This window comes from Labrenzia sp. PO1 (assembly GCF_012273635.1).
GTDB classification, from domain to species: domain Bacteria; phylum Pseudomonadota; class Alphaproteobacteria; order Rhizobiales; family Stappiaceae; genus Roseibium; species Roseibium algicola.
Genome location: NZ_JAAXCR010000001.1, coordinates 793,867 through 908,704 on the forward strand (window position 1 = coordinate 793,867; position 114,838 = coordinate 908,704).

The following is a 114,838-nucleotide window of genomic DNA, read 5'->3' on the forward strand; positions in this document are numbered from 1 at the left end:
GGTGGATGTCATCGACCCGGCAGGCCTCGTCCGCAGCCAGGCCATCGAAAATGATGACGGCAGCCTGCGGATCACGCTCAACGGGGCGGAGAACCGAAGGACCCTAGCCGGGCATTTCATCTCGGAAGGTTTCGGATCGGGTGTGCAGCATATCGCGTTCGAAACCGCCGACATCTTCAAGACGGTGAAGGCACTGCAAGCCAACGGCTTCACGCCGCTGGTGATATCTCCCAACTACTACGACGATCTGGATGCCCGTTTCGGGCTGGAAGAAGACTTCCTCAACGACCTGAAAAATTCGGGCATTCTCTATGACCGGGACGAGAACGGCGAATATTTCCAGCTGTACAGCCCGACCTACGGCGAAGGATTCTTCTTCGAGATTGTCGAACGCCGCGGCGGCTACAAGGGCTATGGCGCCGCCAACGCCCAGTTCCGCATCGCCGCCCAGAAACGCCATTTCCGCGCGAAAGGCATGCCGGCAAGGTAGGCTGGCCTTGGGAGGAACGCGGGGCTGATGCAGCGATGGGAGTGACGGTCAGTCAAGACCTATCCTACGCCACGCCCTCATCCTGAGGAGCCGCCACGCGGCGTCTCGAAGGATGGGCGACACACTCTGAGCAAGCAGCCCATCCTTCGAGACAGCGCTTCGCGCTTCCTCAGGATGAGGATGTGAGTGTAGCGTGGGTCTGGGTAACGAAAGCGCCAATCGACCACGTCGGCCGATTCGACTCATCGCGGCTCGCCCCCCCTACCGCCCTGTCTTCTGTCGCCAGGCTTCGTATTTCTGCACGTTCTCTTCCTTCGTCGGCGGATAGAGACCGATGATCGGCGTTCCGGCCTTTACTTCTTCCAGCACGAAATCCTCAAAGCTCTCCATGCCGGTGCATTCGTCCGCAAGCTCGTCGGCCAGATGTGCAGGGATCACCATGACGCCATCCTTGTCGCCGACCAGAACGTCCCCGGGAAAGACCGGAGCATCGCCGCAGGATATCGGGACGTTGATGTCCAGCGCCTCATGCAGGGTCAGGTTGGTCGGAGCTGACGGCTTGGCGTAATAGGCAGGCATGTCGAGTGCGCCGATACCTTCCGCGTCCCGGAAACCACCGTCGGAGACAACACCGGCCGCGCCGCGTAGCGCCAGCCGGGTGATCAGGATGGAACCGGCCGTTGCCGCGCGCGCATCCTTGCGCGCATCCATCACCAGAACGTGGCCTGGCGGGCAGGTTTCCATCGCAACCCGCTGCGGATGGTCCGGATTGCGAAAAACCGTGATCGGATTGCGGTCTTCCCGAGCCGGGATGTAGCGCAGCGTGAAAGCCTGACCGACCATGTTTTCGTCTTTCGGAGCTACCGGCACCACACCCTGAATGAACTGGTTGCGCAGGCCGCGCTTGTAGAGCGCCGTCGCGACGGAGGCCGTCGAGACCTTTTTCAGTTTCGCGCGAGTGTCGTCGGAAAGTGTGTAGTCGCTCATGATGTCCTCAGTAGATATCGGGTTCGCCGGCGGTGCGGCCGAAGTCGGATTGCAGGAAGTCGAAGTCGCAGCCCTTGTCGGCCTGGGTGACGTGTCGCTGGAAGAGATAACCGTAGCCGCGCTCAAACCGTGGCACGGGGGCCTGCCAGGCGGCCCTGCGGGCCTCCAGTTCCGCCTCCTCCACCAGCATGTCGAGGCGACGGTTGGCGAGATCCAGCCGAACGATGTCACCGGTCTTCAGCAGCGCCAGCGGTCCGCCGACATAGCTTTCCGGCGCGACATGCAACACGCAGGCACCATAGGAGGTGCCGGACATGCGCGCATCGGAGATCCGCAGCATGTCGCGATGGCCCTGCTTGATCAGCGCCTTGGGGATCGGCAGCATGCCCCATTCGGGAAAACCGGGCCCGCCCTGAGGCCCGGCATTGCGGAGCACCAGGACGTGGTCCGGCGTGACCTCCAGGGTCTCGTCATCGATGGCCGCCTTCATTTCCGGATAGCTGTCGAAGACAAGGGCCGGCCCTTCGTGGAAATGGAACTTCGGATCGCAGGCCGCCGGCTTGATCACGGCACCGTCAGGGCAGAGGTTCCCGCGCAGAACGGCGAGCGAACCTTCCTGGTACACAGGGTTGGAGAGAGGTCGGATGACATCGTCGTTATAGACGACCGCGCCTTCCAGGTTCTCGCCGAGTGTCTTGCCGGTGATGGTCAGCGCAGTGAGATCCAGCCGGTCCTCGATCTGTTTCATCAGCGCGCGCAGGCCGCCCGCATAGAAGAAATCCTCCATCAGGTAGTCCCTGCCGGAAGGTCGCACATTGGCGATCAGCGGTGTCACCCGGCCAAGGGCGTCCAGATCGTCGAGCGACAGCTCCACACCTGCCCGGCGCGCCATCGCGATAAGGTGGACGACCGCGTTGGTGGAACAGCCGGTGGCCATCGCTACGACAGCGGCGTTCCGGCAGGCGGCATCCGTGATGATCCGGTCCGGTGTCAGGTATTCCCAGACCATCTCAACGATGCGCCGGCCGCAATCGGCTCCCATGCGTTGATGGCCCGCATCAACCGCCGGAATGGAAGATGCTCCCGGAAGGGTCAGCCCCATTGCGTCGGCAATGGCCGTCATGGTCGAAGCCGTCCCCATTGTCATGCAGGTTCCGGCCGAGCGGGCGATACCACCCTGGATCCCGAGCCATTCATCGTCGGAAATGTTGCCGGCCCGGCGCTCGTCCCAGTATTTCCAGGCATCGGACCCCGACCCCAGGATCTTGCCGGCGTAGTTGCCGCGCAACATCGGGCCTGCTGGCAGATAGACCATCGGAACGCCTGCCGAGATCGCCCCCATGACAAGACCGGGTGTGGTTTTGTCACAGCCTCCCATCAGCACCACGCCGTCCAGCGGGTGAGAACGGATCATCTCCTCCGTTTCCATGGCCAGCATGTTGCGGTAGAGCATCGAGGTTGGCTTGGTGAAGCTTTCGTCGACCGAGAGCGACGGCATCTCGACGGGAAAGCCTCCCGCCTGGAAGACGCCGCGCTTCACGTCCTGCACCCGCTCCTTGAAGTGGGAATGGCAGGTGTTCAACTCCGACCAGGTGTTGAGCACGCCAATGACCGGCTTGTCACGGAAGTCCTCTTCCGAGTAGCCGAGCTGCATCATCCGCGAGCGATGACCGAAGCTGCGCAGATCGTCAGGAGCGAACCAGCGCGCGGATCGTAAGTCTTTTGGGGCTTTGTGCGTCATGATTTTATCCGGTGAAGGCAAAGGTCAGCCAGATGACGATGAGGGTGAAGACGAGGCCGGCAACTTCCGGCCAGTTGCCGAACCGGTCGTCGCGGCGTTCTTCGTCCGCGAATTCTCCCGGTGCGATATCCTCATCCTGGCGGGTGAGATCCTTGTCGGTGATTTTCATCTCAACCTCCTCAGTCCAGCAGGTTCGGCAGCCACAGGGCCAGATCGGGGAAGAACAGCACCAGGAACAGGCCGACAGCCTGCAGGGCGATGAACGGCAGCACGGCGGCGAAGATTTCCTGCAGCTGGATATCTTTTGGCGCCACGGATTTCAGGAAGAAACAGGCTGGCCCGAAAGGTGGCGACAGGTAATAGATCTGGATGTTCATGGCAAAGAGCACCCCGAACCAGACCGGATCAAAGCCGAGATCCACCACGACCGGTGCAAAGATCGGTACGGTGATGAAGATGATCGCGATCCATTCCAGGAACGTGCCGAGCACCATGACGATCAGCATCATGACGACGATGACCAGGATCGGTGCGATATCAAGGGATGTCAGCAGGCCGCGCAGGAATTCGCCGCCGCCGATCCGGTTGTAGATGCCGATCAGCGAGACGGCCCCCAGCACCAGCCAGATGATGGACCCAACCGTCAGCACCGTCTGCCGCATGGCATCACGTGCCATCGTCCACGAAAGCTCATTGCGGACGGCAGCAACCACGAGAGCACCCACGGCTCCGACAGCCGCTGCCTCCGTGACGGTGGCGATGCCGGAATAAATGACCCCGAGCACGGCACCGATCAGAAGCCCTGGCAGAACAACCCCTTTCAGGAACTTGACGCGCTGGAACAGCGGCAAACCGGTTTCGGGAATGTCGTAGATCGGTGCCAGTGCCGGATTGAAGCGCACACGGATCAGGATGTAGATGATGAACAGGCTGGCGAGGATCAGCCCTGGCACGGCGGAGGCGGCGAAGAGCTTGGTGATCGAAACCTGGGCCGCAAGACCGTAGACGATCAGAACGACCGAGGGCGGAATCAGCGTTGCCAAGGCGCCGGCAGCGCAGATGATGCCGATGGACAGCTTGCGGTCATACCCGAGCCGCAGCATCTGCGGCAGCGCGATCAGGCCGAGCATGACGATCTCGCCGCCCATGATGCCGGACATTGCCGCCAGCACCACCGCGACGACACAGGTCTGCACCGCGACCGAACCGCGGAAGCGCCCGCCCAGGATCGCCATGCTGTCGAACAGTGACTGTGCGATACCCGATCGCTCGAGGACGTTGGCCATGAAGACAAAGAAGGGAACGGCGATCAGCTCGTACTTGTGCAGGACCTCGCCAACATTGGCAGCAACGATGAAGAAACCGGCACGCTCGCCGAAATAGAGGATCGCCGTTGCCAGGGACACCGTCAGTGTGGTGATGCCGAGCGGAACGCCCAGCGCCATCAGCGCCAGCAGCGCGACGACGATCAGAAGGGTAATGAGTTCAATGCCCACCGGCGATCTCCCCTTCGGTGCGCTGGCACCAGCGAATGATGTTGGCGGCAAGCTGGAGGATGTAGAGAATGCAGCCAGCAACAAGCAGGATCTTGAGATAGGTCGGCTGGATCGAGTTCAGCGCGGTTCCCGAGTGCTCGGTGCGCTTCAGAACTTTTAGCATCGGATCCCACAGGGCCATGGTCAGGACAAGTACCGCACCAGCCGCGATCACCATCTGCAACAGGCGCATAACGCGCCAGACCCGGGGACTGACCAGCGTTTCGATCATGGTGATGGAAATATGGCGGTGCCGCTGGGTGACATAACCAACGGCAAGCACCCAGGCCGAAGCACAGAGCGTCATGGCAAGTTCCGTCGACCAGACAGTCGGGCTGTCGAACCCGTACCGCATCACCACCTCGAGCGCGGAAACCGCGATACAGGCGAAAAACAGCACGGAACAGCCATGACCGATGAACACACTGACACTGTCCATGACATCGGCATAACGCGCGAATAGGCGTTTCATCATCTCTCCCTGAATGCAGACCTGAAGCGGACAGGTGAATCCGGCCGGGCACAAGGCCAGGTCATCGAGACTGTGCGCGCACAGGAGCTTTGGCAAGAAAGCTGCGTGCCCTCACCTTGCAAGGTGGAAAGCAAGGGCACGCGTCACTGGCCGGGTCCTAGTTTTTGAAGAGACCGATTTCGGTCATGTAGGAGAGGTTCGCGTCAAGCGCTTCCTTGGCAAGGTCCGACTTCTGGGCATAGTTCTCCCATTCCTTCCGGGCGATCTCGCGCAGTTGGTCGCGATCTTCCTGGGCCCAGTTGATCACTTCGATCTTCTCGCCAGCCCCATCCCGTGCGGCCAGCTCCTGGTCCTTCTTGTCGACTTCAGCTGCCATTGCGAACATGGCTTCGTACCACCAGTCGCGCAGGGCTTTCTGGTCTTCCGGGCTCAAGGCATCCCACTTCGCCTTGTTGATGGTGAACTGCATCGACGGCATGGAGTGAATGCCGGGATAAAGCGGGTAAGGGGCAACGTCATGCAGACCGGTCGCGTCGTTGTTGACGTAGGCCGAGGCGTCTGCTGCATCGACAATGCCCTTTTCCAGAGCGCCATAGACTTCGGAGAAAGGAATGGATACCGGCGACGCACCGGCAGCCTGGAAGACCGCGGCGGCAAGCCCTTCCGGAGAGCGGATCTTCTTGCCTTCCAGATCTTCGAACGTGCGGATCGGCACGCGGGCCGGCAATGCTTCGCGAGAATAAGGCCCGCAGGCAACCACCTGCACTTCTCCCCCGGTCACGGCATCGGCTGCTTTCTGCATCACGGCTTCGCCGCCGCCATCCTTGCAGAAACCGATCATCTGCTGCGGCGTGTCGTAGCCGGAGATGAGGTCGCCCATGATGGCGTAGGCCGGCTCGCGGCCTGCAAAGTAGTTCACGGAGGTGAAGTCGCCATCCAAAACGCCGGCTGCGACAGCATCAGGCGTTTCTCTTGCCGGCACCACGGATCCGTTCGGCGTCAGCTGGATCTCGACCCGGCCGTCGGTCATTTCCTTGATTTTCGGAAGCCAGGTTTCCGTCAGATACTGGGTCGAAAAGTCCCCTGCATTGAAAGAGGTCTGAATGCTGAAGGTCTCTGCCTGCGCCATTGTTGCGATGACGGAGACCGAAGCTGCCAGGGCAGCGGCGGTGAATTTCATGGTGTCCTCCACTCGATTGCGCGGGGAGCTCCTCCTCCCGCTATCTGATGCATTAATATATTAGTGCATTTCTTGCAAGTCTGTTCTATCTTCTCCCGAGAAGAATCGTGCGTTTGAATGAGAGGATCAGCAATGACGGTTGAACTGGCTCGGTTGCTGGACGACCCGAACAGAGCAGCAGACGCCGGCAGCGGTGAAAGGATCCGACGGATCTCCGTCAGCCAGCAGATCCAGGAATCGCTGCGCGCGCGGATCATCTCGCTGGACCTCAAGCCCGGGCTCAGCCTGTCGCGGACGGATCTGGCTACCCACTACGGTGTCAGCCAGACCCCTGTGCGCGATGCGATGATGAAGCTGGAAGAAGAAGGGTTGCTGACCATCTACCCGCAATCCAAGACCGAAGTCTCCAAGATCGACGTCGACCATGCCCGCGAAACCCAGTTTCTGCGCCTGTCGCTGGAACTGGAGGTGACACGCACCCTGGCCAGACAGGAAGACAAATCCTCCATCGCCCCTGCCCGTCAGATCTTCAAGCTTCAGGAAACGGCACATGCCGAGGGCGATCTTGGCCTCTTTGCCACCTTCGACAAACGCTTTCACCTGTCGCTGTTCAAGGCGGTCGGACTTGCCAGCCTGTGTCAGCTCGTAGCGTCGCGCTCCGGCCATATCGACCGGTTGCGCAATCTCAACCTACCCGACCCCGGTAAACCCGCCAGCATCCTGCGATATCACGGCCTCATCCTGGCTGGTATCGAGGCAAGTGACGAAACGGCCACGGAAACCGCTGTCCGCGAACATCTGTCAGGCACGTTGCAGCAGGTCGATCAGATCGTCGCCCGCAATCCTGCGTTCTTCTAGGCCGAGGCTCAGTAAGGCAAGAGATCGAGTGAAAGCCCAGTGTCCCAGCAAGACTGGCGGAGCCAGGCTTTCATGGGGACGGAACTGATCGTCAGCTTGCCTGATTGAGCAACGCCGATGCTACCAGTGCCCGCGCCGCCTCTCCTGCAGCTTCGGCATAAGCAGGATCGCGGTGAACCAGGATGGTTGAAAACGCGCCATCCAGAAGCAGCACGATATGGCGGGCCACGTGCGGCGCTCCGCCAACACCTGCAGCCTCGAACTCTTCCGCCATCCACGCCTCGAATTTCTTCTTGTGATCGGCACCAACCTTCATCGCCGGATGCCCGGGCATATTGGCAAGTTCCGCCGCCGTTCGCAGGAAACCGCAGCCTTTCCATTTCGGGTGCCTTGCAGAAAGCGCTATCTGGCGGAAGATTGCCTCCACCTTGTCCGGCAGATCACCTTCGGCTTCCCCAAACCACTTCCGGAACTGATTGAGGTTGGGCTGATCTCGTGACGCCAGATAAGCTTCGATCAGGTCATCCTTGCTCTTGAAATGGTAATAAACCGTCTTCTTGGTGATGCCTGCCTTCTCCGCGATCGTGTCGAGACTGACGGCACGGATTCCCTCCGCATAGAAGAGCTTGTTGGCAGCGGTCAGGATCCGCTCTCTGGCTGTTTCGGCAGGTTTGATCATCGATCAAGTATACTCACCAGTGAATATACTTCAATGCGCGCCGTCGCTAGCGTCCTTCTATCGACTTTCAACCAAGGAAAAAGCCCATGACTGCCCCTGTTCTTCTGGACCGCCACGGCCCTATTGCGCTGCTTACCCTCAACAGGCCCGAGAAGCTGAACGCGCTCAACTACGCTACGAACGACCTCATCCTGACTCATCTGAACGAACTGGAAGCGGACGACGGCACTCGTGCTGTCGTCATCACCGGCGCAGGCAGGCGCGCCTTTTCGGCAGGTGGAGACATTCACGAGTTTTCGCGCACCATCGCGGAGGGCATCGACGTCGCGGTACGCGAATTTTGCCAGCGGGGCCAGCGCATGACTGCGCGCCTGGAGAACTTTCCCAAGCCGGTCATCGCCGCTGTCAATGGTCTGGCCTACGGCGGCGGTTGCGAGATCACCGAAGCGGTTCATCTTGCCGTCGCCTGCGAAAGCGCACTCTTTGCCAAACCGGAAATCAATATCGGTATCCCGCCGACCTTCGGCGGCACGCAGCGTCTGCCGCGCCTTGCAGGCCGCAAACGGGCCCTGGAACTGCTTCTCACCGGTGACAGCTTTTCCGCGCACAGAGCTCATGAGCTCGGACTGGTCAACCAGGTCGTCACCGACGGCAGCGAACTGGAGGCGGCCTTTGCCCTCGCAGAGCGCATCCTGCGTCACTCGCCGCTGGCTGCTTCCAGGATCCTGACTGCCGTCACGCGCGGGCTCAACACGACCATTTCCGAAGGCCTGCGGATCGAACAGGAGCAGTTTGCACGTATGGCAGCCACACGGGACGTTCACGAGGGCCTCACCGGATGGATCGAGCGGCGCATGCCGGACTATCAGGGCGCATGAACACAGCCGGAAAACAGGGGGCAGCACGCCTGGAGTGTGCTGCCCACGAATGTGTCAGAAAAGTTTTACAAAAAAAGATTTATTTAATTACAAAGACTTAACCAGCACTTTTCGGTTCATTCCCGATTTTTCCGAGACCGGCTGTTGTAATGAAACCGGTGTTTGTTAAGGTCCCGGCACCCAATGAGTGAAAGGCGCACACCGCTTCACCAGCGGATGTACAGGGCTTCCAACAGCCCATCTTCCGCACCTGCAGCACCCATTCGCTGCCTTGTGCGCCTTCCTGAAAAGTCCGGCACTCGACCCTTCGCGCAAAGGGTCGGCTAAATTCCGCCCAGTGCACCTATGCACCTCCCGCCGGGCTTGCAACAGAACCATTCCGACGCTCGCTGCCCGACCTCCGGGCGGTGCATGAGCGCGTGCACGCTGCGGCCTGTTCCGTGCGGCATCGCGCGCCTTAAAAAGGAGACGCTATCCATGCAGGCTCAACAGCTGTCCGCCAATGCCGAATTGCAACTGGACGAGCAGGCTTATGGCCGGGATCCGATCGCAGACCGGGAAACGGATCTCTACCGCGGCGAATACATCATGTCGTTCGTGGAAAAGTGGGACGAGTTGATCGACTGGGACGCGCGCGCCGACAGCGAGGGACAGTTCTTCATGGACGTGCTGCGCGCCCGCGGCAAGGAAACCGTGCTCGATGTCGCAACCGGAACCGGCTTCCACTCCGTGCGGCTGACCCGCGCAGGCTTTAACGTGACCTCGGCCGACGGCTCCGCTGCCATGCTGGCAAAGGCGTTCCAGAACGGACAGAAACGCGGCATGATCCTGAAGACGGTACAGGCTGACTGGCGTTGGCTGAACCGGGACATTCAGGGCAAATACGACGCCATCATCTGCCTCGGCAATTCCTTCACCCACTTGCACGACGAACTGGACCGCCGCCGGGCGCTTGCCGAATTCTATGCCGCGCTCAAACACGACGGCATCCTGATCATCGATCAGCGCAACTACGATGCGATGCTAGATCAGGGCTATTCCAACAAGCACAAATACTATTATGCCGGAAAGAAGGTGAAGGCCGAACCGGTGCATATGGACGAAGGCCTCGCCCGCTTCAAATACAGCTTTCCCGATGGGGCCGAGTACACGCTCAACATGTGCCCCATCCGCAAGAACTACATGCGCCGTCTCCTGTCGGAGGCAGGCTTCGAGCGGGTCCGCACCTATGGTGACTTCCAGGAGACCTTTGCGGAAAACGATCCGGATTTCTTCATTCACATTGCCGAAAAATCCAGCCTGCACCTGGTTCGCTGGGGTGGCGCGCGCCCTGAAGACGGCAAAACGGATATCCGCGAAGTTGCCGAAAGCTACTACGACAGTGACGACGCCGACACGTTCTACAGCCTTGTCTGGGGCGGCCAGGACCTTCACATCGGCCTTTACGACGACACCAGCAACATTCGCGAAGCGTCGGACCTCACCATCGACGAGATGGCCGGCATGCTGCCCAATCTGGGTGCGGATGCCAAGGTTCTCGACATCGGCTCCGGTTATGGCGGCGCGATGCGCAAGCTGGTCAAGGCCAGTGGCTGCAGCGCGGTCTGCCTCAACATTTCCGATGTCCAGAACGACACCAACCGGCACCGCAACATCCAGCAGGGTTTCAAGGACAGGATCCGCGTCGAGCACGGCGTCTTCGAGGATATTCCGGAACAGCCGGAAAGCTTCGACATTGTCTGGAGCCAGGATGCGATCCTGCACTCCGACCAACGCCACAAGGTGCTGCAGGAAGTCCACCGGGTGCTGAAGCCGGGCGGCTATTTCATCTTCACCGATCCGATGCAGGCCGATGATGCCGACCCGAAAGCCCTCCAGCCGGTTTATGACCGCCTGCAGCTCAACAGCCTCGGGTCGATGCGCTTCTACCGCGAGACGGCAGAAGCACTGGGCTTTGAAACCGTCGAACAGCGGGACATGACGCAGCAGCTGCGCAATCACTATTTCCGGGTACGCGAGGAGCTTCTCGCCAACTACGACAAGCTGCGCAACGAAGGCGCTTCCGCCGACTATCTCGACAAGATGGCGCTTGGGCTCATGAACTGGGTCGATGCCGCGGACGCCGGCCAGCTGGCCTGGGGCATCCAGCTGTTCCGCAAGCCTGTCTGATCCCCTTCCTTCCCGATCTCCCTGCCCGGGCGCCATACACCGCCCCGGGCAGGACTATCCTTTCCAAAACGACAAGGAGCGCGCAATGACGCAAAGATCCTGGCTATTCACCAGTGAATCCGTTTCCGAGGGACACCCGGACAAGGTCTGCGACCGGATATCCGACACCATTCTGGACGCTTTCCTGGAACAGGACCCTGACGCCCGCGTTGCCTGTGAAACGCTGACCACCACCAACCACGTCACCATCGCGGGGGAAGTTCGTGGCCCCGACCAGGTCCTCGATACGGTCGAGAGCCTGGTGCGTGAAGCCGTCCGCGACATCGGCTATGAACAGGAAGGTTTCCACTGGCAGACGCTGGAAGTGGTCAACCGCCTGCACCGTCAGTCGGCCGACATCGCCATGGGCGTCGATGAAGGCGACAAGGGCGAGGAAGGGGCCGGCGACCAGGGCATCATGTTCGGCTATGCCTGCAACGAGACCGAGGAGCTGATGCCTGCGCCGATCCTGTTGTCGCACAAGATCCTGCGCACCATGGCCGAAGCCCGGAAATCCGGGCGCGAACCGCGCCTTGGCCCGGACTCCAAGAGCCAGGTGACGCTCCGCTATGAAAACGGGCGTCCGACCGGCATCGATGCCGTGGTCGTTTCCACTCAGCACGGCGAAAATGTCAGCCAGGAAGAAGTGCGCGAAGCGGTGTTGCCGTTCATCCTGCATGCCTTGCCCGTCGGCTGGACTGTTCCCGACAACCGGATCTACATCAACCCGACTGGCCGCTTCGTGATTGGCGGACCGGATGGGGATGCCGGCCTCACGGGGCGCAAGATCATCGTCGACACCTACGGCGGTGCAGCTCCCCATGGTGGCGGCGCCTTTTCCGGCAAGGACCCGACCAAGGTCGACCGGTCGGCTGCCTATGCCTCGCGCTATCTCGCCAAGAACGTGGTCGCTGCCGGCCTTGCCGACAAATGCCTGATCCAGCTCGCCTATGCCATCGGCATGCCGGAGCCGGTCGCCGTTTACGTCGACACGCAGGGAACCGGCAAGGTGGATGAAGTTGCTCTCGGCAAGACCTTGCGCGAAATGGTACGTCTGACACCGAGGGGAATTCGCGAGCGTCTCGGACTGTCGAAGCCGATCTACGCGCGCACTGCTGCTTACGGCCACTTCGGCCGCGCACCGGAAGAAGACGGCGGTTTCGGCTGGGAGAGAACAGATCTTGCCGACGAACTTGCACGGCACTTCGGCGCTCGTGCGGATGCGGCAGAGTAAGAAAACAGCGAAGCCCCGGCACGGCATCCGCCGCGCCGGGGCTTTCGGTTTACCGGATCAGAACTTTTCGACGCTCGGTCGCAGTTCCAACTCGGATGTCCAGGCGCTTTTGTCCTGACGCGAGATCTCCAGATACGTCCGTGCGATTGCATCCGGATGAAGGGTCTTGTCCGGGTCGTCATAAGGCGCACCACGATCCGGATTGTAGATCACCCCGTCGATGACGAAATGAACCACGTGGATGTTTTGCGGCGACAATTCCCGGGCAAGTGACTGGCACAAGCCACGCAAGGCGAACTTGCCCATGGCAAAGGGCGCTGATCGCGGGAAGCCCTTGATGCCGGCGGAAGCACCGGTGAACAGCATCACGCCCTTCCCCTTTGGCACCATCCGCTTTGCCGCTTCATGTGCGACGGCCAGCGCACCGAAGGCGGTCACATCCAGTGCGGCATGCACATCCTCAAGATCGAGTTCGGCAACCGGTCCGCGAACGCGGCCACTGGCGTTGTAGACGACAAGGTCCGGCGTTGCCCCCGCCTCGTCCAGGTCCTGGAACAGGCGCGCCACACTGGCCGCGTCGGCAGCATTGCAGGCATGGGCTTTTGCTCCGGTTTCAGCGCAAAGCCCTTCCAGCTTTCCAGGAGATCTGGCAGCCAGTGACACCCTGTAGCCTTCCTTGGCAAACGTCCGTGCCAGAGACGCGCTGAGGCCCGGCCCGGCACCAACGATCAGGGCATTGCCGCTCACGATGCGGCTCCCAGATAGACCGGCTTCAATCCGCTCACCAGTTGCGCCTGGATCGGGGCGGTTGCCTCGTTGATGGCGGTGACACCCATATCCTGCCCGACCTGGGTGCGGATCGGCCGCGATCCATCCATTGCGATCAGCTCAAGGATCTTGGTTGCGACGTTACCCGCATCGGTGATGGCTTCCCCCTGATCGAACATGCCCTGGAACATGCCAAGCAACCTGTCGCGCCCCTTGGAATAATCGCCATATTGCCCAACCCGCACCGCATCACCTGGAGCCGGGGCGGAGGTCACCAGATCAGTGCCATGGCCACTCGGCTCAACCAGCACGGACTCGACCCCGAACGGCTCCAGTTCGTAATGCAGCGACTCGCAGTAAGCCTCCATCGCCCACTTGCTGGCGCAGTAAAGGCCGAAGAAAGGCATGCCGAACCGGCCTGCAACCGAACTGAGACTGATCACGAGACCGGACTTCCGCGCCCGCATCGCGGGAAGCACCGCCCGCGTCAGATGCATGACACCATAAACATTGACGTCGAACAGATCCTTTGCCTGCTCCATGGTGAAGCCTTCCGTTAGGCCAACTGGCATGACGCCTGCGTTATTGACCAGAACGTCGATCGGCTGCTCTGCCTCGATCGCCGCGACGGTCCGTTCGACACCTTTCTCGTCAGCAACATCCAGGTCGACCGGAACAAGCTTGCCCGGAAGACCTTCGGCAAAAAGCTTGAGCGCCTTGGCCGCTTCCGAGTTTCTGCCGTCCAGATCCCGCATGCCCGCATAAACGATATGGCCTTCCTGCACGAGTTTCTGGGCGGTCAGAAACCCGATACCCCGGCTTGCACCGGTAATCAGGATTGTCTTTTGGGTGGTCATTTTCATTTCCCTTCTTTCTTGAAGATTGTGCGCATGAACAGCGCCAGGGGTTCGTCGCTGCGGCTTGCCTTCATTCTCGTCAGCGCGCCGCTCCACGAATTCATCAACCAGTCGGCAGCCTGTGCCGGGGAGAGATGAGACAGTCCGATCCGGGAGAGGTCCGTCTCCCGCAGGCAGATTTCCAGTTCACCGGTCAGTGCCTGCCAATGACGGTCCAGTTCCGCCTGAAAGACCGGTTTCTGGTCGGCCAGCTCCGTCGACAGGTTGCACATCAGGCATCCCTGGGCGTAGCCACGGTCCTTCATCCCTTCCCGGGCACCGGAGAAAAATGCTTCCAGACGTTCCACCGGCGAGCGTTTGCGGTCCGAAAGGCAGGCCTTTGCAAATGCGAGCTGATCCCGGTGATAGTGACGCGCCACTTCAAGACCGAAGTCTTCCTTGGTGTCGAAGTAGTGGTAGAAGGACCCCTTCGGCACGCCACTTTCCCGTAACACGTCATTGATCCCGATCCCGTCGAAGCTGTTTTCCCGGATAAGCGTCATACCGACATCCAGAAGACGGGTCTTCGCGGTCTCGTAGGCAGCTTCGTTGCGTATTCTGGCCAAGGGGTTTCCTTTCGTCAGGGACTTCTGACACCGCTAATCCGGCTGATGCAGCGCCTTGTCAGCGGTGTTCGTTGAATTAGAAATAGACCGGTCTAATTATTATCGTCAATAAAACGAACTTCACGGTTGCGTGTGTGCAACAATCAACGAGGAGGTCGCCCTTCTCAGAAACAAAAAAGCTCCCCGCGGATGACCACGGAGAGCTGATCGATCAAATGAAATTTGCCTGTCCGGCTCTGCTCACGCAGAAGCAGGGTTTTGGCTCAGGCCTCTTCCGGCACTTTTTCACCCGCACCTTCCGTCACCTGGTCGATCCAGTCCTGAAGGTTGTAATAGGTGGTGATGCGGGCGATTTGACCATTGCGGATCTCGAAAAAGCTGCCCGCCGGCAGCTTGTAGGTCTGGCCGTTCGCGGGCGGCAATCCGCTGTCGGTGCCGATATAGCTGCCATGGACGATGAACTCGGCAGCAGCCCGTGTCCCGTCTTCACTGACGAACAGCACGATGTCGCTGAGGCGTTCCTTATAGCAGCGCGTCATGTGAACGTTGAAGGACCAGAACTTGTCCTTGCCGACACGGCGCTCACCCTGATTGACGTCATGGATCAGGTCGTCGGCAACCAGGCTTTCCATTTTCTTGGTATCGCCTGCATTGAAGGCGGCAAAATAGGTGTCGATCAGAAACCGGGACTGTTTGTTGGCCATAGGTCCTCGCAGGGGCGGAAACACAATCTGGCCGGGAGTTTGCCTTCGCCGTCTTCCCGGCGCAAGAGGTCGAGGAGATTGCGGTTTACGGTTCTTCACCGAAACCGCTTCAAACCAACCAAAGTCCCCGCCCAGGGCGACAGCTGGCACCTTGGGCAAAAGTGACAAAAATACAACATACTGTATCACATTAGCAACAAACATCGCTTCTCTTGAAATTGCCGGTTGCATTGGTACCCGCTCTCGAAGTATCAACCCGTCACCGGTCACCATACTGGCACAGACATCAACGGTTCGGCCATTTTTCGCCACCCGCATGATCAGGCCCTGCCCACTCATGTACGGATGCTGTTCTGGTGGATCGGACAATCGCGCATGAAGTTTAACGGTTGAACGCCGGGAGTGTACCCCGGAAGCAACAGGTTCGACTCCTGTGATGTGCTCCATGGATAGCTCAGTGGTAGAGCATCGGACCTTTAATCCGACTGTCGCGAGTTCAACTCTCGCTCCAAAAACACGGCCTCCAACGCCGAACTGGCTTGTCACGCCAGCAGCTATGCAAGCTGTTCCATTGGGGACCCGGAGAGGTCTTGCGAACGCGGACTGGCCCTTTTGCCTTCGGGAGAAAGTGCCCTGACCGCCGACGCCAGGTCGCTTCGCCCGGCCTTTGGCAAAGGCTCTGCCGCCGCTTTGCCGGAACCGCCTGTTTTCGAACGGGTTGGAACCCGCATTGCCGCTGCTACGCCCTCTGGCCAAGGGCCCGCCGGGAGACCTCGTGCTCTCTTCGGGTCTCATCGTTTCACCCCGGACGCCTCATGACGAGCGACCGGTTTCCTCAACCTCCAACCATCTTCAACACCGGAAAGGACAACCACGTGCCTTAGCGCATTGGAAGGATTATCGAAATGACGACTTTTCTCGACAAGATCCGCGGGCGGACCCGCGTAGTGATTTCTGAAACGGAACGGGCTCTCCACATCTGCAAGGGAGAGCTCCAGGGTATACTCGGACCCGGTGAACACAGCCTCGAAAATGGCCGTGGCACCCTGGTGATCGAGCGCCAGTCGATGGCAATGCCTCAGTTCCGGTCGGCCTACGAGAAGGCGCTCTTCGATAAGCTTCCGCAAGTTGCCGAAGAGCACTTGACCGTTATCCGGACCGGACCGGGTGAAGTGGCGATTGTGGAACGGGACAACCGTATCCACACCGTGCTTGGCCCGGACGAGCGGCTTGTCCTGTGGACGGATGCCGGCCCGTGGACCTTCGAGGTCATCGACACGGCTGCCGACCCGGCCCTCACGCAGAAGCTCATGCGCCGGCTCGGGGATGCCCGTCAGACGCAGCAGTTCGTGATCGTGCCGGTGACCGACGGTAGCGTCGCCCTCCTCTTCATGGATGGCGTGCTCACCAAGGTGCTTGAAGCCGGGGTGCATGCCTTCTGGAAGGCAGGCCGAACCGTGGCGCAGAAGGTCATCGACCTCAAGCGTCAGGCTCTCGACGTTACCGGTCAGGAAGTCTTGACCCTCGACCGCGTTACCATCCGGATCAACCTCTCCGCGGATTACCGTGTGGTTGACCCGGTGAAGGCCGCAACCGAGGTGAAGGACTTCACCGACACGCTCTACCGGGCCTTGCAGCTTGTGTTCCGCAAGCAGCTCGGCGCGCTCAAGCTCGACCAGATCCTTGAAAAGAAGGGGGAGGTCAACGCGGAAGCTGCCGGAAAGATCAAGGCCGACATGGCTGAAATCGGTGTCGAGGTCTCCGACATCGTCCTCAAGGACGTGATCCTTCCGGGCGAAATGCGCGAGATCCTCAACAAGGTGGTGGCAGCCGAAAAGGAAGCCGAAGCCAATGTGATCCGGCGCCGTGAAGAAACGAACGCAACCCGTTCGCTTCTCAACACGGCCAAGGTCATGGCCGAAAACCCGGTCATGCTTCGGCTCAAGGAGCTCGAAGCGCTTGAAGCCATCGCCGGCAAGGTCGACCGGCTCACGGTCCACAACGGAACCGGAGGCCTCATGAACGACCTCGTCCGGCTTCGGGACGACAACGCGGCATGAGCCAGAACGGCGCGGGGCAACCTGCGCCGTTTCTGTTTCAGCACGGCCATTGCAGGCCATGGCTTTCCAGGTCCTGTCACCTGGCCACCTCGATTGAGGGTGCGCTCGCCCGCTTTCGCAGGGGTCGCAGAATTTGAAAACAGTATACATTTAAAGAAAAAGACAATGAAAACAGACACAAAGATCTCGAAACGCCTGTCTTTCTGGCTAAGACACAAACCGGAAGACGCCGGTTTGATGCTGTCAGACAGCGGTTGGGCTGACGTAGCTGATGTCCTTGGCGCCTTCAGAGCCCTCGGCCTTGATTGCAAAAGGGATCAGCTGGAAAGAATAGTCGCGACCAACGACAAGAAACGCTTCGAGTTCTCCGAAGACGGCAAACACATTCGCGCACGTCAGGGTCATTCGATTGACATTGAACTGGGCCTCACAGCTTTACAGCCTCCGGAGTTCCTGTTCCACGGAACGGCAACACGCTTTCTGCCGCCCATTCTGGCCGAAGGCCTGAAACCTATGGCGCGGCACCATGTGCATCTGTCACCGGATCGCGACACCGCGCACAAGGTCGGAAGCCGTCACGGCAAACCTGCAATTCTTCAGGTCGCGGCCAGCGCAATGCAGGCGGAGGGGCACACGTTTTACAGAACGGAGAACGGCGTCTGGCTGACGGATGCCGTTCCCGCACATTTCCTGGCACTGACAGAAACCCATCCATAATAGGTCTCTTCGCGAATTCGGCATCCCTGGTTACATCGTCCGGGCCGGCATGAACCAAGGGCCTTCGATGGCTAGCCCTCACCCATACCGGCGCAAAAATAAAAAAATAATTTCTTTCTTTATTTTCGAAGCTCAATATATAAAGAAAATACTTTCTTTATCGAGGTTGTCATGTCCATCAGCTCGCCAGCGCTCCCGCCCGTCAGCCCGTCACTCTTTTCACCGGAACGCGCGGCCGGCACACTGGCGCTGGTACTCGGGGTCGGGTCTCACGCCATCAACGGCTTCGTTACCACCGCTGTCCTGCCGGACATCATCCGAGATCTTGGCGGGCAGGACCGAGCATTCTGGGTATTTTCCTCCTTCGAAATGATGGCAATCCTGGCGGGCTGCCTCACTGGCGCAGCAAAGGTCCGTTTCGGTGCCCGCAGTCCCTTCCTGTTGGCGTCGCTCCTGCTTGCGGGCGGATCGGTGCTTGCGGGTATCTCGACATCTCTGGAAGGGCTGATTGCCGGACGCGCCCTGCAGGGTTTCGGCGAAGGCATGATCATCGCGCTGTGCTATTCGCTGATCCCGGATCTCTTCCCCAGCAACATCGCCCCGCGTGTCTTTGCCTTGCTGGCAGGGGTCTGGGCCGTTGCAGCGGGTATCGGGCCGGTTTCGGCCGGCTTGCTGTCTGAACTCTGGTCGTGGCGCGCCGCCTTCCTGATCAACATACCCTTCGTGCTGCTGCTGTTCGTCCTGATGAACACGGCCTTGCCTGCGCACGCAGTCCGTCCGGCCACGGCAAGCGACCCCACGGCCAGAAGATTGCCGGTCCGTTTGCTGGTTCGCCTTGCCCTGCTGGCAGCAAGCATCTTTCTCCTGACCGTGATAGGCGAGCTGCATGCGCCCCTGCCGCTTGCCCTGACGATTGCAGCCGGTCTGGCAACCGCAGCGCTGCTGCTGACCTTTGACGCCGCAAGCCCGCATCGCCTTTTCCCGCGCGATGCCTTCCGGGCGCAGACCCTGATCGGCCTCGGCACCTGGATCGTGTTCCTCATTTCCGCTGCCGCTGCGGTGCGGGCGGTTTTCGTGACGACGGTCGGCCAGGTCTACTGGGGTCTCAGCGTGACGCAGGCAAGTTATGTTGCCGCCGGGCTCGCCTTCTCCTGGTCGATCTTCGCCGTCATCTCTTCCCGTGCACCGTCGCGGCAGCGCGAACTGACCTATCTGACGACCGGTCCGTTCCTGATCGCCGGCGGCTTGACCCTCACTGCTCTTGCCATCACGACCGCGTCGCTGCCTTTGTTTGCGCTCGCTGCCGTGGTTGCCGGTGCCGGCCACGGGCTGTGCAACCAGATCCTGATACGTTCGCTGATGTACACCGCCGAGGGAGAAGACCAGAACCTGGTCTCCAGCATCCTGCCGACCATTTCCTCTGCCGGTATTGCCGTCGGCGGCGGCCTTACCGGACTGATCGCAATTGTCACCGGTCTTGTTGCACCGGGATCGGAAGAACTGCTCACCCGGGAGGCCGTCGCGCGGTCCGGCGCCTCCGTCTTCTACATCAATGCGGGCCTGACACTGGTTCCAGCCCTGGCGATGCTGGTGCTACGTTACAGATTGACTGCGCGGGAAAACGCCATCGCAAACGAATAGCCGCCCTCCTCACCCAAGGCCGGCACCGCGCGTCTCGATCCGGTAGACCCACGTCACCACCGCCCCCAGCAGCGAGGTAACCACGAGGCCAGCCAGCAGCACGTCCGTTCCCAGGTCCTTGAGTAGAATTGGAAACAGGAAGGCAGTCAGAACCGCACCGATCTTGGCGAAGGAAGCCGCAAGGCCCGCCCCCGTGCCGCGATAGGCGACAGGAAACACCTCGCCGGCAATCAGGTAGGTCTGCGCATTCGGTCCCATGTTGGTCATGAAGTTGAACAGCATGAAGCCTGCAAAGATCAGGGGGACGTCCCATCCAGGCCCTGCATGGTTGCCGGAAGCCGCAATCGCCAGACCAACGGCGCAGCCGATGAAACCGATCACCTGAAGGCGGACACGGCCGATCCGGTCAGTGAACATCACCGCAAAGACAATGCCGACAATCAGCAGGACGTCGATCAGGGCGGCGCCTTTCGCCGCAAGCAGATCATTGTAGACCAGATCAGAGAGCGACTGTGCGTGCTCGCGCTTGTTGCCAATTGAACTGGCCAGGATGACCGGCGTGAAAATGCCGATGCCATATGTCCCGAGATCCTGCAGGAACCAGGGAACCGACGCAAAGATCGTTGCCTTGCGCAGTTTCCGGTCTGTCAGGAACCGGCTCCACTTGACCTTGTGCGCATGCGGCGAAGCGGCTGTTTCAGCCTTCAGCGAAATCTCGCTTGGATATCTCGGGCGCCGGTTCAGCAATCTCAGCAACGCGGTTTCCGCTTCTGCTACCCGTCCCCTCACGATCAGCCAGTTGGAGCTTTCCGGAACAAAGAAGCGGCCGGCCAGGATCAGAAGAGCAGGCGGAACGGCCGTCAGATACATCCAGCGCCAGGCTTCGGGATCCGGAAACCAGGTGAGCGTCAGAAAGGCAAGCCCTGTACCCGACAATGCTCCGACCGCCTGAAAACTGAAGGCTCCCAGAACCATCCGTCCACGTGCCCGCGCCGGAATGTTCTCCGAGATCACCATATGCGCCGTCGGATAGTCACAGCCGAGCGCCAGGCCGACACCGAAGAGCGCTATCAGGGTAATCGAAAGGTTCGGCGCTATCGAAAGCACCAGCAGAAAGGCGATGAAGAGCGCCATCTCGACGATGAACATCGCCCGTCGTCCGAACCGGTCCGCAAGCCCGCCCAGTGCTGTCGCCCCGATCAGGATGCCGAACAGGATCGCCGAACTGACAAGCCCGTGCTCCACCGCAGTCAATTTGAATTCCCGCCCGATCAGCGGCAGGGCGATGCCGGTCATGAAGACAACCATGCCTTCAAAGAACTTGCCGGCGCAGGCCAGCCACCAGATACGCCACTGCATGCCGGTCAGGATGGAACTGTCGACATCCGTACCATCGCGCCAGATCGGTGTCTCCTCGATATAGGCCTGCGGACTATCGAGGCTTGCAACTGATGCGGTGGAGAAGGTCTGCCGGACGTCGCTCATATAATCCCTCCGTTTGCCAATCGGGAAAGCAGGAGAAGGATAGACTGACGGTTATGAAATTCTGGTGATTGTCGTAGCGTAAACTTTCATTCGAAGAAAACTGCCGCCTCAACTCGGGTGACCTTTGCCTGTTCTGCAGCAACGAAGGTCTTCTTCACGGTCGATCCGTCTCCTGGTCGCGATAAGCAGTATTGACAGTGTGAAACAACTTTCCGATGATCCGGCAGTTTTTATTAAGACCGGTTCATTTATGGGTTTTCCTGCCGCTCGTCTCACCGACCTGCATACCTGCCCCATGTGCATGGGGGTTCCCGCGCCAATCGTATGGAAAGGCGCCTATACCGTGCTTACCGGCAAGCTGCCGCAGGCACGTGTTGGCGACATGTGCGTTTGCGTCGGCCCGCCGCCTCCAGCTGGTGGTGACCCCATCATTACGGGTGCGTGGACGGTTCTGGTCGAAGGCAGCCCTGCTGCGCGAATGACCGATCTGACCGCAAAGGCCGGAACAATCATAACCGGCCTGCCAACGGTTCTGATCGGAACGCAAGGCGGTGGTGGTGGAGGCGGTGGCGGAGGAGCAGGCGGCGCAGCGCCTCCGGCAAAAAGTCCGCACAAGTTCTCCGCCAGCGCGGAGAAAGGCGGCGAGAAGCCGTACAAGGAAAGATACAAGAAAAAATACAACTCGAAAGGCGTTGAGAATCCGGACAAAGAACAGCGTTCGCTGAAGGATCAGCTTAAGGACGACGCCGAGATCAGCGCCGAATACGAGTATGAGCTGTTCAGCAAGGAAAAGACCTTCTGGGAATCGGAAGGCGGTCATTTCAAGACCGAGGCGAGCGCGGAGGCAAAGCTCGGCATATCCGGCGATATCAACGGGGATTTTGCCGCTGGAGCTTATGCAAATGCGAAGGTTGCCGCCATCACCGGAAAGGCCGAAGGCAAGACGCTTAACGGGCTTGTCGGTGGCAAGGTGGAAGGCGAAGCCTTGTCCGCTTCAGCCGAAGGCGGTGTCGGCTTCAGAAAATCCGAAGATTTTGCGGGAGTGGAAGGCAAAATCGGAGGTGAACTCGTTCTGGTACAGGCCAGCGCCGAAGGCACCATTAACATCAGTCCCAAAACCCTGTACGACAACACTCTTGGCCCGTTTTTGAGCTGGGTGAGCGGAGATCCGGCGAAACGAACGCTCGACAGTGCCTATGACCACGGCCTTCGAATCGGAGGCCGCGGAGAAGCCGGTGTCGGGGCTGCAGCCGGGGCCAGCGCGCAGGCAGGAAAAATCGGTGGCGCCTATGGCGTGACTGCGGAAGCCAAGGCAGGGGCCGGTCCGATGGCGGGCTTCAAGGTCTTTGTCGGAGTTTATTAGACAGGTGGTTTTGCACTCGAGACCGCCGGCAGGAACACCCAAGGGTGATAATCGGAATGACCACTGAGGACTATGTCGCCGCCGAACTGACCGCAATCAGCCCGGCCCCGTTTGCGTTCCAGCTTCTGCTTCCCGGAAGCTGGGAAGTGAAGCAGGTCAACGAGCAGCCCCTCACGGTGGACAGCCCCACCATCATTGCGGTTTTCGAGCCTCCCCATGCCACGAATATCTCCGTCCAGGTGATCGGCATTCTCCTCAACAACGAAATCTCGGCCGCACACTGGCTCGAATACTACTGCTCCCTGTCGTCCTGGCATGTCGACACCCTGCAGCCGATCGATGCTCGCCGCGCACGCGCAAGCTGCTTCGTCAGAGCCGAAGGCCACGAACTGCGCGGCCTCGTCACCGTCACGGTGAATGGCAATACGCTGATCCTGATCCAGGCCTTTGTGCCTTCCAGCGAGTTTGCTGCCCTTTCGGACGTCGTCAACATGGCCGTCAGGTCCTTCCGCACCGAGCAGGTCAGGCAGCCGAACGTGATCGAGGACTGGAGCAACTTTTCCCTGTTCCAGGACATCGGTTTCTTCTTCCCGGCGTCCTGGCATGTCAACCAGCCGCAATCCGGTCTGGCCGATCGCATGGCCATCGACTTTGCCCGCACGGGCTCCAACGGCGAGATCCTCGGGTTTGCCAGACTGAAGGCGATCAGCGCACAGCAGCCGGTAGACCTTGTTCAGGAACTGAGCAAGACCAGACGGGAGTTCGAAGGTTCCGACATCATTTTCGACGCGGGTGCGACTTCGAAAGCGGTGACGCTCGACCCGCCGTTTATCGAAGCCACCGAAGTGACCGTCGGTGCCCGCACGAGTGAAAGCGATGATCCGCTGGAATTCACCGCGCTGGCGATGAAGACCCCGTCACACGTGATCATCAGCTCCATACTTGGCCCCTCTCGCAAGACGTCGTTCTACAATTGGGCGGTGAACATGCGTGCGCACGAAATCGCCAACGCGTCGCTGCAATTCAAGCGTCAGTCCTGAGGTCAGTCAAACTGGCGGGATCAGAACCCCGTCAGTCCCCGTTCCAGCCACTGACTTTGCGGGATCTCCTTGCCGATCTTGAAGGAGAACCGCTCCACACGCGTCACGCCGCTGTCCGTCTCGCAGCGGAAAGCCACGTCGAACCAGCGGCCAAGACTGCGGAAAGCGGCGATACGCGGTTGCAGAACGTTGCCGCCACGAGGCCGGAAAGACGGCAGCAGTTCAGGCGGCAAGGAACTGACGGAAGCTATCTGCTCTCTCAACTCGGTCATGCACAAGAGGTTCAGCCGCTGGCCCTCGGTCATGCCGCGCATGGCCGTGCGCGCCTGCGGATCATCCAGAATATCGCGGGAATAAAGTTCCCGAGCTGCAATCATTCCGGCTGGAGGTCCTTCCGAGCCGCCTGATGCCCTCCCTCCTCCTGCCTGGTCGCGTTGAGGCGAAGCCACCGGTTTCGGTGGTTTGGGAGCGGGCGTCTTGTTCGTTGCGATCGGTCCGACAATTCCGAAGTCTTCGGCGGGCTGCTCTCCGGTTTCAGCCGTGTCCGTTTCCGCGCCGGTTCCAACGGTCTCCTCTGGCAGGGCCTCCGGCTGTTCGGGTGTTTCCGCAACGTCTGAGGCCTCCTCAGGGGCTTCGCTTTCATCGGCGGCGTCTTCAGCGGCGGTATCCTGCGCTTCTTCCGAAGCATCCTCCTGCGGCGCTTCGGTTTCGGCAGCCTCGGTTTCCTGACCTTCGCCCTCACCTTCGCCTTCGCCGGCGTCCGTTTCGCCCGCCTGGGCCTCATCCGTCTGCGCGTCGGTTTCCGCCTGCTGCTCACTCTCCGAGGATGCGCTTTCAGCGGATGCCGGCGGCGTTTCCTCTTCCCCTTGCAGCCCCGTATCTTCTTCGCCGAACTCGGTCACTTCCTGCAGAACGGACGGCTCTGGCGGTTGTTCGGGCGTCTCGGCAAGGTCTTCGCGAGCGGACGCTGGCGGTGGCGGAGGTGGCGGCGGGGCTTCCTCGGCCTGCTCCTGTTCCTGCGGCTCGGGTTGTTCGGGTGTTTCCACCTCTTCCTGCTCCGGTTGCTCCGGTTCAGGTTGCTCAAGTTCCACAGGTGGCGTCTCTTCCTCCCGCGGCGGCGGAGGCAGCAGTTCGACTTCAACCACGTCCTGCAAGGGCTGGGTCGTATAGCCGGATACGCCTTCCAGCAGCATCAAGGCCACAAGCGCGTGCAGCACGGCGGAGACCACAAGCCCCCACAGGAAAAGCCGCCGGTCCGCAGGCTCGATCCCGACCATGTTCCGGTCCATGTCGGCGGTGATGGCCAATAGAGCGCCCTTAAAGCAAAGTTGCCGGTTGATTTCAGGTTCGAAGTTTCAAAAAAACCCGGCGTCTCCGCCGGGTTCTTTGATGTTTCAAGCTCTTCCCGGCAGCTTAGCTGTCCAGGAACGAACGCAGCTTGCGAGACCGGCTCGGGTGCTTCAGCTTGCGCAGCGCCTTCGCTTCGATCTGGCGGATACGTTCACGGGTAACCGAGAACTGCTGCCCGACTTCTTCCAGAGTGTGGTCGGTGTTCATGCCGATACCGAAACGCATGCGCAGCACGCGTTCCTCACGCGGAGTGAGCGAGGCGAGCACGCGGGTGGTGGTTTCGCGCAGGTTCGACTGGATGGCCGCATCAATGGGCAGAACAGCGTTCTTGTCCTCGATGAAATCGCCCAGGTGCGAATCTTCCTCGTCACCAATCGGTGTTTCGAGCGAGATCGGTTCCTTGGCAATTTTCAGAACCTTGCGAACCTTCTCCAGCGGCATCTGCAGCTTTTCTGCCAGCTCTTCCGGGGTCGGCTCGCGTCCGATTTCATGCAGCATCTGGCGCGACGTACGCACGATCTTGTTGATCGTTTCGATCATGTGCACCGGAATACGGATGGTACGGGCCTGGTCGGCAATCGAACGGGTGATCGCCTGCCGGATCCACCATGTCGCATAGGTGGAGAACTTGTAGCCGCGCCGGTATTCGAACTTGTCCACCGCCTTCATCAGGCCGATGTTGCCTTCCTGGATCAGATCCAGGAACTGCAGGCCGCGGTTGGTGTATTTCTTCGCGATGGAGATCACGAGACGCAGGTTCGCCTCGACCATTTCCTTCTTCGCGATACGTGCCTCGCGCTCGCCCTTCTGCACCATTGCAACGATGCGGCGGAATTCGGTGATTTCCAGCCCGGTTTCGGTGGCCAGCGTCTGGATGTCCTGACGCAGCTCGCGAACGGTTTCCTTTTCCTTCGCAATGAAGTTTTTCCAGCCGCGCGTGGAAAGATTGGCAACCTTGCGCAGCCAGTTCGGGTCGAGCTCGGCACCCTGATACTGCTTCAGGAAGTCCGTGCGGTCGACATTGTAGCTGTCGGCCAGACGCAGCAGACGGCCTTCATAGCCCATCAGGCGCTTGTTGATGTCATAGAGCTGGGCAACCAGGGCGTCGATACGGTTCTGGTTGAGCGACAGGCTCTTCACATCAACGATGATGTCTTCTTTCAGCTTCTTGTAGCGGCGCTCCTGGCTTGGCGACAGGGTCTTGTTGGCCAGCTTGTTTTCCACCAGCTGATCCTGCAGGCGGCGAAGCTTCTTGTAGTTGTCGGCGATGTTGTCGAAGGTTTCCAGGACGCCCGGCTTCAGCTCGGCTTCCATCGCGGACAGGGAAACGTTGGATTCGAACTCGTCGTCGTCATCCTCGCCGTCACCGTCTTCGCTTTCGTTTTCGGTGTCTTCAGACGCACCGCCGGAGTTTTCCGAATTGCCTTCGCCCGGGGCCACATCGTCATTGGCAACGGCCGGGCCGGCCTTGGCATCAGGGCCGGCATAGGTTGCTTCCAGATCGATAATGTCGCGCAGAAGAACCTGGGCTTCGTTCAACTCGTCACGCCAGATGATGATGGCCTGGAAGGTCAGCGGGCTTTCGCAAAGACCCGCAATCATCGCCTCGCGGCCAGCCTCGATGCGCTTGGCAATCGCGATTTCGCCTTCACGCGACAGGAGCTCGACCGAGCCCATCTCGCGCAGATACATGCGCACGGGATCGTCGGTGCGGTCGGCGGGCTCTTTCGTGGTGCTCTTGGCAAGTGCCGTCGTGCTTGCGGCAACCAGATCGCCGCCATCGACTTCTTCCGGGCCTTCTTCGGCTTCGTCGGAATCGATCACGTTGATGCCCATATCGGAAAGCATGGACATGGTGTCTTCGATCTTTTCCGAAGACACCTGCTCCGAGGGCAGAACCTCGTTCAGTTCATCATAGGTGACATAGCCGCGTTTCTTGGCGGCTTTGATCATCTTTTTGACAGCGGCATCCGACAGGTCCAGCAGAGGGCCGTCAGGGCCGTCCGTGCTCTGCTCCTGTGTGTCGTCTGCTTGTGTCGCTTTGGCTACCATATCGTGCTCCAGTTCGCGGCCGGTCCGGCCACGCCGCGCCCTTTGTTTGGCTTCAACCCAATTCACCCCCAGCGCGCCAGCATGTGGTGCGGCGGCGTCTGAAAGAATCACTGCGGTTAGGTTTGTAAGCCGTGTCCCTTAAGTCCCAATTAACCGTACACTTTTCGACATTGGCATATTTCAGCATCGACGCAGCACACGGCCTTTTCTGTCGGCATCCGGAAACGGATGCGTAAAAGGTGTTCGTTCGGGTTGCAGCTATATTAAGACTTTTGCCGCGAGCAGGCTTGAAAGCTCCGGCGCTTGAGGGCTGCAAAGGTTCTATTTAGCTCGGCTCACGCGATTCGCAAGTGTGATTCGTCACCGGTCAATTGGAAAATGCCATTTTTGTGCTCCTGCGCACACCAAAGAGGGCATTTTCAGGCCCAATGCCGGTTCGTCGCCAGAAAACGGGTCGCTGCTCCAAAAGTTCCCTTTTCCGGAACTGAAGGTCCACACATCCTCGTTTAAGCCACCGGCAAGCCATTCCATCAATGAGCTGCCACGGCCACAGGAGGTGCCGTGCGGATCTTTTTGGCACGCTCGGCAAGGTCGGCTTCATCGCGCGCACATTCCTCTCGCCTCCGGCTGAGGTCCTGCGTCAGGGCCTGGATGCGCATCCAGGAATTCTCATCAAGCTGCTCGTCCGCGGTAGCAAGCTCGGAGGAGAGTTCGTCTTCCAGCGCATTGAGCTCCAGGACATCGAGAAAGTGCAGATAGGCCGCTTCGATGAAATCCTCCGGCGGGTTGGATTTCAGAAGCGGGAAGCGATGGATCAGCGCGGAAAACTCCGCACCACGTTGCTGCTGCATGCCGATGGTTTCGAGCATCATTTCACCCATGATGTCCCGAAGCGGTTCCTCGAATGCGCTGGTCAGGTCGGAAATGGGCGTCGCTTCCAGATCATCGACGATCCGGCACAGAATGTCCCGCAATTGCCTGTGGAGGTCATTGGCAAACGGCAACCTGGAAAACCGCTCGAAGTTCCTGTCGAGCAGATGCGGGAAGCGCATGCTCAAACCGAGCACCAGCCGTTCGGTGCCGAAATCGTGGCTGGCAGCAACCCGTTCGCGTGCCGTGCCGAGCGGAGACGCCGCGTCGGCTGAACCGCCGCCCTTGCCACCCTTGCCCCCCTGCCGGGACTGGCGTGCCTGCTCGAAGAACAGGTTCGACAGCTTGAACTTGAGATCGAGCTGATACCGTCGACGCACCCGCTCGTCGCGAATGGTGGCAATCAGATCATCGAACCGCTTCTCCAGTGCCGCCTTGCGTTCAGGCGTATCGAGTCGTGAAACGGAAATCTCCCGCTCCCAGACCACATCGAACAGGGACTGTGCTCGCTCGACTTCGTCATGAAAGCCTGCCACCCCGCGCTGCTTGATGAGGTCATCGGGGTCCATGCCGTCAGGCAGGAAGCAGAACTGGAACGAATAGCCGCTCTTGAGCACCGGAAAGATCCGGTCGATGGCGCGATGCGCTGCCGAAACACCTGCCGCATCGCCGTCAAAGCAGATCACCGGTTCGGGGGCGAATTTCCAGAGCCGCACCACCTGATCTTCGGTAAAGGCCGTGCCCAAGGACGCGACCACATGGTGGATGCCCGCCTGCCAGAGGGCGATCGCATCGAGATAGCCCTCCACCACCACTGCCTCGCCGCTTTTGAAGGCGGGTTCACGTGCGCGATGGGCGTTGAACAGCATGACACCCTTGTGAAACAGGGGTGTTTCCGGCGAGTTCAGATATTTCGGCTGTCCGTCCGGAGACAGGGTTCGCCCGCCAAAGGCGACCACCCGGCCGCGGTCGTCCTGGATCGGGATCATCAAACGTCCGCGGAACCGGTCGTAGGACGGGCGCCCGTCTTCCGGCTTGATGATGAGCCCTGCCTCGATCATTGCAGCTTCCGGGATCTCGCGCGCTGCTAGATATCCCTTCAGCGCATCGCGGCTTTCAGGCGCAAACCCGAACCGGAATTCGCGCAGCGTATCGGGCGTCAGGCCGCGTTTTTGCGTATAGGCACGGGCGGTGTCGCCACGTGGGCCCGCGAACTCGGCCTGAAAGAACTGCGCCGCCATTTCGCAGATATCAGCAAGCCCGGCCCGCTTCTTCTCGCGCCGCGCCGCCTGGGGATCGGGCGCAGGCAGACCGACGCCGGACTGTTCGGCAAGGCGTTCGACAGCCTCCGGAAAGCTCAGCCCTTCGGTTTCACACAGGAACGTAAAATGATCACCGGACGCACCGCAGCCAAAACATTTGTAGCGGTTACGGCGATCGTCGACGTGAAAACTTGGGCTCTTTTCCTGGTGAAACGGGCAGCACGCCCAATAGTCGCCCTTGCCCGGCTGCGTCTTGCGCCTGGCCCAGGTCACACGCCGCCCGACAACATCCGACAAGGTCAGACGGGCACGAATTTCATCGAGTAGGCGCGGTTCGAAACGCATGGAACAGTGTACGGGTCCGGATTACAGAAAACGGCATCCTGCCATCGGCACATTCGGGCGCCGCCGGTCAGTCCGCCAAAATAGAATGTCTTGAAGGTCGTTTCCAGTGGTGCCGGGCCTCATGCCCGGCTTCTGGAAGATTTTTGCATCAGCCTCACCGGCCGCAACAGCGGCTCAGTCCTGTTTACCAGTCCCGGTGCTGCCCTGTTCACCACCGTCAGCGCGCAACATGTCCTTCACCAGGCAGGACGCCTGCACGAAGTCCATTTTCCCGGGATAACGGCTCTTCAGTTCGTTCATGCAGCGGCCGATGTCACGCAGACCATGCGCGTCGATATCCTTGACCGTCTCTTCGCAGATCTTCTGCATTTCCTCGTCACTGAGCTGAACGGGCAGAAATTCACGGATGATTTCCTGCTCTTCGCGCTCCTGCTCGGCCAGGTCGAGCTGTCCGCTGCTTTCGAACTCTTCTGCGGAAGTTTCCCGCTGACGGATCATTTTTTGAAGGATCTCAATCACTTCGGTTTCGTTGACGCCGTCCTTGCCGTTTTCACGGGCAGCAGCCTCACGGTCCTTCACAGCGGTCTGCACCAGACGCAACGTGGCGCACCTGCGCTTGTCGCCTTCGTCCTGTGCCGCTTTCAGGGCAGCGTTGATTCTTTCGCGCATCACATCGCGCATGGTTCACCCCACCCCTGCCGCGCTGAGGCCCGGCGCTCAGGGGCGCCATTCCATTTTCTCAGCCAAGCCATTGAATTTTAAAGATCTTTTTTCAGAGGATCAATATTGACGATCCAAGCCGCTTCCCATAGAGTCCCGCGCTTAATGCAGGCGGCCTTTTGCGGGCTTTCCAGCCCGCCGCAGACGCCCTTCCTGCAGCGCATGATGTCACCAACAAGATCTGGAAACAAGACATGACGACTGCAGACGCATGGTCCGAGACCCCGGCGACCGCCTTGCTTGTGCTCTCCGACGGCAGTGTAATCGAGGGACAGGGCCTCGGCGCAACCGGCCAAGCCGTTGGTGAGATTTGCTTTAATACGGCAATGACCGGTTACCAGGAGATCCTGACCGACCCATCCTATTCCGGTCAGATCATCACCTTCACATTTCCGCATATTGGCAATGTCGGCACCAACGATGAAGACATCGAGACGGTCAACATGGCCGCAGACAGCGGCATCCGCGGCGTTGTGCTGGCAGCCGCCATCACCGATCCGGCCAACTACCGGGCGGCAAAACATCTCGATGCGTGGCTGAAGAGCCGCAACCTGATCGGCATCAGCGGCATCGACACCCGCGCGCTGACCGCACTGATCCGGGAAAAAGGCGTGCCCAACGGCGTGATCGCGCATTCGCCGGACGGCAAATTCGATGTCGATGCCCTGAAAACGGCCGCCAGAAACTGGCCCGGCCTGGTGGGTATGGACCTTGCCAAGGACGCTTCCACCACCCAGTCGCACCAGTGGCACCAGACGACCTGGAAATGGGACGAGGGCTACGGCGAGGCAAAGTCCGGCAAGTTCAAGGTCGTTGCCATCGACTACGGCATCAAGCGCAACATCCTGCGCCTTCTGGCTGACGCCGGCTGCGAGGTCACGGTTCTCCCTGCGACCGCGACCGCGGATGACGTCCTGGCGCAAGCGCCCGATGGCGTGTTCCTGTCAAACGGCCCCGGTGATCCGGCCGCAACGGGCGACTACGCGGTGCCGATGATCAGAAAGATTGTCGATGCGGGCGTTCCCACGTTCGGGATCTGCCTTGGCCACCAGATGCTCGCACTGGCGCTTGGCGGCAAGACCCTCAAGATGCACCAGGGGCACCATGGCGCCAATCATCCGGTATTCGACCACACCACCGGCAAGGTTGAAATCACGTCGATGAACCATGGCTTCGCGGTGGATGCGGACAGTCTGCCGGACAACGTTCAGCAGACCCATGTCTCCCTGTTCGACGGATCCAACTGTGGTCTGGCGATGAAGGACAAACCCGTCTTTTCCGTCCAGTACCACCCGGAAGCATCCCCCGGCCCACGTGACAGCCACTACCTGTTCAAGCGGTTCACCGACCTGATGGAAAGCGCGAAATCGGCAGCCTGACCTACTCGGGCCCCGGGAAATGCAGACAAGCGTTTGGCCGACGAACCAGCCGGCCAACGCCACTCCGCCACCGGAATGCAGCATTGTCTCAAATAAAAAACCCCGGCGTGCAGTGCACACCGGGGTTTTTTGATAACTGATGCCGGAAGCTTTATCCGATCAGTTCGTCAAATGCCGTCAGGATCTGACCGACTTCTGCGATCTGCTCGTCAAGCATCTGCTTCTGCTCCACCAGGATTTCCTGTTGCGCAAGGCAGATTTCCTGAAGTTCCTTGAACTGGTCTTCCCGTTTGCCGTTGCCTTCCACCAGCTTGATCACCCGGCGGATTTCGGCAAGCGTGAGGCCGATCTTCTTGGCCTGCAGGATTACCCGCATCCGCGAAACGTCACGAGGACCGTAGAAACGGCGTGCGCCCTTGCGAACCGGATTGAGAAGACCCTTTTCTTCGTAGAAACGAAGCGTCCTGAGCGTTACGTCGAACCGCTCGGACATTTCCGAGATCGCGAGAGCGCGATCGTCAAGCATCACTTCTTGTCCTGGCCCGGCTATATCCGGCACCACGACCATCTTGGTTGCTACATTGTTCATACTTTTAAGCCCGATCTTGTCTTTTTTGTTCCAAGTCTGGCTGGGTCTTGCTGCGCTCCCGACTCGCCGGTCCCACCTCCGGTTCATCAGGTCCCACTAGCACCGCAATTACAGCCCCCTCAGCTTGAAGCGCAATGCTCTTCGCTTCAGAAGCTCCCAACGCCAAACTCATAGGAGACTAAGCAGTAGTCTAATACACCGGATCGACAGTTAAAATCTACGCCAAATTTAGGAATATTGCCCAGTTTTTATGGAAGTTTCAGTTATGCGAAAACTAAAACTAAAAACCTACGAGAAAGGACACGCAACTACGAATGTTTATTCAGGGGCACTTTAGCCAAAACACGAACAAATATTAATTATCGATAATCTGAATATAAGAACTAGACTTTTCTTGAATATATAAATCCACAATAAATTTTCTTTACCTCACGGCAACGACCAAGGGAAAATTACTTAGTTCGCTTACTCCTAACCCTGAGGATTATTACAATTAGTGAATTTCCCTTAGATACTATGTAGGCAAAAAAGTTCACGAATCGTGATCCGCGAGACGAAAATGAACGCTACATACGCAACAATACCCGCTATGCGCGAATATCAATTCCGCCTTACTCCTCATGAAAAGATAAGGAAAAATCTAAGCTTATCACTTATTTGACCAACCGTTACGGCACCGAACAAGTATATCAATTTTTTGTCCACACGGTCAATTTTACCATCAAATTCAACCACCTCCATCGACGCAAAAGAGCACATTGTGCACTTCTCGATTGACAAGCGATGAGCAAGGTTATTTTTGTCAGAAGTACTGGACGAGCGAACCCGCAAGGGGATGCCCGCAACCAAGGTATTCTGGAATAAGACGAAATGGCCGATTCAAAATCCAAAGACACCATGCCCGGCATGACCCCGCAGCAGTTCCGCCATTGGCGGCGAGCACTCGGGCTCAAGCAGAAGGATGCGGCAGACCGTCTGGGCCTGAAGAAGCGCATGATCCAGTATTACGAAAAGGGAAATCGCGACGGGCGACCCGTTGAAATTCCCAAATCCATCCGCCTTGCCTGCTATGCATTGTCGGAAGGGATCGGCGACTTTGACGGCCAGACAACGATCCCGTTACCCGCCGAAATTGCCAAGCCGGAATAAAGTCGTGATTTTAGCTCGCAAAAGGTCGACTTTCACGCCCTGGCGGGGTTCCCTCCTGCGCAGCTTTTCCCTATAAGACGCGCTCAGCCAACATAGTCATACCCTCATGTCCGAGCCAGACCGAATAGCGAGCCCGCTGTCCGGAAAGGCCGCTGCGAGCTGCGAGCCGAGATGCCAAAACGCACAGATATCTCTTCCATCCTGATTATTGGTGCCGGTCCGATTGTCATCGGCCAGGCATGTGAATTCGATTATTCGGGCACCCAGGCCTGCAAGGCGCTGCGCGAGGAAGGGTATCGCATCATCCTGGTCAACTCGAATCCGGCGACGATCATGACCGACCCGGACCTGGCTGACGCGACCTACATCGAGCCGATCACTCCCGAGCTGGTGGCCAAGATCATCGAGAAGGAACGCCCGGACGCGCTTCTGCCGACGATGGGTGGCCAGACCGCGCTGAACTGCGCACTCGATCTGGAACAGATGGGTGTTCTGGAAAAATACGGCGTGGAAATGATCGGCGCCCGCGCCGATGTCATCGAAAAGGCTGAAGACCGCGAAAAGTTCCGGGCTGCGATGGACGTCATCGGCTTGGAAAACCCGCGCGCGGCCATCGCCTCCTCCCCGGCAATTCACGACGAGAACGGCCGGATCGTCGGTTACGACCGCAATGCAGGCTATCTTGAAGCCATGCGCGCCATCGACGAGATCGGCCTGCCGGCCATCATCCGTCCCGCCTTCACGCTCGGCGGCACCGGCGGCGGCGTTGCCTATAACCGGGAAGAATTCGAAACCATTGTCCGCTCCGGCATCGACGCATCTCCAGTCGGTCAGGTCCTGATCGACGAGAGCCTGCTCGGCTGGAAGGAATATGAAATGGAAGTGGTCCGCGACACGGCGGACAACTGCATCATCATTTGCTCCATCGAGAACGTCGATCCGATGGGTGTGCATACCGGTGATTCCATCACTGTCGCGCCGGCCCTGACGCTGACCGACAAGGAATACCAGATCATGCGCGACGCCTCGATTGCGGTGCTGCGCGAGATCGGCGTGGAAACCGGCGGATCGAACGTGCAGTTCGCGGTCAATCCGGACAATGGCCGCCTGGTCGTCATCGAAATGAACCCGCGCGTGTCGCGGTCTTCCGCCCTGGCCTCCAAGGCAACCGGTTTCCCGATCGCCAAGATCGCGGCCAAGCTTGCTGTCGGCTACACGCTGGACGAGCTGGAGAACGACATCACCGGCGGCGCAACCCCGGCATCGTTCGAACCGACCATCGATTACGTGGTCACCAAGATCCCGCGTTTCGCCTTCGAAAAATTTCCGGGCTCCGAAGCAACCCTGACCACTGCCATGAAGTCGGTCGGCGAAGTGATGGCCATTGGCCGGACCTTCAACGAAAGCCTGCAGAAGGCGTTGCGTGGTCTGGAAACGGGCCTGAACGGCTTTGATGAAACCGAAATCCCGGGCCTTGATCAGGGCGACGACCGCAACGCCCTGCGCGCTGCCGTCTCGACACCGACACCGACCCGGCTTCTCAACGTCGCCCAGGCCATGCGCCTTGGCATGACGGTCGAGGAAATCTACGAGGCCAGCGGCATCAATCCCTGGTTCCTGGAGCAGATCGAAGCCATCCTGGAAATGGAAGCGAAGGTCCGCAAGCTCGGCCTGCCGAAAGATGCAGCGAACTTGCGCAAACTGAAGGCCATGGGCTTTTCCGACGCGCGCCTGGCAAGCCTTGCCGATCTCGATGCATCGGACGTTGCCAAGCTCCGCAAGCAGCTGGACGTGCACCCGGTCTACAAGCGCATCGACACCTGCGCTGCCGAGTTCGCCTCCCCGACTGCCTATATGTATTCCACCTACGAGGCTCCCTTCATGGGGCAGCCCGCGTGCGAGGCGAACCCGTCCGACCGGAAGAAGGTGGTCATTCTGGGTGGCGGCCCGAACCGGATCGGCCAGGGTATCGAGTTCGACTATTGCTGCTGTCATGCCGCCTTCGCGCTGGAAGACGCGGGCTACGAGACCATCATGGTCAACTGCAACCCGGAAACCGTCTCCACCGATTACGACACGTCCGACCGCCTCTACTTCGAGCCGCTGACCGCTGAAGACGTGCTGGAGATCATGCGCAAGGAGCAGGAGAACGGCACGCTGCACGGCGTCATCGTCCAGTTCGGTGGCCAGACCCCGCTCAAGCTGGCGCAGGCGCTGGTCAAGGCGGACGTGCCGATCCTCGGCACTTCACCGGACATGATCGATCTTGCCGAAGACCGTGACCGGTTCCAGAAGCTTCTGATCAAGCTCGACATGAAGCAGCCGGAAAACGGCATCGCCTATTCCGTCGAACAGGGTCGCCTCATCGCCGGTCAGCTCGGCCTGCCTCTGGTGGTCCGCCCGTCCTATGTCCTGGGTGGCCGCGCCATGCAGATCATTCGCGACGAGGAAGCCCTCAACTCCTATCTGCTCGGCACCCTGCCGGAGCTGGTCCCGGCGGAAGTGCGGGCAAAGTACCCGAACGACAAGACCGGCCAGATCAACACCGTGCTGGGCACCAACCCGCTTCTGTTCGACCGCTATCTCGACGGCGCGATCGAGGTGGATGTCGATGCCCTTTGCGACGGCAAGGACGTGTTCGTCTGCGGCATCATGGAGCACATCGAGGAAGCCGGCATCCATTCCGGCGACAGCGCCTGCTCCCTGCCGCCGTTCTCGCTCGGCGAAGAGATGCTTGAAGAACTCAAGCGCCAGACCACGGCATTGGCTCTGGCACTGGAAGTCGGCGGCCTGATGAACGTGCAATACGCCATCAAGAACGGCGAGATCTTCGTTCTGGAAGTCAACCCGCGCGCATCGCGCACCGTGCCCTTCGTCGCCAAGACGATCGGCGCGCCGGTCGCCAAGATCGCCAGCCGCATCATGGCGGGAGAAAGCCTGGCTTCCTTCGGCCTCAGCGAGAAGAAACTCGACCATATCGCGGTCAAGGAAGCTGTCTTCCCGTTCGCCCGCTTTCCCGGCGTCGACACGATCCTCGGACCGGAAATGCGCTCGACTGGCGAAGTCATGGGCCTCGACACTGCCTTCGGCAAGGCCTTTGCCAAGTCCCAGATCGGCTGCGGCACAGGGGTTCCGGACAAGGGCACCGTCTTCGTTTCCATGCGCGACGAAGACAAGGCCGGCGTGCTTGACGCCGTCCGCAGCCTGGAAGCCGGCGGCTTCACGATCATCGCCACCGGCGGCACCCAGAAGTTCCTCGAGGACAAGGGGATTGCGGTGAAGAAGATCAACAAGGTTCTTGAAGGCCGCCCTCATATCGTTGATGCTATCAAGAACGGTGAGGTCCAGCTCGTCTTCAATACGACCGAAGGCGCACAGGCCATCTCCGACAGCCGGTCGATGCGCCGGGCGGCTCTTCTGAACAAGGTACCGTATTACACGACCCTTGCAGGATCAGTGGCTGCTGCGAAAGGCATTGCCGCCCATAAAGCTGGGAGCCTTGAAGTAAGACCTTTACAATCCTACTTCGGCTAAGGCTATTATACTCGTGACCGGCCGGGAAAGCGCGCCTTTCCCGGCTTGGTTTGTTTTTGTCAAAGCGCGGTCCTCGAGATTAGGGGGACCCAATAAGCTGAAGGTCTGAGACCAATGGAAAAAGTTCCGATGACCTCCGCCGGGTACAAGATGCTCCAGGACGAGCTGAAGGAACGTACCGCGGTAGAGCGCCCGCGCATCGTCGAGGCGATTGCTGAAGCACGCGCGCATGGCGACCTGTCGGAAAATGCGGAATACCATGCGGCTAAAGAAGCCCAGAGCCTGAACGAAGGCCGTATTTCGGAACTGGAAGACAAGCTGTCCCGCGCTGAAATCATTGATGTGACCAAGCTGTCCGGCGACATCGTCAAATTCGGCGCGACCGTCACCCTCATCGACGAGGACACCGAAGAAGAAAAGAAATACATGATCGTTGGCGACGTCGAATCCGACGTGAAGCAGAACAAGGTCTCTATTTCTTCTCCGATCGCCCGCGCCCTGATTGGCAAGTCCATCGGCGACAGTGTCGAAGTTGCTGCCCCTGGCGGTGCCCGGTCTTACGAGATCGTGGACGTACGCTTCGTCTGACCCCAGCCTTTCAGTGTTGAGCCTTCCCGGTCTGGCCTCTCTTTGCAGGGACCGTCCCCGGTCTTAGCAGGCCTGAAAATTGCCCCTGGCCGTTTCAATGTCCGGGTTCCCTTTGAACCCGGACCTGCCTGGCACAGCTCCCCCGGCAACGTACGCGCGTTCTGCGACTGTCCTTAAGTCGCAGCAAAAGCAGAGCTTTCCCTTTGACGTCCACGACACAGCCGTTAAGCTGACAACCGGAAAGTGTCGGAGGATTTGCAATGGTCTTTAACGCGATTGCTGTATGGTTGTTGATCGCGTCGGTGCCGTTATGGATATACCGCTGGTTTCTGTTTTCCAGGCTCACGGCACGCGAACGCCTGATGTTCAAGCGCCTCGTCGCGCAACGCCACGAAAGCTCCTTCGTGTTCGCCGTGCGGATGGCTGGTTACCTGATCGCTCTGGCTGTTGCCGTCTTCTTCGTCGTCTTCGGTCTGCAATATCTGAAGTATGGCAACTTTGGCATAACGACCTACAGCGACACGATACGCAGCAGGTTCTATTCCGGCATTGAACCCGTCGACCAGGCGCTCGACAGCTACCACTATGACCAGATGCTGCCCGTTGCGGCACTGACGACCATCCTGCTGGTGACCGTCGCCTTTACACTGGTCACCGCCGCTCTCAGGGACATCTCCCTGATCCGGCGTCTCCAGAAAAAAGTGAAAAAACTGGCGTCTTGAGTTTGTTGGCGCCCTTGCCCGCCGGATCGGCAGGCAGCGCCTCACGCGTGCTGCAAGATATTCACCAGGCGGCCAAAAGGGTCGCGCACGTAAAAGCGCCTGACGCCCCAGGGCTCATCTGCCGGGCCGTATTCGATGCCGAGACCTTTTGCCTGCACTTTTTCCAGCACTTCTTCAAGGTTATCGACTTCGACCGAAAAATCAGGCACAGGCGTTCCCGCACCGCCTTCCGCCGCAATGCTGACCTGGGCCATCGCCCCCCGTTCGCCTGCAAAGGTGACGATCCAGCCGTGATCCATCGTCAGGTCCATGCCCAGCACGTCGCCGTAGAAGCTTTGCGCCTTGCCGGTATCCGGCGATGCGATGTTGGCAACGACACGTTTCACAGCCATGGCGTCTTGTTCCTTATTGCAGCCGGTTCGGACTTCAATCGATTGGAACGACAGGCTCGTCTTTTGTGCGGCGGATTGTCAACGCCGTACGAACGCTGTCGACGTTGGGCGCAGCGGTCAATTCGCGAATGATGAAATTCTGGAAGGTCTGCAGATCCGGCGAAACGCATTTCAGCAGGAAGTCGACCTCACCCGAAAGCATGTAGCTTTCGCGCACCAGCGGCCAGTTCTGAACCGTCTGTTCGAAGGCGATCAGATCCGCCTCGGTCTGGCTGTGCAGCCCGACCATTGCAAACGCTGTCACGTCATAACCGAGCTGCTTTTCATCAAGCAGGGTCCGGTAGCCCAGAATGAGCCCGGCTTCCTCCAGCGCGCGCACCCGGCGCAGGCAGGGAGGAGCGGATATGCCGACCCGACGGGCCAATTCCACATTGGTCATCCGTCCGTCATCCTGCAATTCCTTCAGGATCTGCCAATCAATGGCATCGAGCCGCGCTTTCAAACCTGTCTCCTTCGCGCTTCGCATGACGCGCCATGCTGTGGGCATTCGGGTCTTTCACAAGACTGTCGCCTTGCCCGATACCGGAATCCCAAGCTAACCTCTATTTGTGTGCCGAGTTATGATTTTTTGCGCGTTTGTGCAAGACTATAACAAAATTGCGCACGATTTCGAAAGATTACGATAGGGGAACTTCTCCAAAACATGCCTTTTTCGCCGGAGAAAGCCCCTTCTTCCCTCTGGATCCTCACCGATGGAAAGGCGGGCGATGTTGCCCAGTGCCGCGGTGTTGCCGAAGCCCTCGGCGCACCTGTTGAAGAACGCCACATAGCGCCGCGTGCACCCTTTACCTGGTTGATGCCCTTCGGTCCGATCGATCTGCGCGAGCGGGAGACCCGGCCCGGCAGCCCGATTGCCCCGCCCTACCCTGATATCGCCATCGCGTCCGGCCGCCGGGCGGTCCCGTATCTGCGCCGGGTCAAGCGCCTTTCGGGAGGCAAGACCTTTACCGTGTTCCTGAAAGACCCGCGGATAGGACCAGATGCAGCGGATCTCATCTGGGTACCCGAGCATGACAAGCTGCGCGGACGGAACGTCCTTGTAACACCGACGTCCCCACACAAGTTCTCCGCCGCAACACTGGCCGAACTCCGCAGCCGGCAGGTTGCCGAAATAGATGGTCTTCCACGGCCCCGTGTTGCGGTTCTTGTCGGCGGGGACAGTCGGCACCACAGGTTTTCCGAAGACGACCAGAACCGCCTTTTGAGCGGCCTGCGAGAGCTTGCACATTCGGCACATGTGCATTTCATGATCACAGCCTCCCGCCGCACGCCGGCCGGATTGGCCTATGGTCTTGCAGGATTGGCCAAATCGGGAAATCACCTCTACTGGACAGGCGACGACCCCAATCCTTACGGCCTCTATCTCGCCAAGGCAGATGCGATCATCGCCACTGCCGATTCCACGAACATGATCGGTGAGGCCACAGCCACCGGCAAGCCGGTCCATGTATTCGAGCCAAGCGGCGGTCACGACAAGATCACCCGGTTTTTGGGGACTTTGCGACGCATGGGTGTCATTCACCCCTTTCCAGGTCCGCTGAAAACCACTACCTACGAGCCGATAGATGCCACGCCGGTGATCGCTCAACGCATCTTGAGCGATTTTTCGGCCGCACGGCAAACCCGGAACAACGCCCTGATGGGCCAACCTGGCAACGCAAACGCCGGGACATGAAAACAGGATAAAGGTGCGCCCATGAGCACGGAACACAGCAAACTTCTGATCATCGGCTCCGGCCCGGCCGGCTACACGGCTGCCATATATGCTGCCCGCGCCATGATCGAGCCGACGCTTGTGGCCGGTATTCAGCCGGGCGGCCAGCTGACCATTACCACTGATGTCGAGAATTACCCCGGCTTCGCGGATCCCATCATGGGGCCGTGGCTGATGGAACAGATGCAGAAGCAGGCCGAAAACGTCGGCACCAAGATCCTTTACGACACCATCGTGAAGGCTGACCTGTCCCAGCGCCCGTTCCGCCTGGAAGCCGACAGCGGCACGGTGTTCACGGCGGACGCCCTGGTGATCGCCACCGGCGCGCAGGCCCGCTGGCTTGGCCTGTCTTCGGAACAGGATTACATGGGCGCCGGCGTTTCCGCCTGTGCGACCTGTGACGGCTTCTTCTACCGCAACAAGGAAGTTGTGGTTGTCGGCGGCGGCAACACCGCCGTGGAAGAAGCGCTGTATCTCGCCAATCTCGCCTCGAAGGTGACGCTGGTTCATCGCCGTGACAGCCTGCGGGCGGAAAAGATCCTGCAGGACCGCCTGTTCCAGCACCCAAAGATCGACGTCATCTGGGACCACCAGGTCGACGAGATCCTCGGCGGCGGCATGCCGAAAGCAGTTACCGGCGTACGGTTGAAAAACACAGCGACCGGCGAATTCCAGGAAATTTCCACGGACGGTGTCTTCATCGCCATCGGCCACGCACCGTCGGTCGAACTCTTCAAGGATCAGCTCACGCTGAAGTCCAACGGCTACCTGGAAACTGCCCCGGATTCGACCAGGACATCCATCCCGGGCGTCTTTGCGGCCGGTGATGTCACCGACGACATTTATCGGCAGGCAGTAACCGCTGCCGGCATGGGCTGCATGGCAGCCCTTGAAGCCGAGAAGTTTCTGGCCGAACATGAAGTGACGTCGACAAAGCAGGCCGCCGAATAGGCTGCCTGACTGTCCTGCGGAGGGGCACGCATGGATTGGGACAAATTGCGCATTTTTCATGCGGCCGCACAGGCTGGCAGTTTCACGCATGCAGGTGACACCCTGCATATGAGCCAGTCGGCTGTCAGCCGGCAGGTCAGTGCGCTAGAGCACGATCTGGGCGTTCCGCTGTTTCACCGGCACGCCCGCGGCCTTTTGCTGACCGAACAGGGCGAACTGCTCTACCGGACTGCCAACGACGTGCTGATGAAGCTGGAAGCGGTTCAGTCGAGCCTGACGGACAGCAAGGAAAAGCCATCCGGAGCCCTGCGCGTGACAACCACGGTGGGCCTGGGTTCCACCTGGCTCACCTCACGGATCAGAAGCTTCATCGATCTCTATCCTGATGTCGACCTGCACCTGATCTTCGACGACGACGAACTGGACCTCGGCATGCGCGAAGCGGATGTGGCCATCCGCTTGCGCCAGCCGACCCAGCCAGACCTGATCCAGCGCAAGCTGTTTACAGTGCATTTCCATGTCTATGCGGCACCGGAATACCTCCAACGGTTCGGAACGCCTGTGTCGATCGACGACCTCGACAAGCACCGGCTGATCACCTTTGGCGAACAGGCTCCGGCCTACCTCCGCTCGATGAACTGGCTGGAAACAGCCGGGCGCGTCGCGACAAGCCCACGCAGGTCCGTCCTGAAGGCCAACAACATCGTGGCCATCAAGCGTGCCGTTCAATCCGGCGTGGGCATTGCCATTCTGCCGGACTACATCATCGACAAGTCGTCGAACCTGGCGCCTGTCATGACCGACCAGGACGACAAGGTGCCCTCCTTCGACACCTATTTTGTCTACCCTTCGGAACTGAAGAACACCGCGCGTGTTACCGCGTTCCGCGAGTTCCTGCTGGCAAATGCAGAAGGCTGGGTTTTCTAACCCTGCCCTCCTGTCGTCTATCTGCCCGAATGCGATTGGCTCAACCAGCCCCGGCTTGTCCGGGACGCAACCCTGCTTGCCTGCACGAGCGGCCGCACAGAGGCTTTTGCAGATACTCTCTCCCTAAAGAGGTCTCGGAACTCGGCCTGCGCCGCGACAACCGAGCGGCCCGATCGTCTCCATTCCCCTGGGAAAGCATAGGACTGGACAGACTCAGGTTTCATTCGCCAAATCAGCTCAACATTTAGGCATCAAAATTACTGCACACGGGGAGAGCATTTGCATTTATTTCGGTGAACCAATCGATTTTTTCACTCGAAATTAAAAATTTTTTTTAAGCTGCCGGCAAAAACCGACTAATTCAATCTGTTGTAATTAAAGGGGTTTTGGTCAAATTTTTGACCATTCAGTCAAGCCCTGCGTAAAATGCATAGCAGATCTGCACCCCTGCCTCTTGTTTACGCAGCTTGTGCACTGCATATAAGCATCACTGTTGGTCACACGGACATCACGTCCTCCTCCCAGTGATGTTCCGACCAGCTGTTCCCCTCTGGAAGGTGATTCCACTGTTTTCAGTGAATCAAAATAAACTGCCGGGTCTTTCAAGACCCGGCTCTTTTTTTGCCCAGACCATGCTGCGATGCAGCATGACGTAATGTCACTTCACCTCACATGAACAGGCGTTCGTTGCCCAGGTCCTTGTAGAGGCCGGCCACCTGCTCCTCATAGCCGTTGTAGAGAAGCGTGTTGCGGCGCTCGTCCGTTCCAAGCAGCCGCTCGGAAGACTGCGGCCAGCGGCGATGCGGCACGGACGGGTTCACGTTCGCCCAGAAGCCGTATTCAGATGACTGGATCTCCTCCCAGAAGCTGACCGGACGCTCGTCGGTGAAGGAGATCTTCACGATCGACTTGATCGACTTGAAGCCGTACTTCCACGGGACAACCAGCCGGATCGGTGCACCATATTGCTTGGCAAGCGGCTTGCCGTAAACGCCGGTAGCGATGAAGGCGAGTTCATTGGTCGCTTCTTCCAGCGTCAGGCCCTCGACATAGGGCCAGGGATACCAGCTCTGCTTCTGCCCGCTGGCAACCGACGGATCGAGGAAGGTTTCAAAACGCAGGTATTTTGCGCCGGACTGCGGCCCGGCCAGCTTCACCAGCTCGGCAAGCGCGAATCCCGACCAGGGCACGGCCATCGACCACGCTTCGACGCATCGATGCCGGTAGAGCCGCTCTTCCAGAGGCATCTTGGCCAGAAGGTCATCGATGCCGATCTCTTGCGGATTGTCGATCATGCCATCCAGCACAACGGTCCAGGGGCGGATCTTGAGTTCCTGTGCCGCCGGCCAGATCTGCTTGTGCGTGCCGAACTCGTAGAAATTGTTGTATTTCGCCGTGAACTCCTCCGGGGTCACGTCCCTGTCGAGCGTAAAGGTCTCATTGCGTTTGACCGGATAAAGGCCCGCGCTCGGGTCTTCTTCCGCAAAGGCCGGGCGAATTCCAAGGCCCGTACCCATCAGCGCACCAGCCCCGGCAAGGCCGGCAAGAATCTGCCGGCGGTTCATGAAAACGGCCTCCGGTGTTGCTTCCCGTTCCGGAAGCTCCCAGCTGCGTTTCTTCAGTATATTCATTGTCAGTCTCCCGTTTGTTCCGAAGGAAACCGGAATCGGCTTTCAATGGCAAATAACGCCCTGGTGACTGAGCGCAACAACAAGGTGATCAACAGTACAGCGCTTTAGTAGGGCGAACACAACAGAGGGGCCAACCGGCCCCTCTGTCATCGCTTTCAGTGCTCTACCGTTCACGCGGCCTGTCTGCCGGACCTCTGCAGCGCAATGTCCGCCGCCTTGCCGGAAAGTTCCGCCATATGGTCGAACTCGGCGGTGTAGCTTGCAACCCCGGCGGTCGCCGAACGCAGTTCGATGATCAGGTCACCGATTTCCGCCTCCGGCATCAACGCCTGCACCTCATCCCAGCCATTCCACTCGGGACGGGCATCGAAGCCAAGCAATTGTCCGCGTCGTGCCGAGACAATCGCATTCACCCGCGCGGTCGCATCGCTCGGGCAGGCAATCACCACCTTGTGGATCGGCTCCAGCAGCACCGGCTTGCACTCAGGCAGACCTTCTCGGATTGCAAGTATTCCGGCCATCTTGAAGGCCTGGTCGGAACTGTCCACGGAGTGATAGGAGCCGTCCGTCAGACAGACGGACACATCCACCACCGGGAAACCGAGCGGGCCTTGCCCCAACGCATCCAACACGCCGTCACGCACGGAGGGGATATATTGTTTCGGCACGACACCCCCGGTAATCGTGTCTGAAAACTGGACGCCCTCGCCGCGCGGTAGCGGAGATATCTCGATCACCACATCGCCGAACTGACCATGCCCGCCGGACTGTTTCTTGTGACGGCCACGAACCTTGTTGCCTGACCGGATCGTCTCGGCATAAGGCACGTGCGGTGTATTGGCGGCGATATCCAGACCGTATTTTCCGGCAAGCCGTTCCTGGGCAACACGCAAATGCATTTCGCCCTGCCCTGCAAGCAACGTTTCGGCCGTTGTCTGGTTTTGCGAGACGATCAGCGAGCGGTCCTCTTCAACCAGTTTCGCCAGTGCCGCGGAAAGACGGACCTCGTCCTTGCGCTGTTTGGCGGAAATCGCCGTCGCCAGAACAGGATTGCGCCGTTCAAGCACCTGAAGGCTTTCGATCTTTCCGTTTTCGAAACTCAGGAGGTCGCCCGTCTGGACATCATCGAGCCTCCCGAGCCCAACCAGATCGCCCTTGCCGGCCGTTGCGATCTTGTTCGCCTGCTGGCCGAAGACAGAAAACAGTCCGGACACCTTGATTTCGGTGTCGCCATTGAGGAACAGGGTATCGCCGTCGGAGACCACGCCTTCCAGAACGCGGGCAATCGACTGCTTGCCGCCGTGCTGGGTGTGCAGCGTTTTGACGACCTGCAGCATCGCGCGCGACGTCGTGCCAAGCACCCGGCGCGACAGCAAATCGACACCTGGAACCTCGTGGCGCAACGCCTTCAGCAGCCGGCTGACACCGTTGCCGTGTTCTGCGGAACCGAAGAAAACCGGACAGATGAGACCGTCCTGCATTTCGTTCACCAGATCGGCGAACACCTGATCGCGATTGGGGGCGATATCCTCGAGCAACGCCTCCATCAGGTCGTCGTCGTGATCGGCCAGGTGTTCCAGCATGGTGAAACGGGCTTCGTGCTCACGCGCGAGATCCGCATCGGACATGTCGATCTGCGTGCTTTCCTCCTTCTCGTGATAGACATGCGCCCGCTCCAGCGCGAGATCGATGAACCCCGTTGCCAGGCCGTCTTCCCAGATCGGGATCTGTCGCAGCACCAGCGGCACCGCAGATGCCGGTTGCAGCACGCTCAGGACATCGCGCACCCGCCGCGTGCTCTTGTCGATCTTGTTTAAAAACAAAACCCGCGGAATGGCGCGGGCTTCAAGGGCTTTCAGGATCAGCTGCAGGGCTGGAACCTTGCGCTCGTCGTCCTCCGCCACCACGACGGCCAGATCCACCCCGGAAAGCGCCCCGTCCATTTCGCTCAGGAACTCCACGGATCCAGGGCAGTCGACGAACACGAAGCGATCTCCCAGGAATTCCGCGTCCGCAATGTTCAGTTCCACACTCATGCCGTGGGCACGCGCTTCCGGCGAAGCGTCGCCCACCGTATTTCCGTTCGCGACGGATCCTTGCCGGGCCACCTTGTCCGTTCGCGCCAGCAAGGCTTCCAGAAGACTGGTCTTGCCGCTGCCGAACGGACCCACTAGGGCGATACAGCGCGGAGCGCTGCCCGCAGCAGATCCTTTTCCGTTTGAAGTGATTGCCATGCTGAGCCTCCCGTTAGTTCGAGGATATCTCGTAACAACGCGGCAGGGCCGGCTGGGGGACGCGGCCTGCCGCGTCTCGCCCGGATGGGATCGAAGGCCTTTTGCCCGGTACTCAACAGCACCAAGCCCCAAACTGCGGCCGATCGACCAGGGGCGGTCAACCATCGTCGCGCCGATATCGGCGGCAACGCAAGGGAATCTTACGCGGCAGCGCAGCAATTTGCCCTTGCATCGGCTCAGTCTCCAGGCCGATGACAGCTCGCCAAAAGTGCACAAAATCCAAAACACCGCCGATCCCAGAGGCTTATAAAGGCTCTCCCGACCGAGATCTCCAGACCGGCAAGCGGTGGAGAAAATTTGAGCTGAAGACTGAAAAAAGTCCCGCCTTCAGACCTTCCCAACCATGTGCCATTGCCCTGCCGGAATTGGCAGATAGTGAAATTGACGCGCAGTGGCCTATGTAACCAATTGGAACCGGCCTCGGGCAAAAGGAGCACGCGTGACCAAAACCCTGATACTCTGTTCAGCCCTGTTTGCTGCCACGTCGGCAATACCGGCGCATGCGCAATCGACCCAGCTGCGCAGTCCTCCCATGATGACCTCGCCGCGGCTGCCTTCTGCCGGTCAGCAGCTGAACCAGAACCTCAACCGCCAACAGTCCGGTTTCTCCACCCGGCAACAGATTGACGGTGCGGAGCGTCTGAACCGCACCGAGCAGATCAACCGGCAGAACACCCGGCCGGACAAGGAAGAAACTCCCTGTGCCGGCGCGAACGAAAGCTGCCGCGACTAAAGCGGAGAAACAGGACAGTGACAGCCGCTGAGGCTTAGTTGATCAGTTCCAGCGTCATCTTGCTGACACCCAGTGTCAGGTTCGTGCCTGTCTGGCTTTCCAGGCTGAAAGGGTTGAGCGCGATGGAGCGGTCGAAACCACCCAGCAGCGCGTTCGCCTTGATGCCCGCACCAACACTTGCCCCGGCGGTCAGCCCACCGTAGGTGCCTGCCAAAAGGCCCGGCTTCCGGTTTGCGGAAGGTGCCAGCACACCCCAGACCAGCGTGGCCTGTTTGGTCTTGCCGATATCCAGCCCGTAGTCGCGGACGGTCCCCTTGTAGTTTTCCACCGCTCCGCCGTCGACCGGTGAAAAGCTGCATCCGAGCGTTGCTGAAGAGCCAACAATGAAACTGTGCTCGCCTTCCACCAGGCAGCTCAGTTTGCCGATTTCAACCTTTGGGCTGTCTTCGGAGGCAAGGGCCGGCATGGCAATCACAACGGCCATGGCGGCAAGAACCGGTTTCAAAATACGCATGTAGAGAACTCCCGTTCGGCTGTGAATATCCGCTTTTAGCAAAGGCGCGGATCACGCCAGTGATATGACGCGCCAAGACGTCAAAATCGCGGCAATGGCAAAAGGGTCAGGTGTAACCGTCGGTAGTGTCGGCACTGCCCGCCAGCGCCGGGGCAAGCACACCAGCATTCGACGACCTGTCCGACACACGGGCAAGCAGAAACCGGCGACCGGCAATCAGAAGGGTCAAGGTGACGATCACCGGAAGAATGCTGTTTTCCGGCGCCTGGAACGCCCAGACCGTTCCAGCCAGTGATACCGCAAGCATCAGAACCGATAATCGGTACTGCGTCGATCTGGGCAAGTCTGGGACACCGGCAAATCCACCGCGTGAGAACAGGGTCAAGACCGCGCCGGTAAGCGTCACGGTCAACAAAACGGCGCTGTACGAATAGCCTGTCAGGAATGCTGCCAGAGTGCCGTCACCAAACCGATACAGGCCGACCAGAAGCGGTGTCACCAGCAGGATATGCAGATTGATACCGAGCAATACGGGGTGCATGGGCGCCTTGACCAGCACAAAGCCGGCAAGAACGAAAACCGCAAGACCGCAACCACTCCAGCCTGCAAGCTCCAGATCACCCGTCTGTCGCCAGAGCACAATGAAGACAATCGACGGCAGGCTTTCAAACAGATCAAGAAGCAGTTGTTTTTGATGTGAATTTGCCATCGCTCGCCCTCCACCTGACGGGGAAAGGCTAGAGCGTTCGAACTGTGCTGTAAACCGCGCATTCCTCAACCTGAAAATGCAGCCCACAACAGGAAAGGGCGGCCGTCGGCCGCCCTTTCGCAAATCTTTCGATGTCCGATAAGCTTATTTCAGGTTCCCGCAGAAACGCTGGATGCGCGTGCAGGCTTCTTCCAGAGCTTCGGTCGAGGTCGCATAGGAAATGCGGAAGTTCGGACCAAGCCCGAAAGCCGAACCGTGAACGACCGCGACACCTTCAGCTTCCAGAAGTTCGGAGACGAAGTCCTCGTCGCTCTCGATCACCTTGCCGGACGGGGCCGTCTTGCCGATTGTACCGGCGCAGGACGGGAACACGTAGAACGCGCCTTCCGGCACCGGGCACGAAATGCCGTTGGCCTGGTTCAGCATGGAGACAACCAGGTCCCGGCGTCCCTTGAAGACTTCGTTGTTCTTCGGGATGAAGTCCTGGGTGCCGTTCAATGCCTCGACCGCCGCCCACTGGGCGATGGAGCAAGGGTTGGAGGTCGACTGCGACTGAACCTTGGCCATGGCCTTGATCAAGTCAGCCGGGCCGCCGGCATAACCGATACGCCAGCCGGTCATTGCATAGGCCTTCGACACACCGTTGACGGTCAGCGTGCGCTCGTAAAGAGCAGGCTCCACCTGAGCAGGCGTGGTGAACTTGAAGTCGTCATAGACGAGGTGCTCATACATGTCGTCGGTCATGACCCAGACATGGGGGTGCTTCATCAGCACATCGCAGAGCGCCTTCAGTTCAGCTTCCGTATAGGCCGCACCGGACGGGTTGGACGGAGAGTTGAAGATCAGCCACTTGGTGCGCGATGTGATCGCCGCATCGAGTGCTTCCGGGGTAATCTTGAAGGTCGACTTGTCCGCTTCCACGATCACCGGTTCACCGCCTGCGAGCAGCACCATGTCCGGATAGCTTACCCAGTAAGGGGTCGGAATGATGACTTCATCGCCCGGGTTCAGCGTTGCAATCAGCGCGTTGTAAAGCACCTGCTTGCCGCCGGTTCCCACGGTGATCTGACTGGTTTCGTAAGTGAGCCCGTTTTCCCGCTTGAACTTTTCGACGATGGCCGCCTTCAGCTCCGGAATACCATCGACAGCGGTGTACTTGGTCTTGCCGTCGGTGATGGCCTTGATGGCGGCTGTCTTGATGTTTTCCGGGGTATCGAAATCCGGCTCGCCAGCTCCGAGACCGATTACATCGCGGCCTGCGGCTTTAAGCTCGCGTGCCTTGTTGGTGACGGCGATGGTCGCAGAAGGTTTAACACGCGCCAATGCGTCAGCAAGAAAGCCCATAATGTCCTCCAGGGGGAAACGGGATTAACAGCGCGCGGACCCTAGATCCGTGCGCTGCGGAAAACAAGACCAAATCCGGAGAAGAACGGGAGTTTTCAGGCCGCTTGCGCCAGTTTGCCGGCGTATCTTTCAATCACCCCGGCATCGAGCGGTCCGCCATGGCCGAGATAGAAGCGTTTTGCCCCCTTGGACAGCAGAAATTTCAGCGAACGGGCGACCTGAAGCGGGTCTTCTTCAAAGGGAGGCGGCTTGGGCCGACCCTTCAGCACGATTCCCCCCAGAAGAATGCCGGACGCCGCCAGATCCCCCGCGAGGACGGCACCATCGTCAAGCAGTACCGACAGCGATCCGGGCGTGTGGCCTGGCGTCGGCATGATGACACCTTGCACGCCATAGGCTGTCAGATCCAGTGTCTGGTCCCCTGACAGAAGAATGTCCGGCTCCACCTTCGCAAACGGCCGTTCGATCGCGCCTGAAAGCTTGAACAGCCGACCGAAGAACCCCGAAGGCTTCAGGATGGGAGCCTGGCCCCGGCAATAGGGCAAATCACCTTCATGCAGCACGATTGGCGCGCCCGACAGTTTCTGAAGACGCTTGGCGCTGCCCGCATGGTCGATATGGCCGTGGGTCACCACGATCAGCTTCAGATCGGCAAGGCAAAGCTCGACCTTCGCCAGCCCCTTCTCGATCTTGGTCTCGCTGCCCGGCAGCCCGGTATCCACAAGCACGGCACCACCGGCAAAGGTCAGCAGAAATGCGTTGACCATGCCGAATGGCAGGATCGGGATAGTGTGGATCTGGATCTCGGACATGTTTGCCGCCGTTCTCTTCCTGGTGATAGGTTGGCTCTTCACCTAGGCGGACGCGGAAATACGTTCAATTAGGCACCTTTTGGTAACCCGGACGGGCCATACCCCCGGCGAACCGGTGGAGACGGACATGAGCGAACCGATCGCATCCCTCTGGCGCCTGCCTGGCACGCAGGACTGTCCTGTTGCCGACACGCTGAAAAGCATTGGCGGCAAACACACCCCAAGGGTTCTGCATTGCCTGACCGCTAAGGATCATCATTTTCTGGAACTACAGCGGACACTGAAACCGATCAGCCGCAAGGTGCTGACCCAGGAACTGCGCCATCTGGAAGAGATTGGACTGGTCGCTCGTACCGAACTGGACGACGCCCACCGCCGCGTCCGCTATGCCCTCACACCGAAAGGCCGGAGCCTGACCGAAATCCTTGGACAGGTCTACCTTTGGGCCGTGGAACACCACGGCAGTGACGCGGCATCAGCGGCGTAAAAGTAAAGTACTGTTTCAGTCGCTCTCAGTGGCGGGCGCGATTAGCTTCTCGTTTCAAGGATCAGCTTCGGATCGTCCTTGTCCTCATCGATGATCGTGCACTTGAAGCGCTTTTTCTTGGTCTGGCCATTGAGCACCGTCACCGGCACCGACAGGGGAACTTCCGAGGCGTCTTTGGCAGAGGTCAACAGGGACGCATAATTGCTCGGGTGAAGCAGCATCTCGGTGATCGGACGGCTGTCGAGGACGTCCGATGTCAGATGGTAGGTCTTCATCGCTGCGTTGTTCGCCGCGATGATGATCTTTGACTTGATGTTGACCACCAGGATCGGCGCGCTGCACGCTTCGAAGACCCTGGCAAAGTCGACATCACCGCCGGCATGGCCGGCCGAAAACAGCACCCCGCCCACCGTGCCGCCGACACGGAAATACATGGCGTCATATTTCAGTTCGACGCTGTCGTTGGACGCCAGCAGGAACTTGCCACGCCCGGTCGCACTGGCCCGGCGCGTCAATGCCGCAAGCGTCAGGGAGACGATCGTTCGCCCGACCCGGTTCTGGATATGGGCAATGTTGCGCCCCAGGATCAGGCGAGCATCCTCGATCTGGAAGCTCTTGAGAAAACCGTCGCTGGCAAAGCGCACGTAGCCGAAATTGTCGACCAGCAGCACAACACGGGTGGAGGACGCGACGAAATGCTGGAGGATCGGCGCCAGTCCCAGTACGACCCGGCCCGGATTATTGTCATTCTCACCGATGGAGGGGAAGCAGATCGCAAGGATCTTGCCGTCCGGCAACTCGTAACGATAGGCAACGATCGGAATGCCCGGGATACGGTGGTCCGGCCCGCCGCCGACGTCGAACGGCCCGGCCTGGCCTTCCCGGATAGCACCCTGGACGAGGCGGAGAATGGTCTTCCGATCCTCTGGCGACAGGTGGCGCAGCGCCTCGTTGGAGGGCGCCTCCTGCAGATCCCGCACTTCGCTATTGAAACTCTGGGAACCGACCTCGTGCCAGAGAATGGTTTTCTTGCTGATATCGGCGATGAAAAACTGGATACCCGCCAGCGACAAGGCCGGCGGCTCCCCGGCCTTCTGGACCGATGGTTCTGTCGACGTTACTGGGTCTGTCGGCTTGCCCACCGTGGCGCTCTGCGCAGCGTTTATCGTCATTCCATGCCTGGTCTGTTTGTATCGGATGTCCCGGCGAGCAAGCATGCTTCCGAAATGCAAACAAACACTAAAATCGCATCGTAAAATATCTGGGTTATGTCAGTTTTTACAGTAATTAAACAATGCAATACGTTTTTATGAGAAGTTGTATTGTCAATTTTACGAAAGCTTAATTGGCCGGTTTCAGACCCCGGAACCACAGCCTTTCCACCTTCGCACATCAAAACTGCCGGATTGGAAAACAGAACCGTCGCACCCCTGAATGCAGCGCCATTCGGAGCACGGACACTACCTATTGTGCCGCCTTGCCAAGGCGGCAGCAAATAGATCGAATTTGCCGCAAAATAGTCACGAAAACACACGGCGCATGTCTAAATCGCGTCCGCGTGCCGGCGCAATTTCAAACGAGATTGAACTCATCCCAGCGGATGGAGGAGCCAATGGCCCACGCAACGACCGTACAGGCGACCATCAAGTCGCAGAACGTAAGCTTCCCACCGGTTTTGCTGTTCATAGTGGCAGCAGGCCTGTTGATGTTGATGTCCGCACTGGAGCCGTCACTGGTGCTGCCGATGGTCGCGTTCCTGACCATGGTTGCCGTAACCCGTCTGTTGGCCCGCCGACTGTTTCAGGACCTGACCGGCGCTCAAGCGCAGGCAGACTGACAGAAACCGAAGTACAACCGCTCGAACCTGACTGATCTTCACCATGGCACGCGTAGATAACCAGAAAACCAGAAAGTCCGTCCCCTCCAAAAGCGACCTGCATGAAGCCCGGCCGCTGTTGCAGGCAATCTTTCTGGGCATGCTGCTGGCAACCGCTTTGGTCGCAGCAGCGGCGATGGCAAACCCGGCCAACACGAACGGTGTCCCGAAGACCGAGCCCGTCGCGCACTCAGCAACCGGCCAGGCACCGGCAAACGCCGGTCGACCGGCAAGCGCCATGTTCTGACAGCTTGACATACAACGAGCCGCCGCGGCGGCTCCGTCTGTTTCAGGAAGTCAAGATCAGCGCCTGGAGCCCGACCTTTCAAAAGCCGAGACCCGGCCTCATGCTTGGCACATGAGTGCCGGGCCTCAGTGCCCGGTCCGCCCCCGGATAACGTTTCCTGCCCAACGATGGTTCTCTTTGAACCTTCATCCAAGACAGCCCCGCAGTGCATATGTGCAAGTGCCTGCTGCCTCACCGCCCTCAGGTGGTCCGCCGGTTGCGTCCGCTGTTGATCACGGTCAAGGACAGGAATTTGTTCGTTCGCCAAGTAAAGCAAGATCACATGTCATCTGCAAGACCGCACGCGGTTCAAGGCTGGCATCGATCGGAAATTAACCAGAGTCACATGGCGCGACCTTGAATACCGGGGATAACCGCAGTCCAGGCCTTTGCGAGTGCGTTCGGAAACGTCCGGCAAGCCATGTGGAACAAAATCCGCTACGGGGCATTTGCCCTCAAGTGGTAGTATTACGCCGATGCAACCGGCGCCAGTGAGGGATTTCACATCATGACCATTGCCAACGGCGAAAAGTGGATCGATAAAGAAACGAAGGGTTTGTCGGAGGCAGCAATGGACATCGACCTCACACTTTCAGCAGACACGATCCGCCTGCTCGCTCAGAAGGCGCGGGCAGTTGCATCGTCTCTTCAGGATACGTTCGAGGACGGCCATGAAGGCGACGTCGAATTCGACGCCGATGCCCTGGAGCAAAGTCACGGTCACGATGGCCTTGCGGAGGAGGAAAACGACGACCTCTCCGACGAGGAACTGCGGGAGCTGATCGAGGATCTCAACGTGGATGAAGCTGCCGAACTGGTGGCTATCTCCTGGATCGGCCGCGGTGACTTCGAGGCTGAGGACTTCCAGCAAGCGGTCGACGAGGCACGCGATCGCGCCGCCGGTTCGACAGCAACCTATCTCCTCGGCATGCCGCTCCTGGCCGACCACCTGGAAGCCGGCCTCGACGCGCTTGACCTCTGACGGCCGATACAGCGCTGTTTTCGCCCGGGCTTCAAGACGTTCGGCGGGTCAAGGCGGCTAGGTCATTTTTGCCGGGTCTTCCACATCAGGTCGTTTTCCTTGGGAAAACCGGTTAGCAATTGATTTACTATCTTTTCGCTGCCGGACATTTGGCCCACTCTTGCCCCACTTCGTGGTGGGACAAGGGAGTTGAGGGCATGCTGCAAGACCCGGCGAACCAAGACGTGTTTACCGTCCATCGTCCGTCTCCATGGCCATATGTCGGCGCAATGCTCGCTGCGTCGGCCCTGATCACGACACTGGTCGTGGCGTTCAGCAGCTAATCCATACCGGCACTACCGCTCGAAACCGGTACCGGTCATCGTTCAGAGAGTTCCTTAATGCGTTCAACGCGTCTGGCCGTGCTTGATCTTGCCCGCGGCCTCGCTGTTGTCGCCATGGCGATCTACCATTTCTCCTGGGACCTTTCCTGGTTTGCCTATGTCGACTGGCCCGTTGCCCAGGGCACAGGTTGGCGCATGTTCGCCGCCTCGATCGCCGGCAGCTTCCTGCTTCTGGCCGGCGTCAGTCTGGATTTCGCCCACCACCTGGGCATCCGTTGGCATGCCTTCTGGCGGCGCTTTGCCGTGATCGTCGCAGCCGCTGCCGCCGTGTCGCTGGTCACCTATTTCACTTTCGGCGATACCTTTGTTCGCTTCGGCATTCTCCATTCCATTGCCTTGTCCAGCGTGATCGCCCTTCCCTTCACGCGCCTTCCGTTCGTCTTTGCCGGGCTTGCTGCGGCGTTCGTCTTCACTTTGCCCTTCTGGGCAGCTTCATCCGCCCTCGACGGCCAGCTCTGGCTGTGGACAGGGCTCGGCACACCGGATTTTGCCAGTGTGGATTATGTGCCGCTGGCGCCCTGGGCCGGAGTGACGTTGGCGGGCGTCGCCATCTCGAAGATTTTCCGAAAGATTAATCTGTGGCAGACGCTGTCCAGGTTGACATTCGCCAACCGTCCCGGCCGGCTGACGCGGTTCTTCGGCCGCCATTCCCTGCCAGTCTATCTGCTGCATCAGCCCTTGCTGTTCGGCCTTGTGTGGACGGCAACGCAGATCGGCCCGGAGATGGACCGCTCCGCCAATGCCTTCGTGCGCAATTGCACGGTTTCCTGCCAGGGTACGACCGCCACAACAGAAATCTGCGAAGCCGCTTGCGGCTGTACGCTTGAATATCTGAAATCGGACGGCATCTGGGACCAGCTTCTGGCCGAGCCCGAAAACCAGTCTCTGCGCAACCGGATGTCGAACAGATACAGTCAGTGCCTGGCTGATCCAAAGTGGCCGGATCCGCTCAACTGATCCCGGTTTTCAAGCCTTCGGTGCTGTTTCCGGGCGCTCAGGAAAGACGAGCCAGTTGCCGGAGCGCCCGGCCCCGCCGCTGCCGTGCAAAGGGAAGAAACACGTCCTCGTCTCGCCCCGCCGCCAGCTGCTCCAGCGCCCAGAGGGCCGACACGGCGTCGCATTTGGCTTTCATGAAACCAAGACGATCGGCCTCGGGCACCGCAGCGCCTGTTGCTGCATAGGCTTGCAGGAAAACCTGTTCCTCTTCCGCACTCATTTCGTGCTCCAGAACGGAGTAGGCAAGATCCCAGGCGGGTTCCGACATGCCTGAGAATTCCCAGTCAATCAGCCAGAGCTGGTCGCATGACATGAGGCAGTTGCCGGGGGATGGATCGCCATGGCTCGGAACAAGCACCGGGCCCGCACCACCAGCGGTGCCGGCACCGATCGGCTGCAACACTATTTCCAACCCGGTCATTTCCTCCCGGCACCGAACTGCGTCCTGAAGACCTTGCCATTGCGCCTGAAGCACGCTGTCCGGATCGAGCAGCCCTTCGAAGGTCACACCGGACCCATGCAATTGCCCCAATGCCTCGCCGAGTGCACGGGCCAGGCTGTACGACGGCTGCTCCGAAAGATCGGCAGGGCTGCCGGTGACCTCGACGGCGCGGGTCACCAGAATGCCGGCCTCCGCATCACAAAATACCGGTGGCACGGCAATTCCAGTCGCAGCGGCGAGCATCAGGTTTCTTGCCTCTGCCTTCCTGTCGATGTTGCCCGCCGCTTCCAGACGGGGAAGCCGCAGGAAGAACGTGCCCTTCTCAGCCTCCAGCCTGAACACACGGTTTGTCAGCCCAGGCTGGGGCCGGGCTGCCAGGGGAGCGCCACAAACACGATGCAGGTCCTGATGCCGTTCAAAGGCCTCCAGGATGTCCGGCAAAATGGTGTCTGGCGCGTCAGAGGAAAGCTGTGGCACAAGCAGGAACAATCGAGCGAAACAGAGGAGCTGGCCGGACGCCATGACGAACGTCCCATCGCCCCATATCATCATCACCTACTGCCGCCAATGCAATTGGCTGTTGCGCTCCGCATGGATGGCGCAGGAAATCCTGTCCACCTTCTCGGAAGAAGCCGGTGCTGTCACCCTTGTTCCGGGCACCGGAGGCATTTTCACAATCGTCTGCGACGGTCAACTTGTCTGGGACCGCAAGACAGATGGTGGCTTTCCGGAGGCCAAGGTACTGAAACAGCGGCTTCGTAACCTGCTTTGGCCGGAGAAGGACCTCGGCCACAGCGACCGCCAGGACAGGAAAGACTAGGCCGGACGCACTCAAGTGAATTGACTTCTTGAAGTCGCGAATATGTATACTGTGGCATCCGAAGCGCAGCTTTCGGCAAGCAAATTCGAGACAGGACGCATGAACCGGAGTCTTCATGCACATCAGGTTATCACTGTTATTTATGACACTACTATCGCTTGCCGGAGCAAGCACCAGTTCTGCAGTGGAAACCAGCGAACCTGAAATCGTCATCTATACCGAGGACTACAAACCGCTCTATTTCCCTGGTGAAGACGGGAAAATCTCGGGAACTGTCACCCAACTTGTACTAGATCTCGCCGATGACGCCGGCATAACGGTCGAAATGCACATGCGGCCGTTCAAACGCGGGCTGAATGCGGTGGAGAGCAACGCCAACCATTGTTTCATGGCCCTGTGGCGCACTCAGGAACGCGAACCGAATTTCACCTGGGTCGGACCTTTGGAAATCGACGGATACGGCCTTTTTGCCTTGAAGGGCAGTTCCATAGAACTTTCGACAGTCGAAGACAGTTTCGGCTATTCGACAGGAGCCGTCGGTGGCTGGACCAGCACCAATGAACTTCAGGACGCCGGCCATCCCCATCTTGTGCTGGTGGACGAAGATGGGCTCAATGCGAACATGCTGCGGTCAGGTCACACCAAGCTCTGGCTGGGTGGCCTGATTTCGGCTCCCTATGTTGCGGAACAGGAAGGGGTGGAGATCGAGAAACTGCTGACCCTGCAGACCGTCGAACTTGCTTTGGCCTGCAACTCACATATCGACCAGTCCGTTACCGATCGCCTGCAGTCAGCTTTGAACGCACGTCTTCAGAAAACGCCACAAAACAATCCCAAGCGATTGACGCAATAGACAATTTATCTCTGCTGCAGAGCAACCACCTCGAAAAGTTGCAAAACTTCAGAAAACTACTTTCCAAAGTCTTACCTGCACAACAAGCACACAAAAGACCGCCCATAATTAATGCAAGTCTCTTTTGGGTCTTCTTAAAACTTTCAATTCAAAATGCTTTCGGCAAGACAACGTCCGGAGCTCAAGAATGAAGTTCGTGAACCTTCCTTTCAGGAAGACTGCAACCGAGCCCTCAGCAACAAGGCATGAGCGGGCCGGACAACCGGCACGGCAGCGCCCCTTTTTCGACTGGCCGATCAAGACCCAGCTGCAGATCGGCTTCGGCGCCATGCTATTGTGCGCCATCGGGGTCGGTGCGGGGGGCTTGTTCGCAAGCTCTGAGGTCAAGAACTCGGTAACGGTGGCGAAGACCGCCAACGAACTTCTGGGGAGCGTCCCCCGGTTGCTGTCCCACGCCCAGACATTCAGTCGCGATGGCAGCAGCCAGACGGCGGAAGCGGTTGCCGCAGACATTGGTTTGATTTCGCAGGAAAGTCTCGCCCTGTCTGAAAGCCAACCCCAGGCGGCAACGCAGTTCGCGAGCATCGTCGGCGACCTGGAGACCGGCTTTGCGACGCTGCGCGACACACGGCAAAGCCGTGACACAGCGGCTGCGAACCTCGACACCCTCACCTCCGAACTGGTTGCAACCACCAATAAGGCCTTCGAGGAATACAAGGCCCTTGCCGCTTACAGATCCGCCCTTGCCATCACCAACGAAGGCAAGATGACCAACCTGTCCAACGTCAGCCCCCGGCTCAGCAACATGCGCATCACCACTGTGGTGCTGGCGCAGGAAGCCGAAACCTTTGCGGCAACACCAGACAAGACCCTGGCAAAGAAACTGGCGGACCGGGTGGATGCCCTCGACAAGGACGCGAAGGCGGTTCGCCGCACGGTGAAGACAGACACGATCAAGGACAGCGTCAAGGACCTCACCAAAAGCTCCAAGTCCTTTGAGAAGCTTCTGAAAGCGCACCTGAAGTCCCCGGAAGAGGGCGCCTGGAAAAACAAACTGGAACCGGCCATCCTTGAACTGATCACCCTTGCCGACACGATCATCAAGGCCGCCGAAGCACCGATTGACGACCTGACGAAGGAACTGCGGGACTTCGACAAGGCGAGCGCCGATATCGCGCTTCTGTCGAACTACACCCAGAGTGTGGCGCGTAGCGTGCTCGGCATCCGCAGCGCCTATTCAGACTATCTGAACACATCCTCGCAAAACGCCGCCGATACATTCCAGCTCTATCTGGGCGATGCCCGCACGGAACTGGGCAATCTGGAAACGGTGCGAACCTCAGCCGGCAAGAACACGTCTGACAAGGCTCTGAATGATCTTCTCAATGGTCCACTCAAGGCGCTTGTAACCGCCGGTGGCGATGCCTTGCCAAAACTTGAAGCCACCTTTGCCGAAGTCGTCACCTCGACAGCAGCGCTGCGCGCAAGCGAACAATCCTTTGCCGCCGCCGCCTCCTCCCTGACGGAACAGGCAGAAATCATCAGCGCCAATTCCGGTGCAACCGCACTGGCAAGCGCCGTCGGTGCTCAAACGCAGATCACCATTACGCTTGCCCTGGCACTGCTTCTGGGCATCGCTTTCGTCGTGTTGCTCTCCACTGCCATCATCCGCCCGATCCGGGGCCTGACCGGCGCGATGCTCAAACTGAGGGACGGCGATACGGCTCTCGATCTTCCGGCTGCAAACCGCAAGGATGAAATCGGTCACATGGCTCAGGCCGTCGCAACCTTCCGTGACCGGGAAATCGAACGGATGCGGCTGGAAGAAGAAACCCTTGCAAGTCAGGAAGGTGTCCGCCAGCGCCAGGCCACCGTCGATGCGCTTGTCGCCTCGTTCCGTCAGGATATCGAGCAGGCACTCGCCACGGTGACCGGCAACATGCATCAGCTCGACAATACGGCCGAGCAGCTTTCCGAGATTGCCCGCACGACGACGGGCAAGTCCGAAGACGTCAGCACCGCCTCCAGCCAGGCCAGCCAGAACGTCCAGACCATCGCCGCCGCCACGGAGGAACTCAGCGCCTCTGTTCAGGAGGTCGGTCGGCAGGTCAACGACACCCTCGTGCGCGTTGAGGAAGTTGCAGGGGCCACCCGCACTTCCAACGACCAGATCAAGGGCCTGTCGGCGGCTGCCGAACGCATTGGTGCCGTTGTCCAGCTCATCCAGGAAATTGCCGAGCAGACCAACTTGCTCGCGCTCAATGCGACTATCGAAGCCGCACGCGCCGGCGAAGCCGGGCGGGGGTTTGCCGTGGTTGCCTCGGAAGTCAAGTCACTGGCCGGTCAGACGGCCAAGGCAACAGAGGAAATTTCCAGCCAGGTGTCCGAAATCCAGCAGGCCACCAACGGCGCCGTCGACGCGATCAGCGCGATCATGGAAATGATGGAGTCCGTCAACGAGACCGCAGCCGCCATGGCAAGCTCCGTCGAACAGCAGGCCGGGGCCACCGCGGAAATCTCCACCGGTGTCTCCCAGGCCGCAGGCCAGACCGCAAGCGTATCGGAAAATATCGGCGATCTCTCCCGAGGCTCCAGCGAAACCAGTCTGTCGGCCCGTGAAGTGGAAGAAATCACCGGTGCAGCCACCCGGCAACTTGCCGAAGTCACCACACGCATCGACCGGTTCCTGCAGGATGTCGCCGCAGCCTGAGTTGGGGGTTCTGCAGAAATTGGATACCGGCGTCACCGATATCCAATCGCCGCCTTACACCTAACTGTCTTTAGTCATCCCGGACGCAGCGAAGCGAAGATCCGGGATGACCACGGATAGCTTTATCTTGGCGGCAACGCTGTGTGCCTACATCCCCTCACTCTGCATCCTGTGCCTCAAATACCTCCCGGGCCGCGTTGAGGCCGTTGATCGCTGCCGGCAGGCCGCCGTAGACGGCCATCTGCCAGATCGCCTCGACGACTTCCTTCCGCTCCGCACCGGCGGCAAGCGTGTGTTCAATGTTGATTTTGAGTTGCGGAGCCGTCTGCCCGCCAAGCACGGTCAGGGCCGCGATGGTGCACAACTGGCGTGTTTTCAGGTCGAGGCCCTCCCGGGCATAGTGCCGACCGTAAGCCCATTCGATCAGGCTTTCGGAAAATCCGGGCAGAAGATCGTCGTAACGATCGCTGAGGATGGCTTCCAGGTCGGGGTTAAGTTTCTGCGTCAGCGCGCGGCCGCGCTCCAGGGCGGTGCTCATGTTTCGGAGCTTCCTTGCTTGGCGGCGCGCCGTGTTCGGTCCGGGCGCAGCTTTCGAAGGCCGGATCAACGGTCTCACCCGCTTCCATCCTTCTGTAGCGATCAATCTTATCGTCCAGGACGTCCAGCATCTCGGTGAGCCGGGCAATATCGCCGACAACCTTTCCCCTGTGCGTTTCCAGCAGCTTCCGGCGCTCCGTCAACGAAGCTTCGCCCTTTGTACGAAGGTCCGCGTAACGCAGCCGGTCCTTGATGCCCATACCAGTCGATTTCAGCCGGTCCAGGAAGTCGATCCACCTGAGGATCGTTGCATCGTAGACCCGCCGCCCACCACCGTCCCGCAAGGGACGCGGCAGAAGGCCGATCTTTTCGTAGTAGCGCAGGGTGTCGGTCGAAAGTCCCGATTTTTCGGCTAGGTCGCCAATCCGCATGTCAGTCTCCGAACGGAACGATTTCTCTCAGGTACCGGTTGGAGTGCACTCCAGGTCAAGCGTCTTTTTCAACTAAATCAAATCTGGCGACACGGAGCTGCATTGCTGACAGGGGTCAATCTCGTTCCGGTTCGGCCGTTTTCGAGGCATCCAGACCTGAAGACGGCAAGACCCACCTCGCGACGTCGTGAACTTGGGGTGAGCGTCAATCAATTGACTGATCGGTCAGTTGGAAATATCAATTCCACATGACCACGACACGCGACATTCTCATCGACACGGCCACCGAGCTCTTTCTGGGACGCAACTTCGGTGCCGTTGGCACCACGGAACTCTGCAAGAGCGCCGGGGTGAACAAGGGAACGTTGTACCATTACTTCCCTTCGAAGTCGGATCTTCTGGCTGCAGCGATCGAGCGATATGCCACGTCTTTCGGACAAGCTTTCCGCGACATTGCCGACAGTGACGCAGCACCGGAAGACAAGCTCCGCCAGCTCTTCGACGTTCCCGCTCGGGCAAACCGGGACTGGAAAGCCCGATACGGCTTTGCACAAGGATGCCTTGTCGGAAACATGAGCCTTGAACTCGGGGCCGTCGATACCCCTGTAAGCGAGGCCATCAAACATGCACTGACGACGTGGAAAGCCCCCGTGCGCGATATCCTGCACCAGGTCATCGAGGCCGGTTCACTCGCCAGGATCGATTGCGACAAGGGAGCAGATGTCGTCATCGGCCTCATTCAGGGTGGGCTTCTGCTGGCCAAGGCGCAGAACGACCCATCGCACATCACCCTTCTTGCCCCCGGCGCCCTCTCTCATCTGAACAGCCTTAAACCCTAACCGCCGCCAGTTGCGGCAAACACCGGACGTCCGAGCACGTTTAAACACTACTTGACTGGTCGGTCAGTTGACACACAAAAGGAAACGACAAATGCCAAACATGCTTCAAATCGAACCCAGCCAGGCAACAGGAGCCACGAAGGAGGCGTTTGATGAGGCCAAGCGGCAATTCGGCGGCGTCATCAACCTCTTCAAGGTCACGGGCAATGCCCCCAATGTGCTGAAGGGCTTCCTTGCGCTCAATGCCGGCGTCAACGACGGCATAGAACTGACGGGCAAGGAGGTCGAACAGGTAGCCATGCTCGTTTCCGCACTCAATCGCTGCGATTATTGTGTCAACGTTCACATGAAAGTGGGCCAGATGCAGGGCGGCAGCGAAACCGAGATGCTGGCCGCAATGGAAGGCCGCGCGGAGGATGCGCGGACGCAGGCCCTGCTCGACTACGCAAATGAAGTCGTCCGCAACCGCGGTCAGGTGACCGCCCCGACGCTTCATGCTGTCCGGCAGGCCGGTTTTTCCGACAAGGCCCTTCTGGAAACCATCGGGATCATCGGGGTCTACACCCTGATCCAGTATGTGCGGCACGTGGCGGATCCGGAGCATGATTTCCCGCAGGTTACCCAATACGACGCACAGCAGATGGGCGCCTGAACAAACGGCCCGGTCGCGTCAGCCCGATGACGCGACCAAACCCGACCAATGAACAGCCGCCACTTCACGATTGCCCAAACTTGAACGGGAGGAAGACGATGATCGACGTTCACCGAAAAAAAGCCCTGCCGGTCCATCCTGACCTCGTGCGACAGCTTGCAGGTGGTTTTGACCAGATCGGTGCATGGCATCCGGCCGTTGCGGACTGCAAGACGAGCGAAACACCTTCCGGCACAGTGCGCCACCTGACGCTGCCGGACGGCGCGATACTCCAGGAAGCTCGGACCGACGACGGAACGGTTCCCGGAACCTACAGCTACCGCATCCTCTCTGGCCCCCTTCCCGTGCGCGACTACACTTCGACTTTCCGGATCCTTGCGACCGGCAACGGCTGCGAGGTGGAATGGTCGGGAAGGTTCGATGCTGAAGGCGCTTCAGAAGAGGAGGCACGTTCCGTGGTTGCCGGCATTTATGAAACGGGACTTCAGGCACTGGCGGCGATGGTTGCCGAACAGGCTAGCAAGACCCTACAACGCCGCAAGCCCTCCCCCTTGCCACAGGTGACCACGGTTCCGGAGATCCGTGCCGACGAAGCGCTGCGCGCTGTCTACGAAGACACCAAGGCCGTGCTGCAAGTGCCATGGATGGGCGTAGTGACGATGGCCTTTGCACAATATCCGAACTTCTACGCCGCCTTGTGGGGTGGACTGCGAGACCTTGCCGGAAGCAGGGAATTCGTTGCAGCCTGCGCGGAGCTGAGATCATGTGCAGAGCAGGAAGTTGCCGCCTTTTCGGTTCCGGAAATTACAAGGGATTCGCGCAAACGCGGGTATGCGGATCAGGAACTCGAGCGGATAAGAGACGAGATCGAGGTCTTCTCCCACGGCAACATGCCCTATCTCCTGATCGCGACAGCTGCCCGGCTTCTGATCGAGAACCATGACCTTGGTGAAAACAGCACCATTTCACCCTACGACAGCGAACACGGGCCGCGGCGACTGGGGGCACCGGTGCTCATGGAAATGCACCACGTCGACAGCCAGACGCGAGATGTCTACGACGACATCATGCGCACGCTCGGCCTGCCGTTCGTGAACACCGATTATCGTGCCCTTGCCCGCTGGCCAAGCTACTTTCGCCTCGCGTGGAATGCACTGCGTCCTCAGATCGAAACCACCGACTATGACAAGGCCTGCGAACGCGTTCACGACTGTGCGGTCAACCTTGCCCGGACGTTGCCCAACCCTGGCGGACTGACACCGGAAATCCTGCAAGCGGCGATTGCCCAGGACACCAACGCGCAGCCGGTTGGCGATGTGGTGCGGCTGTTTCAATGGTTGCTGCCAGGCCTGATCGTCAACGTCGAGGCCTTTCGCCAACAATTGATTTCGGAAAAGTCCAATTGAAAAAAAGCGGCCGGCGGGACTTGCCCGGCCGGCCGTTGGAAAGGCCCCAAACAGGAGCGCTTTGAAGGTCGATCCGGCGAGGCGGTTTCCACCGCCTTCGCCTTAACGGCAGCAAGTGCCGTCTTGGTTCTGTTAAGCGAACCACCAGCGTTCGACGGCGCGGAAACCGTCCAGGGTCCAGTTGGCGGCAACCTTTTCCGGATGCTGGACCTTTTCGTTGTGCGCCATGACATAGCTGGCGAACATCGGAATAATCACACCACCGTCGGTGCGCACCAGGTTCTGCATTTCGCGGTACATATCGGCGCGCTTGGTTTCATCAAGCTCGGAACGTGCCGTCTTCAGCAACTGGTTGAAACGCTCGTTCTCCCAGTAGGTATCGTTCCAGGGAGCGCCTGACGCATAGGCCACGGAGAACATCCAGTCTTCCGTCGGACGTCCGCCCCAGTAGACCGCGCAGAACGGCTTTTTCATCCACACATCGGACCAGTAACCGTCATTCGGCTCGCGCGTCGGCTTGATGTTGATTCCGGCCTTGCTCGCGCTGTTTGAATAAAGCACGGCCGCATCGACGGCACCACCGAAGGCCGCATCAGCCGCTGAAAGGCTGACGTCAAGGGAATCGAGACCGGCCTGCTTCAGGTAGTATTTCGACTTGTCGGGATCGTAGGTGGTCTGTTCCAGGTCGTCCGCGAAGAAGCGGTTTGACGGGCTGATCGGATGATCGTTCCCAACCGCCCCGTAGCCGAACAGGATCTTGTCGACCAGTTCCTGGCGATCGACAGCATATTTCAGCGCCATACGTACATTGTTGTCGCTAAAGGGCGCCGTGCGCGTGTCCATCGCAAACGTGTAGTGCTGCGTGCCCGTGGTCGACAGGATCGTGACGTTCGGCGAACGCTTGAACAGACCGACGGTCTTCAGGTCCACCTGATCGATGACATCGACATTGCCGGTCAGGAGTGCTGACTGACGCGCTGCCGGGTCAACGATGGTCAGCAGCTTGACATCGTCGAAATGCGCCCGGTCGGTCTTCCAGTAGTTCTCGTTCCTGGTCAGCTCGGCAATGACACCCGGCTGGTAGTTGGTCACCTTGTAGGGACCGCAACCGTCGCTGCTGGTCGGATCGATCTTGCCGTCGGAGGATTTCATGATCGGCAAGTGATAGTCGCTGACCACGAACGGGAAGTCTGCATTGCCCGCTTCCAGCGTGAACACGACGCTGTCGCCGTCGACGCTGATATCCTTGATGGGATCAACGAAAGGCTTCGCCGCCGAGGTGCTGTTTTCGCCGCGGTGATAGTTGATCGAGGCCACCACGTCTTCCGGCTTGACCGTGCCGCCGCTGTGATACTCGATCCCCGGGCGGATCTTGAAGGTCCAGACCGTGGCATCGGGAGACGGCTCCCAGCTTTCCGCCACTTCGCCCACCAGGGTACCATCTGCGGTGATCTCGATGAGGTAGCCATGACGGGATGTGGCGAACACCTGCACGAAGACATTGTCCCAGGTGCCGGGGTCATAGTTTTCACTGGTGTTGCCTGCGGCGATGCCAACCCTGAACGTGCCGCCCTTCTTGGGTTGCGCGGCTGCCGGACCGATCGCGAACTGACCGGCAACAGCCGCTCCGCCGATCGCTGCCGCACCTTGCAGGATGCTGCGCCGGGAGACCCCGGACTGAAGGATGTGCTTGTTAAGATTTCCCATTTTCATGTCCCCTCTTTTTGATGTCCTCGTTATGGAAATGACGCCGCGTGAACGTGTCCGCGCGAAAGAAATCTGCCCTGAACGTCCTTGATCCGAACAGAATTGCCAGCCACCAAGACGCCTGTTTTTCATACTATGCCGTTTTTGATTGATCGCTCAATTAAAAAAAAGCTAACACTTGCGGCAAGGTCCTCACTCGCGGCGGAGAAGCAGCATGGGAAAGCGCAAGAACATCCTGATCCTGATGGTCGACCAGTTGAACGGAACCTTGTTTCCGGACGGCCCGGCGGAGTTTCTGCACGCACCGAACCTGAAGAAACTTGCCGCCCGTTCGATTCGCTACGAGAACACCTACACCGCTTCGCCGCTCTGTGCGCCGGCACGCGCAAGCTTCATGTCCGGCCAGCTGCCACGCCGTACGGGCGTCTACGACAATGCCGCCGAATTCGCCTCTGACATCCCGACCTATGCCCATCATCTGCGCCGCGCCGGTTACACCACCTGCCTGTCCGGCAAGATGCATTTCGTCGGTCCGGATCAGATGCACGGCTTTGAGGAACGACTGACCACCGACATCTACCCTGCCGATTTCGGCTGGACGCCCGACTACCGCAAGCCAGGCGAGCGTATCGACTGGTGGTACCACAACATGGGGTCAGTCACGGGCGCCGGCATTGCCGAGATTTCCAACCAGATGGAATATGACGACGATGTTGCCTTCCAGGCCGTGCGCAAGATCCACGACTACGGCCGCGGCAAATACGACCGCCCGTTCTGCCTGACTGTCAGCTTCACCCACCCGCACGACCCTTATGTCGCCCGCCAGAAGTACTGGGATCTCTACGAGGACTGCGAGCACTTGCTGCCGCAGGTTCCGGCGATGGACTACGACGACCACGACCCGCATGCAAAGCGCATCTTCGATGCCAACGACTGGCGCAACTTCAACATCACCGAAGAAGACATCCGCCGCTCGCGACAGGCCTATTTCGCCAACATCACCTATCTGGACGACAAGATCGGCGAAATCCTGCACGCGCTCGACGCGATGGACCTGACCGAGGACACCACCATCCTCTTCGTTTCAGATCATGGCGACATGCTGGGCGAGCGCGGCCTGTGGTTCAAGATGAACTTCTTCGAAGGCTCGGCCCGCGTGCCCCTGATGGTTGCCGACGCGGATCTCGCGCCGAAGCACATTTCCGATCCAGTCAGCACGCTCGACGTTCTGCCGACCGTCTGCGACCTCGCCGGCATCGACATGAGTGAGATCATGCCGTGGACCGACGGCACCAGCCTTGTGCCTCTGGCGAAAGGCGAGCCCCGCACCGCACCGGTGCTGATGGAATATGCCGCCGAAGCCTCCTACGCCCCGCTGGTCGGCATCCGGGAGGGCGACTGGAAATACATCCACTGCGAACTCGACCCGCCGTTGCTCTTCAACGTGACGGACGACCCGCACGAACTGACCAACCTCGCCGCCGACCCGGCACATGCCGCAACCGCCGTGCGTTTTGCCGAAATCGCAGGGAAACAATGGGACATGGCCGCTTTCGACGCCGAAGTGCGCCAGTCCCAGGCCCGCCGCTGGATCGTCTACGAAGCCCTGCGCAACGGCGCCTATTTCCCCTGGGACTACCAGCCCCTGCAAAAAGCCTCCGAACGCTACATGCGCAACCACATGGACCTGAACATCGTGGAAGAAAGCCAGAGGTATCCGCGAGGAGAGTGAACCCGCTTTCTTCCTGGACCGGCTCGCTTACCCTTGTCATCCCCGCCCAGGCGGGGATCCAGTAATCGTCTGATCTCAAAATTTTCCAGATACCGCCCCACGGATACCGCGATCCCAGATCGTGGCCCTGCCGAAGCAGGGCCACGCCGTGCGAGAAACCAGTTCACACAGAACTTCCCGGTCGACACACGGCGAGAGGTAATGGAAGCTCTGGCGGATCGATTATCTACGGAGGTTCCGATGCGATTGCCGAAGCTGCTCACAGCGCTCTTCTTCCTGCTCATTGCACTTCCCGCCAGCGCACAGACCTACAACGTCGAGGCCGGGCCGATCTGGAACAATGGTGACGCGCAGGCGAAATGTCCACGTGTCTGCGGCGGGCTGGGAGCACGCTGGAATGGGCAGTGGCATACGACGGTACAGGGGCAGATGTCGGTCTGTGCGTGTGAGAAGGCCAGCCCGGGACGTGAAATCCAGGCCGGGCCGATCTGGAACAACGCTGATGCGCAGGGCAAATGCCCCGGCATCTGCTTTGGCAACGGTCTCAGCTGGAGCGGCCAGTGGCGTACCACCGTACAGGGACGCATGTCCGTTTGCGACTGCCGCTAGCCCGCCCGTGGGGTGGGCGAACGCGACCGGGTGTTACTTCGTGCAGCCGTTGACATCGGCAGCGCAGTAGAACCCTTCCGAGGAATTGCCGCAGCAATAAAGGAAACCGGGCGAGTCGCAGTAATACTCCGATGAACCGCAACGGCCGGCAACCTGCATCAACGGACCCTTGTCCGTCGATGACCCCGGCAGTTCCACGGCGCCGGACAGGCGCGGCGACATGTTGGGCATCGGCGGCACTTCAAGCCCGCTATCCAGGCTTGCAAGGACAACTTTCGCTGCTGTCAGATCCGGCTGATGGGTCAGGTCCAGCGGATCGGCCCCTGCCGGGGTAACCGCGTAAAACATGCCGGTCATCAGGGTGATTTCAACAATAGTTCTCAGTCTCATCTTTCGCCTCCTCCGCGCAAGATGCAGCTTGTCTGCTTGTGATCTGATGGAGCCGATTATAGCACGAGACCGAAACCCCGAATATTCAGCAAACTACGCAGCACGCAAAAGATTTACAAAGAGAAACAACAGCCTCACGTGGGCACATCACCCTTTGAAGGTGTATTTTCCGGCGCGTGTGCCTGGGCCTCTTACGCGCCCAAACGTGGCGAAAATCCCGCCGAAAAGGCGCTCTAAACCCTGCCGGAAACCTGGTCAGACAATATTTTTTGCACCCCTGATTTCGAACAAATTTCCGCCGCAATCCAAGCGCTGAATCCGCGTCAGCAGGGTCAAGCGCGTCCCGCGTAAGCCACTCACCAGGCAGTGCTTCTGGATTTCCCAAGGCATGAGATGGATAGAGAACCCAAGCCGTCATGACATTGGCAACAAGCCGTCATGGCCGCGAAACCACTGCACCTTCAAACATCTCTGTCCTTGAAAGGATATCTGCAATGGCCATTCGCGGCTTTGTCCTTGGTGCTGCCTTCCTTGCTGCCGGCCTGGCGCCCGCAACTGCCGACAGCGTGACCGCTTCCGTAGAGACCTGGAACCCGGCAACTCGTACGCTTGTTCTGAGCGACAAGACACAGTTCCAGACAATTTCCAGCTCCGTCGCGGTGCCGGACACGCTGGCTGCAGGAAAGACCGTCACCATTCACTACAATGGCTCGGAAAACGGCGTTGACTCGATCCTCTCCATAGAGGTTCAGCCCTAAGCCAGCGTCACGCCACTGCACCACGAAACTGCCTCGGCCTGACGGAGGCTGACGGTGCGCCGCCTTCATTTTCCGGGATCCGCGCCGCCCCCGAGACCGGATCCTGACGCCCCTTTTGCACAAGGAGACGTGAATGCCAAAATGGCTCATCGCGATTGCGACGGCGCCGTTGTTGCTGACTTTGCCCCCGCCCAGCCTTCGGTCCGCGCTCGCAGATGAAATCGCAGGTACGATCCTGTCCATCGATCCCTTCGAAGGCCTGTTTTCCCTTGAAGACGGGTCCAGGTTTCTTCTGACCGACACGCTCAGTTCGCAAGATCTGATGATCGGATCGGAAGTCCTGATCACCTTCACGACAACAGTGTCCGGCGACCGCCTGGTGACCGCACTCCAGGTCGTGAACTGAACTGCCCGGCATCTCGCCCTGTCATTCTCACTATCCGGACAGGGCGAACGCCAGCCCGATACTGGCCAAGGCCCCATCAAACGGCCAAAGTCCAACTTTTCCATCGGCCCGCACCACCTGCCCTTCGCGGGCCGATTTTTTTCTGATCTTCATCCACCGACCTCCGCCTGTCGGTGGACTTCCTGACAGCCTTATGTCAGGAGACTGACAGGAAGTGGCAAAAAGCGGAACAAACCCGCAACCACCCCCTTTCCTCACGCGCGCAACCGGACCATATTGCGGCCATGAGCAAGCGCCCGACCAAATCCTCCTCCGACGACACGACCTCTGCTGACGGCTTCGGCGAAGCGCCCCAGAAGTCACTTTCGGGAACGCCCCTGTCCGGATCGATCAGTGATTGGGCAGCGGAAATATCGCAGGAAGCAGACAAGCCGGAGCCCAGGAAGGCAGCCCCCCGGAGCGCTGGTGAGGGAAAAGAGGATCGGACCGACGGTGCAGCGTCACGGAAGTCAGGCCGCAAGGCCGGTGCCACCGTGAGTGCGAAAAAGGAAAAGCCGACCAAGTCGTCACGCGGCACCTCCATCGGCAAGGCAGACAGCGCCCGCGAACGCGCGGCAGGCGGCCTCAACCCGGTGGCCGGTCTCGACATGTCGCTGGAAGAGGCCGAAAGCCTCGAAAAGCAGCTCAAGCAGCACCAGAAAGACAACAAGAAGAAGAACAAGGAAAGCAAGTACGGCGAGCTGACCGGGAACCAGGGTGCCACCGCGACGGTGGAGGCGCTGTCCGCGCTGATCGAAAGCGGTAACCCCCTGCACAAGAACGGCGAGCTCTGGGTGCCGCATCGGCCGGAGCGCCCGGAAAAGTCCGAAGGCGGTGTGCCGATCGTTCTGAAGTCCGCCTATGAGCCCAAGGGCGACCAGCCGACCGCCATTGCCGACCTGGTGGAAGGCATGGAAAACGGCGACCAGACGCAGGTTCTGCTCGGTGTCACCGGCTCGGGCAAGACCTACACCATGGCGCAGGTGATTTCCCGTACCCAGCGTCCGGCGTTGATCCTGGCCCCCAACAAGACGCTGGCGGCCCAGCTCTACGGCGAATTCAAGTCGTTCTTCCCGGACAACGCGGTCGAGTATTTCGTTTCCTACTACGACTACTACCAGCCGGAAGCCTATGTTCCGCGCACGGACACTTATATCGAGAAGGAAAGCTCGATCAACGAGCAGATCGACCGGATGCGCCACTCCGCCACCCGCTCGCTGCTGGAGCGCGACGACGTCATCATCGTCGCCTCGGTGTCCTGTATCTACGGTATCGGCTCGGTCGAAACCTACACCGCCATGACCTTTGCCATCGAGGTTGGCGAGCGCATGGACCAGCGCCAGCTGATCGCCGATCTTGTGGCCCTTCAATACAAGCGCAACGACGCCGCCTTCCAGCGCGGCACCTTCCGGGTGCGCGGCGACACCATCGAGCTGTTCCCGGCCCACTACGAGGACACCGCCTGGCGCATTTCCATGTTCGGCGACGAGATCGAGTCGATCACCGAGTTCGATCCGCTCACGGGACAGAAGTCGGGCGAGCTGAAAAGCGTCAAGATCTACGCCAACTCGCACTATGTCACGCCCAAGCCGACGCTCAACCAGGCAATCAAGTCGATCAAGGACGAACTCAAGCACCGGCTGGAGGAGCTGAACCAGCACGGCCGCCTGCTGGAGGCGCAACGGCTGGAACAGCGCACCATGTTCGATCTGGAGATGCTGGAAGCCACCGGCTCCTGCGCCGGCATCGAGAACTATTCCCGCTATCTCACCGGCCGCAAGCCGGGCGAGCCGCCCCCCACCCTGTTCGAATATCTGCCGGACAACGCCATCGTCTTCGCCGACGAGAGCCACGTCACCATCCCGCAGATCGGTGCCATGTACCGGGGCGACTTCCGCCGCAAGGCAACGCTGGCCGAATACGGCTTCCGCCTGCCGTCGTGCATGGACAACCGTCCGCTGCGCTTCGAGGAATGGAACGCCATGCGGCCGCAGTCCATCGCGGTGTCGGCAACTCCCGGCTCCTGGGAGATGGACCAGTCCGGCGGCGTCTTTGCCGAGCAGGTCATCCGCCCGACCGGGCTGATCGATCCGCCGGTGGAAATCCGCCCGGCTACCAGCCAGGTCGACGACCTTCTGGGCGAAGTGCGCGAGGTGGCCCAGAAAGGCTACCGCACGCTGGTGACCACGCTCACCAAGCGCATGGCCGAGGATCTGACGGAATATCTGCACGAGAACGGCGTGCGCGTGCGCTACATGCACTCCGACATCGACACGCTGGAACGCATCGAGATCCTTCGCGACCTGCGCCTGGGCGCTTTCGACGTGCTGGTCGGCATCAACCTGCTGCGCGAAGGCCTCGACATTCCCGAGTGCGCGCTGGTCGCGATCCTGGACGCGGACAAGGAAGGCTTCCTGCGCTCCGAAACATCGCTGATCCAGACCATCGGCCGCGCGGCACGTAACGTCGACGGCAAGGTGATCCTCTACGCCGACAACATGACCGGCTCCATGGAACGGGCGATCGCCGAAACCAACAGGCGCCGCGAAAAGCAGCTCGCCTACAACGAGGAACACGGCATCACCCCGGAAAGCGTCCGTCGCTCCATCGGCGACATTCTGGAAAGCGTCTACGAGCAGGACCACGTCACCATCGACGCCGGCTTCGCCGAAGAGGGCAACCTGGTCGGCCACAACCTCAAGGCCCATATCGAGGATCTGGAAAAACAGATGCGCGACGCCGCCGCCGATCTCGACTTCGAGACGGCCGCCCGCCTGCGCGACGAGATCAAGCGCCTGCAGGCAACCGAACTGGCCGTCGCCGACGACGCCATGGCCCGCCAGTCCGACGTCGACGGCAAGACCGGCGGCTACAAGGGCGACCGCAAGTTCGGCGCCGGCGGCACCAAGGAAGGCGCGAGCGGCAAGAAGAAACAGACCGCCCGCGACAAGGCCCAGGCCGCCAAGGACCGGAACGCCTTGCCCGGCCCCAGTGCCAAGGTGCGCAAGAACACCCTCGACGAAATGACCGTCGGCCGCACGGAAGTCCCCCTCGGCTCGTCAGACCCGGTCAAACCGCTGGTTAGGGCAAAGATCGGCGCAGGGTCCTACGAAGACCCGGCAGAGGAGAAGCGCAATCGCGGGCGGCCGAAGAAAAGCGGGCGTCCGGGACGGTAAAGAAATCCCCCTGCTGGAGGGCAATCGAAGGCTCGACAGACCAGGATGACGAGGCTTGGATTGATCGCATCGCCCTGCTTTGTCGTCATCCCATGGCTTGACCATGGGGTCCATGCCCTGACCGAGCCCAACACAGAAGCTTCGTTTGTCGAATAGACACAGCATGGATTGCAGGGTCGAGCCCTGCAATGACGGTGAAAGCCTGAAGCTGCGAGGCGACCGCAGCCTCTCCTCCGCTCCGTCATTCCGGAGAAGTGCAGCAAGGCTGCACGCTGAGCCGGAATCCAGCGCGTCAGCGCGAGCGCAGCTCGCTCCTTAGTCCTCTCTCCCTAGAAATTGAGCGCCAGCGGCGCAGACTATGTCTGGATCCCGGATCTGCGTTCGGCGTTGCCTCACTTGTCCGGGATGACGGGTGGGTGGAGATAGGGACAGGTGTCTTTGACGATAAGTTCGACGGCGAGACCAGCCCTGCGATGCTAACGCCTCCTGTTCGTGAGGCCTTGGCGAACTGGCAAGCCTCTCCTCCCCACCGTCATTCCGGACAAGCACAGCGAAGCTGTGCGACGATCCGGAACCCAGCGCATCAGTGCGAGCGCAGCTCGCTCCGCACTCGTTCTCCTATAGAGAATGGGCGCGCCTTCGGCGCAGAATATGTCTGGATTCCGGATCTGCGTTCGGTGTTGCCGCACTTGTCCGGGATGACGGGTGGGTGAGTTGAGGCTGCGGGTATACAGGAAATCCGAGGGGGTTGCGTGGCGCTTTACAAGAGCGCCGACGACGATAAGTCCAGCCATTCCGGATTGCTGCGTTCGATGAGGTCGATCTTCCAGCTGCGCCGCCATTTCTTCAGCTGTTTTTCACGGTAGATTGCCTCATCCATTCTTTCAAACAGTTCTGCGTGAACGAGCCTGGTAACCCCGTAGGTCTTGGAGAAGCCTTCGATCAGGCCGTTCTGGTGCTCGTAGAGGCGGCGCGGAAGGTTGGAAGTCACTCCGATATAGAGCGTGCCGTTGCGGTTCGAGGCGAGAATGTAGACGGCAGCAGGCATGGTGTGACTATTCCGTGCATCGCCAAGCCTTGCAAGAAACAAGGTCATGCCTTTGGCATGAAATATGTCTGGGTTCCGGATCTGCGCGCAGCTGCGCTACGCTTGTCCGGAATGACGGGTGGGTATGGCTAGGGAGAGGTGAGTCTGACGGTAAATCCGTTTTCAAAGCTGCCCCATCGCTCCCTAGGGCTCGGACGCCTGAGAAGTGTGGCGAGCATTTCCTCCCCACCGTCATTCCGGACAAGTGCAGCAAGGCTGCACGCTGATCCGGAATCCAGCGCGTCAGCGCGAGCGTAGCTCGCTCATCTTCTTACGAGATCTGAGCCGCTCAGATGCCCTTGAACAGCACACCGGCAGCAAGCACGGCCCAGGAGCCGATCAGGAGATGGACGGTGGAAACGCCGATGCTCGGGACGGCGACGCCCAGCATGGGGAGCACCGCGACAACGAAAAGGGCCAGGGAAATCAGGAAAACGATAATGGAAGGAGGTGTCAGTCGCATGAAGACCTTCGAAAATGGTTCTGTCGTTCGTGCCGCTCGCCTACGGAGAGTCGGCCAGGCGGATCGTATCAATCCCGGACCACCCGGAGCATTCCGGCGCGGACCGATCTGTGCGGCCACATGAGCCGGGTCGTCAGAAATTGTCAATGTCAGTTATGGCAAGGATGATGCCTTCCCACATCTGACGAGACCTTCCTGTCCCGGGCCCGGTCCGTGGCGGGAAACGCGGCGCCAATAACCCTGGCGCCGCACCGTTTGCCTGTTACCTGCGCGCGCTTAAAAGCGGCGTGATGTTGCGGATCGTCACGCGGCGGTTGCGCTCTTCAGCGCCTTGCGTATCGACCTTCAGATAGTCCTCGCCATAGCCCTGAACGACCATGTTCTCCGGCGACACGCCATAAATGTCCGCCAGAATACGGGCGACGGTTTCAGCACGGCGGTCGGAAAGCGCGAGATTGGAAACATCCGAGCCGACAGCATCCGTGTGGCCTTCGATCAACAGCACCGTCGTCGGGTCCTGATCGATCAGGGCCTGGGATGCGCGGGCGATGTCCTCAAGTTGCGGAACCTGGCTCTGGCGCACCACGGCACTGCCGGTGTCGAAGGTGATCGTGTCGAGATCCACCCGGCGCACCTTGTCGCGCAGGCGTTCGTTTTCACGAATGTCGCGCAGGGAATAGGCCTGCTCCACCTGTTCAACCGGCGGCGCGGTGAAGGTCTGGTAGATCTCGTCATAGTTCGCCCGGCCCGCCGGCACGATGTAACGATCGCGCGGGATGCCGACTTCCAGCGGCGGCAGTTCGCGGTCGTAGTTCCGGCGACGGTGGTTGTATTCGCGATTGTCGATCAGCACATACTCGCGGCCATCCGGCAGAAGGCGTGAGCGGTAGAGCACATAGCCGCCCTCGTCGCGGATGGTGATGATCTTCACGCCGTTGGTGCGGGTGACGGTTTCGCGCGTGCGGCCGCCACGCAGGCGTTCGGCGTGGAACTCGTCATCGCCATAGCGCAGCAGGCTGCTTTCGTCCTTGCGCACGAAATATTCGCCGTCCCGCTCGACGATGATCCGGTCACCCTGATCCTCGACCACCTTGCCGCCAAGGGCCGGGATCAGCATGCCGACGCCGACACCAACAGCCGCGGCACCAAGCAGTTCCAGCCTGCGGTCGCGGGCTTCATCACGGCGGCGTTCTTCCTTCGCCTTGATTTCGGCGCGCTGCGCGTCCGTTGCGTCGTCCGAGACGACGGCCGCCGGTTCTTCCGCCGGTGCGGCCGCCTGGGCCGCGATCGGTTCACCCGGCTCTTCGGTCACGGTTTCATCTGCCGCGGTGGCTTCGACCGGGGCGACAGCAGGTGCGATCTCTTCAGCAGTCTGCGGCTGTTCCGCGGTTTTCTGATCGGCACCAGCTTCATCGGTAGCGGTTTCTTCCGCAGCCGGCTCTGCTGGGGCGGTTTCCTCGGCACTCTTCTCGGTGCTCTCCTGCGCAGTGGGTTCCTCGGCCGCAGGCGCTTCAGTCGAAACGGCATCCGCCGGCTGTTCTTCCGCCTGCGGTTCCGTGCTCTCCGCGGCATCCGCCTGTCCGGCATCAGCCGGTTGCTCTTCCACCGGCTGTTCGGATGCCGGCTCGGCCGCGGTCTCTTCCGCAGGCGCCGCTTCTTCGACAGGAGCTTCCGGCTTTGCCTCCGGCGCGGTCGTTTCTTCCGCGGTCAGGGGTTTTTCCACCGGCGCGGTTTCTTCAACCGGCGCGGCGGGTTTTTCGGCGGGAGCTGCCTCTTCCACGGGGGCTGTCGGTTTCGCCTCAGGCTGCGCATCTTCTGTCGCGACGGGCTCAGTAGCGGCAGGCGCCGGCTCTTCCGCCTGGGTTTCCTGAGCAGCTTCGGGGGCAACATCTTCCACCGCACCTTCTTCAGGTGCCGGGTCGGCAGGCGCTTCTTCGGCCGCAGCTTCCGAGGCAGGAGCTTCCGCAGCAGGTGCTTCTGCGGCGGGAGCTTCTTCGGCGGGGGCTTCTTCGGCAGAAGTGTCAGGGGCTGGCGCTTCTTCCACAGGTGCGGCTTCCTGGTTCTTGCAGGCTTCCTGATCCGGATTGGCCGCACAATCGACAGTCGTCTCCTGAGCACGTGGCACACCCGGCTGCAGCGGCAGGCCAATCGCCAGGACAAGCGCCATGGCAGTTGAATTTCGAAGCAATCTCGACGTCATTCTTTTCATCCTCTCGCCCCCAACGAACTTTCCCGAACCGATCACGGCCTGGAACACTCGATGGAAAACAAGTGACCGGAGCTTTTGTTCCAACGTCATTTTCGCGGATGCGGTTGTGCCCTAGCGTCACCTCGACTTTCCGTACATCCGTCTTTCGCCCGATTGACTTGCGGTCGCACAGGGTCATGGTGGGGTGGGGTCCGGCGACCAGCCGGCATTGTCAGAGGGGGCTGACATGACAAAACAAATACTTGCATTTTCATCGCTCGCGCTGGTCCTTGCCGGGCCGGCGGCAGCCGAACTCGCGAGAACCGAATTCGGCGACTGGTCGCTACGTTGCAACGAGAAGACCTACTGCATTGCCGAAACCGAAGGCACCGGTTCCAATGACGAAGCGTTCAGGCTTAAGGTGGAACGCAGCGCCAAGGCAGACGCGCAGGTTTTTGTAACCCTAAGGCCGAAAACGCCACTCGAAACCGGCATGCGCGCCCGGATCGAAATCGAAGGCGACGAGGACAATGTCGGTTTCTTCGGCAAGGCTGCAAAGGTCTACACCGGCAATGAGATGACCTTCGGCGGTGACGCCGACCGGGACCTGATCGAAAACCTGCGCCTCGGCCAGGACGCTTCGATCCAGATCGAATTTGGCGGTAGCGTGGGCACGATCACCTACGAAGTCTCCCTCTCCGGCATCACCCATGCACTCCTGAAAATGGATGACGTGCAGGGTCGCATCGGCCGGCAGGACGCCATCGTGGCCTGGGGGGGGTTGCCTTCTGCCAAAGCCACCGGCATTGCCGCAGCCGCCGCTTCATCCCCGTCACCGGCACAGCCTGCTCCCGCCCCGTCTCCGGCATCAGCCGACACGGTTGCCGAGGCACCCGTCGACGATCTGCCGCCACCGATCATGCCGTCTCAGGAGACCAGCAACAGCGGCGTCAACCGCGGCGGGATTGGTCAGGTCTATGCGGTCAGCGAGCTTCCGGACGAGATCCAGATGATTGGCTACCGCACGCTGGGTTGTCAGCTTGCGGAAACGGTGCCCGCCTTCGGCGCGCAATACTACGCGGAAGGCGACGTGGAGACCTGGGTCGTTCCCTGTCAGATGGCCGACCTCAACGTTCCTTACTACATGGCGATGCATGTTCCCTTCGATCCGTCGCTGGACGAGTGGAAGGAGTTCGAGACACCCCCCGGCTTCAACCAGCCCAACCATGCCCTGGTCAACAACCTGTTCTACGACCCGGGCAGCGGCCAGGTGACGGGCACCACCTACCACTCGCCCAACTACGACTGCGGCACCTTCGAGCGCCACGAGGTTGAAGCGGAAAGCGGCAACTACTCCCTGATGGAATATCTCGAAAAGACCGACTGCGACGGCATCACCGGCCCGCCCGAGGGCTGGCCGCTGAGCTGGACGATCGACGAGATGGGGGACTAGAGCCTTCGCCCAAAACACCACCATCATTCCGGACAAGCGAGGTGCAAGCCGAGAGCCGATCTGGAATGGTGGTCTGATTGATGCTTTGAGGCAGGCCTATTGCTTCTCCGGAAACAGCCCATGAAAGACTGCACACTGGACCATCAGGACGCCGTTCATGGTCTGGGCATTCATGTCGACGACGATTTCCGCATAGGCCGAGTGCGATCCCATGATGGTTTCAAGCTGGAGCTTGCATTCTTCAATGTCGCCGTCTGTCTCGATCGCCAGATCGGTTGTTTCCCCACTGCCGATGTCGAGCTTCAGGGACAGGACAAGCGGGTCTTCATCGACATGGTTTCCTTCAGCAACGGCCAGAATATCGCTGCCCGCAATCCGGTAGGTGTGAAACACCTGATAGGCAGTGGCAGGGAGGTACGAAAAGAAAAAGAGAGCAAGACCCAACAGGAATGTCTTTTGGAAAATACGCATATCTGTCTCCGCGGAAACTTTCAGAAATCCCCGGCATTTCGGCGGATACGGCAAGTGACGTCAACTGCAATCAGTGAAGTTTGAGACAACCCGGCTCGGATTTAACGGGGGACCGCCGGCAGAACGAAAAACAGGACAATGGCAATCGCGAAAGCCGCCAGCGCCAGAAAATAGAGCCGCGCGATGCGGCGGCGTCCGGGTTCAGCCTCGTCACCAAACCCGCCAGGCGTGAACATCCGTTTCCACATGCCAACGCCCTTCAGCGGCGAAAACGCAGCCTCCTCCAGAAGGTTGAGACGCTTGATGAACAGAAGAGCGCTCACATAGCCGGCAATCATCAGGAGAAATGCCAGCGTCATGAAGGTCATGAAGATCAGATAAGCGGGTGTCATGCCCTCTCTCCTTCCCACTTCGGAACGGCCCGCAAACAGTCTTTGCGGCATGTGCGGCCCGTTGCAACCCGCCACACTTGTTAACCATAGGTGCAAATCCGTTAAAATGCCGGGGATATCTGTCTTTTGAGGGTAACACTTCACACTGTATTCTGCGGTCAGCTTGCCCTGAGTCGTTGAAACCGCCAGCGCTTATGGGTTAATAAAGAGTTAAAGTTTTGCGTATCTTTCGCCGGGCGGCGCCGGCGGGAAAGTCAGGAGACAGGAATGGGCATTTTCTCGAAATCCTCGCGCCCCGGCGGTGACCAGGAGCAGCGGGTCGAGACCGTGAAAGAGGCAAGCGAAATTCAGGAAACCGCACAGGCTCCTGAAAAGAGCAATATCGAGCATCTTTCCCCGTTCGCCCTGAAAATGCAGGAAAAGATGAACCATCTGGACGGGCTCAAGTCCCGCATCGGCGGTCTGAACCAGACCTTCGAACAGATGGCTGCGTTTGCTGCGGAAAGCCAGACGTCGATCCGCTTGATGGCCGAATACCTTGAAGGCTCCCGGACGACCGTGGAAACCGAGGTCCGGCTGAAATCCGAAAACGCCAAGATCTCCACCGACCTGCTTGACGCCGAACACAAGGTCCGGACGCTCACCACCCAGCTGGAAGATGCCCAGGCCGAAGTCCATTCCCTGCGCAAGCGTGCAACAGAGACACGCACGGCGCTGGAAACCGCCCGTAACGACATCGTCTCCATTCGCGACAACAACAAGAAGGTCAACGAGGAATACCGGCTGCAGAGCGCCAAGCTCGTGGAAGCCAATTCCCAGGTGTCTGATCTCTCCGGCAAGCTCAACGACCTCAAGGCCAAGTTCGAGACGCTGGAAAAACATGCCGAGAGCCTCGGTTCCGATCTGGAAGCGGTTCGCCACCGCGAAAAGGAACTGCAGCAGAACCTGTCCGAAAGCGCCAAGCTGCTGGAAGATGAAATCCGCAAGAACAACCAGGTCACCAGCGAGCTGGAAGCGGTCAAGCGCGAAGTCGGTGAATTCCGCAACGACAACATCGACCTCAAGTCTCATCTGGATGTTGCAAATCAGGAACTGGCCTACGCGAAAAGCCGGCTTGAGGAAGAACAGCGCAAGCACGACAACGAGGTCTATGCGCTGAACGCGGAAATCGAAAACCTCTCGTCCCAGCGCCGCATCGGCGCCCAGTCTCTGCAGGAGATGGCGCGCGAGAACTCCACGCTGAAGGAACGCAGCCGCGATCTTCTCAAACGCATGCAGGAAATCGAACATCTGCTCGACAGTGCGCAGAAGAACCACGAAAAAGACCGCAACGAGCTGATGGCGACCACCGCCAAGCTGCGTGAGCTGAACCTGCGCTACAACTCGGCCCTGACGGACCTGAACCACCAGCGCAACCAGAACCAGAAATACGCCGACAATCTGGAAGACCTGATCGAAGAGAACAAGCGTCTGCAGCGTTACAAGATCCAGGTCGACACTGCCAACGAGCAGATCGTCCAGCTGAAGTCGGTCATCGTCAACTATCAGATGGCAATGGAAGGCCGCGGTCCGGCCGAAGAACTCGGACTGACCGAAGGCTACGATCCGGCTGCCGAGCTTGGCATTACCGAGCCGCTTTCGAACGAATTCGAGCCGATCGACATTGACGGCGACGGATCCGACGACGACGGTCCGGACGACAACACTCCGAACGGCGGCGACGACAAGATCGTCAAGCTGCGCGACTGACGCAGCCCTCTGTCCGGCATTTGTCATCCGGCCACAGATAACACGAGCAGATCAGGCCCCGGCTATCCAAGTCCGGGGCCTCGTTTTTCAAAGACCGTTTTCCTGCCGCGTTTCCGGCAGAATGTCCGGGCACACCGGGCGTATTTCAGCGACATCCCCGTACAATGACGATTTGATGAGCAAGGTATTCGCCGCCGTTTTGTTGATCCTGCTGTCGCCGGTTCTGGCCGGCATCGCCGTTCTCGTCTGGCTTGGTGACCGGAAGGCACCGTTTTTCATCGCCCGGCGAACCGGCCTGGGCGGAGGTACCTTTGCGATGGTGAAATTCCGGACCATGCGCCCCGGCACGAGCGACGCAAGCGCGATCACCGAAGTGCGGGACAACCGTATCACCCCCATCGGCAGCTTCCTGCGGAACACCAAGCTCGACGAGCTGCCTCAGCTGTTCAACATCCTGCGGGGGGACATGGCGTTCTTCGGGCCGAGGCCGGAAGACCCTGGCATTGTCGCCCGTTACTATGACGATGAGATGCGAAGATCGCTGTTGTTCCTGCCCGGCCTGATCAGCCCGGGCACACTGTGGGCCCTGACCAATTTGAACCGGATCGAAGGCGCGGACGACGCCGAAGATGTCTATGCACGCGAAATCCTGCCCGAACGGCTCGCGCGCGATACTGCCTATTTCGAACAGGCCGGTTTCATGTCCCATACGCAACTTGCAATGAAGACCCTGGCCACTCTGCTGCACCGGGCGGTTTCGGCTGAAAATCGGGAGTAACTGATCGCTTCAGCCAAGTTCAGCTTTCAGGAACTCGCAGATCCGGGCTGCATCACCCGTGCTCAGGTCCATGTGCACTGGAAGACGCACCAGCCGGCCCCACGTGTTTTCCGCACCAACGCAGCTGCCAGCCAAGATCCGCCCGGCAAAGCTGGAAAGATGCAGCGGCTTGTAGTGTGACTGCAGGCCAAGCCCCATTCGGGCAGCCCCCTGCAATATCCGGTATGTTGTTTCCCGGTCCTTTGCGAGGAAGGCAAAGGAATAGCCATTTGCCTTTGTACCCATGCCTGGCCGCAGGATCTCGATCGGCAGATCCCGCAGGGACTTTTCGTAGTACGCCCAGATCGCGCGGCTTTTCAGAAGGATCTCTCTTGAATGCACCAGCTGGCTGTAAAGCAAGGCAGCATTCAGGTCCGGCATTTCGAAGCTCGAAGAAACCGAGGTCCATTCATAGTGGTTGACTTCGCCCCTTGCGAAAGCGGGAAAGTTCGTGCCCCGCGCCAAAAGCTCTTCAACACGCTCGCGCAGGTGGGAATTGTCGCTGTTCAACACCAGCGCGCCGCCGTGCCCGGCGCTGATGATCTTGGTTTCATGGAAGGAATAGGCGGCAAACAGACCGCACGTCCCAACGGCCCGGCCATCCTGCTTCGCGCCGAATGCCTGGGCCGCATCTTCCAGAATGACGACCCCGTGCCGATCGCACAGATCCTTGATTGCCGCCATTGGAGCTGCCGCGCCGCCATAGTGCACAACGACGACAGCTCTGGTCCGGCTTGTCAGCCGTGCCTCCAGTGTTTCCGGCGTTACCATCATCGTTGCCGGATCAATGTCGGCCAGCACGATCCGCGCTCCCTTGCGGGCAAAGGCCGTCGCTGTTGCGCAGAAGGTGTACGAAGGAACGATGACCTCGTCTTCCGGCCCCAGATCCAGCGCAAGGGCCGAAATTTCAAGTGCGGACGTGCAGGAATTGGTCAGGAACACACGGTCATGGCCAACATGCTGGCTCACCAGCGCCTTCGCCTTCCGGCTGTAGCTCCCGCCGGAGCGCAGATGTTTGCTGCTGAGCGCCGATGCCACCGCATCGTAAGTCGCGGGTGGAATATGCGGCGCATGAAAGCGGATCGGCGGAAGCGCAGCTTCTGTCGGCAGGCTCAGCATCAGAACCTTTCTTCGTCGGCAAAGCGACGGACACGGACCCGCATTTCGCGGTAGATCGCGCGCAGCTCCTGATCGACTGAGCTCTTCTGTCGGTACCCGAGAGACCGCAGGCGGCTGTCGTCGATCCGGTAAGCCGCATCGTTGGTTACACGATCCCGAATGAAATGAAGACCGGTGGAGACGCCGGTTATTTCGCAAACCCGCCGCGCCACCTCAAGTACAGACAAGTCCTCTTCCCCGGAAACGTTGAAGATCTCGAGCGCCTGTTCGTCCTGTGTGTTGAGCACCAGACCGATGGCGGCAGCGAGATCGCTGACGGGCAGAAAACTGCGTTCCTGGGCCCCCGTGCCTTCAATCGTCAGCTTCTGGCCCTTCAGTGCCTGCATGACGAAACGCGGAAACAGCTTTTCCGGGTTCTGTCCGGTGCCAACAGCATTGGTCGGTCTCAGGATCGTTGACCTGAGGCCATTTTGCGCAGCCATCATGACAGCCTCCTCAGCCATGGCCTTGGAGGTCGCATAGGGTGTCGTCGGCCGCATCGGAGCGGTTTCGCGAACCTCCTCCATTGCAGGACCGTAGACTTCGTCCGTGCTGACATGAATGAAATGCTTCACGCCGGCTTCCTGCGCCCCCTTCAGAAGGGTTTCAGTGCCCGTCACATTGACGTCGAAGAAGAGTTCCGGGTCGGCAAACGACCGCGGCACATGGGTTTCTGCCGCCAGATGGATCACGGCGTCGCATTCATGCAGCGCAGCAGCCACATCGATCGGCGAGCGGATATCTCCGCGAATGACGGGAAGATCTCCCGCTTCACCGATGGGTGCCAGGCGGCGAAAATCAGCCGCGTAGGAGACCCGGTCCAGGATCACCGTCTCGGCGACATTCGCCATCCTTGCAACACGTCTGAACACCTTGGACCCGATAAAACCCAGGCCACCGGTTACAACGATCTTGCGGAAGGAAACGTTCTGTTTCGGAGCAACTGTCTTTGCACAATGTTCCATATTGGCACAAATCCTGATATATGCAGCGTTTGATTGCATATTCAGCAGATTTCGTGCCAGTCACCTCCGGCATGAGGGTGTGCAAGGGTGAAACGCAGTCTCAGCAGCACAGCGTCCCTGGCCGGTAATTGGCGAGAACGAGTTGCCCCCCGGCAGTCTCCCCAAGACAAATAGCTCTTTTTTGTCAGTTACCTGACACAAGAAGATCGTCTCTGCCGGCAGAGCGCGCGGCTAAGCCTGCATGGACGATGACAATTGACGAAGGAATTTAGCAGGCCGCAGCTTCACTCAGGCTCAACGGTGAACTGCAGCGGATAGCCAAGTTGAACCGCAGCATCGATAGCGCGTGTAGCCTTGGTTTCGGCGACGTCTCGCGGATAGACGGAGACAACACAGATCCCCTTCTGGTGCGCTGTCATCATCACGACCTCAGCCTGGGACTCGTCCAAGCGGAACTCCGCCTTCAGGATCAGGACGACAAATTCCCGCGGCGTATAGTCGTCGTTCAGCAGCATCACCTTGTAGAGTTTTGGCCGCTGCACCTTCGTCTTTTGCTTCAGTTTCGGTTTGAAATCGATCTCACTCATGACAATCGTCCAAGCTGACGCCTAAGGTTCCGCACGATGCGGTCTCACCTGAGAAATGGAAATTGTGCCGGAGAATTTCACCGGCTGCATGCTGCCAGACCCGATCCGCTCCCGATGTCGTCATCTTGAGTGACGCAGCGTCCGCAGCAGGCCCATGCTTTCCCTCACTATACTGCATCGCGAAATCGAAGAAAACATGACAGCTGGAAATCTTGCCAACGTTTCGAGAAAAAACGGCAGGCGAGACATGATGAGACCGTATCGCACATAGAGCCGTGGTTTTGACGCCAGACAACCGCGAGATGAAAGGCAGGCCGTCTCCTCTGTGGCGGTTTTCCGAAAGAAGGTTGCTTTCACTAATCCGGCAACGCGGTTCCCCCGTAGATCCTTTCAGGCTGGGTACACGACAAGATCTGCGGAGGGTTGTTCGATGTTTCCTCATTTGAAGACACTAGGGTTCCGGTTGCACAGGTTCGCTTTCGCGCTTGCCCTGGCATTCGCTGTTGCAGCACCTGCCGGCGCGGCCTTCGCCGACCTGGGTTCAGCGGCCAGGCTGCTTCCGTCTGCCGAACTGGTTGGCAAGGGCCGGATGACCTTCCTCGGCTTCAAGGTGTTTGACGCCGAACTCTATGCCCCGCAGGGCACCTATAGCCCGTCGGCCCCTTTTGCCTTGAAGCTCACCTATCTGCGCACCTTCAAGGGCAAGCAGATCGCCGAAAGCTCGGTCAAGGAAATCCGCCGGCAGGGCGGCGTCTCGGATGATCAGCTTGCCAAGTGGCAAACCCAGATGGAAGCCCTGTTTCCAAATGTCTCCCCCGGACAATCGATTACGGGTGTACGCACCAGCAGCGGCAAGGCCGAGTTCTATCTCGGCAACCAGAAGCTCGGCACGATCTCCGACCCGGCATTCACGAAGAAGTTCTTCGCTATCTGGCTGGGAAACAACACGCGTGATCCTCAGTTGCGCGCGCAACTGGTCGGGTCCGGTTCGTGACGACACGACTGTCGGACGACGCCACGGCACTGCCAAAAAAATCCGGTGATACAGGAAGCGTGACGCTTTCCGGCCTTGCGACCTATGGGGTCATGGCATTTCCCCTGGCATTCGCCGGTTTGCCGATCTACCTGCACGCCCCGGATTTTTATGCCGTTTCATTGCAGCAACCCGTGGCGACGCTCGGCGCCATTCTTCTTGCCCTGCGCCTGTTCGACGCCATCCAGGATCCTTTCATTGGCAGCCTCAGCGACCGGTTTCACCAGTGGCGCGGGACTGTTCTGGCACTTGGAGCAATCCTGCTTGGCGTGGGCTTCTGGATGCTGTTTCATCCCTGGAAGGAGGCACCGCTTGTCTGGTTTGCCGCCTCCGTGCTCATCTGCACCACAGGATATTCGGTCGTCACCATCAACTACCAGACACTGGGCGGTCTCTGGAAAACCAGCGCCTCCGACAGGACCCCGGTAACAGCAGCGCGCGAAGGGTTCGGGCTTGCCGGTCTCCTCATTGCGTCGGTCCTGCCCGCCGCACTGGCAACACGGACCGGCATCGAAACGGCATTTCTCTATGTGACGCTTGGCTATCTGCCACTTTTGGCGGCCTCCTTGTGGCTGCTGTTACGATGGATGCGGTCGGCACCCCTTGAGAACCCGCAAACAGTTGGTCCGGTAATGGGTTGGTGGACCCTGTTGCGGAGCCGCTGGAGGCGTCTGTTTTTCGGACTGCTGTTTCTCAATATTTTCGCAAGCGCGATCCCCGCCGTCCTGGTGCTGTTCTTCATCCGCGACAGGCTGGGGGCCGAGAGCTACACAGGGCTTTTTCTGCTGGTCTATTTCCTGTCAGGCGTCATCTCGATGCCGCTCTGGACCCGGCTTGCCCGACATTTCGGCAAGGTGCGGGCGTGGCAAATGTCACTGGCCGGCGCCATCTTCACGTTCTGCTGGGCCGCTCTTCTGGGAGAGGGAGATCTGACAGCCTATGCGTTTGTCTGCGCCCTGTCCGGCCTGGCACTAGGCGCTGACCTTGCCTTGCCACCCGCCATATTGGCCGACCATATCGACACGGACCGGCGACAGGGGGAGGCTTCCCGCCTTTTTGCGATTATGGCGTTCTTGTCCAAGTCCGGTCTCGCCCTTGCCACCGGCCTCACGCTGCCTTTGTTGGGCCTGTTCGGGTATCAGCCGGGAACTGCCCTCACCGCACAACTCGGCTTTCTGCTCAGCCTCACTTATGCGGGCGTGCCCTGCCTCATCAAACTGTGCGCGCTCTTGTGCCTGATCGCGTTTGAAAAGGACCTGACACAGGAAAAACCCGCCGGGTAACCCGTCCCGGCATCTCGACACGCCGCTTGCAGCCCTGACGACAAGACCGCAGCCCTGCCTCAACTGCGTGCGGCAAGAGGCGAACGCAGGGAAACCGGGCCACCATCTTTGTCGCCTCCAGTTTCACTCTTCGATGCTGCCATCCTGCGCGTTGGTTCCGCCGGTTTGCGCGCCTCGTTTTGCACGGGGCCGCCGTGCTGGATCAGGCGATCGACCTGCGATGGACGCCCCAGCAGAAAGCCCTGACCTTCGTCGCAGCCTTCCTGTTGCAGGATCTCCATCTGCTCTTCAGTCTCAATGCCCTCAGCCAGCACCGGAATGTCCAGGCTCTTTCCGAGAGCCAGAACGGCGCGCACGATCGCCTTGGACTGGCGGTCCTGCTCCATTTCGCCAACAAACGCCCTGTCGAGCTTGATCTTGTCGAAGGGAAAGGTCCGCAAGGTTTCAAGCGAAGAATAGCCTGTGCCGAAGTCATCCAGCGCAAGACCGACGCCCAGATCCTTGATCTGGCGCATGATGTGCAGCGAACGGGCCTTGTCTTTCACAAGGGCGGTTTCCGTCAGCTCCAGCTCCAGGCGGTGTGGTGAAAGTCCGGTCGTCACCAGGGCCTCATGCACCAGCCGTGGCAGGTTGGTGTCCATGAACTGTACGGCGGAAACGTTCACGGCAACCCGGTAGGCCGGTTCCCATCGCGAGGCGTCCTCGCAGGCCTTGTTGAGCACCCAAGCTCCAAGGGAAGCGATCAACCCGTTTTCCTCGGCAACGGGAATGAACTCGGACGGTGAAATCGGGCCGATCACGGGATGGGTCCAGCGAAGCAGGGCCTCATATCCCCGGATGCCCTGGCTGGAATTCAGCGACATCTGCACCTGATAATGGATCTCGAGCTCGCCGCGCTCCAGCGCCCGTCTCAAATCTTCTGCCAGTTGCCGCCTGTTTCGAACCGTTGCACCGATGTTGGCATCGTAAAAACAGATCGTTTCGAGAAACCCATGCTTGGCGTGATACATGGCAAGGTCGGCATTGTTGACCAGTTCGTCCGGCGTCTGGGCATCGTCAGGCCAGATCGCCGCCCCGAGGCTCGCGCCAACGATGCCGTCCATTGCCCCTATTTCGATCGGACGGGTGAAAACGCTCTCTATCCGTTTCGCAAAAGACAGGATTTCATCCTTGTCGCTGAAAGGCTTGATGGCTGCGAATTCGTCGCCGCCGAGGCGGGCGATGAATTCATCATCGCGCAGGATCTGCTCCATGCGCCGGGCCAGGATGCGCAGAACCTCGTCACCCGCAGCATGGCCAAAGGTGTCGTTGATTTCCTTGAAGCGGTTCAGATCGATCCCGATCACCGCCAGCTTCTTGCCGGGGTTCAAATACCCATCGAGATGTCCGGAAAGCTGCCTCTGGAAGCTCGTGCGGTTCGGCAAGCCCGTGAGTGCGTCATGAGCGGCAACATGGTGCAGTTGCCGCCTGGATATGGCTCGCACATTGTTGTCGATCAGGAAGCTCGTCAGCCCGGTGCCGACAACCAGCAGGGCAACAACGGCAATTGCCAACGCAAGGGCAAGGGCAGCACCGTTGTCGACCTCCGTGAAATTCTGCGACATCGGGATGATCCGCAACGCAGTCATGCCGGTGAAATGCAGGCTTACGATCCCGGTCACCATCAGGGCAACGGCAACCCAATACCGACGAGAGCCCAGGTAGGTGCGCCAGATCAAGGTGATCGCGGCAGCGGACAGGGCCACAGACAAAAGGACGGACGCGACGATGTAGCCGAAGTCCCACTCGACGAGCCCTGTGATCCGGTAGGCGAACATCCCGGTGTAATGCATGGCCGCAAATGAAATTCCGACGAGAGCCCCACCCATGCCGGTCAGGATCTTTCCGCTACCGAGGCCGCTGGCCACGAAACTGACAAACAGCCCGACAATCGCGATCACAAGCGAAATGAGTGTCAGGGCCGGATCAAACGAGACCGGAGCGGTCGGCTCGTAGGCCAGCATTGCAACGAAATGCGTGGTCCAGACACCGCCGCCACCGGCAACGGCGGCCAGAAACTGCCACCCGAGACGCTGCGTGCCTTGCGCACGCACACAACGCCGCAACAGCCGCAGGGTAACGGCCGATCCAAACAGACAAACGAGAGCTGCGAGCCCCACAAGCGCGATGTTGTGCTGATAGAAGATGCAGCCAAGCACATTGAACATGGTCGGGAATGATCCGTATAAATGCGTAGATAATCGGGTAGGTAGCACCTAAAAGTTACGGTTGAATTGACTAATTCCCGAGAAACAGATCGACCTTCCGGCCCCTCCCGAGGCCGAGTCTCACCGCGATTTAGTCGACGTCGGCTGTTGCGGAAAAAGGCTTGCCTTGAAAGGAGCCGTCGTGTGACCCTGCGTGAGATTGCCGCAACAGTTTCCGACGTCATGACCGTACGCCCACCTCAACTGACCAGACCTGCCGACAAGGATCCGCTCTCGGCAGCTCTCGAGAACGAGATTCTCAACGAGAAGGCATCCACGCTTTCGCGGCTTACCAAAAAGCTGGAGACGGCTCTCGCCGATCTGAAATCGGCGGAAGACGGTTCCGAAACAGATAGCGAAACCCTGCAAAACCGGCTTGCCGATGCCGGTGAAGCGCTCTGGCATGTCACCATCCAGCGCGAGTTATGCGGCTTGCGTCAGCACCGGTCTTTCTACGATTTCCTGGACGTTCCAAAGGCTGTCCGCCTGCGCATGGGGCCTGCCGCGGCCTTTCGTTCGGCACCCGGCTCCTGACAATCCACCGGGCTGTGACCGGTATCACTTCTTTGTTGATGTCCCTGCCCTAGAGACAGGAACCGGTTGCATCTTCGCGGCTGCGGTGGTTTTTTCTGGGGGCTTTTTGCAAGATGAGTTATTTACAGTCGCATCCAGCGAGCTATGTGAACCAACTGGAGCTCGCCGGCACGACCGCATTTGGTCGGCGAGAAACACAAGATAAAGCCAGGCGCAGAAAAATTATGGTGTGCAGGAAGACCCGTCATCTCGGCCGAATTTCCAGACTGGTGACTGGATGTCTGGTTTTTGGCCTGCTCCTGGCTCCTTTGGCGCTGCCTCTCGCGACAAGTACGACCGTGCAAGCCCAATCCGTACGGGTGGTGCCGGAAGGCAACCGGTTCAAGAGCCAGCCGAAGATCCCCTTCGCCTCTTCGCGCCGTACCGCCGCCTCCAAATCATCCTACGATGCCAAGTTCGACAAGGTTCTGGCCGTATTGAAGCGTGATCGCCGCCTGATGGGGTCCATCAAGCGCGTCTCCGCCCGCTACGGCATCGACCCGATCCACATCATCGGCGCCATCGTCGGCGAACACACCTACAACTACGACACGCTCGACAGCGCCCAGTCCTACTACGTCAAGGCTCTCGCCTATGCCGGCATCCGCTTCGACTTCGAGCTGAACGGAGTGCACGTCGACAAGTTCGTCGAACGCCCGGAGTTCGAACGCTGCCGCAAGGACCATGTTCAGAAAAGCTCGGACCGCCGCTGGTCCTGTTACGAGAACGTCTGGAACGGCAAGTTTCGCGGCCGTTCGGTTGACGGCGTCCGTTACCCGAAAAAGAACTTCAACGAAGCGTTCTTCCAGCCGCTCTATTCCGGCCAGAGCTTCGGCCTTGGCCAGCTGAGCCCGCTCACGGTCCTCAAGATGACCGACCGGGTTGCCAAGCAAAGCAACTTCCGCAAGCTGACGGCAGCCGATTCAGAGGCGGTCTACAAGGCCACAATGGACCCGAACATCTCGCTGCACTACATGGCCGCGATCATCCAGGACTCCATTGCCGCCTATAAATCCGTCGGCAAGGTGGATATTTCGAAAAACCCTGGCCTGACCGCGACGCTCTACAATCTCGGCGATCCCTGGGGCCGGGCCGCGAAATACCGCCGCAGCGGCCAAAGCTGGCCGCAGGAAAACTACTACGGCTGGCTGGTCAATGATCGCATCGACGATCTGAGAGCCCTGCTCTGACAGGTAAAGTCGCCAGCCTTCGCCCTTACAGCACAGCCGAACCCCTAACGACGCCAGGCTACTAGTGTTTCGACCCGCTGAGGGCTGCCCGAAGCGGGCAGTCCCTTGGCGGATCAAGGCCTCACCGCTCTTCAGGTCAGGAACGGATTGGTCTCACGCTCATGGCCGATCGTCGAGGCCTGGCCGTGACCTGGAAGAAAGGCGACATCGTCACCAAGCGGCAGCAGCTTTTCGCGGATCGACTTGATCAGGGTCGCATGATCGCCGCCCGGCAGATCCGTGCGACCGATGGAGCCGGCAAACAGAACATCGCCGGAAATCGCGAAACGCAGTTCCTTGTCGAAGAACACCAGGTGGCCGGGTGAATGGCCCGGGCAATGCAGAACATCGAACATCCGCCCGGCGATTTCCACCTGGTCGCCTTCAACCATCCAGCGATCCGGCATCACGGGTTTGACGCCTTCCACGCCGAATTGCACCGCCTGGTCGGCCACCCTGTCGATCAGCATCTGATCGGCTTCGTGTGGCCCCTCCACCGGCACCTTCAGCTCTTCGGCCAGGTCGGCCGCACCGCCAACGTGATCGATATGACCGTGCGTGAGAACGATCTTTTCGACATTCACGCCCTGCTTGTTCACCGCTGCCAGGATCTTGTCGACATCGCCGCCCGGATCAACCACCGTTCCGCGCATGGATGAAGGGTCCCAGATGAGCGAACAGTTCTGCTGAAACGGCGTAACGGCAATCACCATCACCTGGATTGGCGGCATGCCGTCTTCCGGATTTTCATCCCCACCGGAGTTCGTCGTGTCCTGCGCCATGGTAGCCTCCTTCAACAGCGGCCTCGCACGGCCCATTGTAACAAATACGGGACAACACCATCCGGTGTCGTGTTTCTGGTCAATCGCGGCTTCACCTGGCCGCGTGCATTTCGTACAAGATGTATGGACCTGTTGGAAGACGCCAAGCACATTCGGATAGCCGGAGCTGATGACGCCACGACTGTTGACATTGCTGATGACTGTTGCCGCAGCGCTTTTGGGCGCTTCGAGCACAATGGCGCAGCCTGGCCGGACGACGCCCAGCTTCGAAAGCTGGACGGTCGATTGCGGCAATACCGGCGTGTGCTTTGCCTCCTCGTTCACCCGCAGCCAGTCGGTCTGGGTCGATGTGCGCATCGTCCGCGACTGGCAGGCGGAGGCCCAGCCTCTTGTCCGTGTAACCACCAACACCGAGCTGCCCAAGGACGGCACCTTGAAGTTCGAGGTCGACGGCGCTCCGATCGAGGCGCTGCCGATCGAACAGCTGCGTGAGATGCAGCCGGCTGTCAATCCGCCAGCCGGCTTCCGTCCGCTCGGTGGAGAAGGCTTCTGGTATCCGACAGGCCCGGCGACAACGACGCTGCTTGACGCCATGCGCAAGGGCAAGGAACTCACCATCAGTGTACCTGCGACCACCGGAACCGACCCGGTCGCGGTACCCGTCCCCCTCCTCGGCCTCAAATCCAGTCTGTTGTGGCTCGACAATCGCCAGGACCGCACCGGCACCGTTGCAGCCATCGTCTCCCCCGGCACCGATCCTGCCAGGGACGCCCCGCACGCCATTCCGCTGATGAGCGCCGACCAGCTCCCGCCGGAAGTGGCTGCCGTCTGGTCTGCCAACCGCCTGTGCTCTGAAATCGACCCGACCATCTTCGCCAGCCTGAACGCCGTTCGCGTGCCGCTTGCCGATAGCGCCGCGCTCTACATCATCCCCTGCGGGGCTCCAACCGCTTACAACAGCCCCTACGTAGCTGTCCTTTCCGGCAAGGACGGCGCAGCCCGTCAGGTGCATGTCGCCCGCATGTCGGAAAAGGGTCCGGTCGCAACGGATCTCATCTACAACGCAAGATGGATTCCGGCCGATCAACAGCTCGTAAGTTACTTCAAGGGTTCAGGAGTTGGCGAATGCGGCCTGTGGAACCGATGGGTGTGGAACGGCACTGGCCTGGTGCTGCTGGAAGAAGCGGCCAGGAAAACATGTGACGGTACGGAACCTGACTTGTCCAATTGGTCAAGTACCTGGCCTCCGAAAAACGCTTCCAATTAGCGCCTGCACCAAGGATTTTCTTGCGATTTTCCCTGTCCCGCCCTTATGATGATAACGCAGCGGCTGGAGAGGGATGTGGCAAGATTGTTTCAACCCGATCCCAGAATGTTGATCAGACGCACGGAGTGCGCCTGAGTGTGGTGACTCGACTGTGAAGGCGGGTGAGGTTGGTCGTTATGTGCCGAAAGGGCGCAACAATTAAGGTGATTCGGTAATGCACGATGGTGATTCGGACCGGCGGTCGCGTGGTCGGCGCGGCGGCAAGCGCGAGTTTGGCGGTCCGCAAGACTTCGGCAGTGATTTTGGCGGAAGCGAGTTCGGTGGAGACTTCTATGGCGGCGGCCGGGATGGTGGCTACCGCGGCGGACGCGACAATGATTTTGGTGGCGGCTACGGCCGCGACGACAATAAAGAAGGCGGCTATGGCGGCGGCCGGGGCGGTTATGGCGGCGGTGGTGGCCGTGGTGGCTACGGCGGTGGCGGCGACCGCGAAGGCGGCGGCGGTTACGGCGGCGGCGGTGGCCGTGGTGGCTACGGCGGCGGCGGACGTGAAGGCGGCGGCTATGGCGGCGGCGGACGCGAAGGCGGCGGTTATGGCGGCGGTGGTCGCGATGGCGGCGGTTATGGCGGCGGCGGTGGCCGTGGCGGATACGGTGGCGGCGGTGGCCGTGAAGGCGGTTACGGCGGTGGCGGACGCGGCGGATATGGCGGCGGCCCGCGCGAAGGCGGCGAAGGCGATGGCTTCCGTCAGCAGCGCCCGCGGCGCGACATGCCCCCGGTCGAGCGTGGCCCACGTCAGTCTGGCACCGTGAAGTTCTTCAAGAACGACAAGGGTTTTGGCTTCATCACTCCGGACGAAGGCGATGCGGATGTGTTCGTGCACATTTCCGCGGTCGAGCGGTCCGGTTTTGCCGGCCTGGACAGTGGACAGCGGGTGTCCTTCGAGACCGAACCGGATCGTCGTGGCAAGGGCCCCAAAGCGGTCAACCTGCAGGCGCTTGAAGAAGGCGACGCACCGCAGGAAGACGACGGCGGACCTGCCGAAGAATAAGCTCCCCTAGCCCCTGCCACACAGAGGCTTGAGAGCATGAAGCAAGTGGGCGCAGCCTTGCTGCGCCCACATTCTTTTTACCGACAATGCCGGCACCGCCTCCCCCGACCTGACTTGGAGCCGTGCCGGTTTCCCTTGATCCTCAGCAGTAGCTGCTATCAACGGATCCAGCGGACATCTTTCCACTTCCTGCCGAAGCCCCTATAAGGCGGGTCCGAAATCCACCGTGGTGCCCCATGCTTGCCGTTTCATCCGATACCCTGACCATCCGACCGTTCCTGCCGGGCGACCTCGGCGCGTTGCTGCCGCTGAACAATGCTGCTGTTCCGGCCGTCAACGAACTGACAGCCGAAGAACTGCTTGATCTGGTCAATTCCGCCCTTGTCTGTCTTGTTGCAGTCGTGGACGACACGCCTGCAGGTTTCCTGCTGTGCCTGGGCGACGGCGCAGGCTATGACAGCCGCAATTATCAATGGCTGAGCGAACGCGTTTCAAATTTTGCCTACACCGACCGGATCTGCGTCGACGAGAGTCTTCGGGGCAAGAAGATCGGCGACGCCCTTTACGGCGCGCTGTTTGAACGTTTTGCCGGCAGTGGTCGTGTTTTCGTCTGCGAAGTCAACGAACGCCCCGCCAACCCGGGCTCGATACGGTTCCACAGCCGTCTCGGTTTCTCGGAAATCGGCAAGGCAGACCATGGCGACAAGGCAGTCATCTTCTTCAAGCGCGATGCTGAACCTGCCTCCGGGAACCAGTCCGAATGAACTACCGCCATGCCTATCATGCGGGAAACATCGGCGACGTCCTGAAGCACGTCGTGCTGGCCCGCCTGATCGCCTATTTCCAGCGCAAGGACAAAGCCTTCCGCATCCTCGACACCCACGCGGGCATCGGTCTTTACGATCTCAATTCGCAGGAGATGCAGAAGACAGGTGAATGGCAACTGGGCATCGGAAAGGTGCTTGAGGCCGATATTCCGCCTCAGATAGCCGAATTGCTTGCTCCCTGGCTGACGGCAGTGCGCGCGCTCAACGACGGCGACGCACTGAAGGTTTATCCCGGCTCGCCCATGGTCGCACGGCAGTTGATGCGCAAGCAGGACCGCCTGACGCTGACGGAACTGCACCCGGCGGATTTCAAGACGCTCGCGGATCGGTTCGCAGGTGACCATCAGGTCAAGACCATCCACCTGGACGGCTGGCTTGCCATGGGAAGCTTTCTGCCCCCCAAGGAGAAACGCGGCCTTGTGCTGATCGACCCCGCATTCGAGGTGACAGACGAATTCTCCCGCATGACCGACGCCGTGGTGAAGGCCTACAGGAAATGGCCAGGCGGCACCTATGCACTCTGGTATCCGATGAAGGATGTCAGAGCGATCCGGCGCATGCATGGCGACTTCGACGAAGCTGGCCTGCGCGACGTACTGAGCCTCGACCTCAACGTTGGCAAGAGCGGCCCGGACACCAGAATGCTCGGTTCGGGCATGACACTGATCAACGCCCCTTTCACGCTTGCGGAGGAAATGCGTCTGGTTCTGCCCTGGTTGTGTGACGTCCTGCACCAGGGACCCGGCACCAGCTGGAACGTAACGCAGCTGATCGGCGAATAAAGCCCCTACAGTGACACTTTTACCGGGATCGAACCTTGACCTTCCGACCCGGCTCCCCCATCGTCTCCTACACAGTTTGATTTCCGGAGTTTATGCCGTGAGTATTGCCCGATCCGTCTGCTTGACCCTGTCAGCCTTGGCCTTTTGCGCAAGCTTGGCTGCACCGGCTGCCGCGAATGACGACCGTGTCTACTTCTCGTTTGGCAGTGACAAGCGCTTGCCGGATTGCACGGCCGCATCCGTTCAAAGTGCCGTCGCAGGCACCGTCGCCCGGGCTCGCAAGGACTATTACGGCGGTCGCACGATCCTGAGCATCGACGGCATCAGTGAAGTCAACAACAGCGGCAATGACGTCAGCCCGATCGAGCGCCGCTACTGCAAGGGCACGGCCAGCCTGTCGGACGGCACCATTCAGTCCGTCCACTACATGGTGGAAGAGCACGCCGGTTTCGTCGGGCTCAGCTGGAATGTGGAAGCCTGCCTCGCGCCTCTGGACAAGTGGCGGGTCTACGGCGACCATTGCAGTACGGCGCGCCCGCACTAAGCCACGGCTTCCCCAAGAAGGTTGATCCATGGCGCTGCTCGGCCATATCGGAAGACTGTCCGCCTGCCTTCTGGCGGGACTTCTGAGCCTGCCAGCCTCAGCTGATCAGTCCGGAAAATTCGATTTCTATGTCCTCGCCCTGTCCTGGTCGCCGACCTACTGCAAGCAACAGGGCGCGGATGCCAATCCGCATCAATGTGATGTCTCCAAGCCCTTTCGCTTCGTCGTGCATGGCCTGTGGCCCCAATACGAGCGTGGCTTCCCGGAAAGCTGCCCCGGCGCGCCCAAGCGCATCGACCGGCAAATCGCCGTTTCGATGGAAGATATCATGCCGAGCCACAATCTCGTCTTCCACGAGTGGCGCAAGCACGGCACCTGCTCCGGCCTGACGCCGGAAGACTACTTCGATCTCACCCGCAAGGCTTTCGACAAGATCACCATCCCCGGGGCCTTCCGCACACTCGACAAGCGCGGCAAGGCCGCACCCGATACCGTTGAGAAAGCCTTCCGGCTTGCCAATCCGGGCCTCAAGGAGGACGGGCTTGCCGTCACCTGCGACCGGGGCGAACTTGAGGAAGTCCGCATCTGCCTCACGCGGGATCTGGAATTCCGTGCCTGCCGCGAGGTCGACAGATCCGGCTGCCGCGCCGGCAGCCTGTCCGTGCCTCCCCCCGGCGCACGCTAACCGTCTTATACACCCCAACCGCCTTCTTCTTTCAGGAGTTCGGACCCATGATGAAACTTCGCTCGTCTCCCCCTTCGCCTTTCGGCCGCAAGGTGAAGCTCGCCCTGTCCATTCTCGGCCTCAAGGGCAAGGTCGAGATCGAAGACGCCAATACTGCCGATCCCTCTGACAGCCTCCGCAGCCAGAACCCGCTCGGCAAGATCCCGGCGCTGGTCCTGGAAAACGGCGACGTTCTCTACGACAGCTCCGTCATTCTGGAATACCTCGACTTCCTGGCGGGCGGCGGCAAGCTGTTTCCGGAGGGCGAAGCCCGGTTTCCGGTCCTGCGCGACCAGACACTGGCGGACGGCATCATGGATGCGGCCATCCTTCGGGTCTACGAGAAGCGCTTCAAGGAACCGAAGTACCGCGACCCGGCCTGGGACGCCTATCAGGCAGCCAAGATGGATCGTGGCCTGAAGCACTTTGAAGACAACACGCCACCTGTTCCGGCAACCGCTGCAGACGTCAATGCCGGCTCCCTGACGCTCGCCTGCGCCCTCGGCTACCTGGATATCCGTTTTGCCGGCGAATGGCGGCAGACCCATCCGAAACTTGTGGCCTGGCTGGACGCCTTTGAAGCAGCCGTTCCCGCCTTCACCGACACCAAGGTGCCGCCTGCCCCCGTTCCGGACAACGCCCCGGCCCTGCTGCAGTAATCGCCTGCCTGCAGCAACATGCTATCAGCCGGCCCTGGTGATGCAGGGCCGGCTTTTTTTGTTCGACGGCTGGTTCTGTGCCCCTGCTCTGCAAGCACGCCAATTAACGGACCAGCGACTTGATGCTACAGTTCTGAAACCAGCGGGATGAACATAAAGGCATGTGTCTTGGTCGAGATGATCTACATACCAATTTCACCGGCTGAACTCCTCGACAAGATCACCATCCTTGAAATCAAGGCCGACCGCATATCCGCTCCGGAGAAACTGGAACACGTCCGCTTCGAATTGGCTTCGCTCAGCGAGATTTACGACCGGCACATGCCTGATACGGGCCAAGTCCACACCTGGAAGGCCCGGCTGAAAAGCCTCAATGAAAGTCTGTGGAGTTTCGAAGACGACATCCGCAACTACGACCGATCGCAGGATTGCAAGGACCGCTTCGTGGATCTGGCACGACGCATATACCAGACGAATGACAAACGCGCGGCACTGAAGCAGGAGATCAATACGGAACTCGGGTCTCGTATTGTCGAGATAAAATCATACGCCGCTGTCAGCAGTCTGCAGAAACTCCCCTTGTCCGTTCAAGACGAACACGAAGTTTGAAAACTGGTAGAAATTCGCCAATGGATCTCTCGGCTCCCGCCGCGTCCAACCATTCGGCAGCAACTGATAGACGTCGTATTCTGGAAGCATTTCCGCGAAGTCGTTCAGCGTCCTGCTGCGGAACATCTGGTGCCAGTTGAACTCCATCTGGATGAACCGCGGCCTGATTTCGGAAAACACCCTGGCAGCCCCTTCGAACACTTCGGTCTCAAAGCCTTCCGTGTCGATCTTGATAAGATCTACCGCCGTTATTCCGGCTACCCGGCAATAGGTATCGAGCGACGTCACCCGCGCCTTCACCGTTTGCCCGTTTGTGACATAACTCACCTTCTTCACCTCCTGCGAGAAGGAGGCAAGAACAGGGTTGGTTGCATCGAAATGCAGTAGCCCCTCGCCGTCGAAGTTACCAACCCCGACGTTTTCGCAAACGATCCTGTCGCCATAGGCCTGCGTGTTTCGCACCAGCTCTCCATGCGTTGAGATCAGCGGCTCAAAGGCAATGACGTCGGCGGACGTGTAGTTCAACAGATCAAGACTGTATCGGCCGACATTCGCACCGACGTCGATACAGAGCCTCGGTGCAGTGGCGGCCAGGATCTCTTTCACGAAGAAGGTCTCGCCGCTCTCCAGATTGTTGTAGCCCCGCGCCGACAAGGCGGCATTCAGCAGATAGTCATTCAGCTCGGCCAGATCCGGACTGTGCCGGTTGGCGATGTACCACTCCAGGAATGCCTCGGTCAGGCTGGATGCGGATGTCTGGTCTTTCATTCGCGCCGTCACCTTTCGCCCTCTCCAGTGCGTGCTCCTTGCGACCCCTTACAGCGGGATCATCAAAGACTTTGAATTTGGGCAGCACCCTGAACTAACCTAAGGTAACTTTCGCATGGATTTGAACCATTCAATTCAAAGCAATTTCAAATCAGCCAGGACCTCACTGCCTCATGACCATGCCGGAATTCTACAGCGAGTATTCCCCGCAAGCCCTGACAGACCTCCGAGAAACGCTTGTCGGTCAGCTGAAACATGTTTTCGGGCCGAGCCGGGGCGGCTTGCGGCACGAGATCTGGGCCGTGGAAAAGGCCCTGGGCATGCACCAGCAGTATTTCAGCCAATCCGGCCAGGACAAGTTCCTGAACGACGAGGTTCTGAAACACCGTACAGGCGGCGTTTTCCTGGAACTTGGCGGATATGACGGGCTCACTGGTTCAAACAGCCTTTTCTTCGAAAAGGAACTTGGCTGGACCGGACTGTTGATTGAGCCGTCACCGGCGAACTTCGCAAAGGCGACGTCCGTTCGCGGCTGCGCGTGCCTTAACGCTGCGGTCGGCTCGCCGACACCTTTCGCGGAATTCCTGGAAATCCGAGCCGGCTACACCCAAAGCGGCGGTCTGCTTGCAAACATCGCTCCGGACCTTCTGGAGAGGATCCGGCAGCATCCCGAGCACGACGAGCGCATTGCAAAGATACCGGTCCGCTCGATCAGGGAGATACTGGCAGACGCGGGAATTGAGCATATCGATTATGTGTCTCTCGACGTTGAAGGCGGCGAGATGGCTGTCCTGGAAGAGTTTCCCTTCGAGACCATCCCGGTCGAAGTGTGGACCATCGAGAACATTACCGACAGTCCCGAGATCCCTACCTTCATGGCTGGAAAGGGATACGAGGTGATCGAGTTTATCGGCATAGACGAAGTCTACAGAGCAACGTGAACGGGACAGCGCAGCAGACCAAATGACCAGAGACCCCGGCCCCCTGAAGGCAGATGACTTGTACGAAATGGCGCTGCGAAGCTTCGGCCGGGAGCAATGTGCCACGGCAATTGCCTATGCCGATGCCTGCCTGAAGCTCGCTCCGGGTCATGTGGACGCCTGGCTGTTGCAGGCGGAGGTTCATCTTCTGGAGGAGCGGGATACGGCTGCACTCGCCTGTCTTACCCGGGCTGCTGCCATCACGCCGCCAAGCATCGTCGCCCTGCACCGCCTTGCTGCGCACTATCTGCGCCTCGGACGCCCGGAAAATGCCTTGGCCGTGGCAGAACAGTTGAAAAACCTGCAGCCGGACGATCCTGAGATAGACTATGTCCTGGCCGTCGCCCGCTCGAGATCAGGCAGGCATGGCGAGGCATTCAACATCTTTCAGAGGCTCTTGCACGACGATCCGGACGACGCCGGTTCAGCTATCGAAGCCTCCTGGCTGGCTCTGGGGCAAAGGGACTATCGGCGTGGCTGGCCGCTTTGGGAGCATCGTTTCGGCGCCGGCATCACTCCGGCCGCCGTTCACCACCTGCCCTTCTGGGACGGATCTCCGCCAGCGGAGAGGAAAATCCTGGTTCTGCCCGAGGGTGGGCACGGCGACATCATCTGGGCGGCGCGGTTTCTGCCAGGCTTGAAGGCTGCCGGCGCAAGCGTCCATTTCCTGTGTCCCCCGGCCCTGTCGCACCTCCTGCGGCACCTTCAAGGTGTCGACATCTGGGTCGAGAATGCTGAAGAGCTCCCTGGGTATGGCTGCGAGTTTCAGATCTCGCTTCTGTCACTGCCTTATCTGCTTGGTGTCGAAGATCCGTCCCGTTACCCACCTCCGCGCCTGAAGTGCGATCCGGCGTTTGCTGAAAGGCGGGACGCCTTGCTTGCAAGAGCGAGAGCACCGCTTCGTGTCGGAATCCTCTGGTCGGGAAACGTGGACTACGGTGGCAACGCGGACCGGGCAGCGCAGCTCTCGGATTTTCTGCCGCTTGCCGAACTGCCTTTCGTTCAACTCTACAGCCTGCAGAAAGGGCCGCCCCATCGCCAGCTTATCGAAGGCGGGTTGGGTGATCTCGTCATCGATTGCGACGATTTCGATTTTGCCGAAACCGCCGCCATGATCCAGTCGCTGGACGTCATCGTGATGACCGATAGTGCTGTGGGACATATTGCCGGGGCGATCGGCACACCGGTCTGGCTTCTGCTCGACACTTTTCCCCACTGGTATCACTGCTTTGAGGGAGATCGTTCGGACTGGTATCCGGGCATGCGTTTTTTCCGGCAACAGCATCCGCGTGACTGGAGCAATGTCGTCAGGAACGTAGGCGAAGCTCTGAAAGGAGTTGCGGAAAGCAGAGGCATTTTGTAACTTTATGTCAGTTTAGCACTTAAATCTTTTATAGTATTTGGTTCTTGAGGGATAAGCTTTGGTTGACCGAAAGAAACCGGGGATCGATCAAGATCTCGTAAAACTGGGCGCAGGCAGAAGACCGTCAGCCGACAGCTCCATGGGCAGTCGGCCCGGACAGATGCATTCCGAAACCCTCACCGCCGGTCCGGCTGGATACGCTCCCTTCTCCAAACGGCCGGCGATGAACACGATCTATGCAGGGCATCCGGGCGCGCGGCCACCGGTGATGGACACCATCTATGCAGGTCATCCAGGCTATCGCCGACCGGTGATGGATACCATCTACGCTGGACATCCCGGCCATCGCCGACCTGCGATGGATACCATCTATGCCGGTCATCCCGGTTTCCGGCGGGCAGCTATGGAAACCGTCTATGCTGGTGGCGCAGGCTACCGCCGACCGGGAATGAACACCATCCACCCGGGGCATCCCGGCTCACGGCGCGCGGTGATGAACACCGTCTACGGGGGCCGCGCGGGGTCACGGGTTCCAAACGCAAATACCGTCTTCTCACCAGGCTACGGCGTTTCTCAAATTCAGACGCGGCAAGTCACGGATCCCTTTACCCGCCAGCCCGTGACCGTTTCCTACAATACCGTCACCGGCCTTTATCTCGACAAGAGCCTCAATCGCTGGCTCCCAGCTCCGCCCTGGATCAGTGCACAATTCCGGCGATAACAAGGGCGGTGCTCCCGTGCTGAGTTTCAACGTTACCGTCGATGCAAGCGGTGGAACCACTGAAGGTAGCGGGCAGGCAACGATCGGCTGGCTGCTGGCGGGCGACGAATCCCAACTGGTCTACAAACCACCGCAAAGGCTGAAACAGCCCTCAGCCCCGCGCCAGCGAACCCATGCCAAATCCGTGACAGCCTGCCCTGCGGTCCTGGGGCTCGAAAGCAGGCTTTTCGAAGTACTATGCCCTTGCGACCTTTCCCTTCAGATGGCCGAAACCGACTTCGGTGAACCCGTGGTCGTGAACGCCGACGGGCCAATGTCCTCGGTTCGAGACGATGTCTTCGCTCACCTGATCATCCTTCATCCGCGCGAAGAATGGCGCTCGCCCGACCGCCCCATCCTGCAGATGCGCCTGCCATATATCTTCGTTGCGGACGAACCCACCTACATGTCGCAGTTGCCACCGTTTCAGCATGTCGGGAGATCGTTGCTTCCCGGCCTGATGATACCGGGAAGGTTCCCGATCAACGTCTGGCCGAGAACGCTGACATGGGCGTTCGAATGGCACGATATCTCTGCTCCCCTCATTCTGCGCCGCGGAGACCCGCTGTTTTATGTTCTTTTTGAAGTCTACCCCCAGTCTCGCGCCATCCAGCTGGTGGAAGCGGAACACACTCCGGAGCTGCAAGCCTATCTGCAGCAGATCAATGGCGTCGTCGGCTATGTGAACCAGACCTTTTCACTGTTCAAGGACGCAGAAGAGCTACGACCGGCGCAACTCGTAACTCCAAAGAAAGCACCATAGGAAACCGGTGAAACTCTGCCGAGGTCCTGACGCCTGCCCCGAGACACCCGGCATCACCTTCAGAGAGGCAACAGGAAATGGCGAATGAGGCCGACGGAGCAACACCGCTCATCATCATGATTGCGATGCCGACCCGCGGCCAGGTCGAACTGCCGACGGTTCGCTCCCTCATCGCGTTGACACAGGAGTTTCAGCACCACGGACTGCCGTTTGCGTTCGAAACCTATGGTGCCGCAAACCTCGTCATCAACCGCAACCACCTTATGAGCAAATTCCTCGCCCACAAGCAATTCAGCCACATGCTGATGCTCGACTCCGACATGGAGTTCACGCCTGAGGCCGTGTGGCGTCTGGTCGCCTTCGGCGGCGATTTCGTCAGCGCCTCCTACCCGCAGAAATATTACAACTGGGATCTGCTCCGGCAGTTGATTGAAGCGGAAACCGCCCTGCCGGAAGCCGAGCGAAGCCCGATGGAACAGCTCGTTTCCCGCAGCATGACCTACAATCACCAGCTTCGCGACTATGACAACACCGACTGGTACCCCGAGCACCAGGATGGTTTCATCTCCATTCCCGCCGGAGGCCAGGGCCTGACGCTCTTGAGCCGGAAGGTGCCGGAAACGATGGTGGAACGCGGTGTCGTCACCAACTACCCCGACATGTCGCTGATCCCCGCCCATGCCGACATGGAGTATTACGACTTCTTCGGCCACCTTCCGACGCCAAGCGGTCGGTTGTTCCTGCATGAGGACCAGAGCTTCAGCCTGCGCTGGGTACGCGGTTGCGGCGGCACCATCTGGCTGGACTACCAGACCGAAATCCGCCATGCGGGGCTTCATACGTTCGAAGGCAGGTATTCCGACAAGCTGCAGGACGATTTTCCCTCGCTTGAGGTTTGACGCCAGGTGATGCTTTCAGCATGGAAGAAAGGCTCTCAACAAGCCCGCGATTGCGCATGAGCGCCTACCGGCATCTTCCGTTCAAAACGCAAAAGGCCGCGCCACAAGGCACGGACCTTCTTGCAACAGATTTTTTGCAGCGTCAGGCGACTTTCTTGCCCGACATGGCATGAACGTCCGCGGCGCCCAGGCGCTGACCACCAATGGCCCACTCACCCTGCTCGACTTCCATGATGCGGACCCAGGTGACCGGGCGCATGGCTTCGCCTTCCACGGCGACCATGGCTTCGGTCACCTTTTCGATCAGCTGGTGCTTCTGTTCGGGGGTGAAAACGTTCTTGATGACATCGATCGTAACCAGCGGCATTTCATATCTCCTAGTTCAAGTAACAGTGTTTCCAAGCAACATCGGACGTTCCCGATGAACAAGAGATACGCCTTACCCAGCGGCAATGCTTGACGGGGACATGAATATAACTGACCTTTTCATGAAGACTTTCGGGAAAGGGGGAACGTGTGCCGCAAGCCGACGCCCTGGTGTTTACCTTTGACGGATTTGAACTGGACGGCACACGTTTCGAATTGCGCCGTGATGGCGAACGCGTGGCGATCGAGCCGCAGGTCCTCTCCCTCCTCTTGCTGCTGGTCGAAAACCGCGACCGGATGGTCAGCAAGGACGAATTGATCGAGCATGTCTGGGATGGACGGATCGTCTCTGAAACGGCAGTGGCAGCGCGGATCAAGGCTGCACGCAAGGCTGTGGGGGACAAGGGCAGCACACAGAAAGTCATCCGGACGATCCATGGCAAGGGGTTCCGGTTTGTCGCGGAAACCGAAGTTTCCAGTGTCCAGGCAAAGGCACCCCCGGCACGTTCGGGCCTGATCACCGAGGAACAGGCCGCCCCGGCAATTGAGGAAGCGCTGAAGACCGCGCGCGACGGGCGGCCCTCCATCGCCGTCCTGCCCTTCCAGTATTTTGGCGAACCGGGCCAGCACGAAATCGTGGCCGATGCCCTGCCTGCCGACATCATTGCGGATCTGTCGCGCCTGCACTGGCTGTTTGTTATCGCACGTGGATCGAGCTTCCGCTTTCGCGGACCCGATGTGGACCCGCTGTCCGCCGGTCGTCAACTCGGCGTTCGCTATGGGCTCACCGGCACGGTCGAACTTGCGGGTGAGAGCGTCACGATCGGCGTTTCGCTGATCGACATGACCAGCAGCGGCACGATCTGGGCGGAACACTATCGTGGCAGCCTGTCCGAATTGCAGCAGCTCAGACCGGAAATCGAAAGCCATGTGGTTGCCAGTCTGGCGGTTCAGATCCCGCAGAACGAAGTGCGCATCGCACGCAGACGCGCTCCGGGAGAACTGGATGCATGGGCCTGTTTCCATCTGGGGCTGGATCACATGTACCGGTTCAACCGGCAGGACAATGCCCGTGCGTCAGAACTGTTCACACGATCCCTGGAACGCGATCCCTATTTCTCCGGTGCCATGGGCGGGCTGTCCTTCACGCATTTTCAATCAGCCTTCATGCGCTTTGCTGAAAATTCCGAAGCCGAGGTCGAAAAGGCTCGCGCATTGGCGCGGCAGGCGGTGGAGACCGACAGGCTCGATCCTTTTGCTCACTTCAATGCCGGGCGGTGTTCCTGGCTCGATGGCCGGCTGGAAGATTCAATCGCCTGGTTTGACCGGGCAACCAGCCTCAGCCCCAGTTTCGCGCAGGGTGTCTATACACGCGGGCTGGTGAGCGTGATGGCAGGTCAGGCAGCGCAGGCCGATGCAGATCTTGCTCTGGCGCTGGACCTCAGCCCGCTCGACCCGCTCGCCTATGGCATGGTGTCGGCGCGTGCGCTGGTTCAATTGCAACTGGGCGACAGAGACAGGGCGGCGGAGCTTGCCGTGAAAGCAGCGCAGATGCCTGGTGCGCACAAGCATATCTCGCTGATCGCGGCCCTGACATCACACCTGGTCAGCAAGAATGCAGAAGCCCGGCAATGGCTGGCCCGGGCGAGACAGGCAGATCCTGAAATCAGTTCGGAAGTCTTCTTCGCGTCCTTCCCGTTTGCCGAAAACGGCGCTCGCGAAACGATAGAGAAAGGCCTGCGTGAACTCGGGGTGTGAAAAGGCTTCGCGACCCCATGACTTCGGGAAGCCGATACGTCATCAACACAGGACTTGCCTGACGCCCGATGTCTGCTTGAAACCGCAATCCGAATTCAACAGCAAATGCCGTCGACGGGCGTGAATTACCAGGTTTTGCTCTGCACTTCTGCGTTCAGACCAAGTCTCTGCGAGTTGATTATCTGCACTTGCAAGGTTCCAGATGTAACGCTTCCAGCGGCCTGGATGCGACCAAAAGCACCCTCCCCAAATTTCAATCGATTAGTCTTCAAACTGCTTATGGACATTACGTTTCCACAAGAGCTAAAGACCGTGCGCAGGACAAAGACTTGCCACTCAGCGCGCTGGAAAGACCATAAGGGAGTTTTGTGTATGGCGGCCATGGATAACCACTTCGACAACTGGAAGGAACAACAGTCCGCTGCCGAGCAGATGATCCCGCTGGTTGGGCATCTCTACCGTGACTACGGCATCAACATCCGGATTTTCGGCCGGCGTCTTCTGAACAACTCCGCCATCGAGATCCTCAAGGCACACCGCTATGCCCTGCAGATCACCGGGCAGGAACTGGACGTCACCAAGAGCCTCGAAATCGTCAAGGCAATGCTGGAGATGGACCTGGCCGCCTCGCGCGTCGACCTCGGCAAGCTGTGCCACGGCTACATGGAAGAAGGCGGTGACGTTAAGAGCTTCCTCGAGAAGCAGCTGGCCAGCATCAACACCGGCAAGACATCCATCCTGCAGGAACCGCAGGATGTCGTTCTCTATGGCTTCGGGCGTATTGGACGCCTTCTTGCCCGCATGCTGATCGAACGCGTCGGTGCCGGCAACAAGATGCGCCTGCGCGCGATTGTTGTGCGCGGCGGCAAGGCCGGCGACCTTAAGAAACGCTCCAGCCTGCTGCGACGGGACTCCGTCCACGGCGCTTTCAGCGGATCCATCACCGTTGACGAAGAGCAGAATGCGATCATCGCCAACGGCAACTACATCCAGGTGATCTACGCCAACTCTCCTGCCGAGGTCGATTACACCAAATACGGCATCCGCAATGCGCTGGTGGTCGACAACACGGGCATCTGGCGCGACGAGGATGGTCTTGGCCAGCACCTGAAATGCCCCGGGGCAGCGAAGGTGATCCTGACCGCACCGGGCAAGGGCAGCATCAAGAATATCGTCTATGGCGTGAACCATGGCGACATCTCCGCGGATGACAGGATCCTGAGCGCCGCCTCCTGCACCACCAACGCCATCACGCCGGTGCTGAAGGTGATCAACGACGAGTTCGGGATCGAGAACGGCCACGTGGAAACCATCCACGCCTTCACCAACGACCAGAACCTGATCGACAACTATCACAGCGGGGACCGCCGTGGCCGGTCCGCGCCCCTGAACATGGTGTTGACGAGCACGGGCGCTGCCAGCGCGGTCGCAAAGTGCCTGCCGGAAATGAAGGGCAAGCTGACCGGCAACGCGGTGCGGGTGCCGATCCCCAACGTCTCCATGGCCATCCTCAACCTGAACCTCAAGCGCGAGACGACGGCCGAGGAAATGAACAATTACCTGCGCGGGATTTCGGTGCAGTCGCCGATGCAGGACCAGATCGACTACACGGCCTCCACCGAACTGGTTTCCTCCGATCTCGTCGGCTCCACCCATGCCGGTGTGGTCGACAGCCAGGCAACCATCGTCGACGGCGACCGACTGGTCCTTTACGTCTGGTATGACAACGAGGCGGGCTACAGCACACAGGTGATCCGCTTGATGCAGGAAGTCGCGGGCATGAAATACCCGTCCGTCCCTGCATAACCCTGCCGTTACCGAACAGGAGGGGCCCAAGCCATGTCTTGGCCCCTTCCATTGGTTTTTGCTGTGAGGCTGCGCGAAGCGCTTTTGCCCCATCAATGCGCAGGACGGGGTGAGGTTTTTTTTGTGGTTTGATGATCACTGCCGGCTGTTGCCGAGCGCCGGACCGAAAACCGAACAAGTCAGTCAGCGCCGCGCCTTGAAATCGGTTGCTCAACAGTTTGGGCTAGGTGGTAAAAGCAGGCATTCAAAAAAGGCGTAAAAATTTCAAAACGCCTGGAGAAGAGAGCTTGCCTGAAGGGGCCAACCGGCCGTTTCAGATGTCTTCTTCATGAAAACCTGTCTGCGGGCAATTCAACGGCTTGATGGGTAAAACCTGGCAAGCAAGCCAAAACACATCAATTCCAGTCGAATTGCACCGCAGGAGAGGTGACCCTTATGGCGTCTTGTTCACGCCGAGGGTTTCTGGTTGTCAGTTCCGGTCGAGATTAGGCCTCAACGAGATTTCTGACGGGAAGATTTCTTGATCTTCACTGTCTGCGTATCGGAATTGCTTTCGTGACCGATCTTGCCAAGTTCGTCGACAAGATTGTCGATGCAATCCTGAAGCGCCTGACCTTCAAGTCCCCAGCAGCTCTGGCCAGCGGAAGCAGGCGTTGCCTGGATCAGAAACGTGGACATGACAGCAGCCAGTGCGAAAGAAGTGGTTTTCATCATAGTAGTTCTCCATTTGGTTTTGGCGTCGGCGACCTTGCCGACACACCAAAGATGGGAACCTTTCTTTTCAGCCCCGTTTCACCGGGTGTTTCAATTGTATCCGGGCGTTCGCCCCACAGAAATAACCGACACATTGTTTCAAATGCGAGGTCTGAGCGGGCATTGAGCTGGGCGACAAAACCCCAGACAAGACCTGTGTAAACGACTGAAGAAAAACATCTTTTGAAAAAACTTGGAAAGCCGGATCACGCGCCGGGGAAAGCGTTTTCCCGTGTCCGCCCGGTATCAAAAATCCCGCCCTTGCACACACCAAAGGTACAATTGTTACCGTTCACAAGGAGACAGCGCGGATCTGGGGCTGGATTGATGCGCCAAAAAGCCGGGATTCTGACCAACAGGACGCAAATTCCGGCTCTGACGAACTGGAATTTGCGGCAGGCATCACAGCTGACGGGGTTTCCCGGGTCGCCGGGAAGAGCATTTAATCGAAGACGTAGCCCAACCCTCGGACCGTTCTGATGGTCTCGGGTTTTGTGGGATTGAGTTCTATCTTGCGGCGCAGCCTTGAAATACGCAGATCGATCGAACGATCGAAAGGTTCCCAGCCCTTGTCGTGTGCCTGCTCCAGCAACTGGTCGCGGTTGAGAACGCGTCCACGGTTCTCGACGAACACCCTGAGCAGCTGATACTCCATGGACGTAATCGCAATTTCCTGACCGTCGCCACCGATCAGCCTCGCCCCGTCCAGATCCAGACGGCAGGTACCAAAGGGAACTGTGCCTGCTTGCCGATCCTTCTGCTGCGCGCTTGTCTCGTCAAAACTTCTGCGCCTCAGTGCGGCTTTGATCCGGGCCTCCAGTTCGCGCAGGTCGACAGGTTTGCCGACATAATCGTCGGCTCCCATTTCCAGCCCCACGACGCGGTCGATCACGTCACTTGCTGCAGTCAGCATGATCACCGGCACGGTCGAGGTGGTTCGAAGGTCACGCAACGCGGTCAGACCATCCGTACCAGGCATGTTCACGTCCAGAATGATCAGCGCCGGTTCCAGGCTCTCCAGAAGCCGTTTCATGTCGTTGGCGTTCGGCGCTTCAACAACATCATAGCCGCGCTCGGCGAGATACTCGGCAACCATTTCGCGAAGATGAGGTTCGTCGTCACAGACCAAAATTTGCTTCGCACCCGGAGCCCCGCTCATGATGTGTTTTTCCTGCTGTCCAGTTGATTTAACAAACAAGCCAGATCCTTCTTGGAAATGGGCTTTTCAATGTAGGGGCGCTCGCTTTCCATCAGAAATGTCTGAACGGACTTCCCCATGGCATCGCCCGTCATGAAGGCGATACGATCCTTGTAACCGGGCGATAACCCGATCAGGCTGTTGTAAAATGCGGCACCGTCCATGCCCGGCATCTTGTAGTCGCTGATAATCAGATCGACGGATGTGTGAGACAGGCGCGCAAGAGCCTTGCGTGCGCTGGTTTCCTGTATTGCCTGGCATCCGAAATCTGCAAGCAGGTCACAAACGAGCTCGCTGACCGCGACATCGTCATCAACGACCAGTACCCGTTTGCGATGATGCGTTCCGCCTGGCTGGGCCTGCGAGATGTCAGTTGAAGCCTCTGTTTCCATTGCGGGCAGCCGCACGAAGAAACTCGTCCCCTTGCCAACGGATGAACTGACTTCGAGAGTGCCTTCATGGGTGTCGACAACCCGGTGACAGAATGCCAGGCCGACACCCGTCCCCTCACCCACGTCTTTTGTCGTGAAAAACGGCTCGAAGATGCGGTCCCTGATTTCCTTCGTCATCCCCGGACCATTGTCCCGGACTTCTAGGACTGCTTCGCCGCCTCTTCCGTCGTGGAACGTCCGCAATATAAGCACCGCGTCTTCGCCAAGCGGCGAAAGGGCGTGTTCCGCATTGATAATGAGGTTCGTAACGACCTGGACCAGCTGGTCCGTATCGCCGAGGATTGAAGGAAGATCCTCATCAAACTCCGTCTCAATCCTGGCTCCGTTGGAGCGCAGCCCGTAGCCGGCAAGATCAAGGGCAACCGAGGCGATTTCGTTCAGCGTACAAGGTTCCAGATTTGCCGGTCGCTGGCGCGCCATGGACAGGAAAGCCCTGACGATCCGCGCGCTTCTGTCGGCAGCCTCCGCGATGCGGTCGATGCGCTTTTCCAGAACCGGGTCCTTGAGCTTTCCCTGAAGCATCTGGGCGTAACCGGTAACGATGGAAAGGGGATTGTTGAGTTCGTGCGCGACACCGGCAAGCAGCTCACCCAGGGCGGACAGTTTTTCGTTCTGGTGGGCAATGTCACGCTGTTTCTGCAATTCCTCCTGCATGGCCAGAAGGTCCGAAATGTCCCTTGTGGAGGACACGATGACATTCTCGCCCTTGTAGTCGGTCACGCGGGCGGCGGTGATGCCTTCCATGATTGAGCCGTCGGCCCTGCGGAACTGAACCCGGTAATCATCAAGTGTTCCCGTCGGCAGGAGTGCTTCCAGATATCGCTCCCGATCCTCCGGCTTCAAAAAGAAATTGAGGGTCGTGTCGATATCGCCGAACCGCTCTCGTGAAGCAGGCGGGCAGTAGATGATTTTTCCATCTTCGATGCGGGAGACGAGAAAGTTTGCCGGGCAGGCCTCGACGATCTTGTGCAGAAGCAGATCCGCCTCGCGCTGCTCTTCCTCGGCCCGTCGCTGCTCGGTCACGTCGATAAAGGAGACGAGGTACCCGTCCAGTTCGGTTCTGTGGGCTGACGCCAGCAGAATACGTCCACCGGCAAGACGGATGGCCTGCTTCTTCTGGTAGGATTTCACCAGAAGCGTCAGCTCGCACATATAGGACGTCTTGTCTTCGCCCTCCGGAACAAGAACGACGCCGTTGTCGATCAACCGGCCCAGGATGGTGAGAATGTTCTCCCCGGCAACGGGCGGCGCCAGTTCACTGAAGTACATTTCGTACCAGAGCCGGTTTCCGAGCACGAAATTGAGGCTCTTGTCGAAGAGCACCAACCCCTCATCAAGAGATTGAATGGCATCATTCAGGGTGGCCAGGCTTCTGGCCTCGGTTTCTTTCAAGGCGGTGATGTCGGTGACCACGACAACGCGGCTGTTATGTTCGGAGATGGCTCGCTCGACACGATAGTGCCGGCCATCCCAGAACCGAACCTCCATGGGTTCCAGCGTCTCGCGCTGCTGCTTCACCGCAGCGGTGAAGAGCTCAGCCGCGCGGTCGCCTACTTCCTGCCCGGCAACCATCGATATCTGCGGTGCCAGCAAGTCGATCCGCTCAATATCCGACAGCTTTAGAATTTCGGCCGCGGTCAGGTGAAAGGGCGCTGCAAACGCATCATTGCAATGCGTGAATTGCCCGTCCGGCCCTTCAAAGGCAATACCAACCGGCAACCGTTCAACCGCGGTCGTAAAGCGCCGCTCCGCCCTGACGCGATCCGTGACGTCTTCAATCGTGAGCAGCCGTCCTTTCAGATTTGTCTCGTAGGCGCTGCCGACCAGTTCCCTGTTCTGATTGTTGGGTATCGGATACCCCTTGATGGCAAGGCGTATAAGCCGATCCAGCTCATCGAGCATTTCGGCGGGTTTCATGCCCCCCGGAAGCGGGATCAGGCCGCATGCTATGGCCTCGCCATGGATGTCGCGCATCGCACGGCCGGGGACGAAAATCCTCCCGTCCGGGTCGCCTATCTCCCGAAACTTCTTGTTGGCAAACACCAGCCGGTCATCATCATCGACGAGCGCGATACCAACGTCGACGGCATCAACCGCGCCGTAAAGGATCTCTCTTGCACGCGCCTCTGCGGTCCGCTGTTCCGTGATGTCGCGAACCTTCACGACAATGCTGCCGTCTTTCAAATGCTTGAGATAGATCTTGTGCTGGCTGCCGTCGGCAACCTTGATCTCGATCTTCAGTTTTCCCCTGGCTGCCAGGGTTTCCAGGACACCAGGCAAACCGCCTTCAGGGCTGCGAACGAATGAAATGTGCCCACTGCGGACAGCACTGCCGACGATGTCGTCGAGCCGCGCGCCCGGCACAAGCAGATCCTTGTGCGGACCCAGCATCTCCGCATAGCGTTTGTTTGCGAAAACGAGCCTTCTGTCACTGTCGTAGAGGACGAAGCCATCGCTCAGCGCCTCGACAGCTTCTTCCATGAGCAGCTGGATCCGGTTTCTATCGGCTTCACTTTCAGAAGCACTCGCTCCGTCTTGAAGCAACATTGGATCTCACTTTGTATCAACGCCTCGGCAAGGGCGGCAGGCCGGACCTCATTTCTACGTAAGCTTCTTTTCAGTTTGGCCTTGCCGTTTGTATCAATTGTATCATGTCGCAAGCGTCGAGGGCCCGCAAACCGGGATGGAACATTGCCCGTTGTCTGGCCTGGCTGACCCATTTGGAACTTTCACCCCCCTTCCTTGAGGGCCTGAAAATGGATGGAGCCGGGAAGCTGAAACCATGGGCTTTCGATATCAAGGCTGTCGATATCCGGTCGGGAGAAACGCAGGCTGGGGATGAATGGGGCGAAGCGGCAACGTGATGCGGGTGCCGATTACCCATGTCGCCATGGCCGATCCCTCCACCACGGCTGAACAAAGACGACATTGAACAGACGCTTCAGTTTGCCGAACCAGGCGCGAGTACAGAAAATCTGTACCGCGTTGTGCAATCTGATCTTGTCTATCGAGCGGTTTTCGCTTCTCAAGCCATTACGTCTATGGCCGCTTGGCGGAAGGCCGCTACCTGCTCTTCAGTTGCTGCCCTGTTTGTCACAAGCCTGCCGATCTCTCCGGCCTCCAAGGCCTGAACCCTGCTGGTTTTTCCAAGCTTGCTCTGGTCGGCCAGAATAACTGTCTGCTGCGCCTGTGCCGCCATGGCTTTGGAGATTTCGGCTTCCTGCAGGTCGTAGAAGAACGCACCCTTGGTCGGATGCACCCCAACCGGAGCCGAAAAGCACAGGTCGACACGGAAACGGCGGATTTCAGACAGGGTGAGTTCGCCGACCGTCGAAGGGACGTCGGCCGCCATCCGTCCACCGAGCAGCAGCACATCCTTGCCAGCCCCTTGCAGCGTGGTGGCAATATCAACCGAGTTGGTGATCACCGACAGATCCGACAGCTTGGCCAGTTCACGGGCAAACAGGGCTGTAGTGGTGCCCGCGTCCACAAGGATCGTCTGTCCGGGCTGGATCAGTCCGGCAGCCTTGCGGGCAATCTCCGACTTTGCCCGGATCTGCGTCGTCATCCGTTGGCGGAAGGGCTCCTCGGAACGCGGCTCGGGCAAGACCGCGCCGCCATGGACGCGGCTGACCTGTCCAGACTCTTCCAGGTCCAGCAAATCGCGTCGCACCGTCTCGCGAGAGACGTTCAGCATCTGCGCAAGATCGTTGGCGCTCACCTGCTGGCTCGCACTCAGCATTGACAGGATAAGCCGGTGACGTTCCTTTGCCCACATCAGGTCCGCACCTTGCTCCGGTTGCCTCGTCCCATCAGCACCAGCGTTCCCTTCATGCTCAAAAGCGCAATACACACGACTGCCATCACGCAGGTGGAAAAGGCTGCCGCCTGCGAAGTCAGACCGGCATCGTCCAGCCGCATGATGGTGACAGCCGCCACGCTCAGGTCAGGCGTGGTGAGGAAGACGACTGCCGACAGGGTTACCATGGACCGCATGAACAGGAAAAAGAACACTGAAACGAGCATTGGGGCAATGAACGGCGCGACGATATCAACGGCCGTCCGTGCCATTCCAGCTCCAAGACTGTCTGCAGCTTCCTCGAGCGCCCGGGGCAACTGGCGAAAACCGGTCATCACCGTCAGAAAACCCTGCGTGTGGTAGTGGTAGAAGTTGATGATCGCGATGAGGGCCGCCGTCCCATAGAGAAGGTAGAGCGGCGTCGCGGTTGAATTGAAAGTCAGGATATAGGCAAGCCCCAGGACCATCCCGGGCACTGCGGCCGGCATGGCGGCCAGCATCTGGATGGGTTGGGCCACGCTGCGCGGAAGGCGGCGCAGCCCAAGGCACAGGAGGAAGACCGCAAGCGTGCCTCCCGACGCCGCCATGAGCGATATCACGATGGTCATCCAGAGCGAGGAATACCCCCCGGCCAATGTGATGTCGTAGTGCTTGAACGACAGCGCCATGTTGTAGGGCCACAGGGTGACAAAGCTTGCGTAGACGACAATGCCGATAACCGCGACGATGCCGGTGCAGACCAGAAGCGACAGGAACGCCATGACCGGGTCGCGCACGGGTGCGAAGGAGGGCCGATACGGCACCTGGCCAGCCATCTGTCCGACCTGTTGCCGCTTCATTGCCTGACGCTCGATCGCATAGGAAACCACCGTCGGCAACAACAGCATGATGCCGACGACAGCTCCCATGTTGAAATTCCGCTGGCCAACCACTTGAGAGTAGATTTCGGTCGCCAGAACCGAGTAGTCCCCGCCGATCACCGCCGCGTTGCCGAAATCGGTGATCGTGATTGTGAAGCAGACGAAAGCCGCGTTGAGGATCCCGAAGCGCGCCGCGGGCAAGGTCAGGTCGCGAAACTGGCGTGACGGCGAAGCGCCCATGACTTCCGCAGCTTCGTAAACACGCGCGTCCAGCAGGACCAGCGCCGCGCCGATAATCATCACCGCCTGCGGCAAGGCATAAAGAGTGTTGGCGATCAACAGCCCCCAGAAGCCGTAGATTTCAATCTCGACACCCAGGGCACGGCTGATGACGCCGTTGCGTCCCAGAAGGAAGATCAGCCCGAGCGCCTGCACGAGAGAGGGGGCGAGCAGCGGCAGGACGATCACGCCGCGGATCAGCCACTTGCCCCGGAAAGCGCAGCGATAGAGCCCATGCGCGATGATGAAACCAAGGAAGACGCTGAGAACAGTGGTGGCAGCCCCCATGATCAGGGAATGTTCGGTCGCACGCCAGAACCCCGTCGACCCCAGAACCCTCGTGTAGTTGGCAAGCCCGTAACCATCGTCAACCGTCAGGGAACGCAGGAACACGATCACCATCGGGTAGAGAAAGAAGAGGACGAGCCCAATCAG

At 59.5% G+C, this 114,838-nt stretch carries 105 protein-coding genes and 2 tRNA genes (2 of these 107 running past the window's edge); 59 read left to right on the plus strand and 48 right to left on the minus strand.

Translation table 11 applies throughout. The annotated features are described in order from the left end of the window. Positions 1-490: the end of a bifunctional sugar phosphate isomerase/epimerase/4-hydroxyphenylpyruvate dioxygenase family protein gene (locus HCG46_RS03790; RefSeq protein ID WP_168684693.1), read on the plus strand. 1,403 nt of this gene lie to the left of the window's left edge; the window shows 490 of its 1,893 coding nt (coding positions 1,404-1,893); its start codon lies off the left edge, out of view; its stop codon occupies positions 488-490. 261 nt (positions 491-751) lie between these two features. On the opposite strand, the gene HCG46_RS03795 is transcribed toward HCG46_RS03790, so the two are convergent. The 6 genes from HCG46_RS03795 to dctP form a co-directional block, all read right to left on the minus strand. Continuing rightward, a complete protein-coding gene (locus HCG46_RS03795) occupies positions 752-1,477 on the minus strand; it encodes a ribonuclease activity regulator RraA (RefSeq protein WP_152505859.1) in 726 nt (241 codons plus the stop codon). Between the two features lie 7 nt (positions 1,478-1,484). After that, on the minus strand, positions 1,485-3,218 hold the full coding sequence (araD, locus tag HCG46_RS03800; protein ID WP_168684695.1) for an L-arabinonate dehydratase: 1,734 nt from the start codon (positions 3,216-3,218) through the stop codon (positions 1,485-1,487). 4 nt (positions 3,219-3,222) lie between these two features. After that, positions 3,223-3,387 carry a hypothetical protein gene (locus HCG46_RS03805; RefSeq protein WP_168684698.1) on the minus strand — a complete coding sequence of 55 codons (165 nt, stop codon included), beginning with the start codon at positions 3,385-3,387 and terminating at the stop codon, positions 3,223-3,225. A gap of 10 nt (positions 3,388-3,397) precedes the next feature. Then, a complete protein-coding gene (locus tag HCG46_RS03810; RefSeq protein WP_168684700.1) occupies positions 3,398-4,714 on the minus strand; it encodes a TRAP transporter large permease subunit in 1,317 nt (438 codons plus the stop codon). Further along, positions 4,704-5,225 carry a TRAP transporter small permease gene (locus HCG46_RS03815; RefSeq protein ID WP_168684702.1) on the minus strand — a complete coding sequence of 174 codons (522 nt, stop codon included), beginning with the start codon at positions 5,223-5,225 and terminating at the stop codon, positions 4,704-4,706. Before HCG46_RS03815 ends, HCG46_RS03810 begins: the two co-directional genes overlap by 11 nt. Before the next feature lie 157 nt (positions 5,226-5,382). Continuing rightward, entirely contained in the window at positions 5,383-6,405 is a 1,023-nt protein-coding gene (gene dctP, locus HCG46_RS03820; protein WP_022997935.1) for a TRAP transporter substrate-binding protein DctP, read from the minus strand. Positions 6,406-6,537: 132 nt separating this feature from the next. On the opposite strand from dctP, the gene HCG46_RS03825 reads away from it, so the two are divergent. Next, positions 6,538-7,263, plus strand: a complete 726-nt coding sequence (locus HCG46_RS03825; protein ID WP_168684704.1) for a GntR family transcriptional regulator — start codon at positions 6,538-6,540, stop codon at positions 7,261-7,263. A 91-nt stretch (positions 7,264-7,354) separates the two neighbouring features. On the opposite strand, the gene HCG46_RS03830 is transcribed toward HCG46_RS03825, so the two are convergent. Next, the gene (locus tag HCG46_RS03830) at positions 7,355-7,942 is read right to left on the minus strand and encodes a TetR/AcrR family transcriptional regulator (protein WP_168684706.1); all 588 of its coding nucleotides are present in this window, start codon (positions 7,940-7,942) and stop codon (positions 7,355-7,357) included. Between the two features lie 86 nt (positions 7,943-8,028). On the opposite strand from HCG46_RS03830, the gene HCG46_RS03835 reads away from it, so the two are divergent. From HCG46_RS03835 to metK, 3 genes are all read left to right on the plus strand, one after another. Continuing rightward, the gene (locus tag HCG46_RS03835; protein ID WP_168684708.1) at positions 8,029-8,820 is read left to right on the plus strand and encodes a crotonase/enoyl-CoA hydratase family protein; all 792 of its coding nucleotides are present in this window, start codon (positions 8,029-8,031) and stop codon (positions 8,818-8,820) included. A 477-nt stretch (positions 8,821-9,297) separates the two neighbouring features. Continuing rightward, entirely contained in the window at positions 9,298-10,989 is a 1,692-nt protein-coding gene (locus HCG46_RS03840) for a methyltransferase domain-containing protein (protein ID WP_022997939.1), read from the plus strand. Between the two features lie 85 nt (positions 10,990-11,074). Beyond that, on the plus strand, positions 11,075-12,262 hold the full coding sequence (gene metK, locus HCG46_RS03845; RefSeq protein ID WP_062487810.1) for a methionine adenosyltransferase: 1,188 nt from the start codon (positions 11,075-11,077) through the stop codon (positions 12,260-12,262). Between the two features lie 57 nt (positions 12,263-12,319). On the opposite strand, the gene HCG46_RS03850 is transcribed toward metK, so the two are convergent. From HCG46_RS03850 to HCG46_RS03865, 4 genes are all read right to left on the minus strand, one after another. Then, positions 12,320-13,009 (minus strand): SDR family NAD(P)-dependent oxidoreductase, encoded by a 690-nt coding sequence (locus tag HCG46_RS03850; protein WP_168684710.1) that lies wholly within the window; start codon positions 13,007-13,009, stop codon positions 12,320-12,322. Next, positions 13,006-13,887, minus strand: a complete 882-nt coding sequence (locus HCG46_RS03855; protein ID WP_209009296.1) for an SDR family oxidoreductase — start codon at positions 13,885-13,887, stop codon at positions 13,006-13,008. Before HCG46_RS03855 ends, HCG46_RS03850 begins: the two co-directional genes overlap by 4 nt. A 2-nt stretch (positions 13,888-13,889) precedes the next feature. Further along, on the minus strand, positions 13,890-14,492 hold the full coding sequence (locus HCG46_RS03860; protein WP_055655691.1) for a TetR/AcrR family transcriptional regulator: 603 nt from the start codon (positions 14,490-14,492) through the stop codon (positions 13,890-13,892). A 263-nt stretch (positions 14,493-14,755) separates the two neighbouring features. After that, a complete protein-coding gene (locus HCG46_RS03865) occupies positions 14,756-15,196 on the minus strand; it encodes a ketosteroid isomerase-related protein (protein ID WP_022997944.1) in 441 nt (146 codons plus the stop codon). Positions 15,197-15,567: 371 nt separating this feature from the next. Here HCG46_RS03865 and HCG46_RS03870 point away from each other — a divergent pair. From HCG46_RS03870 to HCG46_RS03890, 5 genes are all read left to right on the plus strand, one after another. Next, positions 15,568-15,642 (plus strand) — tRNA-Thr (locus tag HCG46_RS03870). A gap of 1 nt (position 15,643) precedes the next feature. After that, positions 15,644-15,707: transfer RNA gene (locus tag HCG46_RS03875), tRNA-Lys, on the plus strand. Between the two features lie 394 nt (positions 15,708-16,101). Beyond that, positions 16,102-17,256, plus strand: a complete 1,155-nt coding sequence (locus tag HCG46_RS03880) for a slipin family protein (protein ID WP_168684714.1) — start codon at positions 16,102-16,104, stop codon at positions 17,254-17,256. A gap of 165 nt (positions 17,257-17,421) precedes the next feature. Then, positions 17,422-17,973: an RNA 2'-phosphotransferase gene (locus tag HCG46_RS03885; protein ID WP_055655696.1), complete on the plus strand. Its 552-nt coding sequence runs from the start codon at positions 17,422-17,424 to the stop codon at positions 17,971-17,973. A 171-nt stretch (positions 17,974-18,144) separates the two neighbouring features. Next, the gene (locus HCG46_RS03890) at positions 18,145-19,614 is read left to right on the plus strand and encodes an MFS transporter (RefSeq protein ID WP_168684716.1); all 1,470 of its coding nucleotides are present in this window, start codon (positions 18,145-18,147) and stop codon (positions 19,612-19,614) included. 9 nt (positions 19,615-19,623) lie between these two features. On the opposite strand, the gene HCG46_RS03895 is transcribed toward HCG46_RS03890, so the two are convergent. Then, entirely contained in the window at positions 19,624-21,099 is a 1,476-nt protein-coding gene (locus HCG46_RS03895) for an MFS transporter (RefSeq protein ID WP_168684718.1), read from the minus strand. A gap of 250 nt (positions 21,100-21,349) precedes the next feature. Between HCG46_RS03895 and HCG46_RS03900 the strand changes: the two genes are divergently transcribed. After that, on the plus strand, positions 21,350-22,462 hold the full coding sequence (locus tag HCG46_RS03900) for a PAAR domain-containing protein (protein ID WP_082809695.1): 1,113 nt from the start codon (positions 21,350-21,352) through the stop codon (positions 22,460-22,462). Positions 22,463-22,518: 56 nt separating this feature from the next. After that, positions 22,519-23,502, plus strand: coding sequence for a hypothetical protein (locus HCG46_RS03905; protein ID WP_168684720.1), 984 nt, complete (start codon positions 22,519-22,521; stop codon positions 23,500-23,502). Between the two features lie 20 nt (positions 23,503-23,522). Here HCG46_RS03905 and HCG46_RS03910 read toward each other — a convergent pair whose 3' ends face one another. From HCG46_RS03910 to HCG46_RS03925, 4 genes are all read right to left on the minus strand, one after another. Then, the gene (locus tag HCG46_RS03910; RefSeq protein WP_168684722.1) at positions 23,523-24,809 is read right to left on the minus strand and encodes a DUF930 domain-containing protein; all 1,287 of its coding nucleotides are present in this window, start codon (positions 24,807-24,809) and stop codon (positions 23,523-23,525) included. 106 nt (positions 24,810-24,915) lie between these two features. Then, on the minus strand, positions 24,916-26,904 hold the full coding sequence (gene rpoD / locus HCG46_RS03915) for an RNA polymerase sigma factor RpoD (protein WP_031268185.1): 1,989 nt from the start codon (positions 26,902-26,904) through the stop codon (positions 24,916-24,918). 530 nt (positions 26,905-27,434) lie between these two features. Then, entirely contained in the window at positions 27,435-29,381 is a 1,947-nt protein-coding gene (dnaG, locus tag HCG46_RS03920; RefSeq protein WP_168684724.1) for a DNA primase, read from the minus strand. Positions 29,382-29,555: 174 nt separating this feature from the next. Further along, positions 29,556-30,050, minus strand: a complete 495-nt coding sequence (locus HCG46_RS03925; RefSeq protein ID WP_051990208.1) for a GatB/YqeY domain-containing protein — start codon at positions 30,048-30,050, stop codon at positions 29,556-29,558. 245 nt (positions 30,051-30,295) lie between these two features. On the opposite strand from HCG46_RS03925, the gene carA reads away from it, so the two are divergent. Beyond that, positions 30,296-31,480, plus strand: coding sequence for a glutamine-hydrolyzing carbamoyl-phosphate synthase small subunit (carA, locus tag HCG46_RS03930; RefSeq protein WP_168684734.1), 1,185 nt, complete (start codon positions 30,296-30,298; stop codon positions 31,478-31,480). 151 nt (positions 31,481-31,631) lie between these two features. Here carA and HCG46_RS03935 read toward each other — a convergent pair whose 3' ends face one another. Next, a complete protein-coding gene (locus tag HCG46_RS03935; RefSeq protein ID WP_022997956.1) occupies positions 31,632-32,069 on the minus strand; it encodes a MerR family transcriptional regulator in 438 nt (145 codons plus the stop codon). Positions 32,070-32,939: 870 nt separating this feature from the next. On the opposite strand from HCG46_RS03935, the gene HCG46_RS03940 reads away from it, so the two are divergent. From HCG46_RS03940 to HCG46_RS03955, 4 genes are all read left to right on the plus strand, one after another. Continuing rightward, the gene (locus HCG46_RS03940) at positions 32,940-33,218 is read left to right on the plus strand and encodes a helix-turn-helix transcriptional regulator (RefSeq protein ID WP_022997958.1); all 279 of its coding nucleotides are present in this window, start codon (positions 32,940-32,942) and stop codon (positions 33,216-33,218) included. Between the two features lie 171 nt (positions 33,219-33,389). Then, on the plus strand, positions 33,390-36,752 hold the full coding sequence (carB, locus tag HCG46_RS03945; protein ID WP_062487795.1) for a carbamoyl-phosphate synthase large subunit: 3,363 nt from the start codon (positions 33,390-33,392) through the stop codon (positions 36,750-36,752). Between the two features lie 114 nt (positions 36,753-36,866). Further along, positions 36,867-37,340 (plus strand): transcription elongation factor GreA, encoded by a 474-nt coding sequence (gene greA, locus HCG46_RS03950; RefSeq protein WP_022997960.1) that lies wholly within the window; start codon positions 36,867-36,869, stop codon positions 37,338-37,340. A 260-nt stretch (positions 37,341-37,600) separates the two neighbouring features. Continuing rightward, a complete protein-coding gene (locus tag HCG46_RS03955; protein ID WP_022997961.1) occupies positions 37,601-38,062 on the plus strand; it encodes a hypothetical protein in 462 nt (153 codons plus the stop codon). 41 nt (positions 38,063-38,103) lie between these two features. Here HCG46_RS03955 and HCG46_RS03960 read toward each other — a convergent pair whose 3' ends face one another. Both HCG46_RS03960 and HCG46_RS03965 read right to left on the minus strand, forming a co-directional pair. Then, positions 38,104-38,454, minus strand: a complete 351-nt coding sequence (locus HCG46_RS03960; RefSeq protein WP_168684736.1) for a VOC family protein — start codon at positions 38,452-38,454, stop codon at positions 38,104-38,106. A gap of 34 nt (positions 38,455-38,488) precedes the next feature. Beyond that, complete coding sequence (locus HCG46_RS03965; RefSeq protein ID WP_031268195.1) at positions 38,489-38,956, minus strand: Lrp/AsnC family transcriptional regulator; 468 nt, start codon at positions 38,954-38,956, stop codon at positions 38,489-38,491. 201 nt (positions 38,957-39,157) lie between these two features. Here HCG46_RS03965 and HCG46_RS03970 point away from each other — a divergent pair, with 201 nt between their 5' ends. Genes HCG46_RS03970 through HCG46_RS03980 form a run of 3 tightly spaced genes read left to right on the plus strand, consistent with a single transcriptional unit; the run spans position 39,158 to position 42,106 of the window. Then, entirely contained in the window at positions 39,158-40,189 is a 1,032-nt protein-coding gene (locus HCG46_RS03970) for a mitochondrial fission ELM1 family protein (RefSeq protein WP_168684739.1), read from the plus strand. Positions 40,190-40,210: 21 nt separating this feature from the next. Beyond that, complete coding sequence (gene trxB, locus HCG46_RS03975; protein WP_022997965.1) at positions 40,211-41,179, plus strand: thioredoxin-disulfide reductase; 969 nt, start codon at positions 40,211-40,213, stop codon at positions 41,177-41,179. Between the two features lie 30 nt (positions 41,180-41,209). Further along, complete coding sequence (locus tag HCG46_RS03980; RefSeq protein WP_022997966.1) at positions 41,210-42,106, plus strand: LysR family transcriptional regulator; 897 nt, start codon at positions 41,210-41,212, stop codon at positions 42,104-42,106. A gap of 668 nt (positions 42,107-42,774) precedes the next feature. Here the strand turns inward: HCG46_RS03980 and msrP are convergent. Beyond that, the gene (gene msrP / locus HCG46_RS03985) at positions 42,775-43,737 is read right to left on the minus strand and encodes a protein-methionine-sulfoxide reductase catalytic subunit MsrP (RefSeq protein WP_055655710.1); all 963 of its coding nucleotides are present in this window, start codon (positions 43,735-43,737) and stop codon (positions 42,775-42,777) included. A 170-nt stretch (positions 43,738-43,907) separates the two neighbouring features. Further along, on the minus strand, positions 43,908-45,971 hold the full coding sequence (locus HCG46_RS03990) for an elongation factor G (RefSeq protein WP_168684741.1): 2,064 nt from the start codon (positions 45,969-45,971) through the stop codon (positions 43,908-43,910). A gap of 499 nt (positions 45,972-46,470) precedes the next feature. On the opposite strand from HCG46_RS03990, the gene HCG46_RS03995 reads away from it, so the two are divergent. After that, positions 46,471-46,764 carry a hypothetical protein gene (locus tag HCG46_RS03995; protein ID WP_077292192.1) on the plus strand — a complete coding sequence of 98 codons (294 nt, stop codon included), beginning with the start codon at positions 46,471-46,473 and terminating at the stop codon, positions 46,762-46,764. 34 nt (positions 46,765-46,798) lie between these two features. On the opposite strand, the gene HCG46_RS04000 is transcribed toward HCG46_RS03995, so the two are convergent. From HCG46_RS04000 to HCG46_RS04015, 4 genes are all read right to left on the minus strand, one after another. Then, on the minus strand, positions 46,799-47,278 hold the full coding sequence (locus HCG46_RS04000; RefSeq protein ID WP_022997970.1) for a DUF992 domain-containing protein: 480 nt from the start codon (positions 47,276-47,278) through the stop codon (positions 46,799-46,801). A gap of 106 nt (positions 47,279-47,384) precedes the next feature. Continuing rightward, positions 47,385-47,987: a hypothetical protein gene (locus tag HCG46_RS04005; protein WP_168684743.1), complete on the minus strand. Its 603-nt coding sequence runs from the start codon at positions 47,985-47,987 to the stop codon at positions 47,385-47,387. A gap of 144 nt (positions 47,988-48,131) precedes the next feature. Next, positions 48,132-49,331, minus strand: a complete 1,200-nt coding sequence (locus HCG46_RS04010; protein ID WP_022997972.1) for a pyridoxal phosphate-dependent aminotransferase — start codon at positions 49,329-49,331, stop codon at positions 48,132-48,134. 95 nt (positions 49,332-49,426) lie between these two features. Continuing rightward, positions 49,427-50,143, minus strand: a complete 717-nt coding sequence (locus HCG46_RS04015; RefSeq protein WP_168684746.1) for an MBL fold metallo-hydrolase — start codon at positions 50,141-50,143, stop codon at positions 49,427-49,429. Positions 50,144-50,270: 127 nt separating this feature from the next. Here HCG46_RS04015 and HCG46_RS04020 point away from each other — a divergent pair, with 127 nt between their 5' ends. Next, positions 50,271-50,630, plus strand: a complete 360-nt coding sequence (locus HCG46_RS04020; protein WP_075283724.1) for a helix-turn-helix domain-containing protein — start codon at positions 50,271-50,273, stop codon at positions 50,628-50,630. Positions 50,631-50,671: 41 nt separating this feature from the next. On the opposite strand, the gene HCG46_RS04025 is transcribed toward HCG46_RS04020, so the two are convergent. Beyond that, a complete protein-coding gene (locus tag HCG46_RS04025) occupies positions 50,672-51,802 on the minus strand; it encodes a hypothetical protein (RefSeq protein ID WP_208993780.1) in 1,131 nt (376 codons plus the stop codon). Between the two features lie 440 nt (positions 51,803-52,242). On the opposite strand from HCG46_RS04025, the gene HCG46_RS04030 reads away from it, so the two are divergent. From HCG46_RS04030 to HCG46_RS04045, 4 genes are all read left to right on the plus strand, one after another. Then, a complete protein-coding gene (locus tag HCG46_RS04030) occupies positions 52,243-52,467 on the plus strand; it encodes a hypothetical protein (RefSeq protein WP_145903519.1) in 225 nt (74 codons plus the stop codon). A gap of 43 nt (positions 52,468-52,510) precedes the next feature. After that, a complete protein-coding gene (locus HCG46_RS04035; protein WP_022997977.1) occupies positions 52,511-52,753 on the plus strand; it encodes a hypothetical protein in 243 nt (80 codons plus the stop codon). Between the two features lie 547 nt (positions 52,754-53,300). Beyond that, positions 53,301-53,774 (plus strand): DUF3775 domain-containing protein, encoded by a 474-nt coding sequence (locus HCG46_RS04040; protein ID WP_205838361.1) that lies wholly within the window; start codon positions 53,301-53,303, stop codon positions 53,772-53,774. Between the two features lie 380 nt (positions 53,775-54,154). Beyond that, positions 54,155-55,114, plus strand: a complete 960-nt coding sequence (locus HCG46_RS04045) for a heparan-alpha-glucosaminide N-acetyltransferase (RefSeq protein WP_168684747.1) — start codon at positions 54,155-54,157, stop codon at positions 55,112-55,114. Positions 55,115-55,151: 37 nt separating this feature from the next. Here the strand turns inward: HCG46_RS04045 and HCG46_RS04050 are convergent, their stop codons facing one another. Beyond that, positions 55,152-56,117, minus strand: coding sequence for a choline/ethanolamine kinase family protein (locus tag HCG46_RS04050; protein ID WP_168684749.1), 966 nt, complete (start codon positions 56,115-56,117; stop codon positions 55,152-55,154). On the opposite strand from HCG46_RS04050, the gene HCG46_RS04055 reads away from it, so the two are divergent. The 3 genes from HCG46_RS04055 (at position 56,116) to HCG46_RS04065 (ending at position 59,978) form a co-directional block, all read left to right on the plus strand. Next, the gene (locus HCG46_RS04055; protein WP_168684751.1) at positions 56,116-56,415 is read left to right on the plus strand and encodes a SelT/SelW/SelH family protein; all 300 of its coding nucleotides are present in this window, start codon (positions 56,116-56,118) and stop codon (positions 56,413-56,415) included. The genes HCG46_RS04050 and HCG46_RS04055 overlap by 2 nt on opposite strands. Positions 56,416-56,557: 142 nt before the next feature. Then, positions 56,558-57,268: a transporter substrate-binding domain-containing protein gene (locus HCG46_RS04060; RefSeq protein ID WP_168684753.1), complete on the plus strand. Its 711-nt coding sequence runs from the start codon at positions 56,558-56,560 to the stop codon at positions 57,266-57,268. Positions 57,269-57,455: 187 nt separating this feature from the next. Continuing rightward, positions 57,456-59,978 (plus strand): HAMP domain-containing methyl-accepting chemotaxis protein, encoded by a 2,523-nt coding sequence (locus HCG46_RS04065; protein ID WP_168684755.1) that lies wholly within the window; start codon positions 57,456-57,458, stop codon positions 59,976-59,978. 157 nt (positions 59,979-60,135) lie between these two features. On the opposite strand, the gene HCG46_RS04070 is transcribed toward HCG46_RS04065, so the two are convergent. Together HCG46_RS04070 and HCG46_RS04075 are read right to left on the minus strand one after the other, a co-directional pair. Continuing rightward, positions 60,136-60,516 carry a carboxymuconolactone decarboxylase family protein gene (locus HCG46_RS04070; protein ID WP_022997985.1) on the minus strand — a complete coding sequence of 127 codons (381 nt, stop codon included), beginning with the start codon at positions 60,514-60,516 and terminating at the stop codon, positions 60,136-60,138. Continuing rightward, positions 60,470-60,946: a MerR family transcriptional regulator gene (locus HCG46_RS04075; protein WP_075284792.1), complete on the minus strand. Its 477-nt coding sequence runs from the start codon at positions 60,944-60,946 to the stop codon at positions 60,470-60,472. Before HCG46_RS04075 ends, HCG46_RS04070 begins: the two co-directional genes overlap by 47 nt. Positions 60,947-61,194: 248 nt before the next feature. On the opposite strand from HCG46_RS04075, the gene HCG46_RS04080 reads away from it, so the two are divergent. From HCG46_RS04080 to HCG46_RS04090, 3 genes are all read left to right on the plus strand, one after another. Continuing rightward, positions 61,195-61,785, plus strand: coding sequence for a TetR/AcrR family transcriptional regulator (locus tag HCG46_RS04080; protein WP_168684758.1), 591 nt, complete (start codon positions 61,195-61,197; stop codon positions 61,783-61,785). Between the two features lie 91 nt (positions 61,786-61,876). Beyond that, positions 61,877-62,437, plus strand: a complete 561-nt coding sequence (locus HCG46_RS04085) for a carboxymuconolactone decarboxylase family protein (RefSeq protein ID WP_168684760.1) — start codon at positions 61,877-61,879, stop codon at positions 62,435-62,437. Positions 62,438-62,535: 98 nt separating this feature from the next. Then, positions 62,536-63,843: an SRPBCC family protein gene (locus tag HCG46_RS04090; protein ID WP_168684762.1), complete on the plus strand. Its 1,308-nt coding sequence runs from the start codon at positions 62,536-62,538 to the stop codon at positions 63,841-63,843. A gap of 132 nt (positions 63,844-63,975) precedes the next feature. Here HCG46_RS04090 and HCG46_RS04095 read toward each other — a convergent pair whose 3' ends face one another. Continuing rightward, positions 63,976-65,550, minus strand: a complete 1,575-nt coding sequence (locus HCG46_RS04095; RefSeq protein ID WP_035909848.1) for an ABC transporter substrate-binding protein — start codon at positions 65,548-65,550, stop codon at positions 63,976-63,978. Between the two features lie 214 nt (positions 65,551-65,764). Here HCG46_RS04095 and betC point away from each other — a divergent pair, with 214 nt between their 5' ends. Beyond that, positions 65,765-67,282 (plus strand): choline-sulfatase, encoded by a 1,518-nt coding sequence (gene betC, locus HCG46_RS04100; RefSeq protein WP_022997992.1) that lies wholly within the window; start codon positions 65,765-65,767, stop codon positions 67,280-67,282. A gap of 240 nt (positions 67,283-67,522) precedes the next feature. Next, positions 67,523-67,891 carry a mannan-binding lectin gene (locus HCG46_RS04105; protein ID WP_205838362.1) on the plus strand — a complete coding sequence of 123 codons (369 nt, stop codon included), beginning with the start codon at positions 67,523-67,525 and terminating at the stop codon, positions 67,889-67,891. 33 nt (positions 67,892-67,924) lie between these two features. Here the strand turns inward: HCG46_RS04105 and HCG46_RS04110 are convergent, their stop codons facing one another. Next, positions 67,925-68,281 carry a hypothetical protein gene (locus HCG46_RS04110; RefSeq protein ID WP_168684766.1) on the minus strand — a complete coding sequence of 119 codons (357 nt, stop codon included), beginning with the start codon at positions 68,279-68,281 and terminating at the stop codon, positions 67,925-67,927. A 494-nt stretch (positions 68,282-68,775) separates the two neighbouring features. On the opposite strand from HCG46_RS04110, the gene HCG46_RS04115 reads away from it, so the two are divergent. The 3 genes from HCG46_RS04115 (at position 68,776) to uvrB (ending at position 72,660) form a co-directional block, all read left to right on the plus strand. After that, positions 68,776-69,039 carry a hypothetical protein gene (locus tag HCG46_RS04115; RefSeq protein WP_168684768.1) on the plus strand — a complete coding sequence of 88 codons (264 nt, stop codon included), beginning with the start codon at positions 68,776-68,778 and terminating at the stop codon, positions 69,037-69,039. Positions 69,040-69,172: 133 nt separating this feature from the next. Next, complete coding sequence (locus HCG46_RS04120) at positions 69,173-69,445, plus strand: DUF1344 domain-containing protein (RefSeq protein WP_168684770.1); 273 nt, start codon at positions 69,173-69,175, stop codon at positions 69,443-69,445. A gap of 284 nt (positions 69,446-69,729) precedes the next feature. Then, positions 69,730-72,660, plus strand: coding sequence for an excinuclease ABC subunit UvrB (gene uvrB / locus HCG46_RS04125; RefSeq protein WP_168684772.1), 2,931 nt, complete (start codon positions 69,730-69,732; stop codon positions 72,658-72,660). A gap of 760 nt (positions 72,661-73,420) precedes the next feature. On the opposite strand, the gene HCG46_RS04130 is transcribed toward uvrB, so the two are convergent. The 3 genes from HCG46_RS04130 to HCG46_RS04140 all read right to left on the minus strand — a co-directional run bounded on the left by HCG46_RS04130 (position 73,421) and on the right by HCG46_RS04140 (position 76,410). Next, positions 73,421-73,756: a GIY-YIG nuclease family protein gene (locus HCG46_RS04130; RefSeq protein ID WP_286185196.1), complete on the minus strand. Its 336-nt coding sequence runs from the start codon at positions 73,754-73,756 to the stop codon at positions 73,421-73,423. 280 nt (positions 73,757-74,036) lie between these two features. Further along, on the minus strand, positions 74,037-74,210 hold the full coding sequence (locus tag HCG46_RS04135; protein ID WP_022997999.1) for a hypothetical protein: 174 nt from the start codon (positions 74,208-74,210) through the stop codon (positions 74,037-74,039). Positions 74,211-74,472: 262 nt separating this feature from the next. Continuing rightward, entirely contained in the window at positions 74,473-76,410 is a 1,938-nt protein-coding gene (locus tag HCG46_RS04140; protein WP_168684773.1) for an OmpA family protein, read from the minus strand. A gap of 235 nt (positions 76,411-76,645) precedes the next feature. Here HCG46_RS04140 and HCG46_RS04145 point away from each other — a divergent pair, with 235 nt between their 5' ends. Further along, complete coding sequence (locus tag HCG46_RS04145) at positions 76,646-77,851, plus strand: DUF1176 domain-containing protein (protein WP_168684776.1); 1,206 nt, start codon at positions 76,646-76,648, stop codon at positions 77,849-77,851. 96 nt (positions 77,852-77,947) lie between these two features. On the opposite strand, the gene HCG46_RS04150 is transcribed toward HCG46_RS04145, so the two are convergent. Both HCG46_RS04150 and HCG46_RS04155 read right to left on the minus strand, forming a co-directional pair. Continuing rightward, a complete protein-coding gene (locus HCG46_RS04150) occupies positions 77,948-78,322 on the minus strand; it encodes a hypothetical protein (protein ID WP_062487738.1) in 375 nt (124 codons plus the stop codon). A gap of 101 nt (positions 78,323-78,423) precedes the next feature. After that, positions 78,424-78,714, minus strand: a complete 291-nt coding sequence (locus HCG46_RS04155) for a hypothetical protein (protein ID WP_022998004.1) — start codon at positions 78,712-78,714, stop codon at positions 78,424-78,426. 267 nt (positions 78,715-78,981) lie between these two features. Here HCG46_RS04155 and HCG46_RS04160 point away from each other — a divergent pair, with 267 nt between their 5' ends. Together HCG46_RS04160 and HCG46_RS04165 are read left to right on the plus strand one after the other, a co-directional pair. Then, the gene (locus tag HCG46_RS04160; protein ID WP_022998005.1) at positions 78,982-80,463 is read left to right on the plus strand and encodes a hypothetical protein; all 1,482 of its coding nucleotides are present in this window, start codon (positions 78,982-78,984) and stop codon (positions 80,461-80,463) included. Between the two features lie 175 nt (positions 80,464-80,638). Further along, positions 80,639-81,241, plus strand: coding sequence for a sugar transferase (locus tag HCG46_RS04165; protein ID WP_075282540.1), 603 nt, complete (start codon positions 80,639-80,641; stop codon positions 81,239-81,241). A gap of 9 nt (positions 81,242-81,250) precedes the next feature. Here the strand turns inward: HCG46_RS04165 and HCG46_RS04170 are convergent, their stop codons facing one another. The 3 genes from HCG46_RS04170 to clpS all read right to left on the minus strand — a co-directional run bounded on the left by HCG46_RS04170 (position 81,251) and on the right by clpS (position 83,990). Continuing rightward, positions 81,251-82,399 carry an aminotransferase class V-fold PLP-dependent enzyme gene (locus HCG46_RS04170; protein WP_168684778.1) on the minus strand — a complete coding sequence of 383 codons (1,149 nt, stop codon included), beginning with the start codon at positions 82,397-82,399 and terminating at the stop codon, positions 81,251-81,253. Further along, on the minus strand, positions 82,399-83,403 hold the full coding sequence (locus HCG46_RS04175; protein WP_168684780.1) for an NAD-dependent epimerase/dehydratase family protein: 1,005 nt from the start codon (positions 83,401-83,403) through the stop codon (positions 82,399-82,401). The genes HCG46_RS04170 and HCG46_RS04175 overlap by 1 nt, the downstream gene beginning before the upstream one ends. Before the next feature lie 284 nt (positions 83,404-83,687). Beyond that, the gene (gene clpS, locus HCG46_RS04180; protein ID WP_022998009.1) at positions 83,688-83,990 is read right to left on the minus strand and encodes an ATP-dependent Clp protease adapter ClpS; all 303 of its coding nucleotides are present in this window, start codon (positions 83,988-83,990) and stop codon (positions 83,688-83,690) included. Positions 83,991-84,420: 430 nt separating this feature from the next. Between clpS and HCG46_RS04185 the strand changes: the two genes are divergently transcribed. Continuing rightward, entirely contained in the window at positions 84,421-84,984 is a 564-nt protein-coding gene (locus tag HCG46_RS04185) for a chalcone isomerase family protein (RefSeq protein ID WP_168684782.1), read from the plus strand. After that, positions 84,981-86,306 carry an MFS transporter gene (locus tag HCG46_RS04190; protein WP_209009298.1) on the plus strand — a complete coding sequence of 442 codons (1,326 nt, stop codon included), beginning with the start codon at positions 84,981-84,983 and terminating at the stop codon, positions 86,304-86,306. Before HCG46_RS04185 ends, HCG46_RS04190 begins: the two co-directional genes overlap by 4 nt. 59 nt (positions 86,307-86,365) lie before the next feature. Here the strand turns inward: HCG46_RS04190 and HCG46_RS04195 are convergent, their stop codons facing one another. After that, positions 86,366-88,513: a bifunctional diguanylate cyclase/phosphodiesterase gene (locus HCG46_RS04195; protein ID WP_168684784.1), complete on the minus strand. Its 2,148-nt coding sequence runs from the start codon at positions 88,511-88,513 to the stop codon at positions 86,366-86,368. A 183-nt stretch (positions 88,514-88,696) separates the two neighbouring features. On the opposite strand from HCG46_RS04195, the gene HCG46_RS04200 reads away from it, so the two are divergent. Beyond that, entirely contained in the window at positions 88,697-89,086 is a 390-nt protein-coding gene (locus HCG46_RS04200) for a DUF6665 family protein (RefSeq protein ID WP_209009300.1), read from the plus strand. Positions 89,087-89,310: 224 nt separating this feature from the next. Continuing rightward, positions 89,311-90,315, plus strand: a complete 1,005-nt coding sequence (locus HCG46_RS04205) for a DUF1402 family protein (RefSeq protein WP_205838363.1) — start codon at positions 89,311-89,313, stop codon at positions 90,313-90,315. A 131-nt stretch (positions 90,316-90,446) separates the two neighbouring features. On the opposite strand, the gene HCG46_RS04210 is transcribed toward HCG46_RS04205, so the two are convergent. Continuing rightward, complete coding sequence (locus HCG46_RS04210; RefSeq protein ID WP_205838364.1) at positions 90,447-91,136, minus strand: MBL fold metallo-hydrolase; 690 nt, start codon at positions 91,134-91,136, stop codon at positions 90,447-90,449. A 169-nt stretch (positions 91,137-91,305) separates the two neighbouring features. Here HCG46_RS04210 and HCG46_RS04215 point away from each other — a divergent pair, with 169 nt between their 5' ends. From HCG46_RS04215 to HCG46_RS04255, 8 genes are all read left to right on the plus strand, one after another. Then, on the plus strand, positions 91,306-92,403 hold the full coding sequence (locus HCG46_RS04215) for a DUF1176 domain-containing protein (RefSeq protein ID WP_022998016.1): 1,098 nt from the start codon (positions 91,306-91,308) through the stop codon (positions 92,401-92,403). A gap of 214 nt (positions 92,404-92,617) precedes the next feature. Continuing rightward, positions 92,618-93,454, plus strand: coding sequence for a cold-shock protein (locus HCG46_RS28515; protein WP_062487729.1), 837 nt, complete (start codon positions 92,618-92,620; stop codon positions 93,452-93,454). A 236-nt stretch (positions 93,455-93,690) separates the two neighbouring features. Further along, entirely contained in the window at positions 93,691-94,218 is a 528-nt protein-coding gene (locus HCG46_RS04230; RefSeq protein WP_022998018.1) for a GNAT family N-acetyltransferase, read from the plus strand. Continuing rightward, positions 94,215-95,063: a 23S rRNA (adenine(2030)-N(6))-methyltransferase RlmJ gene (rlmJ, locus tag HCG46_RS04235; RefSeq protein ID WP_168684786.1), complete on the plus strand. Its 849-nt coding sequence runs from the start codon at positions 94,215-94,217 to the stop codon at positions 95,061-95,063. Before HCG46_RS04230 ends, rlmJ begins: the two co-directional genes overlap by 4 nt. Positions 95,064-95,160: 97 nt before the next feature. Beyond that, the gene (locus tag HCG46_RS04240; protein ID WP_208984223.1) at positions 95,161-95,607 is read left to right on the plus strand and encodes a hypothetical protein; all 447 of its coding nucleotides are present in this window, start codon (positions 95,161-95,163) and stop codon (positions 95,605-95,607) included. Positions 95,608-95,635: 28 nt separating this feature from the next. Continuing rightward, positions 95,636-96,292 (plus strand): ribonuclease T2, encoded by a 657-nt coding sequence (locus tag HCG46_RS04245; RefSeq protein ID WP_168684788.1) that lies wholly within the window; start codon positions 95,636-95,638, stop codon positions 96,290-96,292. A gap of 47 nt (positions 96,293-96,339) precedes the next feature. Then, positions 96,340-96,990 carry a glutathione S-transferase family protein gene (locus tag HCG46_RS04250; RefSeq protein WP_022998022.1) on the plus strand — a complete coding sequence of 217 codons (651 nt, stop codon included), beginning with the start codon at positions 96,340-96,342 and terminating at the stop codon, positions 96,988-96,990. 147 nt (positions 96,991-97,137) lie between these two features. Continuing rightward, positions 97,138-97,599, plus strand: coding sequence for a DUF6165 family protein (locus tag HCG46_RS04255; RefSeq protein WP_228871891.1), 462 nt, complete (start codon positions 97,138-97,140; stop codon positions 97,597-97,599). On the opposite strand, the gene HCG46_RS04260 is transcribed toward HCG46_RS04255, so the two are convergent. After that, the gene (locus HCG46_RS04260) at positions 97,534-98,367 is read right to left on the minus strand and encodes an FkbM family methyltransferase (RefSeq protein WP_168684790.1); all 834 of its coding nucleotides are present in this window, start codon (positions 98,365-98,367) and stop codon (positions 97,534-97,536) included. The genes HCG46_RS04255 and HCG46_RS04260 overlap by 66 nt on opposite strands. A 173-nt stretch (positions 98,368-98,540) precedes the next feature. On the opposite strand from HCG46_RS04260, the gene HCG46_RS04265 reads away from it, so the two are divergent. The 5 genes from HCG46_RS04265 to HCG46_RS04285 all read left to right on the plus strand — a co-directional run bounded on the left by HCG46_RS04265 (position 98,541) and on the right by HCG46_RS04285 (position 103,132). Continuing rightward, entirely contained in the window at positions 98,541-99,308 is a 768-nt protein-coding gene (locus HCG46_RS04265; protein WP_168684792.1) for an FkbM family methyltransferase, read from the plus strand. Between the two features lie 22 nt (positions 99,309-99,330). Further along, positions 99,331-100,710: a tetratricopeptide repeat protein gene (locus tag HCG46_RS04270; RefSeq protein WP_168684794.1), complete on the plus strand. Its 1,380-nt coding sequence runs from the start codon at positions 99,331-99,333 to the stop codon at positions 100,708-100,710. Between the two features lie 139 nt (positions 100,711-100,849). Then, a complete protein-coding gene (locus tag HCG46_RS04275; RefSeq protein ID WP_168684796.1) occupies positions 100,850-101,431 on the plus strand; it encodes a hypothetical protein in 582 nt (193 codons plus the stop codon). 16 nt (positions 101,432-101,447) lie between these two features. Then, the gene (locus tag HCG46_RS04280; RefSeq protein ID WP_168684798.1) at positions 101,448-102,233 is read left to right on the plus strand and encodes a hypothetical protein; all 786 of its coding nucleotides are present in this window, start codon (positions 101,448-101,450) and stop codon (positions 102,231-102,233) included. A 77-nt stretch (positions 102,234-102,310) separates the two neighbouring features. Then, the gene (locus tag HCG46_RS04285) at positions 102,311-103,132 is read left to right on the plus strand and encodes a hypothetical protein (protein ID WP_168684800.1); all 822 of its coding nucleotides are present in this window, start codon (positions 102,311-102,313) and stop codon (positions 103,130-103,132) included. A gap of 142 nt (positions 103,133-103,274) precedes the next feature. On the opposite strand, the gene HCG46_RS04290 is transcribed toward HCG46_RS04285, so the two are convergent. Next, positions 103,275-103,499 (minus strand): tautomerase family protein, encoded by a 225-nt coding sequence (locus tag HCG46_RS04290; RefSeq protein ID WP_168684802.1) that lies wholly within the window; start codon positions 103,497-103,499, stop codon positions 103,275-103,277. A gap of 149 nt (positions 103,500-103,648) precedes the next feature. Between HCG46_RS04290 and HCG46_RS04295 the strand changes: the two genes are divergently transcribed. Both HCG46_RS04295 and HCG46_RS04300 read left to right on the plus strand, forming a co-directional pair. Further along, complete coding sequence (locus tag HCG46_RS04295) at positions 103,649-105,256, plus strand: winged helix-turn-helix domain-containing protein (protein ID WP_168684804.1); 1,608 nt, start codon at positions 103,649-103,651, stop codon at positions 105,254-105,256. Positions 105,257-105,628: 372 nt separating this feature from the next. Beyond that, positions 105,629-107,062: a glyceraldehyde-3-phosphate dehydrogenase gene (locus HCG46_RS04300; RefSeq protein WP_055655809.1), complete on the plus strand. Its 1,434-nt coding sequence runs from the start codon at positions 105,629-105,631 to the stop codon at positions 107,060-107,062. Positions 107,063-107,554: 492 nt separating this feature from the next. Here HCG46_RS04300 and HCG46_RS04305 read toward each other — a convergent pair whose 3' ends face one another. The 5 genes from HCG46_RS04305 to HCG46_RS04325 all read right to left on the minus strand — a co-directional run. Next, positions 107,555-107,776: a hypothetical protein gene (locus HCG46_RS04305; RefSeq protein ID WP_062487708.1), complete on the minus strand. Its 222-nt coding sequence runs from the start codon at positions 107,774-107,776 to the stop codon at positions 107,555-107,557. Between the two features lie 481 nt (positions 107,777-108,257). Continuing rightward, positions 108,258-108,974: a response regulator gene (locus HCG46_RS04310; RefSeq protein WP_062487705.1), complete on the minus strand. Its 717-nt coding sequence runs from the start codon at positions 108,972-108,974 to the stop codon at positions 108,258-108,260. Then, positions 108,971-112,012, minus strand: coding sequence for a PAS-domain containing protein (locus tag HCG46_RS04315; RefSeq protein ID WP_168684806.1), 3,042 nt, complete (start codon positions 112,010-112,012; stop codon positions 108,971-108,973). The genes HCG46_RS04310 and HCG46_RS04315 overlap by 4 nt, the downstream gene beginning before the upstream one ends. A 478-nt stretch (positions 112,013-112,490) precedes the next feature. Further along, the gene (locus HCG46_RS04320) at positions 112,491-113,243 is read right to left on the minus strand and encodes a DeoR/GlpR family DNA-binding transcription regulator (protein WP_168684808.1); all 753 of its coding nucleotides are present in this window, start codon (positions 113,241-113,243) and stop codon (positions 112,491-112,493) included. Continuing rightward, positions 113,243-114,838, minus strand: partial view of an ABC transporter permease subunit gene (locus tag HCG46_RS04325; RefSeq protein WP_168684810.1) — the 3' portion only. Its footprint extends 87 nt past the window's final position; only the last 1,596 of its 1,683 coding nucleotides appear in the window; its start codon lies off the right edge, out of view; the stop codon is at positions 113,243-113,245. The genes HCG46_RS04320 and HCG46_RS04325 overlap by 1 nt, the downstream gene beginning before the upstream one ends.

Bases quoted from the DNA above. Each gene is read 5' to 3' on its own strand.
- HCG46_RS04025 (WP_208993780.1), bottom strand. From the start codon at position 51,802: ATGACGATAAACGCTGCGCAGAGCGCCACGGTGGGCAAGCCGACAGAC.
- greA (WP_022997960.1), top strand. From the start codon at position 36,867: ATGGAAAAAGTTCCGATGACCTCCGCCGGGTACAAGATGCTCCAGGAC.
- HCG46_RS04185 (WP_168684782.1), top strand. From the start codon at position 84,421: ATGTTTCCTCATTTGAAGACACTAGGGTTCCGGTTGCACAGGTTCGCT.
- HCG46_RS04205 (WP_205838363.1), top strand. From the start codon at position 89,311: ATGGTGTGCAGGAAGACCCGTCATCTCGGCCGAATTTCCAGACTGGTG.
- HCG46_RS03990 (WP_168684741.1), bottom strand. From the start codon at position 45,971: ATGGCAATCACTTCAAACGGAAAAGGATCTGCTGCGGGCAGCGCTCCG.
- HCG46_RS04130 (WP_286185196.1), bottom strand. From the start codon at position 73,756: ATGACCTTGTTTCTTGCAAGGCTTGGCGATGCACGGAATAGTCACACC.
- HCG46_RS03880 (WP_168684714.1), top strand. From the start codon at position 16,102: ATGACGACTTTTCTCGACAAGATCCGCGGGCGGACCCGCGTAGTGATT.
- HCG46_RS04030 (WP_145903519.1), top strand. From the start codon at position 52,243: ATGGCCCACGCAACGACCGTACAGGCGACCATCAAGTCGCAGAACGTA.
- HCG46_RS04285 (WP_168684800.1), top strand. From the start codon at position 102,311: ATGGCGAATGAGGCCGACGGAGCAACACCGCTCATCATCATGATTGCG.
- carB (WP_062487795.1), top strand. From the start codon at position 33,390: ATGCCAAAACGCACAGATATCTCTTCCATCCTGATTATTGGTGCCGGT.
- HCG46_RS04320 (WP_168684808.1), bottom strand. From the start codon at position 113,243: ATGTGGGCAAAGGAACGTCACCGGCTTATCCTGTCAATGCTGAGTGCG.
- HCG46_RS04105 (WP_205838362.1), top strand. From the start codon at position 67,523: ATGCGATTGCCGAAGCTGCTCACAGCGCTCTTCTTCCTGCTCATTGCA.
- HCG46_RS03955 (WP_022997961.1), top strand. From the start codon at position 37,601: ATGGTCTTTAACGCGATTGCTGTATGGTTGTTGATCGCGTCGGTGCCG.
- trxB (WP_022997965.1), top strand. From the start codon at position 40,211: ATGAGCACGGAACACAGCAAACTTCTGATCATCGGCTCCGGCCCGGCC.
- HCG46_RS03980 (WP_022997966.1), top strand. From the start codon at position 41,210: ATGGATTGGGACAAATTGCGCATTTTTCATGCGGCCGCACAGGCTGGC.
- clpS (WP_022998009.1), bottom strand. From the start codon at position 83,990: ATGAGTGAGATCGATTTCAAACCGAAACTGAAGCAAAAGACGAAGGTG.
- HCG46_RS04035 (WP_022997977.1), top strand. From the start codon at position 52,511: ATGGCACGCGTAGATAACCAGAAAACCAGAAAGTCCGTCCCCTCCAAA.
- rpoD (WP_031268185.1), bottom strand. From the start codon at position 26,904: ATGGTAGCCAAAGCGACACAAGCAGACGACACACAGGAGCAGAGCACG.
- HCG46_RS04050 (WP_168684749.1), bottom strand. From the start codon at position 56,117: ATGGCGTCCGGCCAGCTCCTCTGTTTCGCTCGATTGTTCCTGCTTGTG.
- HCG46_RS03855 (WP_209009296.1), bottom strand. From the start codon at position 13,887: ATGACCACCCAAAAGACAATCCTGATTACCGGTGCAAGCCGGGGTATC.
- HCG46_RS04170 (WP_168684778.1), bottom strand. From the start codon at position 82,399: ATGCTGAGCCTGCCGACAGAAGCTGCGCTTCCGCCGATCCGCTTTCAT.
- HCG46_RS04275 (WP_168684796.1), top strand. From the start codon at position 100,850: ATGGGCAGTCGGCCCGGACAGATGCATTCCGAAACCCTCACCGCCGGT.
- HCG46_RS04300 (WP_055655809.1), top strand. From the start codon at position 105,629: ATGGCGGCCATGGATAACCACTTCGACAACTGGAAGGAACAACAGTCC.
- HCG46_RS04265 (WP_168684792.1), top strand. From the start codon at position 98,541: ATGACCATGCCGGAATTCTACAGCGAGTATTCCCCGCAAGCCCTGACA.
- HCG46_RS04140 (WP_168684773.1), bottom strand. From the start codon at position 76,410: ATGACGTCGAGATTGCTTCGAAATTCAACTGCCATGGCGCTTGTCCTG.
- HCG46_RS03890 (WP_168684716.1), top strand. From the start codon at position 18,145: ATGTCCATCAGCTCGCCAGCGCTCCCGCCCGTCAGCCCGTCACTCTTT.
- HCG46_RS04230 (WP_022998018.1), top strand. From the start codon at position 93,691: ATGCTTGCCGTTTCATCCGATACCCTGACCATCCGACCGTTCCTGCCG.
- dnaG (WP_168684724.1), bottom strand. From the start codon at position 29,381: ATGCGTTTCGAACCGCGCCTACTCGATGAAATTCGTGCCCGTCTGACC.
- HCG46_RS03940 (WP_022997958.1), top strand. From the start codon at position 32,940: ATGGCCGATTCAAAATCCAAAGACACCATGCCCGGCATGACCCCGCAG.
- HCG46_RS03900 (WP_082809695.1), top strand. From the start codon at position 21,350: ATGGGTTTTCCTGCCGCTCGTCTCACCGACCTGCATACCTGCCCCATG.
- HCG46_RS04260 (WP_168684790.1), bottom strand. From the start codon at position 98,367: ATGAAAGACCAGACATCCGCATCCAGCCTGACCGAGGCATTCCTGGAG.
- HCG46_RS04310 (WP_062487705.1), bottom strand. From the start codon at position 108,974: ATGAGCGGGGCTCCGGGTGCGAAGCAAATTTTGGTCTGTGACGACGAA.
- HCG46_RS04010 (WP_022997972.1), bottom strand. From the start codon at position 49,331: ATGGGCTTTCTTGCTGACGCATTGGCGCGTGTTAAACCTTCTGCGACC.
- msrP (WP_055655710.1), bottom strand. From the start codon at position 43,737: ATGAATATACTGAAGAAACGCAGCTGGGAGCTTCCGGAACGGGAAGCA.
- HCG46_RS04250 (WP_022998022.1), top strand. From the start codon at position 96,340: ATGATGAAACTTCGCTCGTCTCCCCCTTCGCCTTTCGGCCGCAAGGTG.
- HCG46_RS03865 (WP_022997944.1), bottom strand. From the start codon at position 15,196: ATGGCCAACAAACAGTCCCGGTTTCTGATCGACACCTATTTTGCCGCC.
- HCG46_RS03905 (WP_168684720.1), top strand. From the start codon at position 22,519: ATGACCACTGAGGACTATGTCGCCGCCGAACTGACCGCAATCAGCCCG.
- HCG46_RS04175 (WP_168684780.1), bottom strand. From the start codon at position 83,403: ATGGAACATTGTGCAAAGACAGTTGCTCCGAAACAGAACGTTTCCTTC.
- HCG46_RS04090 (WP_168684762.1), top strand. From the start codon at position 62,536: ATGATCGACGTTCACCGAAAAAAAGCCCTGCCGGTCCATCCTGACCTC.
- HCG46_RS04060 (WP_168684753.1), top strand. From the start codon at position 56,558: ATGACACTACTATCGCTTGCCGGAGCAAGCACCAGTTCTGCAGTGGAA.
- HCG46_RS03885 (WP_055655696.1), top strand. From the start codon at position 17,422: ATGAAAACAGACACAAAGATCTCGAAACGCCTGTCTTTCTGGCTAAGA.
- HCG46_RS04070 (WP_022997985.1), bottom strand. From the start codon at position 60,516: ATGAGCACCGCCCTGGAGCGCGGCCGCGCGCTGACGCAGAAACTTAAC.
- HCG46_RS04305 (WP_062487708.1), bottom strand. From the start codon at position 107,776: ATGATGAAAACCACTTCTTTCGCACTGGCTGCTGTCATGTCCACGTTT.
- HCG46_RS04165 (WP_075282540.1), top strand. From the start codon at position 80,639: ATGAGCAAGGTATTCGCCGCCGTTTTGTTGATCCTGCTGTCGCCGGTT.
- dctP (WP_022997935.1), bottom strand. From the start codon at position 6,405: ATGAAATTCACCGCCGCTGCCCTGGCAGCTTCGGTCTCCGTCATCGCA.
- HCG46_RS04270 (WP_168684794.1), top strand. From the start codon at position 99,331: ATGACCAGAGACCCCGGCCCCCTGAAGGCAGATGACTTGTACGAAATG.
- HCG46_RS03825 (WP_168684704.1), top strand. From the start codon at position 6,538: ATGACGGTTGAACTGGCTCGGTTGCTGGACGACCCGAACAGAGCAGCA.
- metK (WP_062487810.1), top strand. From the start codon at position 11,075: ATGACGCAAAGATCCTGGCTATTCACCAGTGAATCCGTTTCCGAGGGA.
- HCG46_RS04110 (WP_168684766.1), bottom strand. From the start codon at position 68,281: ATGAGACTGAGAACTATTGTTGAAATCACCCTGATGACCGGCATGTTT.
- HCG46_RS04315 (WP_168684806.1), bottom strand. From the start codon at position 112,012: ATGTTGCTTCAAGACGGAGCGAGTGCTTCTGAAAGTGAAGCCGATAGA.
- HCG46_RS03835 (WP_168684708.1), top strand. From the start codon at position 8,029: ATGACTGCCCCTGTTCTTCTGGACCGCCACGGCCCTATTGCGCTGCTT.
- HCG46_RS04255 (WP_228871891.1), top strand. From the start codon at position 97,138: ATGAACATAAAGGCATGTGTCTTGGTCGAGATGATCTACATACCAATT.
- HCG46_RS04120 (WP_168684770.1), top strand. From the start codon at position 69,173: ATGCCAAAATGGCTCATCGCGATTGCGACGGCGCCGTTGTTGCTGACT.
- HCG46_RS04245 (WP_168684788.1), top strand. From the start codon at position 95,636: ATGGCGCTGCTCGGCCATATCGGAAGACTGTCCGCCTGCCTTCTGGCG.
- HCG46_RS04210 (WP_205838364.1), bottom strand. From the start codon at position 91,136: ATGGCGCAGGACACGACGAACTCCGGTGGGGATGAAAATCCGGAAGAC.
- HCG46_RS03960 (WP_168684736.1), bottom strand. From the start codon at position 38,454: ATGGCTGTGAAACGTGTCGTTGCCAACATCGCATCGCCGGATACCGGC.
- HCG46_RS04085 (WP_168684760.1), top strand. From the start codon at position 61,877: ATGCCAAACATGCTTCAAATCGAACCCAGCCAGGCAACAGGAGCCACG.
- HCG46_RS04150 (WP_062487738.1), bottom strand. From the start codon at position 78,322: ATGCGTATTTTCCAAAAGACATTCCTGTTGGGTCTTGCTCTCTTTTTC.
- HCG46_RS04215 (WP_022998016.1), top strand. From the start codon at position 91,306: ATGACGCCACGACTGTTGACATTGCTGATGACTGTTGCCGCAGCGCTT.
- HCG46_RS04115 (WP_168684768.1), top strand. From the start codon at position 68,776: ATGGCCATTCGCGGCTTTGTCCTTGGTGCTGCCTTCCTTGCTGCCGGC.
- HCG46_RS03795 (WP_152505859.1), bottom strand. From the start codon at position 1,477: ATGAGCGACTACACACTTTCCGACGACACTCGCGCGAAACTGAAAAAG.
- HCG46_RS03805 (WP_168684698.1), bottom strand. From the start codon at position 3,387: ATGAAAATCACCGACAAGGATCTCACCCGCCAGGATGAGGATATCGCA.
- HCG46_RS04195 (WP_168684784.1), bottom strand. From the start codon at position 88,513: ATGTTCAATGTGCTTGGCTGCATCTTCTATCAGCACAACATCGCGCTT.
- HCG46_RS04080 (WP_168684758.1), top strand. From the start codon at position 61,195: ATGACCACGACACGCGACATTCTCATCGACACGGCCACCGAGCTCTTT.
- HCG46_RS03840 (WP_022997939.1), top strand. From the start codon at position 9,298: ATGCAGGCTCAACAGCTGTCCGCCAATGCCGAATTGCAACTGGACGAG.
- HCG46_RS04095 (WP_035909848.1), bottom strand. From the start codon at position 65,550: ATGGGAAATCTTAACAAGCACATCCTTCAGTCCGGGGTCTCCCGGCGC.
- HCG46_RS04075 (WP_075284792.1), bottom strand. From the start codon at position 60,946: ATGCGGATTGGCGACCTAGCCGAAAAATCGGGACTTTCGACCGACACC.
- HCG46_RS03830 (WP_168684706.1), bottom strand. From the start codon at position 7,942: ATGATCAAACCTGCCGAAACAGCCAGAGAGCGGATCCTGACCGCTGCC.
- HCG46_RS04065 (WP_168684755.1), top strand. From the start codon at position 57,456: ATGAAGTTCGTGAACCTTCCTTTCAGGAAGACTGCAACCGAGCCCTCA.
- HCG46_RS03935 (WP_022997956.1), bottom strand. From the start codon at position 32,069: ATGAACAATGTAGCAACCAAGATGGTCGTGGTGCCGGATATAGCCGGG.
- HCG46_RS28515 (WP_062487729.1), top strand. From the start codon at position 92,618: ATGCACGATGGTGATTCGGACCGGCGGTCGCGTGGTCGGCGCGGCGGC.
- HCG46_RS04000 (WP_022997970.1), bottom strand. From the start codon at position 47,278: ATGCGTATTTTGAAACCGGTTCTTGCCGCCATGGCCGTTGTGATTGCC.
- HCG46_RS04045 (WP_168684747.1), top strand. From the start codon at position 54,155: ATGCGTTCAACGCGTCTGGCCGTGCTTGATCTTGCCCGCGGCCTCGCT.
- HCG46_RS04020 (WP_075283724.1), top strand. From the start codon at position 50,271: ATGAGCGAACCGATCGCATCCCTCTGGCGCCTGCCTGGCACGCAGGAC.
- HCG46_RS03925 (WP_051990208.1), bottom strand. From the start codon at position 30,050: ATGCGCGAAAGAATCAACGCTGCCCTGAAAGCGGCACAGGACGAAGGC.
- HCG46_RS04145 (WP_168684776.1), top strand. From the start codon at position 76,646: ATGACAAAACAAATACTTGCATTTTCATCGCTCGCGCTGGTCCTTGCC.
- HCG46_RS04135 (WP_022997999.1), bottom strand. From the start codon at position 74,210: ATGCGACTGACACCTCCTTCCATTATCGTTTTCCTGATTTCCCTGGCC.
- HCG46_RS04040 (WP_205838361.1), top strand. From the start codon at position 53,301: ATGACCATTGCCAACGGCGAAAAGTGGATCGATAAAGAAACGAAGGGT.
- HCG46_RS04055 (WP_168684751.1), top strand. From the start codon at position 56,116: ATGACGAACGTCCCATCGCCCCATATCATCATCACCTACTGCCGCCAA.
- araD (WP_168684695.1), bottom strand. From the start codon at position 3,218: ATGACGCACAAAGCCCCAAAAGACTTACGATCCGCGCGCTGGTTCGCT.
- HCG46_RS04160 (WP_022998005.1), top strand. From the start codon at position 78,982: ATGGGCATTTTCTCGAAATCCTCGCGCCCCGGCGGTGACCAGGAGCAG.
- betC (WP_022997992.1), top strand. From the start codon at position 65,765: ATGGGAAAGCGCAAGAACATCCTGATCCTGATGGTCGACCAGTTGAAC.
- HCG46_RS04005 (WP_168684743.1), bottom strand. From the start codon at position 47,987: ATGGCAAATTCACATCAAAAACAACTGCTTCTTGATCTGTTTGAAAGC.
- uvrB (WP_168684772.1), top strand. From the start codon at position 69,730: ATGAGCAAGCGCCCGACCAAATCCTCCTCCGACGACACGACCTCTGCT.
- HCG46_RS03895 (WP_168684718.1), bottom strand. From the start codon at position 21,099: ATGAGCGACGTCCGGCAGACCTTCTCCACCGCATCAGTTGCAAGCCTC.
- HCG46_RS03970 (WP_168684739.1), top strand. From the start codon at position 39,158: ATGCCTTTTTCGCCGGAGAAAGCCCCTTCTTCCCTCTGGATCCTCACC.
- rlmJ (WP_168684786.1), top strand. From the start codon at position 94,215: ATGAACTACCGCCATGCCTATCATGCGGGAAACATCGGCGACGTCCTG.
- HCG46_RS04290 (WP_168684802.1), bottom strand. From the start codon at position 103,499: ATGCCGCTGGTTACGATCGATGTCATCAAGAACGTTTTCACCCCCGAA.
- HCG46_RS04015 (WP_168684746.1), bottom strand. From the start codon at position 50,143: ATGTCCGAGATCCAGATCCACACTATCCCGATCCTGCCATTCGGCATG.
- HCG46_RS03815 (WP_168684702.1), bottom strand. From the start codon at position 5,225: ATGAAACGCCTATTCGCGCGTTATGCCGATGTCATGGACAGTGTCAGT.
- carA (WP_168684734.1), top strand. From the start codon at position 30,296: ATGACGACTGCAGACGCATGGTCCGAGACCCCGGCGACCGCCTTGCTT.
- HCG46_RS04155 (WP_022998004.1), bottom strand. From the start codon at position 78,714: ATGACACCCGCTTATCTGATCTTCATGACCTTCATGACGCTGGCATTT.